Source organism: Marinobacterium iners DSM 11526 (assembly GCF_900107855.1).
GTDB classification, from domain to species: Bacteria; Pseudomonadota; Gammaproteobacteria; order Pseudomonadales; family Balneatricaceae; genus Marinobacterium; species Marinobacterium iners.
In genome coordinates, this window is the sequence record NZ_FNRJ01000001.1 from 1 (window position 1) to 113,994 (window position 113,994).

Genomic DNA, 113,994 nt, shown 5'->3' on the forward strand with positions numbered 1-113,994 from the left:
ATGCGGCCACTCCTTAGAAGATGAAGCTAACAGTGCGCAAGAAGCCGTCCGCATGCAGCAGTTTCACGACCTTTTGCTCCAGTTTGAAACCGTCCGCGCTCGGTTTCAGGCTGTACTCCACGTTGGCCGGGTAGGTCACCAGCTTGCCATGGCGCAGCTCGTTCAGTGTCATGGCGCAGCGTGCAATGACCAGATCATCACCTGCTTCAAGCACACGTACACGGGACATCATGCGCACGGTATCGCCAACCGAGATGGCAGAAACAGACTCACCGTTTTCCAGACGCGCCACGCGCATGCGCCGCATGTCAGCATCGTCCATCGCCAGGTTCAGCGTGTTCAGATAATCCGTTTCATTCAGATCAGCCGGCACGATATAGAGGCCTGATTCGGTCCACAGTGAAAGCCATTCCTGATAGCCCTTGTGGTCCAGCAGATCCGCTTCATAACCAATGAATTCGATCACCTGCGCCAGCAGTTGGGTATTGGATTTCATCACTTATTTCTCCTCTCCAGCAGCCATCATTTTCTTATACTGGCGATAGGCACCGCGCATGCCGGTTTCGGAACAGACCGATCCAGCCACATTACCGTCTTTGGACTGGTGCAGGTTGTTCATGCCGCGGTTGACCAGAATCCAGCCATCATTGCCTGCCATGGAGCCTTTCTGGACCCGTTCCCAGGCTTCACCATCATCCGGCGTGCCGAAGCCCATCGGCCCCTGGAAGTGCTCGTGCAGACGCATGCGCTTGCGGTTAAATGGAGCCGGGGCGCCTTCACCGCCCAACGCTACGTGCTGAATCTCGGTCTCACCTACGCTGACCGGCCGCAACACTCGGAAAAACGCCATGGAGCAGGAGACATTCGGGAACAGGTTGAGGTTGAAACCAGTGCCGTGGGCAGCACGGACCAGTTTCTTCACTTCGTCTTCCGTTTTGCCTTCATTGCGCAACTCCTGCGCCAGCTTTTCGAAGCGGGCCGGAATCGGCTGATCCAGATCCTCTTCCAGATCCACCAACTGCGGAATCATCACCATTACGCTGTGGCCGTTACCCAGGTCTTCGACAAACCCATCGCCATCGAGGAAGTCGAAAATGTCAGCCGTCGCATCATCCAGCGAGGTCAGGAACGACTTGTGAATGATCGGGAAATGGTAGGCATCGGTCGTGTTTTCCAGCTGGATTTTCCAGTTGCCCGGGAAATTGAAACGATGCTCGCCCAGTACCTTGACCGGATACCCACCGCCCTGCTTCATGAACAGGTCGATCCACTTTTTCGCACCACCGAGGAAGTCTTCCAGTGGCTCGATGTCATCTCTAAAAGTAGCAAATACCATGCCCTGATAGGTTTCCACCCGCAGGCTTTCCAGCGGCAGCTCATTCTTGTCGAACACGCCGTCGTACTCTTCCGGCTTGGGCAACGCGCGCAGGCTACCGTCAAGACCATAGCCCCAGCCGTGATAGGGGCAGGTGAACGCCTTGGTTTTGCCCTTGCGTGCTTCGCACACGGTGGCGCCACGGTGGCGGCAGCGGTTCTGCAGTACATGCAAATTCATCTTGCGGTCGCGGCTCAGGATAACCGGCTGACGACCGATGTATGAGGTCTTGAAACTGCCCGCCTCAGGTACTTCGCTCGCGTGGCCAACAAAGACCCAGGTGTTGTTGAACACCTTGTCCAGCTCTTCTTCGAAGATGGCCGGATCAGAGTAAAGATCCTTGTGTACCCGGCCCTCTTCTACCATTTCAGCCGCTTTCAGGCTGATGTTTTGCATATCGATCAGTTCACTCATGGTCTTGCTCTCTTTATTCGTTGCCTTGCTGGCGCTGCCGCCGAGCACTTATTCTTCAGGGACCGGCAGTGGCTGGGGGTTGTCCCAGGGGGTCTGCACGGGCCGATTGAATCGACTGGTGGTACAGAAATGAGCGATCTTCCAGCGCCCGTCTTCCCGGCGAAAACGCACGTTCAACAGTGCACTGCTGAGCTGTGAGCGACCATCGGTAAAGGTAGCGGTCTGCAGCAGCACCCAGGTGCCTTCCGCTTCGGTTTCGCTCTGCACATTCACCTTTTCAGAGGTCAGAAAATGTACGTTCAGAGCAAAGTGCGCCGGCGGCAGGGTGTATTTCACGAACATGTCCCTGATCGCTTCACGTCCTTCACGGCGGCCAAAAGTAGCAGCGTAGCGCTTGCCCCTGCCTTCCCAGATGGCATCCCTAGTGAATAAATCAATAAGAGGTTCAATATCAACTCCCTCATCTAGATAATCACAAAGTGACATGTAGCGATGCATTACTTCAGCAACATCACGCCCTGACTCTAGTTGTATCAACCTTGATACAACTTCGCTCATCTCAAAATCCATTATATCCTCTCAAAAAAAGAAGAAAGTTTGATTTTTTTATTTTGAAAATAAGCCATTTTTATAACCTCGTGAGGTATTGATTAATTTCATTACTGAAGCAAAATAGAAGGCAATAACTCCACGATAGATGGATACATAAAAATAAGCACTATAACTCCCACTTCTATTGCAACGTATGGAATAACAGCCTTATATATATTTTTAATATTCTCAGTTGGAACAACACCTTGCATAACAAAAAGAAGAAGACCAAATGGTGGTGTACAAAGCCCGACTTCTAAAACAATTAAAGTCATAACACCAAACCATACGGGATCTGCTCCTAAAATTGTGACTATTGGAATAAAGATGGGTAAAGTTAACATCATAATACTGACCTGATCCATAAAAAAACCAAGTACCAGCATAACCAAGAGCATCAGAATCAAAATATATGATGCTTCCATTCCTGAACCCGCTACTAAGGCAGACAACTTTTGAGTAGCGCCAGAAAAACCAAGTATTTGTGAAAAGCTTGATGATGCGCATATAACAAAAAGAATCATTGAAGAAAATATCAATGTTTCTTTTACAGACTTATAAAAACCACGCGCTGTAAATTTTTTATAAATAACCGTCATAATAAGACTTGCAACACAACCAAGCGCCGCAGACTCTGTAGGAGTTGCAATCCCCCCAATCATACTTCCAACAACAACAGCAAAAATAGCAATAAGAGGTGCAACATGTACAATAAAAGGTTTTATTCGCTCCCCAAAGCTGACAATTTCAATTTCATATGCTGGTGCTACTTTTTCATTCAATTTACATCTAACAAAAACATATGTAAAAAACAAAAAACAGATTATTAAAGCAGGTATGATTGATGCTATAAGAAGACTGTTTATGGATATTTTACCCATACTTCCCAAAAGCACAGCCAATGCTGATGGCGGTATCAGCATAGCTATTCCACCAACCGCCATAATTGGACCCATTGATATACTTGGCGAGTATCCTCTTGCCTTCATTTCGGGCATTAAAGTCTTACCTAGAATCGCTGTATTTGCCATTGTTGAGCCTGACAGCGATGAGAATATAGTACCTCCTATTATCGCAACCACTGATAATCTACCAGGTGTTTTAGCTAGTAATTTATCAATTGAATCTATAGCTTTTTTGGCAACGCCTGATTGCAATAATATCTCACCCATTAGAACAAACAGCACAATCGGCACCAACGAGAAATTTGCAACCGAAGACTGCATATTTCTTACCATTTGCTGTATCCCAATATCTCCTCCCATTATAAAAAACGAACCTAATATATTCATTGTCAAAAATGAGAATACAACAGGCACACCTGCCAAAAGCAAAAAAATTACACCCAAAAACATACATGATAAAACATAATACCATTCCATAATCAAACCTCAGACGTCGATATTCTATTAACCATTTTAACTACTGATTCGCTGACCAACATCAACATTGAAAAAGGAATAATCCAATTTATATACCACTCAGGAAATGTAAGCATTTTAAATACATACCTATCTCTATTTATTGACTCTATTAGAGAGCTGGTGCTGTAATAAAAAACAATAGACCCCAATAATAAAACCAAAAAATCAATGAAATATGAGTGCTTAACCTTGAAATCATCACTTCTATTCAAAATCAAAATATCAACTTTGAGGTTACAATCCTTTTTATATACCCATGGAGCACAGAGCAATGCAATTGCAAGCAATGAATATTCTGATAGCTCAACTACCCCCACAAATAGTGAAACACCAAATGACCTGAGCATGACATCTAAAGGTATTATAAATGTCAAATAACACACCAATATACATGACAGATAAAACCCAGAATTAACCAAAAAAGTTTGGATTCTTAAAAACTTACACATTTTAAGGCTCCTTTTATTTTTTTTATTAACAAAACCAATCTCCTTTTCTAGAATGATTTTAAAGATTTATATCAATCGAAATAAATTTAATATCCGGTTTTCCTTGACACATATCAAGACATGTAAGAATATTTATACAACTTATATGCATCGTTAACAAATAAATATAATTTATAGTGATTATAAACATGGCGAATGAAAACTTTGATTTCAATCTTATAAAAGTATTTTGCTCCATTTACGAAACACAAAGCCTTACTGAAACCGCTGATGCCCTTTCAATTACACAGCCGGCCGTAAGCTATGCATTAAAAAAACTACGTGATAGTTACAATGACCCACTCTTTATACGAGCAGAAGGAAAAATGATAGCCACCTCTCTCGCTAATAAAATCGCTCCTACTCTAAAAAACTCCAAAGAAATGATACAAAAGTCTTTCTACGGAGTTTATGATTTTGACCCACGCTTATCATCCAGGGTTTTTAAATTTTCCATGTCGGATGTTTCTCAAATTTTTTTTCTACCTCCCATTTGCTTGACATTAGAGAAATACTCCCCTCGAATTTCCATAGAAACCTTACAAATAGAACAAAATAATATTGAATTGAATTTACATAAGGGTGAGCTAGACTTTGCAATAGGTAATCTTGCAAACCAAGAGGAAAAATTCAAAAATATATTAATTGATAAAATATTTGAAGATCGTTTTGTTTGTATGGTCAGAGAAGACCATCCTGCAGGCGTAGATGAATCGAATAATTTCGATCTAGGGAGAATTAAAATATTAAGCGTAAGAAATAATATCACCGACCATTGTAATCAAATAAAAAAAATGAGTAGTGAGCTCCACAAAAATATCACACTAGTTGTTCCAAATTATGCAGCCACCCCCATCATAGTCAGTAAATCTGATTACGGTGTAATAATTCCATTATCCATAGCCAAAATATATAATCACGATAATCAATTCGAGATATATGAAATTGATTATCCAAATAACAGTATAGATGTTAATTTATACTCTCATGTTTCTTATCAAGAAGATCCATCTATAAAGTGGATGAGAAACTTGATTTTGAAAAACTTTCATCATCATAACGTCTAAAATGACGGGCATATAAAATATGCCCGTCATTTTAGTATCTATTACTGAATGTCCATTAACAATTTAAGCTCGGATGCAAACTTTGAATTTCTTGTCAGCTCATCCCAGTATACTTTACGTGCCAGTACGGGAAGCTCGCTACCTAAATCAATACTCTTAATTCCCAAGGAATCTTGATTAGCATATTCTTTTCTTTCAGCCTCCAAAAGCTCAACGTTTATTTTTTCTTCAAACTCTACAGCTGCTTCTCTCAGTAACTTCAACTCGTCATTTGTGAATTTTTCTTTTGCCTTATTTGAAAGAAAAACATTGAAGATTATATTATAGAATTTTGGGTCTACTCGATATTTTGTCATCGTATCCCAGCCCATATCAGACAGCCCAAGACTACTCCATGAATAACCGTCCACCATATTCCGTTCTAATGCAGTAAATACTTCCGGAATTGGTATATTAATAGGCTGTGTTTTAAGCGCTTTGAGGAGAGGTTGTTGTAATACCGCTGTTCTGATTCTCAAACCTTTCAGGTCATTTATGTCTTTAATTTCGTTCGAAAGAAATATATGAAAACCCAGTCCTTCAGCATATGTTGCGAGTAGTTCTGCATCAAACCTATTATCAAAAACTTCTTTTAGTTTAGCATACGCACCGTTTTTTCTTTGATCATCAACGCTAACATTTGAAATTTCCTGGACATTCGCCTCTGGAAATTCACTTCTATATGCACCTGGAAAAGTAGATAGAATATCTATCATCCCAATTCTTAAAGCCTGCATTTGCTCCTGTGCTGGAATAGATTCAGGACCAACAACTCTAATTCTTAATTCACCTTCGCTTTTTTCACTTACTATTTCTGCATATCTTTTAAACGCATTTCCCCATACTGTATCTACAGGAACAGGTACTGCCGCTGTTAATGTTTTTTCCGCATTAGCTGCTGTAGCAGTTAATACCAGCATACAACTTATAAAACCACTAACGATTTTATGTTTGAATTTTTTACTCAGCATAGTTCTTACCTTTTATAAATCCAATTTAATAATTTTATTTTTCGAGCAATTTCTGAGTCTTATGTATATCACTACAGCAGCACTAAACAAAATAACAGATACTTATACTCAATATAACATATATTTATTAATGAAGATGATCACGTCAGACATTGCTTCCTCTCAGGCTCCAGGGAAATGGGACGGAATCCCCCTGTTACGGCATTTGTGTGCCAGATTGGTAGATGGAAAAGCCCATCACAAAGGAAGAGGCATCTACCCGTTTTCCTAGACGTTTTTAAAAGGCAAAAAGCTTTAAACCCTGTTTGGCGACTCTATTAAAGATTAGAAAATTATAGAATTCGCTCGATGTAATTCAAAATATACAGCAAGCCTCGTCTAATGTTCGGTATTGGCGATGATAAATACGCTCACGTTTGAACACCTGAAGATGGACTTACCTCTGCCTCAGGTGGAGACTTGATCAAAAGCCTCCGTCCTGACCCCGCAAGTACGAATGTCATCGTACTCGATTATAAAAACCCTATGTAATCGAACACTTCTGTACATACGTGCAAGGTCACGGGTTTTGTGAATCCTCTTCTTGATACGCTCCTCTTTTTCAAGCTACTCAAGATCGATTCAGCAACAGCATCAGCGCCTTGGGTTGACGTTGTCACACCACCATAGGAAGCGCATCATTGACGAGGAACGACGCAATGTCGCCTTCATACCACCCCTTCGGGCGTGAGAACACGGTCAACAACCGCCACCAGATATAATCAACCCTGCGATGAGCGGATATAGGTAAGGCCTTCGCTGAAGAAGATAGTCTCTCTACCTCCGCCAGGAGTTCCGGCGAGAACTCGTGGTCTGCCCCGGTCAAATCCATGTCCAGCGGTGATTCTTTCTTCCACCCAAGTCTTTTGAGCCTATCGGCTGTTTCCCGATCCGCGTCGAAGTGCGCCATTGGCCTTCCCTTCCTGATGATGAACATAAGCTGGGTGTAGTGGTCAACTAATTCCGGACATGGTTTTAAGTTTCTCTTCCGCTGCCTGAGGGCTGATACCGCCATTGGCACGGTGAGGCCGTTGCTGGTTGTAGTAGCCCATCAGATACTGACCAATATCCACTTTGGCCTCGGGCAATGAGCGGTAGCCAGTTTCTGGTACCCATTCCGTTTTCAGGCTTCGGAACAATCGCTCCATCGGGGAGTTATCCCAGCAATTCCCTCGGCGGCTCATGCTTTGCACCATTCGATAGCGCCAGATCCGTTGGCGGAACTTCAGACTGGTGTATTGGCAACCTTGATCGGAGTGGAACAGCACACCCTCGGGCCGTCCTCGCCGTTGCCAGGCATCATCCAGGGCCTTTGTGACCAGTTCTTTGTCAGCCGAGTTTGAGACTGCCCAGCCAATAACTCTGCGGGCGTAAAGATCCAGCACAACAGCCAGATATGACCAGCGAGCCCCTGTCCAGATATAGGTTATATCACCACACCAGACCTAGTTGGGTTGCTGGACATCAAATTCACGATTCAGTCGATTGGGGATGTCCACATGTTCTACCGTCGCTTTCTTGTACTTATGAGGCCCCGGTTGCTTACAGATCAGGCCGGATTCTTTCATCAGGCGGCGTATCAGATAGCGCCCGGCTTCAATACCCTCTGACGCCAGTAGATCACGGATACCACGACTTCCCAGCCCACTACGACTTAACTTGAAAGCGCGGTTCACGTGCGCTTTCAGCTCCAGCCTCCGTCTGGTTAATTCTGCGCGTACCGCGGCGATAGTCATAATAACTGGATCGTTTAATGCCAAATGCCTGACAGACCATCTTGATGGGCTTGAACTCTCTCAAACGGTCTATCAGCGCATACGTTTGAACTCGTCTGACATCAAGAGAGCGGAAGCCTTTTTTAATATGTCCTTTTCTTGCTCCAGTCGTTTAACCTGGGCTTCTAATTCCTGAATACGCTTCTGCTCTGGTGTCATGGCTTTGCTGGCGGGCGTTTCACCACCTCGCTCTGCACGAAGTTGGTCTACCCAGCGCCTCAGCGCTGTTTCGCCTACATCAAGCGCACGACAAGCTTCTGATATGGAATACCCCTGATCAAGGACGAGGCTCGCAGCTTCAAGTTTGAACTCAGGGGTAAAGGAACGACGTTGTCTTTTCATTGAACACCTCTTGGGTGGCAAGGGTACCACCTATCTGCGTGTCCGGAATCATTAGACCACTACAATGGCTGCCTACAGCCTGTTTCAACGCTCCGCCCTCAGCAGCGCCGCTTTCAGTGGTCGTTAACCTGAGTCGACTTGGTGCCGACCGAGGCCAGTACTGCCCTCTCCATGGCATCCTGTCGATATCCAACGGGTAGCAGGCTCAGCCGCCGGTCATGTTCATGAATCGCAAAATTTGTGGCTCGTCATCGAGCCGAAATTCGTGTCGCTCGGGTTTCAGCGCCATCGCCTGGATGATGTACTGCTGCAGATCCTCGGGCGCACGCGCAGGATCACGCAGCACTTGTCGCAAGTCGACACTGTGTTCATGCCCCAGGCAGAGCAGCAAACGCCCTTCGGCGGTGACACGCACCCGATTGCAGTCGCCACAGAAGTTGCGGCTGTGTGGCGAAATGAAGCCGATGCGGCTGTCACTGTCGGCCATGCGGAAGTAACGCGAAGGCCCGCCGGTCCGTTCGGTAGAGGGCAACAGCGGAAAACACGACGCAATGCGCGCGCGCAACTGCTCACTGGAGCAGAACTGCTCGGCACGGTCGTGCTCGCTGATCTGGCCCAGCGGCATCTCCTCGATAAAACTGATATCCAGCCCCCGCTCACGGGCGAACTCGACCAGCGCCAATACCTCGTCGTCATTGCGACCGCGGAGAATGACGCTGTTGAGCTTGATGCGCCGGATGCCGGCTTCGCGGGCCGCATCGATACCGCGCAACACTTGATTCAGGTCACCGGTACGGGTCAGTCGCTGGAAGCGATCGGCCTGCAGACTATCGAGGCTGATGTTGATGCGATCCACACCCGCCTCGGCCAGCGAACCAGCCAGTTTCTCCAGCTGGGAACCGTTAGCCCGGATGTTGCAGCACAAACAAGAGAGGCGACTTATTTTTTTGTTATAATTCAAGTGCTTACGTCGAATATAACAACCAAATCGCCCATGACAGATTGTAACCCGACTCTACCCTTATTGCCACGCTGCAAAAGCCGTCAAATCGAGACCAGTTTTGAAGATGGCAACATCACCTCGGATGCCGGCGTCATGCTGCTGCGGCAACTCGACTGCAACCTCGCCTTGACTCGTTCAATTACCCGCCGCATTAAGGATCCGCGCTGTACGCACCAGCTTGAAACGATGCTGCACCAGCGTCTCTTTGGTCTGGCGCTGGGCTATGAAGATTTGAATGATCATCAGCATTTGCGACAGGACTTGGTGCTTCAGACCGCCGTTGGGACCGATCAGACATTGGCCAGCCAGTCGACGCTGTGCCGCTTTGAACTCAATGCCGATCGCCACTGGGCACTGGCGATCCACGAGGAACTGGTCGAGCAATTCATCCGCTCCTATCGCAAGCCGCCAAAGCGCTTGATACTCGATTTCGATGCCACGGATGACAGTGTCCACGGGCAGCAAGTGAGGCGGCACTTCCATGGTCACTACGATGGGTACTGCTTCCTTCCGCTGCATGTGTTCTGTGGTCAAAAGCTGCTGGTCAGCTACATGCGCCCGGCCTACGAGGATGCCGCCAAGCATGCTTGGGCGATCCTGGCCTTGCTGACCAAACGGCTTCGCGCCGAATGGCCGGATGTTCAGATTATCTTTCGCGGCGACGGCGGCTTCTGTCGGCCCCGGCTACTACGCTGGTGTGAGCGCCGCAAAGTCGGCTACATCGTCGGCATCGCCAAGGAAAAACTGGCGCTGCACCGTCGTTACGAGGCGGCTATCCGGTTCCGTGACACCCGTGTTAACCAGCGCCTGTTCACCAATTTTGAGTATGCGGCGAAGAGTTGGAAGAAGTGCAAACGCCGCATCATCGCCAAGTGCGAGTTCTCCCACCAGGGACCGAACAACCGCTATATCGTGACCAATCTAACTGGCACTCCAAAGTGGCTATATGACCGGCGCTACTGCCTGCGGGGCGAGATGGAAAACCGGATCAAGGAACAGAAGTGGCTGTTCTCCGACCGTACGAGCTGTCACGAGTGGTGGCCCAATCAGTTCCGCCTGCTGCTGTCAGGGCTGGCCTACCCCTATGTGTTGCTGGAACGACTCCGCAGTGGTTAATCTGCGCGGCACGCGCTACGTGCGCGCGCAGGTCACAACCCTGCGGCTACGCCTGCTGAAAATTGGCGCGGTCGTCACACGGAACACCCGGCGTATCCGGATCATGATGAGCAGCCACTATCCCGACCAAGTTCTGTACGCCAAGGTGATGCGCAAACTGTTGTCCGGATAGCAACGGCGGTGCTGTCCCCGGCACGGTATAAACAATGGGGTTTGGGGAAGCTGCGCCTGAAACACTGCCACTGATCGTTTATCGATCACTTTTTCATGCGACGAACAGCGTGACTCTTATTGGTGGCCTGATCTGGGGCAGCCTCAGGCACCTGATGCAATATGCGGGCTAGTGCCCGTGCACCAGAAATCACCATCACTCGACGTGTCCGAAGTAGCGGGGTAGAACCCTCGATATCGAAGCGATCACCCTCCCCAAAATGCCGAAAGCCTTTACTTAACTGCAAGGCGTAAGGGCGGTTTCACTTGGACCGGCAATTTCCTATTGACACTGTCACGTTTACCGAAGGGCGGCAGCATCTACTATTCACAAGGCTGCAGCGACCACGGCGTGACCTACACTCATGTAGCAGGCCGGCTGCTGGCCCAATCCCTGGCCGGTCAGGTCGAACGCTTCGATGCCTTCAACCAGCTTCCACTCTGGAGATCGCCTGTTCCGATCACCACATGGGTGCCTAGTAGTACAATATGCATGACAGGCTGGGGGATCTCGCAGTGCCAACACCGTGAAGAACGAGCAGGCTACCCGATGACATTTTTGCGGTCGAGAGAGAAACTCTGATCCTGTATGCTGGCCTTGGATACAAGTAGGCATCAAAGGACTTTTTCATTGGATACAACACTTGTCGGCAAAACCCTTCCGGGTCTGCACTGCTTCGCATGCGCAGCACAGCATCTGAGTTTTACCAAGGCTGGTGAAGCCATGAACTTGTCTCAAAGTGCCGTCAGCCACCGCATACGAAAACTTGAAGAACAACTCGGATTCTTTCTCTTCAAACGTCTCACGCGCCAACTCGTATTAACCGAGGAAGGAAAACGCCTTTATTCTGTTATCCAGTCATCCCTGGACGATATATCGGCCGAAATCCACTCTCTGCAAAATCAGGAGGTGGGCGGCACGCTACACATTACGTCGACCCCCTCTTTCAGCAGCTGCTGGCTGACGCCGCGTTTGTCTGACTTTGCTGAACAATATCCAAACATTTTTCTTCACTTGCGTACCCGAAACGACCGCGTCAATTTCAGTGCCGAAAGCGTGGATCTTGCTATCTACTATGGCAAAAGTGAACATCCAGGATTAGTGGTAACCCCGTTCATGGATGAGAAAGTGCTGCCGGTCTGCTCCAGAGATTACGCCGATCGTAAAAGCCTCTGGGGAGCCCCCCAGGCACTGGCCTCCTGCACTCTGCTGCATGATGCCCAGCCCTGGCCCAACGCCCAGTATTTTTCGGAGTGGAAAAGCTGGCTTGATTTTGCAGGCCTGAATGATATCGATTATGAAGGCGGGCACAGTTTTGATCGCGCAGAACTTGCATCAGCTTGGGCAATGCAGGGTGGCGGTGTTGCCATGGGCAGACTTAGACTGGTTCAGGATCAGCTTGAATCGGGTGAATTAGTAGCCCCCTTTGAGATGGATTGCACAGCATCCCAGTCCTATTACCTAGTGTCCACACAAGAGCGCAGCCAAACGACCCGCGTAGCCGCACTCTGTGAATGGCTACTCCAGCAAGCTCAGCAGCAGGCCTGAAGCTTCAGGACGCTGCCACCATCGAGCTAAGGGTGTTAACGCCCTAGCGTCCGTTTAATCACGCGCCCCGGACGAATTCCCGTGCCTTCTCCGTTCTGCCATACCAACTGCCCATTCACAATGACCTGCTCGATGCCTTTCGCCTTGGAGACTGGATGCTCAAAGGTAGATGTATCAATGATACTGTCTGGATCGAAGATCGTGATATCGGCAAACATGCCCTCTTTGATCTGCCCGCGCTCTGCCAAACCAAACTGCTGGGCAGACAGGCCCGTCATTCGGTGCACACCCTCCTCTAGCGTCATTAGCTTCTGTTCACGCACATAGCGTCCCAGTACGCGAGGGAAGGTTCCCCACAGGCGGGGATGGGGATGCTTGTCTTCCGGCAACCCGTCAGAACCTATCATGGCATCCGGAGATGACATGATCCTTTTCACATCTTGTTCATCCATCATGAAATAGATCGCACCGGCGGGCTGAAGCTTTTGGATTGCTTCACTCAGGTTACAGCCCATTTTCTTGACAATGTCATTTAGATCAGTCGCCGTGAATTCCGGATGCGGATCAGACCAGGAAATGAGGGTTTTCAACGAATTGTTCACCATCGATTCTTCAAGCACGGTCGAACAGGCATCGTACGGATAGACGTCCAGAGCCAGCGCCTGATGCTCCTTCGCCTGACGAATCAGCTCTAGTGTTTGCGTGCTCTTACCAAAGTTCCGTTTACCCTGGCACTTGTGATGTGAAATCACCACGGGAGCCTGAATCTGACGGCCGATCTCAAGCGACTCTTCGATGCTTTCGATAACCTTATCGGCCTCATCACGCATATGGGTCGTATAGATACCGCCGAAGTCTTTCAGTACCTTGGCGACCTCTATCACCTCCTCAGTCGATGCACTGAACGCCGGCTCGTAAAATAAGCCGGTCGAAAGACCTATGGCGCCTTGCTCCAAACACTCTTTTAGTTTAGATCGCATCTGAGAGATTTCATCATGGGTCGCCGTTCGATGCAGGTCATCATCCCCCATCACCTCCATTCTCAAAGTGGTATGACCGACTAGAAAGGCTGAATTTATTGCTGGTTGTGCGGCATCCACCTTGGCTATAAAGGCCCCCATACTCTCTGCAACGAAACTACCCGATTTGAACACAAGTCTCAGCAACCCCGGGGGATTTCCCTTGGATGAATATGGCGCACCACTAATTCCACAGTTTCCACAAATCACTGTTGTCACACCCTGACTGAGTTTTGCTGTCATGTCAGGACGCAAGATCAAAGAGGCATCATCATGAGTATGAACATCGATGAAGCCCGGTGAAACGATTTTTTCTTGAGCATCGACATGATGTTTTGCCGTTTTTCCGTCAAGATCACCGATCGCAACAATACGCTCCTTTTTAATCCCTACATCTGCAGAAAATGCAGGTCTTCCTGTACCATCCACAACCCGGCCATTACTAATCAAAATATCAAAAACATTATCTTTTATTAACATATCAACAACCCTTGATAGCGAACAATTATTTTATTTCTATTGCCCTACCACCTTTCCCCCAAGCATTAATGTCGGTAGCCAAGTAGCTAGCGATGGTATATAGGTCGTCAACATAAGAACCGGAATACCCACATAGAAAAGGTATTTCATCATAATCGGAGCTACTGCCTGGTATGCAGTGCCTGATAGCCGTGTTCCGACAAATAGTGACATCGCAAAAGGAGGAGTAATTACGCCCAAACCAATATTAATTATAAATATAGCACCCAAGTGAACGAGATTTACATCCAACTCGATCATTAACGGTAGAACTAGTGGAACAGTAAGTATTAAAATTGGTATAGCTTCAATGAACATGCCCAGCAAAAGTAGGAATGCATTTAGGGATAGCAAAATCATTTCGGGGCTTTCAAAAAGCCCAAGCATATGATCAGCGAGTGACTGCGCAGCACCTGCACGAACAAGATAACGACTAATGATACTACCTGATGCTATCAAAAGTGCTATCAAGCCGACAGATATTGTCGTATCCAAAAGGGCTATTTTGAACCGCTTTCTATTCAGATGTTTATAAACAAATAAGCCGACAATAATGCTGTAGATCACAGCTACAGCACCCGCTTCGTTCGGTGTACAGATACCACCATAGATACCGACCAGAATGACCAGCGGACAACCCAAAGCGGGCAGGGCTTTCCAGGTGACCCTTTTGAGATGTTGAACCCGTTCACTATAGCTGAGTACCTCCTCTACCTCACTACCGGAGACTTCATCAATGTACTTCGGTGCGATGAAGTAGTTCAGTACCGCATAGCCAAATGCAAGCAAAATAGCGGGCACTACTGTCGATAAGAAAACAGCCGCTACCGACTGCTGGGCCACCAGGCAATAGATCAGTGCCGGCACGCTGGGCGGAATCAAATATCCAAGAAAACTGGAGCTGCACAGCACGGCCGTGGTGTACTCTTTCTTATAACCTAGCTTGTGTAACCTAGGAACCAGCAGAGGCACCAATGCAGACACACAAGGTACAGAGGAGCCGGTAAGCGCGCTCATAAATACGGTCGAAACAATGGCAACCAACGTCATGCCCCCCCGTATTTTTCCTACAAGAGCATGGGAAAAATCAACGATTTTATCTGCCAGGCCACCTGCCGATATAAGAGAACCGGCAAAAACAAAAAATCCAATTGACATCAACACATAACTGTTCAAAGACGAATAGAACGTGCCTATTAAAAAATTATCAGGAATACCATCGACGGAAAGGCCGATACCTGTACTTGCAATAAAAAGCCAACCTAAAGGGACGGCCAGCAACATCATGGTCAGGAACATGCCAATAGTAATAATAATTCCTATGGACATTTTAAACCTCCAGAATTAAACCCTTTGATAAAATCTAAAGTTTGCATAAGAATATGATGCAAAGTGTGAAATGCACATAGAGAAAGAGCGATGAGTACGCTTTGTCTAATCCAGCTCGTGTTAAACCATGGTACCAGAGTTCCATACTCAGGGTATTTAATTGCACTCATAAATTGTCTGTGTGCCATGGGAATAAGATATATAATTACAGAAAGCACCAGGATATTAATAAAAATCTTTGAAAGCTTAATAAATTCTGGTTTATTTTTCAGTGACATCTCCATAAAAACATCTACAGATGTATGATGCTGCTCCCGTGTCGTGATAGCGATTGAATAGATCAATGACGGGATGAAAAGATATAAAGATAAATCGCCGATCCACATTATTTCAAAGTGAAATATATATCTATTCAAAACCTGAAGCAAAACAAGAAATGAACAGAGGATAAGCATTGAAAAACAAAATAGATTTTCAAGCGTTGATATACACTTGACTAAAAATAGGTACGCCTTCATAGCTTAGACACCCTAATAGCATACTACTAAGTTAACAGAGGCCCCAAAGGGGCCTCATCAAAGCTTAATCTTTGCTGCTTGCAACCTGATTAAGTGCTTCGAGCTGACTACGAAGTTTCTTGCTCATATTCTGATTCGGATACGCTTTTTCCAGCCAGGAATCAGCTAGTTCCGCCCAGATAGCGTCAATATTTGAGGCTTCACGCAGAGCTGCGCGCTCCTCATCGGTCAAACGAACAATGGTGAAGTCGCTCATTTCTTCAAGCTGCTGGATGTAACCGGACTCCGCTTCTTTGTGTAGCTGGTTGGAGTAGTCCTGAGCTTCTGCTGCAGCACGGGACACCGCTTCTTTCAGGTTGTCCGGCAGCTCATTCCAAGCGTTCAGGTTGATAGATACGTTTTGATTGTCCCATGCAAAGTTGATGTCAGAGAAAAACGTCAATACTTCAGCATGTCGTTCGTCAACCAATGAGGGCCACATGGTCCAGTTTCCATCGATGACGCCACGGGAAAGGCCATTATAAATCTCAGACCAAGGCAGGGTTTGCAGAGTCATACCAGTGCCCTCACCCATGCCCTCCAGTGCACGGACAAAACCGATTGAACCCGACACACGGATCTTGAGATTCTTGAAGTCTTCACTCTGTCGAATCGGGCGTACGGTATTACCAATACCATAAGCACCCTGAGAGATATGCATTAATGTATGCATGCCGACCTCATTATACGCGGTTTCCAGTACATCATTCAGGGGGCCACCAACACTATAAGCCTTTTCAGCCGCATCCCAGTTTGAAATGGCCCAAGGCATCCAGTTCAATACGCCACCCGGTATGATTTTCGCGTATGGTGAAAACACTCCAATAGTTATGCTTCCATCCTGAACGCCATGAAACGTTTCTTCGTGATTACCAAGCAGGCCATTTTTATACAGCTTGATTTCAATCTCACCATTACTGTACTCTTTCACCTTATCGATAAAGTGTTCAAATACCTTATTTGCAATAGGTCGAGTCCAGGGCTGTGAAAACGTCCACTCGTACTCTGCAGCATTCACACTTGAAGACAGTCCCATCAGCACTGCAACAATGGATAAAGAACCTGCTGTTTTTTTAATGATTTTCTTAATCATATTACCCTCTATATATTTTAGTATTATTAACGCGTGGGGGCATTTTATTTATCTAAATAGTTATGACTTTTTAAAGGCTTCGACCATTTTCGTAGTAGCATAACCAATCCTTATCGGGCACCATTCGTCCCCCCGTCGCCCAAACGATATGAGTAGAATTATTCATTTTGTTAGACAAATTATGATCTTCTAGATACTCCGATTTTTGGGTTGCTCTGCAGTAACCATAGAATCCAGCAGCCGCAGACGGTTCGAGTTTTACTTTTTGAGTATCCCAAGCCATAGCCAAATATTGATAAAGCCGCAGATCATCAACAGTAACAACACCATCAATAAGTGGGCGCATGGTACGACAGACTAACCCTGAAGGCCGACTCACGGCCAACCCATCAGCGGCGGTAAGACCATCAAGTCCAAAATCCTGAGCACTGACATGTTCATCAAGACCGGTCGCTATACCCAGCAAAACCGCCGGTGCATGTGTAGGCTCCACAAAAATACAGTGCACAGCATCTCCAAAAAAGAGTTTCAAGCCGAACGTAACGCCACCGGGACCGCCACCCACACCGCAAGGTAGGTATACAAAAAGCGGATGCTCGGAATCAACCTGAACGCCCTGAGCATCAAGTTGTTTTTTAAGACGTCGGGCTGCCACCGCATAGCCCAGAAACAGATCTGCCGAATCTTCATCATCAACAAAGTAGCATTTCGGATCCTGTGCGGCTTGTTCTCGTCCTTCAATCACCGCATGCCCATAATCCGCCACATGTTCTACAACCGCCACCCCTTTGGTTCGCAGCAGATCTTTCTTCCATTGACGGGCATCTGCGGACATATGCACCGTGACCTTGAAACCTAAACTAGCACCCATAATTCCGATACTCATTCCGAGATTACCGGTAGAGCCGACAACAATAGAGTAATCACTAAAAAAAGCCTGCAACTCTTTTGAAGCAAATTTTTCGTAATTATCCTCATGAGTTAGCAGATCATTTTCCATCGCTAAATGTTCGGCATACTTCAAGACTTCATATATACCCCCCCGAGCTTTAATGGAACCAGAGATCGGCAGCTCGCTATCGAGCTTTAACATCAATCGACCCACAGACTGATAGCCTAAAGCACGCTCAATCTCTGACTGTATCAGGGAAGCATCGATCAAGGGGGACTCGATTATTCCTCCATCAATCTCAGTTTCCGGAAAAGCCTTCGCAATATATAAGGAAAATCTTTCCAGCCTTTCGGCTGCATCAATCTCTTGCTCTCGATTGAACTCAATTAAATCCCTAGCTTTTTCAAATGGAATCTTATCTTTATTAATCCAAAAGCTTTCCTTACCAGCAATAATATCAGCTTCACTGATGAAAAATTTAGCACCCTTCAAGCAGTCAATATTTTTAAAATCCACTAACAAGCTCCAAAAATATATATTTTAAAGATCTACGTATAAGAAATGTTTATATTCATTCTATGAATGCATAAAAGCAGATACAAACGTATTGTTTTCGCACGACGCATTAGTGTGATTCATGCATAGTACCCTCGATATACGGGACAAGTTAGGGTTATGACTAAAAAGCCTACGGGGCTCACATCGGAGGTCTGCGGGCAAAAAGCGACAGCAAAAGCCCAAGAGGCGGATTTCTGCTTAGGACATCTGTACTCATCTTGGGAGCGCGAGCTGAATGAGAACCTCAATGAGCTACTGCACCAATACATCCCGAAAGGTATGGATCTGCGGACAATTACTAATGAGGATGTTCACAAAGCTGAGAAACGGTTAAATCTGAGGTCTCGCAAGTGCCTCGGGTTTAGGCAGCCTGGAATCATGATTCCAGAAACATCTTCAGGGTGCATAGGCGAGTACCGCTCTTCGGAGTTGAATTCGAGGACCACTACAATAGCCACCTACAGCGTGTTTCAGCCCAGCTGCCCTCAGCAGCGCCGCTTTCAGCGAGCAGCAGACTCAGCCGCCGGTCATGTTCATGAATCGCAAAATTTGTGGCTCGTCATCGAGCCGAAATTCGTGTCGCTCGGGTTTCAGCGCCATCGCCTGGATGATGTACTGCTGCAGATCCTCGGGCGCACGCGCAGGATCACGCAGCACTTGTCGCAAGTCGACACTGTGTTCATGCCCCAGGCAGAGCAGCAAACGCCCTTCGGCGGTGACACGCACCCGATTGCAGTCGCCACAAAAGTTGCGGCTGTGTGGCGAAATGAAGCCGATGCGGCTGTCGCTGTCGGCCATGCGGAAGTAACGCGAAGGCCCGCCGGTCCGTTCGGTAGAGGGCAACAGCGGAAAACACGACGCAATGCGCGCGCGCAACTGCTCACTGGAGCAGAACTGCTCGGCACGGTCGTGCTCGCTGATCTGGCCCAGCGGCATCTCCTCGATAAAACTGATATCCAGCCCCCGCTCACGGGCGAACTCGACCAGCGCCAGCACCTCGGCCTGAGAGAAGGGATCGCGATGGGCCAGCGCATACAACTGCTCCTTGTCGGGCTCAGGCCAGTAAAGCGCAGCCGCCTGATCACCGATCTTCACCGCCACGCCGGAGCCCGGCACCAGATCATCACGACCACAGAGGTCCTGCCAGTTCACGTTGCTGCTCATCACGCTTCCTCCTCGACCAGTTCACGGGCCGGAATCAACTGCCCACGCTCAACCACTTGCACAATGCGCGCCCGGCCCGGCTCATCGGAATTAACAAAGCTGCGGAAACGCTTGCGCTTGTTCGGATCTTCCACCGCCTCTTTCCATTCGCAGCGATAGCTGTCGACCACATGCTGCATGCGGGCTTCCAGTTCCGCCGCCATGCCCAGGCTGTCATCAATCACCACCTGACGCAGGTAGTTCAGGCCGCCATCCAGGTTTTCCATCCACACCGAAGTGCGCTGCAGGCGATCGGCGGTGTAGATGTAGAACATCAGGATACGGTCGATGTAGCGCACTAGGGTTTCGTCATCGAGGTCGGTGGCGAACAGATCGGCATGGCGGGGCTTCATGCCGCCGTTACCGCAGACGTAGAGGTTCCAGCCGTTCTCGGTGGCGATGACGCCGATATCCTTGCTTTGCGCCTCGGCACATTCACGGGTACACCCGGAGACGGCCATCTTCACCTTGTGCGGTGTGCGCAGGCCCTTGTAGCGGTTCTCGATATCGATCGCCATGCCGACACTGTCCTTCACACCAAAGCGACACCAGGTACTGCCGACACAGGACTTCACCGTGCGCAGCGACTTGCCGTAGGCGTGCCCGGTCTCGAAGCCGGCCGGGTATGCTTTGAGCGTGAAGACGTTCGTTAAGTGCCTTCTGCTGCTGGTCCAGTTCAACCCACCGGCGCAGATCATCAAGATGCTGATCGTCCAAATTGGCTGTTGCGAGTTCCGTTCCTTGATGCTTCATTGAGCAACCTCCCTGTTATCGTTTGTTATGGTGCCGGAGGCTTCAGGCTTCTGAGTCTGGTTCTGAATCCTGCGACCCCTCGCTCGAATCGAATGGCCTCAAGGCCGCTTCCAGCTCTTCCGGCGACAATACGAAGCGGGCCTCGTCTGGATACTGAATGTCCTGAGGTGAGGTTTTCCTCGACCCATTTTTTCTGTACCAGTCGATTGTTTCCCGATCCGCGTCGAAGTGCGCCATTGGCCTTCCCTTCCTGATGATGAACATAAGCTGGGAGTACTTCTGACAGCACGACATGCCACCGGCAACCAGGCCCAGGTTTTGAGAAGTAGATGCGGGATGGTTCAGCAAGCAAGTTGCAAATGGCAACCGAGCGGCAACCAGAACGGCTATAAAGCCCAGAAACGAAAAAATCGCCAGAAGGCGATTCACGTAACTCTTTGATCTAAATGGTCGGGACGGCAGGATTTGAACCTGCTTTTAGGGTATTTAAGGGTATTACTGGGTGGTCTGTCAACGAAAGAATCAGCCTTTCAGGCCACCCGACACCCTGTAACACCCTGAGCAATACCACCCGCAGCCCCCAAAACCGCCCCCTTCTCGCCGGCTGTATTTGCCATCAGCAGACCGCAAGGTACTCGTCACACACAGGCATACCTGCGGAGCAAATGGCGATCAGCCGCTGTCTGTGATCTGATTCTGATTCAATAAGCAGGTTTCCAGTTGAGTCAACAGAAACGTAGAGGGTTCCGGTAGGGGTGTAAATGACTTCTTTTAAGCGCTGCTCCATGCAGATCCTCCAACGCTACATTCCTTTGAAAAGCTGTAATGAACCTTACAAGATTTTTTGCATGGGCGTTTTAGTCAGGCTAAAACTGTCGCAATTTGATCATATACAATAGTCTAATTGCGTACCCAGCCGGCAAAATATGCATCAAGAGATTGCTCAACGACTCAGGGATGCGATGGGAGCTGAAGGAGTTAGCGTGACAGAAATGGCCGTTATCATGGGCGTTTCGACAGGACGTGTCAGCCAAATCCGAAGCGGAGCCCCCATGAGCCAATCCCAAATCATTCAAGCCTGTCTGACCCTAAAAGCCTCACCAACTTGGTTATTACTCGGGATTGGCCCACCAAAACTTGCTTCACTACCGGAACTGGTGGATGAATAGATACGCAGACACCTTTCTATTCACGCGGCGCAAGTGCAGGCAGCCTCATCGAATGCCCCATGTAACTCTCTACCTCTGCGACTGTGTTACCAGCTGCCGCAGCTGAAGTGGAAGCCTTTTCCATAAAATGTTGTGTCATGGCTGCTTGGTTGCACAGCTGCCATAGCAGTGAGAATGGAATATGCGCCAACTCCTCTGATTTCCAGCTGGAGCCTGACTCCATGGCGATCATCTGCTGGAAAAATTCAATGCCGCGCTCAGCCTGCATGTCATCAACAACACCGAGCTCACTGACCCCAAGGTAGCTCTGCGCAAGCCTGTCCACATCTACGGGACGTCCTCTGCGGCGCACCAGGTCGCGGTAAACGCCCATCACACTAGCCAAGCGGATGACAGGGCCAGATGCGGGCGGCAGTTTATCCGCGCCAGCAGCAATCCTCTCACGCAGCTGCAGCTGATCGGCCATCCAGTTGAAGGCGTTGATGTACTGCTCTTTAACTTGTGCTGCCTTTTTGCCGGTAAACCCCATGACCAAGAACATGAAGCCGTCTTTGGTCATTTCCCACATCGGTAGTTTTCGCCCTGTAGCATCCTGATATTCACTCAGCGCAAAATTACGCTCAGTAAATTCTGACGAGCAATCGAGAGAATCCAGCTTTCTCAGAACATCTTTATGCTGTTTACCAAACGCCTCGGCCACCTTCAGTGAAGTGGTGCGTAGCTGATCATCGTGAATGAGGATAATGTTTTTCGGGTTCAGGCCGGTTGCCTGAGAGGTGAGTTGAGCAGCCATGACGGCCTCCTTTGTAATTTCTCTGAAAGTACCCCTATTCCGTAGGGGTGCCGGGAGGTTCAGAACGGCTACAAAGAAACCGCGGAGTTATTTCCCCGAAGGGTATTGTATTCCTCGCCCTCCCGACTTAACGGGGTTGCGCACAGAGTCCAGGCGGATTTTGGGCGCAAAAAAACCAACGCTGACGGGGTTGGGCTGGTCCGCTTTATAAGAGGTTCTGACGCCTCGTACCGCGAAAGATAGCCGTGGTGGAACATGGTGTCAACATTTGGTATAACCAAATCAATACAGATACTGTCGCTGATTAGAAATAGACCCGACATTCAAAGGAGTGAATTTCATGAAGAGGCTTTTCGCCGCTGCGCTGATCTCTTTCGTAGGATCCCTACCTGTTGTCGCTGCAGATAGTCCAAGCCCTACCTCTCCTATCGTAATGGAATTGATAGAGACTATCCCCGAGCTGGAATCTTGGCGTCAATCGAATGAGCGGTTATGGGCTCTTGCTGTTGCTGAAGATGTCCGTCTTCGGAGCACACCTCTTTATCAAGATCTCTCTGTTCGTGACCGACTACTCATTGTTGTCAATCGGGTGAAAAAGCAGGATCGTCTTACAGTCGAAGAGTTTCCCTTGTACAGACTGATAATGGAGCAAGGAGCTACACAGACAGCACCGCTGCCCGGCAAGGCTGCGCATGAATGGATCAAGTCATTAAATCCACAGGAAAAAGCGGCGTACCTTTTAACAGTGCAAGAAGGTAGCGATAAAGAGAGAGCAGCCTTGGCAGAAGAAGCACGAATAGCCATTGCTGTGAAGCTTATTTCCACACCGATATTTGAGTAGACACTTTATTCATGAACCAAAGAGGGCAACGGAATGCCAAAACTCACACTCAGTCGCCGGGCCGGCTAAACAATCATCATTGATCACGATATTCGCGTCACGCCCACTGAACAGAGAGGCTGCAATATCCATGTGACTATCGAAGCTCCGAAAGACGTGGATATTATCCGGGAAGAGTTGGGGAACGTCTGGCCTATCGAGGGAGAGTCAGAAGTGTAGGCACAAAAAACCCGCTCAATGAGCGGGTTCTTCAGGTCATTACCAGTTACACACTGGCAATAACGGCCAAGCGCTCTCGATGGAAATCCATCTGACCCCAAAGCCATTTTTCCTGTGCAGCCAGTTCTTTCTCATTGTGGATCCGCGTGACTTTACCGTTAATGGCATCACCAACAGCCGCCATCAAACCTTCTGTATCAATGGCAATGTCTAGCAATCGCTCCCACATACGCTTACCGTTGCGGGTTTGTTCGCAGTCGCTGACGACAATGTTGTACTCATGTACCAGCTTGCGGAAGAAAACGGCTTCCACAACATCACGAGTCGCCACGCTGTCGGCTTTCCGGTTCTGGCGCCAGATCATCGCCTGCTTGACTGGCTTATCGCTGATTCCGTCCAAATGGTAGTTGGTCTTTTCAATACGATTGAACAGAGCAACACGCTTGGTTTCATGGTTTAGCACAAAAATTTCGAGCTCTTTCTCTTCGTTGCGATGCTCGATCATACGCAGCTCATACCCTTCGGGTAGATCGATGCCCAAAGAGGCGCCCAGCTCAACGCTTTCCTGTTGCATTAGACGTGCGTACTCCTCCTGGTTCTGATCAGGATCAGACAGGTGGGCAAAGAGCTCGTGCTCTTTCTCGTCTCTCAGCAGCAGCGGCATATCAGTAGCCTTAAACGCAAGCATATCAACCTCCCAGACTCACACCCAGGATCACTTAATGTGGCCAAATGGCACAAAGGGCCAACCCTTTTCAACCATTATACGAGCTATTATACACTTTGTGTACTTGGTGGTTGTGCATTCACCCTTTAGCATGAGGGCTATTAGCCAAACACCTATTATCTGCTAGCATTCTTTGAGCGCTTGTACATCGTGGTTACTTCTCGTCGCAGCGCCAGCCAACGCCTCTCCCTCAAACTTTACATGACCACATACAGGCAATACGTGCGAAAGCCGCCAATGTGCGCCGTTAACCGCCGCACACTGGCTTTCCATGCTACTCCACAAACCTCCCGTTCTCAGTCAGGTACCGAAGCTTCCTGTCCACCACGATCCCTTGTATCTGGTCACGGCTATGACTCCTGCGGGAGCGCATAGAGCGCATCAGATGGCCACGGGTGATCCGGATCGGTGGGTTATGCTTATTGAAGCGAACAATCTCCCGGCGAACCTCGGCCAGAAACTCGGGATCATTCTGCCGATACGCCAACGCAAATCGATTCATCAGCAAGCGACGCCGGTCCTTAAGGCGCTGCTCGGCATTCTTGATCGCGTTATTGGCCTCATACCGCTCCTGCAGCTCCGCCGGTGTCATACCCAGCATCTGGGACACAACCTTGTCCCAGTCCATGCTTTCCACCAGTGTGTCTCCGCGCAGGTTATTCACACCCTCATTGTGATAACGAATCGCCTTAAGCCCATCCTTCAGGAACTTCGGCACCGTTGACTCAATGGCGCGCCAGTGGTGGCCCTCGCTCCACAGCTGAGATGCAGTGCCGGCACCCAGCGCAATACCTCCCATTGGCCCCAGCAGCTGCTCAAACCAATACTGCACCTTGTCCCGCCCTTCCAGTTCACGGTTCGATTCGCGCAGCCACAGGTTGTTCAATGACACACGGCCAGAGATACCGTAACCGGTCAGCGCCTGCACAGGGCCGTGCGCGATTGCATGCCCCACCTCTTTGCCAAAGGTGTCTGCCAAGAAGTTGCGGAACTCGGTGTCGAATTCCCATGGGTCATCCTCATCATCAAAAATGGCATTGAGCACACCACCCAGCACGCTCCACAACGGCAAACCCATCGCGCCAGCGAACATGAAGTGCATACCCAGAATGCCGGCCAGCTGACGCCGTGCCAGCTGCTTCACCTCGGGCGATTCACCCTTCAGAGAGTTGTACGCATCACGCGCCAGCCGGTAAGTCATGTTCAATGAGAACTGGCGGAACATCAGGATTACCTTGGCAACATCGCCTTGCATGAACCGGGCCTTGTTGCCGCTGGAATAGTCGAAGTGACTATCCCAAACAAACTCATGAGCAAAGTCGACAGCAGCACGGTGCGTCCGGCCTTTTGCTCGCGCCAGGTCATATGCCGCCATGTAGGTCACTTCACGGTTCAAGCGCTCGGCGTTGTGGAAAGACCAGCTGATCACCGACATGACCTTGTGGCGAACCGGATTGTAGGTTGCTCCCTCCTGGCTTACGGCTGCCAAATCGTGCGCCAGCGTTTTATCAATCACGCCTGTCCGTACAGCCTCTCGATAAGCCTTCAGGCGGTCACCGGTCAGTACCGATTCAACACCGCCTTTACCTGCAACGAATTCCCGACTCGCATTCATCAGGGCATCTGCTGATTCTTTCCAGCCGTAACGGGCGGCCAGCATAGGGAATGCCACCATGGGGGTCTGTGTTACGTTCACCAGCGCAGCGGCCGGGGAAACACCCAGATACCAGGTAAAGCCAATGGAGCTTGCCATGTTGGCCCACGCGGCCCCTTTCGGATTCATGGCCCACTCATGGCGCTTCAGCATCTCGTTATACAGGTCGGTCGCTTTCACCTTATCTCGACCGATTTGCTTGGCTGCCTGGGCTGTACGCTCAAGACGCCCGAATTCAGCTTTTGTCTTGGTTGGCTCCTTCCGGTATTTAAGCGCCAGCTGGGCAACCGCTTTTTGGTGTAGATCGTCCTTATCCGGATCACCCTTCGCGTTGTTGATACGACGCTGCGCATCACCCAGCATTGACCGGATGGACCCTTCCGCCAGCTTGCTGTAACCCTGCGCCTCGTCATGCAAAGCCAGGTCAGCAGCCACCTGCTCAGGGTCTGCCTCCAGCCCTTCGCGCATTTCCCGCAGCTGCTCATCCAGCAAATCAGAATACTCAAGACGCGCCAGCTGATAGGACCCATGGAACATGGAGTCAGCATAGGCACGCAGTGCGTCCTTCGCGTAGCCCGCTGTCTTTTTGCGGTGGATAAAGTGCTTTCGCAAGCTCAAATCAGGCAGCGTCTGCAAATACATCTGGTAGATATCATCACGCAGGGCATCAACCTTCGGCCAGTCACCCAGCCGTTCATCGAGCATGCCGTCAAGCTGGCCAATAAACTTGGCCGACACTCCATCAAGCTGCTTCAGGTCATCCAGCTTGGCGCCGTGGCGCACCCGATAGCCTTGGCGGTTCATCTTATCGATGTACTCCGCCTGCTGCTTGGCCTCTTCGAACATCTCAAAAACACGCTCATCGCCACGGGTAGCGGACACCCAGTAACGACCGAAACGCGCCAGCGGGAAATAGGGCTCTTGCACTTGCACCGATTCAAACTTGGCACGCAGTGCATCCAGCAGTGCCTTGGCCTGTTCCCCATCTTCCAGCGTGCGACCAATACGGCGCTCCAGCGCTTCCATAGTCATGCGTTGGCGATCCTTGTATGCATCGCGCACTTCACGGTAGAGTGCCTGCGCTTCCGGGCTCAGAGAGTTGAAACGTCGTTCTAGCCCAGCGCGTGCTTTGGCCCGGTTGCGCTCCTGCGCCAGCGTTGTTTCAGCGTCCTCGATCTCTTGGCGCAAGTGCGCATCGCTGCGAATGCCAGACTTGCCACCACCAGCACCATCCTTGCTACGCTCCTTGATCAGCCGTGTGTTCTTCTGACGCAGCGCTTCTACATCCTCTGGCGTGGTCAATACGGTGTACTTCCGGGACGGGTCAACTCCAGCAATAGTGGTATCGTGCATCAGCTCGGCCAGCTCCTGCGCTTCCTTTCGGTTGCGCAAGTTGAAAGCCGTCCATTTTTCAGCCAGCTCAGATCCAACGCTCAGCAACTCATTACGGCGTGCATCCATCAGGCCGGCCGTCTTCACATACCGCTTAATCTGCGGCAATGTATTGCCAGCCAAGTCAGCCAAATGGCGGCGAGTCAACGCACCCAGCCATGCTGGGCGAAGGTCTGCGGTCCAGTTCTTTTTGAAGGCACTCTTCACGGTATTAGTCAGCGTACTGCCGTAGTGCTGCACCTCTTCCAACACCTTGCCTTCAGGGTGGGCACTGAACAGAGTCGATGAGCTGTTATCATCGGGGGCATCCTTCTCTTGCGAGAAGAGCACCTTGTTATTCTTGCCACCGTTGGTTATATTTTCATCATAGCTGTCCGATAGGGCAGGCTGCTCCTGGGAGGGTTGGGCAGAGTCTTCACCCTTAAGGTCAGGTGTCATGTAAAGCAGCCTGCCCGCCGATATCGCCTCAAGCACCTGCTTTTCTCGTTTCCGATAGGCTGAAATCATCACTTCCTGGCCATCTTTCTGGACCGTTGCTGCTACCAGCTCAATGAAGCGCCCCCTCGCTGTATCCTCAAAAGATTTGATAAACAGATAACTCTCGTCACGCTCTGCATGCTCGTGCGGTTTATGCTCTGCAACCACCAGCAACGGCCTTTCAAGAGTTGGGGCAACCATTGCAGCTTCTTTATGGCGGCCACGCTGCAGCAATTTTTCAACCTGATTCTGCCCGAGTTTTACGGTACCTATTGGCGTTTCAAAAAACCCATGCTCAAGTTGCTCACGTACACCAGGGTGGCTGATGTCTGCACTGGGCACAGGCTCAGCCTTATCCCTCATAGCAGCCAGAATGGCGGCGCTGTCAGGCTTGGCAAGCTCTTCTGTGCTCTGCGCAAAAGCAATTGGCATCATGCCTGCGCCAGTGCTGGAAGAGTCTACGCTGTAATGACCGGGTTTTCGCCCCGTTTTCAGGTAGCGAACAGCATCAACCAGCATTTCATTCAACTCGGTCATACCGAACTGAAAATCTGCGCCCAGCTTACGCAAAAAGCGGCGGACAGCGGCCAACACCTTGGTTAGAATCGGGTGCTTCACACCGGTTTCAGCCATCTTGGCAACAATCTCGGCCGACTCAATATAGGGGTCTTTCTCTCCCTTTACCTGCTCGGCCAATTTGCGAATCGTGGGATTGGTCTGCTTCAGGTACTGGATGCGGTTCATTGCGTGGTCGAAATCATCACCCAGCATCCGCATCACAGCAAAGTGCCCCACCGCCTCATGTGCCAGAATCTGACGAGCATGGTGTGGCGTGCGCAGATTATCGGCCACCAGCCAGATAGAACCGTCTTCGTAATCGTTCACGCCGCTCACGTTCTGAGCCTTCCTCATCCGGATCTGGCTCTGAATATGCTGCGGCAGATCGGTAATCGACTGCACCACATCAACTATCGGGCCTTTAGGCCAGCTCAGTACCTGCTTGGCAATGGCTTTCTGTACTTGATCAACGGTTTGACGCTTGGTCGGCTGACGCGCTTCTTGGCGGAACAGTACAATGTTCCCGGCGTCATCGGCACGTGTTTCAATCGTATTGAAAAGCTTGTCGAACGCATCTGACACTGGTCCCTGCTCGTCGGGCTTCAGGTACGGGTAGCGTCCCGGATCACGCTTGAAGCGCTCAAAACTGGTGACATTCGCCAGGAAGTCGTTGCGGTAATTCTGTTCGGCAAGCTTTGCAATAATATGGGTTTCGAACGACCGCGCTGATCGCTCAATGATCTGTGACCAATAACCATCAACCTTGCCCTTGTCGATAACTTCGGCGCGGGTTTTCATTGGTGACTCATCGAGTGTCGCCACAAGCTCAGCAAACGCACGCTCTACTTCAGGGCGGATGCCTTGCGGATGGTTCGGATCTTCTATCCACTGTGACTCTTCAAAGCCCATGCCGCGCTCTTTGCGACGGTTATATTCAGCTTTGGTAATCAGGTAGGGCTCACGACCACCCTTTATGCTGGGCTTGTACGCCATCATTGGCTCAGGGTGGTAGGTAACAAAGCTACCTTTTCGGTACTCGGCTTGGTTGCCATTAAACCCCGTACCGCCACGCTTGCTGCTGAAATAGTTATCGAGCGCGTGAAACCATTCATGCGCCAGCGATCCCGCACCTTTGGTTTTAGTCAGGTTAATCACAGCGTTACCCGGCTCGTAGTGCGCTGCTGCGCCGCCGCGTCCACGCGAGCCAAAACCAATACCAAGCCGCCCTTCCAGGCTCAGCGCTTTAGGCGGCAGGTTCAGCACCTTTGCCAAGTCCATGAAGGCGTCATAGGCAACATTCAGCAACCCCTGCCGCTCTTGGCCGGACTTACCCTGCTTCACCCAATTACCAAACTCAACCCCACGGAAACCGAAGGCCTCAATAAATTCATCCGGGGTAATATCCTTGCCGCCACGATAGTCCTGACCACTGCGCTCACGGTTCTTATCGCCCCGCATATCCGCCTTGGTGACGTTATCGCGTCGTTTCACCGCCTCCCATGCTTCCACTAGGTCGGCGTTGTTGTTGCGTAGATAATCGCGTGCTTCCGGCAAAGTATCGAAGGTTTTGAGTGCTCGGTACTCAGAGTCACCCGTCTTGTTGATCGAATACACGCCTGAGCGACTGTCACGGCGAATTTCGAACTTCATTTCCGGCTTGGCAATATCATGCTTGCTCAACTTCTGCTGTACGTCGGCAATGATTTCTGCCACATCACCCCTGCCATAGAAGGCTTCATAACGACCATCAATGGTTACACCTATCCACTTACCAGGCACCATCTTGTCGCCATCGTTGTAGCGGCCGGACGCCTTTTCGACTCGGCCAATACGATCCCACTGGCTGCGATCAATGCTAGCCAGAAGTTCTACACGGTCAGCAAAGGGCTTAAGGGTAACGCTGTCACCGGATCTAATTTTTTCAAGGATTCGACCAGAACCTATCTCATCAACCAAACGCAGAACATCGCGGGCATGTTTCACTTGCTCAACCCAGCGCTTGATTTTGTAGCCGGCGCGAGGCTTGTTTGGTATTTCGCTGCGGGCTACATAGTAGATTGCGGCACTAACCGGATCTTCGATCCTTTTAATCTCATCCTTTGGCCAAAGCTTCGACATGGTAGTGGCGGCGATCTGCTTGTCATCCATGCTTTCCAAACGTTCGCGCGCAGTACGCAGTTCATCCTTGCGAGCCCCGCCCAGCTTTTCACCGGCATCTTCGACAGCGGCTGGCGGCTCGGAACGCTCGGTATTACTGTCTGCTTGGTCATCAGCGGACTGGGCCTGTAGCGACTCTTCAAGCACCTGCTGAGTATCCAGATTACTTACAGGCTGCACCTCTTCATCTTGCGAAACGGGTTTGCTTTTAACGCTTGATTGGAGACCAGCCGCCTCACCATCTACCCGATCATCGCCAGCCCGGCCATCAGTATCAGCGCCAGCGGCATCTGCAGACTCAGCATCAATAGCGGGTTCGACTCCCTCAATCTGAGCTTTATCCTGTCCACGTGCCTGACCACCCTCATTTCCTGCCCGGCGATAGCCATATCCGTCACCTACCGGGACAATTTCATACTCATCAACAGCCCCTTCAACCTTATCGTCACGTACCTTGGAGCGCAGAGACGCCATTGCGGCCTTCTCTGACTTGAATGGCGCACCGCTGGCCGACACCTGTACATCCGCTTTTTGCTGTCGGCTTTCTTGCTTGTCTGCTTGCCTGTTCGTCTGAGTCACAGGCGTTGCAGGCATCTCTTTGCTGTCGGCTATTTCAACAGCCTGACTTACAGAAGGGGGCTCGCCCACCGATGGAACCGCCGTGTTATCAGCCACATTGAACAACCGGCTCAATTGCGCAGCTACATCAGCCTGCCGCTTCTTCGGCACCATCCAGCCCTGCTCCTTGCGGCGCCAGATCGCGTTCAGACCATTCTTGCCCAGCTTTTCCTTGTGCTCTTTCGGAATACCTTTGATGATCACCGCACGCTCGGTCAGCGGCTCAATGGTAGCGGTTACATCTGGGTATTGCGGGCCAGACGTATTACTTTCAGCCTGTTCTGCAGCAGCGTCAGCCTCGGCCTTGCTGTCGGCTTTTTCGGTCTGCAGCGCCAGTGGCTGAGTAGTATCACCCTCTTTCAGCCACCGCTTGAAGTCAGCCTCTGTCATCTCAGAGGTTTGACCCAATCCCTGCCAGCCATCCTCATAGCTGGCCCTGTACCCGGCTTCGGCCTCCTCTAGGGAGTCAAAGCCAACCATCACCTTATGCTCGTCAAACTTGCCGGTCTTCGGATCTATCTGATCGACCACAAACACCCGGTCAGACTGGGGGTTGTCGCCAATGAATACATCAATGTCCTCACCATCAGCCCCTTTATGGCCTTTGATATCACCGTAATGGTGCGCCATGCTGGTTTCCCAGCGGTTACCGTCGGCATCTTCGCCGGATCGTGTCGAGCCCTTCGGGTTTTCAATGGCAATACTCAGGCCAGCGATATTTACACGGCCCTTCTTGTAGTTGTCCGCGTCGATCTGTGCCTGGGTGGGTTCTGTATTGGTTTCAGCGGCTGCAAGCTCCACTTGCTTGGGCGTCGGCTTTACCCCCTCGCGCATGAATTTTGGTGGTTCTGTGCGCAAGGCCGCCGCAGCAGCACGCTCTTCTTCGCGGCGCTTCGCATCAGCATCCGCCTCGGCAATCATCTCCCTCATCCGCCCATCCAGCCGTTCGCTTTCGCGAGACTTGCGCAGCCAGTCGGCATTGCCATGCATGTTGCCGGTTTCTGTATCCATCAGAACCGTCTCGCCATCCACTTCTTCCCAGCGGTAGCGAGTGCCGTTATAGGGCTCTGGCTCAGGTGCCGGCGGCGCATCACTGACGCGACCCTCCGTGTCCACATTACCGGCGGGGTCCACGGTCATGACTGGCTCAGGTGGCACAGGTGGTTTGCCTACTTCACCTTCAAGCCTCAGGGGCCCACCTGCCTTATCAAACCCATCCAGCACTGGTTTAAATGTTTTCTCTACTTCATTCAGGCCCTCTTCTAATACCGCTTGCTGTCTATCACCCTCCGCTTTCAAACCCGATACTGTGCCAGCGGCACCCCCGTAACCACCGCCGGCTACAGCACCTGCCACCCCCTGATCCAGCGCTTCGGAGAACGACATGGCAGCATCAGTACCAAACCGCTCACCGACATACTCGATCATCCCTTCCTGAACAAATTCGGTCAGGGCTTCTTTCGACGCAGCCTTTCCGCCAGCCTGCGACACTCTTTTGGCTACGTGCTGAAAGCCTGCTTTCAGCATCTCAGCGCCCAATTGCTCTTTGCCAGCATCAGTAATGCCTTTTGCACCAATTCTTTCCAAAAGCGCAGAACCAACCGCAAACGGCGCAGCTTCAAGTACATCCTCAAACTCAGCAGTTTGCTTACCCTTGTTCTCAGCACGTGCCTGGCCAATCTCGCCTGACCTTGCAACGATATAAGCCGGCAAACTGAATACAGCTGCTGCCATGTCTGGGATCGACTTAATGCCTTGCTCCGTGGCGTACATCGCAACTTCAGCCCATGCACTTCCGGCAAAGGGGCCGTTATTGCCAAACTCGCTTTTCACTTTTTCCCAAGTGTGATTTGGCACATACCCTGCATCAGTTTTTTCCCATGCATCGGCAGCAATATCCAACGCCCCCCTTATACCAGCCTTTTCCATTTTTACGCGGTACTCTTCCGGCCCATCGTATTTGAGGACGAAGTCATCACTCAAGCTCAGCCCCCCTAGAGGCAACAGCTCATCACCCTTATTTGCAACAGTATCCGCTGCCCTAAAAAGCCCACCCAAAAGCTGGCCTCCTCGTTCAAGCGCCCCGCGAGCCATGTTGTATTCCGGTGCAGCGGAGGCACTGCCTAACGCGTCCTTAGCGCCAAGGCTACGCTGCAGGTCCTCTCCGCTCCTGTCCAGAAGGTCTCTGGTGCTATGTTTATGCAAGCCTTGCGAAGGTGCTATATCGGGCTGAGTCATTTGATAAAAACGGTTACGCACCTGCTCTTCTGGAATCCCGCTTTCAAGCGCCCCTGGTAGAACGTGGTCTTTGAAATACGTATCTCGAACAATTCCTTTTTGCTCATCGGTGAAGCCTTGAAATCTTTCACTTGCAGCCAGATCAGGCCACTGAAGAACTGTCATAACATCACCTTCCAAAACCGAATTTATTTAGATAGAGGTCTACAGCGGGTGCTGTTTGCTGTGGGTTTGGCTGCCCTTGCTGTGAGTTGTTTTGCTGAACGTTCGACACCCACTCCACGGCACCAAATTCATTGTTTGGATCAACCGGCTTGAACGAACCAACCACATCACCGGAGGCAATATCAACAAGCACCCTAGACCCCGAATCCGGATCAGAAATCAGCTTATGCGTACCATAGGCCACACCTCGCGCCACACTATCCGGCACACCAAGCTCCAGCATCTCTTGATACTCACGCTGTTTGGTTGTGGCCTTGCCGCCACCAGGCGTGCCGCCAAGATCACGAACTTGGCCATCGGACTTGTTGTATATGGCGTCATCATTCAGGCGCGCCCATTCGCTTGTCCCAGCCGGCAACCAACCATGTAGCTTGCCGTACTGCTTCACTCGGCCGCGAAACTCTTCTGTATTGGTGATTTGAGCCATCTGCTGGTACCCAGCCAGTTGTTCGGCAATATCCCCCAGTGACACCTGCATTACATCCAGGCCTTTGCTGTCACGGCCAACCGTCATCGGCGCACGGTAAGGCTTGCCGTTCTCTGGCTCCACCTGCAGATCGAACACTAGCGTCCCCGGCTCGAAGCCGGGCAATACCGCCGCTATTCTCTTCTTGCCGCCTTCGCCCTTGTTGATTTGAGTGGCATACAGGGTATTGAAAGCCTCCAAGGCTTCGGGGTTGTTTGCGAACTTCAGTACCGAGTCATCGTTGTTCAGGTCGCCTTTGTTTGCGGCATCCGTCAGGTACTGAATAGACTGGCCCACAGCAGGGTTCGCCAGGTGCAGGGGCGACAAGTGCTGATAGCTTTGGTTCTCGAAAACTCCCATCTCATCGTCACCAACATCACCACCAATAGCCAGACGCTGGTAGATACTCCCTATCCGCTCAAGATCCCGCTTACGCTGCTGCTCTTCCTTTTGCATTCGTAACGCTTCTGCTGAACGCTGCCCTTGTGCTTCCTGCAGCCCCAGCATGCGTCCGCGATAATCGGCATTCTCAGCATCCAGTTTTGTCTGCCGTTCCTCCTGCCGGTCCAGGCGGGTCGTTCTGTCTTCGAACTGGTCCATCCGCAGCCCAAATTCTTGTTTGCGGTACTGGCGGTTCTCATCGTCCAGTGTCTGCTGTCGTTGCTTCTGTTCTTCCTTGTCGTAATACCGGTCCACAAACGAAAAGCCCCGCATGAACCCATCGGCCAGGCCGCGTGTATCCAATCCCGCCATTAGAACAACTCCCCTGCAATAAAGCCGATAGCCGCACCAATAGCAGCACCCCACGGACCACCCACTGAGCCAGCTTGAGCACCCGCTGCCCACCCGACAGCCGCGCCGGTACCGGCCATGCCCATCTGCTGAGATTTCTGCGCTTGCTCCATCTGCTCTTCAGCGATTTTGTTTCGCTCCTGATCCTGAGATAGATCGCGGAAGGCATTAATTGCCTGCCCTTCCATATGGTCCTTCAGACCGAGTAATCCATAGCTCATATCAACCACCTCACATCTGGTTCAGCACTTTATCTGGGATCTGATTCAAGCCGGCGTTGCCTGCCAAAACTGACTGCTGAAGATCGATTGCTCCTGCGCGGGCATCATTTGCTGACTGCACGGCAGTCGCTGCACCAGACAGCGCAAATTTACGGTCCTGTGCTGCCTGTTCATCAGGCGCCAGCTGTAGGCCATAGCTGGCTTGATTCATTTTCAGGCTGTTCTGAGCGTTGCTGTTGATCTGGTTCGCAGATGCATAAGCTTGGTCGCTGGCCCGTGTGGCCAACTGATCATCGGTCGCGATTTCCGTCAGCCGGTCGACATATGGTGAAAATCGAGCCTTCCAGTCCTCCCACTGCGCCCGTGAGAGCTGACCAAGAAGCTTGGATGCACCTTGATCACCCCGGAACGCTTGCCCGGGATCAACGCGAGCCAGACCCGAGAACTCGGGGCCTACATCGCTTTGCCCAGTCACAGATGGATAATTGATCCCATTTAGTCCAAGCATGATCGATCACCTCACGAATAGCGCTGGTTCATATCCAGGCCGAAGTTATTGCCACCGCCGAAGCCAGAACCCAGCGGCTGATCGGCAATGCCGCCCAGCTGGTCTGCAGACTTCATCGCGGGCTGATTCATGTAGTAACGCGTACCTGCGCCAGCCAGCGTGCCAACCGTATTCAGGTTCGATGCCCGGCGATTGAACGCGCCATATGCGTCTGCACGAGCCTGCTGTGCTGAAAGTGAAGACATATCAGTGAGACCCGCCAGCGCTCGCGTATCCTGACCACTCCCGATTGCCAGCACATTCTGCAGGCCTGCCACTTTCTGATTGTCCTGCTCAGCCATCGCTCTGGCCGCTACTTCGCCTCCAGCGCTCGCAGCTTCAGCTGTTGAATCCATCATCATTCCTTTGAATTTGCCGGATGACGGATCAATCCCTGCCGCTTGAGCCTGATTGCCCAACTGCTCCGCCCCTCGACCTATTGCCGCCTGAGTCCCTTGGTTGGCTCGCCCCATGATGTAGGCCTTACGGCCTGGGCTATCCATCTGCTCGACCTGCTGCATATATTCATTCTGCAGTGGTGCCAGCTTATCCTGTGCAAAATTCCACTTTTCGGCTGCTACCTGGGCCAGATACTTCTGCTCAGGAGTATCCTCGATATTGTTATCACCGCCGCCGCCACTCATAGGCTTACCCTCTCAAGTCGTTTATGTAGTCGCTCAAGGAATCTTCATGGAAGTGCCGCCGGATCTGCGCTGATACACTTTGCATCCAGTCATAACCACCGATCAGGTACGCGCACTGGATTACTACAGCCGTCAGCTGGTCGCGCAGCACAAAAGCCAAATGCATTCCATGCTCGTCACCCGCTCGCTCCATGCCCGTGGCATCCGTCCAGTCCTGTAAAGCAGACGCCATCAGTGGCCGCAGGTAAGGCTCATGCTGCCGGTAAAAGGGGTTCGCCGGCAGTTCGATCAACGCCATCCAGAAGGCACCGGTAATGGCGGCATCCGATACCGGCTTATCTCTGTCGATCAGATCATCCAGTACCTGCGATATACGGAATAGCTGCTCGCAAAAACATACTGCCGGCGAACAGTCCTGAAGGACGCTATTCAGAAACTCACGCTCATCAGACCTGGGCATGGCTAACTCCAAACACAAAAAACCCGGACGCGTGCCGGGTCATTGGATATTTAGACTACAGCGTTGGCTGTAGAAATTAAGGGGGGGTCGCTGCCTAAGCTGTATCTTTTCCAGCCCACGCGGCTGCCATTATTCCTTCATCATGGGAATCAACAGCGTCAGCAAACTGCAGAAACTCGCTGGCTGAGAATGTAACGAATCCGTTGTCAGCTGTGCGCCAGATGAAGGGCTCTATTGATTCGCCCAGTAACTGACGCTTTATCAGCTTCAATGCACGCCGTGCAATTCTGAGCTGGCTGCGTTCATCAACCTGAAACCGGTACCCATTCCAGTCAATGCCATCCTTAAGCTGAGCATCGCGTGCGTCGTTGAATCGTTCTTTCTTGTCCGGTGATTTATGGCTGATAATCATACTCAAAAACCTTTTCAAGATACTGCGGGCCAGCGTCAACAAAAATTTGGTAAGTACCAGGCGCGTCAAAAACAAACTCAGGTTGTTCATGACAGCGATACTCATGCCCTTCAATGTAAACAGTGCACGGGAGCGGAAGGCTGTTAAGCTGATAATCTTTCCGTCCTGCCAGGCGACCACCATCCCAATACTCTGAATCCGTATCAGGAACACGGTCGATATCGACAATTTCTACCACTGGGGGCTGCAAATAATTGCGCAACAGTTTCTCATCCACATTTTGCAAATACCCAAGGATACGCCCACCGGTACCAATCAAACCCTTCATCGCTTCAGCCCTATAACGGTAAGGGTCCGCTCTTGGACATATGCCCCATTGGTTGGGGCATATATCCATACTGAGTATTCCTGTGTGATGTTGCCAGGGCTCTCGTCTATCCAAGACATGAACAGAGTTCCCCAGCCTATAGAAGACTGCCCGTATTGCGACGTTGAGTAAGTCTTACTCTGAACAACAGTGTTACCCCGTCTAACCTCAAGGGTGAAATGCGCGGGGTTATAACGTGCAGGCTCACCATTGTCCATGAAGTCAGCAGGCCTAAACCAACCGAGAAAGTTAATAAATGCTCGCCCGTTTTCACTATTTACGTAGAGCGACGCAAGCCTATAAGCCGTTCCAACACGAACGAAATTACTAAACCCAAGCTGGCCAGGGCTGGCAGGGTTTCCTACGTACACTTTATTAAGATAATATGCCCCGCTTGGTATTGTTACAGCTTGGCCTTTTATTTTTAACGTGCTCACAGACAAGTCTTTTATGTGGCCCTCACCCACAATATCAAGAGAATTTGCTTTTAGGCTCGAAGCCTCTATATCACCCCTTGCATAAATATCCCTGAAATACGCGATTCCGTTTCGATAGATCGCCCATCCCTTGGTGGCAGAATAGTTGTCCGATTGTATGATATTGGCAAGTTTTGCAGATCCAATTTGTGCGTCACCTATCTTTGCAGACTGAATTGACCCGTCCGCGATCTTGGCGCTATTAATAGCAGCGTCGCCAATCTGGGCTGTGCCGATGGTGCCGTTTCTAATGTACGCGCCATCCATGACGGTTTTTCCATTAAACACACCGAAGACAAGCTGTTGTGATGCAGATGGGTGAAAAATGCCAAACTGATCTGCGTTGATAATAAATCGACTGGTGTTACTGCCTGCCTTATTCGGTTCAGACGACAGGCCATACCCAGCCACTCGGCCATTGGCGTCAATCTTGACCGTGTAACTGGCCGACAGCCCGTCGATTTTCTTCTTTTGTTCGATTATGGTTTCGTCTGTTTCGGTCAGCCGCGTAGTAAGGTCTTCGTGAAGCTGGCTTTCCGTCAGGCGCCCTTCCAGCAATTTTAAGACATACTCCGGGTCCATCGCAGGTGCAGCAGAAACCCCATTGGTGTCGTGAGGCGGCCCCTCAACGCCCTGTTCTGAGACAAATACCACCCAGTAAAAGTATGTGCGAGCCTCCCCGGTTTCATCATCTATTTCGCTGCCGTGAAGGTTGTCGACATACATCGTCCCAGCGGCTGTGCCGATAACCGCCGCGTTTGCGAAGTTATCCTCACCCGCTCGATATATTCTCGCGTAGCCATGATTGCTGTAACGAGGCGAATCCCATGTAATGAATATCGTCCCGAGCCCCGGCGTAGCCACCACTCCGCTTGGTTTTGGTGGCGTCGACATGTCAGGCTTACCATCGATGCCCGGCAGAATATTACCAGCGTCACCGGGGCGCATCCCCGGCTTGATCCGCGCAATGCCTGATCCGAGCAAGTCCCTGAGCGTTACCTTACGGTCCAGCGGGTCGCCACGGACACCCTCCCCAATTTCAACTAGCTCCTTGATCGCCTGCTGGAACTGGAGCTGTTGCCTGTCTTGGCTATTCGGGACGTTGGGAAGCCCTCTTTTCATCAAACCAGTTCCTCCGGTGACTGAGCGATCTGCACGCTGAATACTTCGGCGGTACCTTCCAGTTCAATCTGCCATTCTCGGACACGGTTATAACCGGCCGGCAACCTGAACATGCTGCCGTTTGGTACGGTGTATTCAAACGCAGTTTGACCGTCGCCAATCAGTCGCAGCATGGTCGGTCCATCGGCAATGACTTTGCCGCAAGTGAAGCCAGTGCGACCGGTCTGTACCTCAAAGATGCCGGATCGCCACAGGTAAGCAGCCTGAGCACCTTTGTCCCACTCCTTTAGCGTTGACCCAAGCGACACGCACAGGGTGTCTGTGTGGCGATCATAGTAGCCACCATGAGCGTATTCGCTGCAGAAGGTAACGCCCCGTTCCGGTGAGAATACAAAGCTGCCAGGCGTGCCGTTATCGTAGAACGCCACATAACTGGCACCGACACGATAGGCATGGATGGTTGCCGGATTCAGTGCCTGCCATTCCTTCTCTGAAAATACCTTGCTGGTGATCAGCTGGGCGCCAGAGCTGGACACAGCTACCAACCCGTCCGGGCTGGCATAAATGGCAAACTCACCCATGTCCACCATTGAGCGCTTACTGACGCAGGCCCGGTTATCGTCAATGCGTACCGCCGACATGGCGGACGGGCTAGAGCCGGTCACAATCACCGGCGCCCCTTTGGTAGTGACCAGCAGGCCTGCCGTTGTCTCAGCAACGGCAACGATGTCATCCTGTAATGACAGGCGGTACCCAATCGGCCACGCATGTGGCCTACCGGCTTCACTGAAGGTCAGAACATTATCGTAGAAGCCGTACAGTGCCCCGCCAGGTGAATACCCTATGCCGGACATGTTTTCAGCAGGCGGGTCCCAGTCGATAGACGGGCATGCGATACCGAGCTCGGCGCTCAATATGTTATCGATATAACTTGTTGAGCCGTAAGGCACATCAGCAACATACTGAAACGATCCAGACTCGGCGCGATATATCCGGATTGTTCGTATGTCCGTTGCTGCGGTTAACCCACCGGGAATAGTGACCAGCACACCGCCAACACTTCCTTCATCATCCGCATCCCATCGCACAACAGGATTGCTTGGTGGGCTGGGCGGTCCTTCTTCGTCGTACGCCGTAACAAAAGTGAACACATAAACAGCCGTTACAGCCGTAATCGGCTCTTCCCCTCTGTCAGAATCCGGTGTGGCGGCCGGGGGGGATTCAGGCGCAGGCACACCCAACCTTAGTCCAGATCTTGGATATGGCATGCTGCCTGCTGTGGCCGTGCTGATCGACGCCATCATGGGATGCGCATACCCGCCACCGCACCAATAAATCCGTTCCCATGCATCATCGATAATCGGTGACCGCACAACATCCACCTCGTCAGCAAAGGCGAGCCACTGGCCGTTTGCATACTTGTAGACAGTCTTCGGGTTTGTTCGGCCTGTTGTAATACCTGAATCACGCAAGCCTTTCATCGCCTGCAAAGATTGGAGTGACGTATCGGCATTGCGTGCATACTGAGCAAAGCCAGGCTGGATTCGTCTCGGTGTAATACCCGGTAGTGCAGAGTTAAATGCACTAATTTGAATGGCGGCCATCTCGCAATGCCTTAAAGTGAGAATTCGGGGTTATCGAGAATTTTCCGCGCTCGCTCAATAGTTATGATCCCTTGAGCAACAACATAAGCAACACCCTTATTCAGGTCAGGATCATCTTGTGCAACAACCGGCGTAGCAGCAAGATCGTCAATAAAAACCTTAATCATAATATTGGTTTCAGCTGCTTGATAAAGCGCGATTTTTTCATTAGGAGTAAACCGCATCCGAAAGTCTTTTAGTGGCCATCGAACACTTTCAGATTCATATGCTAAATTAGGATCAGGGTATTCAGACACTGTAAACCATTTCCTTCCATCCCATACGTGGAACCCGTCACCTTGTGGAGGCGGCACGTTAACAAAATTTCGCGGGACTGGGTCACGGAACATAAATTCACGGGCCTCACCGGTGAATACTTTATTACCGTCTAGCCCATACCAAATACCCATAACTACACCTCTTCTACTCGAATCAATGGCCGCGCCAGCTGTGAATTACCAAGAGATAGCGCGGGCAAATCTGGCAGCTGGAGCACACCAGCGATAACTATGTTGTTACTAAAAACACGGTATCCCGGGGACCCGCTGAAACCAACTACCGCGTAATCCCCGTCTGGGTGTATATCGCATGAATACGATGAAACACCTCCGCTGGAATGCAAAAGGGTTAACGAGGAGGCGTCATAAATGCGGTACGTATCCCCGTACTGGGTGGTGGCGATTAAAAAACTGCCGTCTGCCGTATACGCAATTGATCTTATGGAGTTAGTGCCAATAGTGTTAACAGAAGGTAGAAGCGTCCACGCAGAAGCGTCTAGCTGGTACAAGTAAGGGTATGAGGTGGTAGCAACTGACACAACCGACCCATCCGGGGTAAACGCAACATCCGTCGGTGTACCACCAATGGTAAAGCTGCTACCAAAACTGACGGCAGAGAAATCAGCCGAGTTATATACAAAAATACGTGGGGCAGACGATGATACCGTAGCAATCTTACTACCATCCGGCGACTCGGAAAAAGATATAACGGAGTGTCCGGTAATATTAGATCCCGCAACCTCAGCCCAAGTAGCGGTGTCGAATGCCCTGAAATATGGCGATGACGAATAGGCGATATATACACGCGAACCGTCATTGCTAAATCGTATCTTATTGCCCTTAACCTGATGGCCAAACTCATTTGTTAGGCGAACAACCTGACTCCAATCTGCGGTGCTTATGATATCGGTATAGGCCGACGTGCAATACGCCATGAGGCTGGAATCCGGACTAAACGCGATACCATAAACAGCAGAAGTAGGGACTATGCCATGATCAACAGTAGACCAATCGTTAACACGACGGATAGCCAAGCGCCCATAGTTATTATGGCCACACGCTAAATACATACCATCAGGACTGAAAACAGTCGCCCGGTGGTAATCACTAGCTCCCCAAACACCATTAACGGCCTCAGTGAACGGGAGCTGTGCAAGCCCTTCCTGCCCAGCATCCGAGAAAACACGAGCCAGCGCGGGGTACGCATCGGCATTAATAAGCGAACCATCCGCCGGAAGCGTGCCAGGTAAAACACCCGAGATACCTGCAATGATATCCCCTACCTTCGCCGTCATACTAAACCCTCGCTACTATTAATGGCTTGTAGCCCGTAGAACCGCTAACACTGGGGTAAGTAGCTTCAAGATTCGGCAGTACCAAATAACCATCCGGCGCCCACAAAGGGCCATACGCCAAACTACCACTATTAGAAGCCAACGCGACGAAAGCGCCATCATCTGAAATAGCTCCTCCATACTGGCTCATCGTAACCTCACCAAAAACTGTATGACTCATATCAGCCAAGGAAATAATGTGATTTCCTGCCAGCAAGAAATCCCCAAATCCTTTTATTGCGTCAGAACCTACGTAGTAAGGTAGAGGGCCTATAACAGCGACCTCAGAGCGGTCACTGACCAGATATTTACGGAGATAATTACTCGAATCCACAGTGAAGAAATGCAGGCCATCTGGGCTAAAACACGCACCTTTCACTAAATTAATAGTGCCTGCACCATCGCTAACCAGCGTACCATCAGTCGCGTCATAAAGCCCATATCCCTCAGCACCAGAGCTAGAGGTAATAAGAAAATAACTGCCTGTAGGGTCAACGGCTAGACGGTTTGATCCGAGGGCGACATTAAACGCAAAGTCAAACGAAGGGTAAGTCCGGGCGCGCAGGGTGTTACCCTCTTTATAGAAAAAATGCGTGTCGCTAAAATTAAAACCAGAAACAACATTAACAGCCGTAAGGACAGTCTGATCTGACCAGTCAACTGTAGAGAACTGTTTTAAACGCCCCGTGCCTGAGTGAGCGACGATAAGTAAAGCACCGTCGGGTGAGAAAATTACATCGGCCACATAATTCTGAGACGAGGGTCCGTCAGCCACCGGCTCCCAAGTAGTTGTATCATAAATAACTAAATATGGCGCTACGCTGTACCCAACGGCCAGGTAGTTGCCATCTGGCGAAAACGATACGGCTCTTGAATCACGGAGAATGGTACTGTTTATAGTGTCAAAATTTTTTGTTTTAAGAACTGCGGCCAGTTCAGGCCATTCAGCTGCGCTAATAAGACTACCGTCACACACTAAATATTTATCAGACGCATACTCAGGCAGGCCATTAAACGCATACATTTCCAAAGTGTTATATACCAACTGGCCAACAACTTCACCACCCCGGGGAAGGTCAGCTATAACAGCTGGGTACTGCGTAAACGGAATTCCAGAAAGGTCCACCCCTCTATCAGTCAAAGCGGTCTTTATTCCCGTTTTCACGTCCGCGAGCGTCTGCAGCCTATTAGCGATAGTCATACACCAAGCACCCCATCAAGCACAGCAGCTACATCGCCCAGCTGGCTACCCACCAACTCAACCAGCAGGCCCGCGTTAACCCGCGCCTCACCCCGCGTATTCACCGACCACTCACGCGCAGTAGTATTGTCCTGCTCACGCTCAATTGTCAGTTCATCGCCGAGCACCGCCGTGACTTTAACAACCTCCCAATCAGTCTCCTGCCCATTCGTGACCTCAATGAGCGTCAGGTAGAAATAGTCACTCGCCCCAAGGGCCGGAAACTGGGCACCTTCACCCGCTTGCAGAAATAGCGTGGTACCACCAACAGCCAGCGGCATTGCCAACCGAATAGATTTATTGTTGAGCAACTTGATAGCCATCAGTAATCTCTCACCCGTGCGCGAAGCTCAACCTGCTTTGTACGACCCTCACGCGTTGTGGTCGTAACCTCAACCTTATATGACTGCCCGCCTAGACCTTTTTCGAGCCAGATTTTGGCAATCGGCGTACTGTTAATCACATACTTGGTAGCCAGATCATCCGTGCTGATGGCAACCCCATCCAATCGAGTAATATCAACATTGATCGTCTGCAGCGTATCTCCGGCCCTAAGCCACTCGCTAAAATCGATGTCGTAATCCAGCACTTCAGCTGGTTGCTTCGTAATAGAGCCTATATTCACGCGACAAACCTCCTGTCATCATCGGGCACAGCAAATTCGGTAATGTAGCCAGGGACAATGAATGTACGGAATTCTGGCGCGGGCCTACTCAGGTTGGAGCCAGGCTCCGCCCTTGCAGTCAGTAGCTCAAGCCCGCTGAACGCAGCCATATGGCGAACAGTGAAAGGCTGTGACAAAGAGCTGAACGCATAACCGGCGTGCTGCATGCCCGTATCCACTCTTCGGTAGACGTTTATCCACCCAGTTTCGGGAGATAATGAAATCTCAGACACAGCCCTAAAGCCGCGAGAGGTTTGCCCAGCGCCAACACCAGAAAGCACGCAAGCGCCATCTGCTCGATAACCGCGAATGATCGTTGAATATTCAAAGCTATCTACGCTGAACGAAGCGATCCCCTTCGATAGCCGCGTGCGGGTAGGGCCTGCAACAGAAGCACTGAAATCAAAGGCTGTAACCGCGTCAGCAAGCGACGCAATGTTCCACAACAAAGGATCAGCACTGAAACCGACTGTCGTTTTTGCTGCAACGTATAGCCGTGTCCACGCCCTCGCCGTACTCCCAAAGCCAAAGTCTGCCAGGCCATGTACATTCGTGCGCACGCGTGCGTCATCGGACGCAACCACCTTTCCAAATGACCCAGTCGCTGTGGCTTCATGTATGCCATTGATCGCCGGCTGTGCTACAGAATCAATGGAAAGCACTGCCGCGCCTTTGGCATCGGACAACACCATCTGCCGGGCAGTACCTGTAACTGCAACTTCAGCCCTGCCCCGGTAGCCAATGATCGGGTTACCGCTACCGCTTGCCGTCAGGCTGATATACGCATCTTCAGGACGAATCCCGCCTGCTGAAAGCGACACAAATCCAAATTGAGCATGTTCGATAGAACCAGACTGCGTAACCGTTTGGCGCGCAGTACACGCCATCCCCAAAGCAGCCCCAACATGGGTGTAATGAACCTTACTGCCTACTGCAGAATCCGTTGAAATCGAAGTCCGCACCTGTGACCCGAGCGCAGGTACTCGCCGCGTACCCTCTGCAGTCGGAGTGAGATGCAGCTGAACCGCATCACCATAGCCCCATGTGGCAACACGACCACGACCGCTGGCATTTATCCCGGCTTGCGCAACGCCTGCCATGTATCGAGTCACAGCCGCTGTGCAGCTTGTATCAATGCATACGGCGCCAGCTCCAATCGGTTTTACCCAACGAGTGCCACCACCACTCACCTCAAGATCAGTGAGCGTTTGTCCGTAGCCATTTGTTTCAACACGCATCGACACGTCATGCGACGCGGTGGCAATGGTCGCCTGACCTGCCGCGGGCTGAATAACGGAAATATATGCGGATGCAGCAAGGCCAAGCACCGCGGCCGCTGCTCCATCCTTGAAATAGGACGAACCGCCACCGTTCAGTGACGATCCGTTAATGGCGGTACTATTGAGCGCCACTGGTCAGTCCTCAGGTAGCCGCAATCTGCAAAGCGCCGATAGCAAACGATAGTACGTCGTCGATCAGCAGCGTCTTGGCCGTAGTCATCGGGCCATGGATCAGCAAGTTACCACCCGAAGAAGCATCGTAGATGCCATAATGGGTAATGGTTGTCTGCGCATCGGTAACAGGCGCAAAGGTGACAACCTTGGCGTTAGACGTCACGCCGTTTGATGGCGCTGTAAAAGCCGAGTTGATGGGGCCACCACCCGCCAAGTCTTGGCGCACATACCACTGTCCCGTCTCCTCATTTGCGACGACATTCGCATCAGTAGGGTCCGCAGTAAAAAGAGCCAAATACAATGAGCTGGGAGTTGGGAATGCCGCGCCTCGAAGAGTCGCATTGATCAATGCATTTTCAAGGTAATCGGAAGCTGAGCCTGGCATAATTAATACTCTCCTGATTTAAAATCTTTCGTTTAGCTAGTGATAAGAAACTACGCGGTGCGGGCTACTCCGCCCGCATTGGGTGACCCGCTCATATCCATTCGCCCTTTTCCACCTAGTTGCGTATTGAACGCGTTGTAATGCATAGCCGAACGGTTGGCATTACCGGCGAAGTCAGCATCCTTTGCGAAGGCTCGATACAAAATGTAATCAACAATGGCGGGGGCATAGCTGTCATCCAGCCTGATCACGTCACCCTTGTTGGTTTCGTAGTCACCGTGAGGAGGAGGGACAGCTGAGTAAATAATCTCTACACGCGTTCCTTCGGCGGCAGGCGGGTAAACGTAAAAGTGGCGGGGGTCCATTTCATCAAAAACGAAATGCTCAATTTCATCCGACTCTTTCTCGCCATGCCAGTTACGCACTGTCATATCCAGCTGCCGACGATCACAGACCAAAATCGCCATACCGCTTTCTGACAAATTACGTACCACATCCAGCAAACGCATGCCTTTGTCCGGAATGGCCTGCTTAGTACCCGCGTTAAGCTCAATGCTTTGATTCACAGCAGCAGAATCTGGGCGCAGGCCAACGATCACCTGATATGATTCATTCAACCAACACAGCAGCTCTGCATTGGTCCAACGTATTCCATCCGGCGCCAGCTCTTGCAACACAACTTTTACCCGCTGATCAATGATGTTTTTCACGGTCGTAGTTGCTGCCATCACCATTCCTCTTACTAGAAATATTGGCCGCCTCGCCTTAGGCGGGTATGGGTCTGCTCGGTTTTATATCCTTCTTGCACATCCCTGCGAGCCCGACTAATCCCCTCCCTGAAAAGAGACACATGCCACCCAACCTTGCTTGGGTCATGCCATGCCGATCCAGGCATTGCGAACAGCCGAGCTGCCGCGCCATGGCAAACGGCCTCGGAGTAGTGCGCATAGATTGATTCGGGTACCAGTGACACGCCAGGAGTAGGTTTTACAGCCGCCTCAACCGTCACAGCCCCAACAACAGAAGCATCAAAGCGCATTGAGCTGGGGCTTGTGATTTCGTACAGATCTGCATCCAGTTTTTCACCAAGAAGCCTGCAGCAAATGTAGCCCGCAAAGACTGTATCCTGAGGCATCTCAAGATCATGCACGCGGTCAGTACCATCAGGGCGCAGATCACCCAGCTGCTCTCGCCAGTAACTGCTATCACCACAAAATTCGGTCAAGGCTGCTACCAACTGCAATCGAGCAACAGGCGACGTAACCCCGGGAATCAAACCATTGAGCACTGGCAAAAAGTTGCTGATCTTGATTCGCCGATCATCTGTCAGCCCCGTCATGACTTACACCCGGAACTCATCTTTGATTTCAGAGAACGCGGCGTTAAGATCCTTGGCGCTCAGCTCAAAACCCTCCGGCAGCTGTTCGCGTACGGCATCGATCTTCGGCGCACCGCTGGAACCAAAGTGTTCAGTGTTGGCCCGATCCAGCTTGCGGATCGCTTCCTGAATCAGCTTGATCGGGGTAGCGTCATGCTGATCGGCAGCTTCAGGCTGAGGGGCAACCTGTTGGGCAGGAGGTGCATCAACCACAGGCAGGGATGCCAGGCCGGTAGCGGCGTCGGCACCGTCTTCCTCATACAGCTCTCTGAAATCCTTCTCGCTCATCCAAACGGTCGGAAAGTCACACAGGCGCTGCGCTGCCGCTTCCAGCACCAGGCGGTAACTGCCAAAACCGCGCCACACATGATTTGTGCCGGCAACGGTGTCTTTCTTCACCGGTTTATCACCGATATAAAAAACCTTCACTTCGCTCATTGCGCATTCTCCAGCAATAAAAAACCCGGCGCGGGGCCGGGCTGATCAGTTTCAGTGGGTCGGGTTACTTCACGCCACGCACAATGCCGGTCGGCATGATGATCAGCTCACCGGTACCGGCGCCACCTTTCAGCGTCGCCACCAAGATCACGTCATCCTCGAACATCACCGGCTTGGCAACGGACGCTTTTACCCCCGCGGCTGCGGTGCTGTGGTTGCCCCAGTATGCAACTTCATCGGTACCGTTATCCGGATCAATGTAGCGATAGCCGATATCCACGTTGGTACCGGCACCCAAGTTGTCATGGTTAGCGACCAGCCCAGTCACTTCGATTCCTGCTGGAATCACCCCCATCTCAATCTCGGTACCGGCCGTATCGCCCGTCAGGACCACCTTGAACACTTCGCTGGCCATATTGCCGTGAGTACCGCTGTACATTGTCTTGCGGCGAGTCGCTGCTTGCTTAGACATAACTCATTACCTATTCAGAATCAGAATAAAGCGCCCGGACGCTCGGGCGCTGTCGGGTTACAATCCGCTAACCGCCGTATCGACCACCATGGAGCCGTGGTCAGTAATGTAACCATCCTTGTTTTTGAAGCGGATCTTGCCCATACCGTCCATCCAGGCAATCACCGTCTCAGTGCTGTTGCCGTGGTCTGCTGGCTCTTCAGTCATGCTGAAGTGGTGGCCACCTGCATCCTTCTTGCCAGCACGGCCCCACGCATGGCCCAGCGCCTGAGCACCCAGCAACAAGGAGCGCTCGACGGTAACACCCGGTGCGATCTGGGTAACGGCTGCATTCTTGGTGTTGGTGCACACATTCACCGGACGCCCAGCGGTGAAGCGAGTGGTTCGGTTCATCTTCTTAATCAAGATGCCGTTCCACATAGCGCACTCACCTTTGAACAGAGGGTGATTGAAGCCCTGTGAGCGCTTCATCGCGTCGGCAGTCATTTTCTGCCAGTCCTTCATGGACGTGCTTTCCTGCAGGTCAAACCACTGACGCGGGGTAATGTAATAACCCCACATCGGATCATGCAGTCGCTGTTCATCCGCCTCAAACTGCAGTGGCTGCAACGGCGAACCGGACTCATCCAGGAACAGACGGAGGTTATCCACCACCGACAGCGACATCAGATCTGCAGCATCGAGGTTATCCAGCGCAGTTGCATCACCGCCATACATGTGGCGATTGTAGGTCGGTGGTGTGACCGGGTTCACCATGATCTCACCAAATTCGGTGTGATCTTCCATAGGCAGAATGGTGTTCTCGTTTGAGAAGTCACCACGTGCGCCCATCAAGTGAACCTGGGTGACCTCATCCTTGAGTCGGCCATACCAGCCGGACAGCAACTTACGGCTGGTTGCACGCAGATTGTGCTGGGTGCGTTTTTGGCTCATCTTGCCGCCAGCGTCCACCAGATGTCGGCCCTGATCGATCTTCAGATCGAAATGCGCTTGGCTCATGGACTCGCCACGGCCTTCCAGCTTGCGGTCACCCATGGTCGGGGTGCCTGTCAGGTTGTGGAAAATATCCATGGTGACTTCATCACCGGCGGTCTTTTCCAAGTTCGTGACACGCACAATTGGCGCACCCGGCTCAGTCTGTTTCTGACCGGGTTTACCTTTCACTTCAGTCGGTGCGCCACCGGTCATCATGTTGAGCCAGGTCGGGGCCTGGGTTGCAGCAGTGAACAGCGCGACATTCTGAAGCTTATTCGCGCCGGCGCTGCCGGATTTAACTTGAGTACCCATCAGGCATTACTCCATCAAGAAATCTGAGACAACAGGGCTTCGCGCTGCGCTTCAGTCATGTTCGCCATGCGAGCCTCGACCTCTTCTTCGGAAAGATCGGCCAGCTGCTCGACAAGGGGACGGTCCGGAGACGTAGCGCCCACACCCATATTGGAAAGGGACGGCGGCGGTGCGGCAGCTTCTTCTGCTGCGCGCATCTTGTCGTCCAGTTGTTGTTGATTGGATGATTTGCCCGCGTCCGAAGACGTATCAACGTCCCCGAATACCGCTTTAGTGCGGCGTACCGCTTCAGCAAATCGTTCGTCGTAAGAGGTATTGGCAAATTTCTGATCGGCCTGCAGGATCTGATCGATCCGCACGGCTTCCTGCCAGCGCGCACTATCCCCCGTCCGCCAAGCTTCCAGATCGGCATTACGGGAGATGGCCTGCATCAGCGCCTGCTGCTCATTGTCAGCAGAAGGCTGCTCTGCAGGTTGTTGCGTGGGGGATTCAGGCTGCGGCGGTTGGCTCTGAGCCAAACGGGTATACATCGCCACCATGGCCTTACCCATCTCGCCGTAGTCCTCGATCAGCTCCCGCTGCTTCTCTTCCGTAAGTTGGTAATCCTCCGGCAGGCTTTCAGCTTCCAAGCCATGCTGCTCCAGCTGCTTCGTCAGCAGTTCCAGCTGACGCTCCATGCGGCTGTTTTCCTGCGCCTGCTGTTGCAGCTGCTGTGCACGCTGTTCGGCCTCTTGAGCCCGACGATCCGCCTCCCGCGCCTGTTGCCGAGCGGCTTCCAGTTCTGAATAAGGGATGGTGTTGTTTCCATGCTTCCCTTCAATTACCGGGCGGCTCTCGCCCCGTCCGCCTTCCTGCGGCTTGGCCGGCACGTCCAATGCACCTTGCTCATCTGCGGAGTCTGCACCGGCTGCAGTATCGTCTTCGGCGCCGGGCTCAGCGCCTGTTTCTTCAGTCGCTTCCGCATGATCGTCACCATCGGTTGCGCCTGTATCGCCCTGTTTGAAAACAATGCCTTCGTCGGTTTCCTCCATCTGATCCAGAAGCGCCTCAATGGCGTCCGTATCATCTCCGGCCAGAATTGCGTCGATATCCAAGTCGTTAACACTCATTTGCCTTTACCTCTCCCAGTTTTCGGATGGGTCCGAGTTGTGTTTCGTGGTTGCCTTCTTTCGCTCCGGCAGCGGAAACGAAAAAGCCCGCACAGGGCGGGCTTCTTCAAAATCGATTATTCGTTACTGTGGCAGCAGCTGCGGCTGCGGTGCTGGCATGTTGTGGCCTGCCTGCAGGAATGCACTGCCCTGCAAACGGTCGGTCAGCTGCTTCAGCTCACCCAGTACCTTCAGCGTCTGGGCTTCGGTCAGCTCATCTTTGACCGCCTGGGACTGGGCAGCGGCCTCGTCCTTGCTGGCAGCGGCCAGCTTGCGCTTAGCGTCTGCCTCCAGCCCTGCAATCTTGGTCTGCAGCTCCTGCATCGCCAGCTGGTTCTGCATGGCCTGTGTCTGCTGTTGCTGCTGCCACTGGGTGCGTTCTTCCTCGCTCATATCCTCCGGATTCACACCGATACCGGTGGCGCGACGGATGCGCTTGATAAACTCATCTTTCTTCGGCACATCGGTGCTCATAATCACCAGATCGATGACCGCAGCCTGCAGGTTCGGCGGCAATGTCTGTACCAGCTCCATCATGCGCTGAGTCAGGTGCGCACGATATCCCGGGGTGTTGACGATATCGTCCAGCACCACACTCGCCTTGGTGCGCATCACGTCATTGCTGATCACCTGCTGACCCTGTTCGTTCAGCGTTATTTGGTTCAGATCGATGGCAGCGGTCGGCTCCGGCTTGTTTACGTTTACCATCACCCTGCGTGGCTGTCGGCCAATCTCCTGCACCTTGAACGCCAACATCAACTCGCCCACTTTCTGCCGGGCAAATCGATAGTTATCAAACAGCTCAGCCATCGTGGTAGAGCCCTGTTCGATCAATCCGTGAATAGCCACGCCACTGGTAGCGTTGCTCTCTTGCCCCAGCATTGCGCTGAACACACCGCCACAATCCTGAATGTTCTGCTTGGCATCCTGCATGATTTGGAACTGCTGAACAGCAATGCCGCTTTCTGTTTCAACCCAAAACCCGCGGTGCTCCACGTTTTTACGATCCTTGTTTAGCGTTACTACCCCGTCAGGCCTGTTGACCTCATCAATCAAATCCTGATCGCTCATCGCTGTAGCATCATCGTCCTTGATGATGCGCTTGCTGTTCAGCAGGTATGTCAGCTTGGAGCGCCGGAAATTCACTTCATCCTGTGGGCTTAGCATGCGGCGAATCAGTCCATACGGCACATTTGTTGTGTCCTCGCGGAACCCCCAGAACGGCACATACGGGAAGTTGTTGTGCGGGTGCTGGCTTGGCCCCTGGTAAATCAAGTGTGGGCCGATATACCACGCCTGGTACATTCGCTTGTAAGGCGCGTTCACCAACTCGGCGTGCCCCGCATTCACAACAGCTACATGCATCGGATTGTTGCGCTCAAACCTAACCCTGCGCCCATCCGGCATACGCATCACAAGACCACGCTCAAACACCCGGTAATACACCTCATGCACACGTACTCTGTGCCGATCTGTATCAAACAGCTCATCCTCTCGCCACTGATTATCGGCATAGTCCTGGTAGGCGCTCATCAGCTGAGGACGGGTCTGCATCTCCAGTGTTGCCAGTGCATTGGCCCAGCCGCCGGCAGCGTATTTGATCAGGTCCCGGTGCTTCGGAAAGAACGCAGCGGCCTCATCCTCATCCAGCCAACGGCGACGCAGCAACCAACGCGCATCATGTAAATCAGGTGCTTTCGAATGCCAGTCCCACCAAATCTCATCACGGTGCACATAGTTCGACTGGTAGGGGTACTCGAACTCGTCTGAAGAGCGGTTGACCTCTACCCACCCCAAACCGGTTTTGATCTGTCCGGCAAAGGCATCAGCAATTGCCCGGTCGACATTCGTCATCCGAGCCATCTCCGACACCTCTTCGTTCAGCGCCTCGGCTACCTGCAGATTTTCATCATTCTCTGCACGCACCATAAAGCTTTGCCGAGTCTTGGCCTCCATGCCCAGCACGCCATCAATGGTCGGGCCGATCAGGTTGTGGATCAGCACCGGCTGGCCACGCTCTTTCATTGCGGCAACCACATCCGGCTCCAGCTGCTTGCCGTCATAGTAATCAGCACAGCGAGAGGCTTCCTCCCGCCACGTCGGCTGACGGTCGATATCAGACAGCAGGCGTTCCAAATCCTTCGCTGAAAAACTCTTGCTCACGCTGCTCTCCAATCCCGCTGTACGCGTTTAACCGGTTCGATTTCTTTAACGGTTCGCGGCATTACCCGCACCATCTCATGGGCAATCGCCAAACTCATCACGCGGTCGTCATGGCAATTGACCTGCGCACCGTAGCGACCCTTTCCGTCAACCACATAGGTATGCGCCTCCGCGATAGTTTCCTTCGAGCGGATGCCCGACTCACCATCACGCAGCAGGTTACTCAGGTTGCCAATGATGAAAGGCTTGGTTGCCTGGTTGGTGTGGAAGCCCACCTTTCGGGTTTTCTTGTCGCGCTTCTCGTCGATCTTTTCTTCAACGTGAAGGTTCGGGTAGTTCAAATCCTTCAGCTTATTCAGTACGGCATGGCCATGGTTGTTACGCTCAACGCCCAAGTAAGCCATGTTGTACAGCTTGCCCAGCTGGAACAGCACCTGGCCGAACAGATCCGTGCTGATATGCCCGTGCCACTGCGCCACCTGCTGTCCGAAGCCGTCCAGAACATCGGCACTGCTGTAGTCGAGGTCTTTATCTTCCTCACCCACTTCCTTGCCTTCCGCCACGTCTGCACCAATGGCGTAGAGCTCGTTCGGGTCCGGCATCTCCCAGATTTTCAACTCGCCCTGGGCAATCTCGTTCAGCTCACCGTTGACGATGGATATCTCACCCACGAACAGTGGCTCGTAACACATTTCCTCGGCAGCGTTCAGGTGGTTGGCATCAAATGCCTTACGGCCTGAAAACAGGAATGCCTCTTCCGGAGTGGACGGATACTCCTGCTTCATCTCCTTGCCGTAGGTGCCCTCCGTGACTACGTACCAGTAACGCTTGGCCGGGCTCAGCTCCTGCTGAATCTTCCGTTCAAGGCCGTCAAAATACTTTGTGTGTTCGCGGCTGAACTCGTAATCACGGGGGCATGGCAGCTCATACTTCGAGTCCTTCCACCACGCGAAGAAATGAAACTTGTAATCCAGACGGGTCAGCTCGGTTTCGGCATCCGCAAGCCTTTTCGCCTGCATGCTCAGCTCATGAAAGTGACCACCAACCCCCTCTGCCGTGCTCTCAATGAACACCATGCCATTCTGGTGAACGGTAGGCAGAGAACCCGTCTTAACCTCTTTTGCCTTTTCCGGATACCGTGCCCACAGCTTGCCGTACTCCGAAATATGCAGCACCTGCAGTGTTCCGGATCGCATCGACACCGCTACACGAATACTGGAACCGTTTGAGAACTTCAGGTGGTTTGCCGCTTCCTTCTCAGCTGTCACCATGGCTCGGATGTCCATCGGCAGTCGCTGATAGGCGTACTGGACCTTCTTGGCGAATATCTCGATCACGTCATCCTTGGTATGAGCGATAATCCCGCACGCCTGGTTGGCGTTGAAGATGGCACGATCCAGAATGAAAATATCAATCGCGGTCGTGAACCCCAGCTGTCGCGCCTTCAGAATCACGTTCCGGTACCACGCCAGCATCAAGAACAGCTTTTGTATCGGGCGCAGCTTAAACAGCACCTCGTTACCGTCCTCGTCCTGAATGAAGTACAGGTTATCCAGACGCCACCACACATCCCTCATGCAGTTGTACAGCGCTTGCTCTGACTGGTTCAGCTTCACCATGGCACCCATCAGTGAGCGGACTCCCCGGGCAGGCCCTCCGGCTCTCCCATGATCATCTGCATCACAGTGCGCACCTCAGCAGAGGCATTACCCTTGTCTTCCTTCTCATCCAGCCCAAACGCCTGGCGTTCCAGCTGCACCACACGCTGGTAACTGCCGGTCACGTTGTTCAGCGTCTTGGCAGCGGCTTCCAGATCAATAGGGACCTTGATCGGGGCTTCGCCTTCGCCACCCGGTATTTCTATATACCCGCTGGCCACCTGATCGCTCAGGTGCTGGGCAATCCTCATCGACGTACCGCGCAGCAACGCCAGATCACCTCGATGCCGCTGAACCAACTCCACCTGAGTTGCAGCCGCAAACTCAATGATCTGGCGTTCTCGTTGCTCCGGTGTCGCGCCTTCATCCAAGGCCCGGTGAGCAACCGCCATGCTCTGCTGCAGTTGCTTGTTCGCTTCCTGGTTGATCTGATCCGTCAGATCACGCACCCAACCTTCTTTATCTGCCCGGCGCTTGATGCGGCCACGTGAAATGCCGTAATCAGCTTCCAGCTGACGATCAGACTTGATACCGGCACGGTAATCCCGCTCCAGCGCAGACCAATCAACAGCAGAATCCGGCTTACGCTTTGCAGACATGCTTAACTCTGGGCACCCGAACCGCGCACAGCATCCAGATCCAGCCCGTGCGCCTCGCCAAGGTTGCCACTCCAGCACACAAGCTCATCACGCTGAACAACTGCAGCAAACGACACAGCCTTCAAGTCACCAGTGCGGGCCATCATCGCGAGCTCATCCATCAGCTTCACCAGCCTATCCTGATCGTTTACCTCAGGATCTTTCTGCGCAAACAGCGGCACAACTTTGCAGGCACGCTCAGGCATTCAATACCCCTTCTTTGCACTCAAGTAGCTCTCGGTGGGCAAGGCGATACTTGTCTCGCAGGTTGGTCGGAACAAATACCTCCTTGAATCCGCGATCCCAACGACTACCACCCGCCGCAACAACCGCTGCATACATTGCTTTGCGCTTCCAGCTGGACACGCCCAGTGCCTCGCACGCATCCAGCAAAACCAAGTCCGCCATTTCGCGAGTAACATCAATGCCCAGCTGGCGGGAGCAATACAGCAGGTCATGAGGCAGTGCTGCATATCGATGCTTACCGTTCACCTCAATCAGCCAGCGTGCATACCAAGGAATACTGGCCAGATCGGTCACGAACCATTGTGGAATCACTATTGCTCTCTGCATGCGGTGTGACCAAACCAGCGCATCAGTCAGCGTCAGCCACTCCTGCTCACCTTCGTCGAACGCGTCTAGCGCCGTGCGCTTAATCACGCTGGTTTGTGAGCGGTCAAAGCGAGCGTTCACTCGGATAACCGCTTCGTTGTATGTCAGCAGATAAGCGCTACTCATTGCTCTGCGCCTGCGTTTTGCCCGCGGCATACACCAGCACCCCCAGCGGGTCATCACAAACACCTCCTGGTGGATATTCAGGGTTCACGAACACACGATACAAATCCAGCAATGCCGCACGGGCACTGCTGACACCGCCGTTACAGCCCAACTCGTGCAGGCGCACAGCCTCGTATGCAACAGCACGCGTTGCGTCACCCAGCTGATAGCCATCGGCCAGCTGAGACTTGACGCTTTCACAGCCCACCATTGCAACGGCTGCCCCAATGATCACTACATTCCGTACTTTCCGCGCATGCATAATCAGTGCACTCCTTTCAGCAGCTGCTCATCCAGCAGCGTGTAAGTGAATGTCTCCCCCCAGTGCTTGCTTGCGATATCAACCAAAGACATCAACAAATCGAAGTCACTGGAGTCAGCCACCACCTGGCAGCCTGCAGACCATCGATCAACCAAATTCGAACGGCCATCAACACGTGCCCGGTGCAGGTTGATACCGAAGTAACCGGTCTGAATGCTGCTCTCGTTTGGCTCTAACTTGGCATCCCGGTCAGCATCTCGGTACAAAGGCAGCTCACGCGCCTGAACCAGTGCGTGATACCCCTTGTGCTTCCCAACCCGGAACGCACCCGAATACTGACCCGGCACCAGAAAGCCGGTACCGGCTGCATTCGCCAGATTCTCGCGCCAATAAACACCCGGATCGGTTGTCGCCGGCAGCGACACCACAATAGGCTCACCCGCTACACGCCAAGCGATATAGATCAGGTCGTTGAATGTGTTCGCCTGCAGATCAGCAGAGCGAACACCAATGATGTTCAGGTTGTAGTTACCATCATCGAAGAACCGATAACCGCGTGCGCTGCACGCCTGCTGCAGCTGCTCATAAGAAAGAGGTTTCATTCTGCCTCCTTCTGTCCGTAACGAATTTCGTTCAGCAGCCGTTGACGGCTTTCAATGAACACTTCATCGATCAGATCAAAGACCTTCGGGGCGAGGAATGCAGCAACCCACATGCTCAAGCAGGTCAGCGGGTACTTGAATACAAAAAATTCGTTACTGCTTGGGTCAGGTTTATCAAGCTGAAAGTGATAGCACAGCAGCGATACCAGAAACGTGGCTGACAGCGATAACACCATCTCACCAATAGAACGACGAATCAGAGCCCAGCGCGACAACTGACGACCAGCGCGGACTCGGCGGTACGTACCCACAAGGCCACCCCACAACGCCAAACCCAACCCGGTCACAACAAACCCAAGCTGGTAGTTGTTCGGATCACGGTATTCCACAACCTCTCCCTCGGATCGGATAACGGCGCCGTGCTTGGCGCACCAATAAAAAAGGGTCCTCAAATGAGGACCCTTTAGGAAACAACAAACCCAGCATGAAAGTATGTTGAAGCGAGGTAACGCTCGCCGGTAAAACCAGGGGACCGGCGAGCTGACTGATCGACTACGGTGTACTGCTTTGTCACCACGACCAGCTTGGTTACAACAATAGACCAGCAGGAAACTAAAATCAACAAACAGGTAAAGCCAATTTTACACCCCTAATCACCCCTCGCGCTCCACCGCACGAACCACGGACGCACCAGTGGTTCATTTCGCCCCCTCACTCCCAACTCTAAAAACCGCCCAACCCCTCGCCACACCTACCTCCCAGCCCAAACCACCCCGGTTCAAAACTGGTGCGCTCTGGTGGTGTGTTTTGGGCATGAAGTGGCTGGAAGGCATCATTTAAGGCGCTATACTGATCCCTTGATTGCTCTCAACTACATGCAGGAGAAATACCATATGGAAAGAAAGAAAAGAGGGCGCGGCAAACAAGGCCCACAAATGAAAGGGGAAGCCGGTAACTTTGTATCACGGAAAAACACTGGCGAGGTGGAGTATTCTCCAGTATTTCTCGGAAATTCTACACGCAATTCCGACAGCGGAAAGGCCACACCCATTGCTAACTACAGCTTTCATAGAAATGTTTTATCCTCTCAACCAGAGCTCGCCCAAATGAAGCAGCGGATAAGAAAGATTGAAACCGCCCTGGATAGCGTGCTCAAAGAAAACAAGCGCCTGAATATGGAGCTTGAATACAGAGAATACTTGCACCGGATCGGAGTCTCCTCTGACCAAGTGAGAGGTGGAACTACTATTCCTGTGCGCATCTATCTTAGTGACACAAAAGGCAAAGAGAAAGCTGAAGCAGCCCTCACAAGACTGTTTGAAAGCAGCGGTATTGAACTGGTCGCAGAGGGTGATGAAGTCTATGGATCTTGGTACAAAATCGCGATGGCAAGGCTTCGCGGCTTTGATGTCGACCAGTACGAATACCTTCTCCACAAGGCGGCTGAAATGAAGCTTGTTGGCAAACAACAAGCCGAAATGGACAACATTAACGCTACCACCATAAAAATATTGAAAGACTCCCTTGCCGAAACCTCATCCGGAGCGGCTCAGGCCGGGGCTGTGCTGGTGGTAAAATTCCTCGATTCCTCTGGGCATACCCAGCTGGTCGCAAAGGTTCTTTCTCCTCGAGAGATGCGCCACCTTGAAATGAACCAGCAGCTGCTAAAACAGCCAACTATCATCCTTGAGAAACTGTCCGAGGTTATTGCCGTCGAGGACAAGCAGATACCGCCACCTCAAAAAGGCCTGCCGCGATCCCCTGCTGAGAAGCATTAAATTTGTAGATATGAGTGGTCATCGACCACTCATATCCTCGCCCACCCCCTATCACCAAAAGCATCCTCCAGCCGTAGCAGTACCGCGCTCAACTCATTTTCCAGCCAGCTGATCAACTCGCCGTTCCGGCTGGCCAGCGCTCGCGTGCTCAGCTCCAGCACCTTCGCCCACTCCTGCTGCGTGCGTGTCGGCTCCATGCCAGCCCAGCGAGCAATCTGATCAACCGTGTACCGCTCAAACTCCGGTACCGGCTGCGGTGACCAGTCAGCCACCACGCCACAGCTGTCCACTCGGCGCGAGGCTGTCTGGCAATAACGAACCTCCACCAGGCAAAACCGAACGTGACTCAAAGTCGAGCGCGCACACTGCACGATCAGCCCAGCTTGGGCCACATGGTCCTGACGGGTCATACCACTGGGTAAGGATCGGCCGCTGCTGGCCATCCAGCGGCCCAGCATGGATTCACCGTAATGCGACCATGCCTCAACCCCGAACGCGTACTGTAATGCCTGATCAGCTGTATCGAACTTCACACCAACCTCCTGTAACCCAGAGCGGACCGGGCTAAATCTCGACTTCCGCAAACTGCATGCGGCCGTAGTTTTTGCACTCAATACAAAGAATCTTGAAGGGGTACAGGCTCTCAACCATCCGTTTCTTATCCCGAAACTGAGCTGTCACCTTCCCTTTCACGTCCACGTAGGTAACCGTCCCATCCACTTCTCCTTCCAGGAAGTCCACCACATACCGAACACCACCCGGCAACCGGATCGGCACCTGCAGGAGTTGATACGCCAGTTGGCCCTGCTCGATGCGCAGCTTATTCAGCTGGTACCGAATGCTCTCGGCCTTGCTATCGAACGTGATTTGATCAATCACCACCTTCTCAGCGCCATACTTGTTACGGCTCTTGGTTGCCGGCGCCAGCTGTTTCTCCACCTGCCTGCGGATATGCGCCGGCAGATGTTTGGGATCAATCGCCATAAAACTGCCTGCCTCTGAACTGTGGTGTTATAAATCTGTCTTGTCCGTCCCGATCGCCTTAACAACGCTGGCTGCTTCCATAATTTCCAGCGTGGCCTGACGCAATAAATCGGTGAATCTCTGTTCAACCCGCATCGTTGTGTTGTGCATATAGACGCCTTCAGGCAATTCCTTCTGCCCTAAAAGCTGATCGAACTCGCGCATCTTTATTCGCAAATCAATCCATGCTTCATCAAGTGTTCTACTCATTGAAATCTCCAGTATCGATTTATAACAACTCGCACCACGCGGACCCTGTAACAGGGCCGGTGTGCTTCGGGGTTATGAAGCGCGCTCCAGCGCCCTGCGCAGCTTCTCGATCTTCAGCTGCTGAATCTGCTTTTCCTCAGCTGTTTTATGTTTCTGGAAAAACGAATCGTAGCCCTGTTGAAATATCCAATGATCACAGGTAATGAATACCGCCATAAATATCCAGAATCCAAGCCATGCTAATCCTGAATTAATATCCATCTTCGTGTCCTCGTGGTTAACGCTCTTCATAACAACGGCTCTCAAATTAGCGCGGCGTTACTCGTCTTTCAGGTCCACGCCTTCCTCGCCGTCTTCAAGCATCTGGGAAACAGCGTTATCGAACATTTCATGTACCGGAGTAGTGCCGTCCTCTTCCTCTCGGCACAATTGCAAAACCATACCTTTCAAGAAGAGCTCTTTATCCGTAATTTTTATTCCGTCCAGTCCGTACATGCGACCTGTCTCGCAGGCATGGCACAGAATATCTACGCCAATTGAGATTGATAAAACCTCATTTTCTACCGCTACTTTCAGTTGCTGGCCTTTCATGGTGTATCGCCTCCGACGAATAACAATCATTTAAACTGGGAGCGCCAAACCTACTGTCGTAGCGAGTGGCGGAATTCCATCATCTGAATTTCGCTTCCCAAGCTGTCTCTCTTGGTTTCAGCCTCATACTGCTTATCCAACAGCTTCGACAGATCTTTATTCAATATCTTCTGCGCTTTATCTCTGCGAACTCGCAGGGATTCCAGCTTTTTAACTATGTGCTCGCCATACTCTTTTGAATTCAATATTTCCGAGAACTCTTTATGAATCGCAAGCAGCTCTGAACCAACATTCATATTCTCGTCAACATCAGCCTTTGCTTTATCCGCAAGTCGAGAAAGCCGCTTATGCTCTTTCTTCATTGCAGATAATGCTATTTCTTTGCCGCTTATCATCAATATCTCCCGTCAGCCCCTCAACCCGAGTATTAACCGGCGCCAGCTGCCAGACAGTGTGTGGCTTCATGACGATGGTTTTAACTTCAACCTGTCCACAGTAAAGGCAGGTACGACGGTCGCCCTCTTCATCCCATTCATGAGCAAAATCCCCATGGATGGCACACACGCCCTTCTTCAGGTAATCAGCCCAGAACGCCTCAGTAACATCTGTCCAGTTTCGGGTATCGTGACCGGGTCCATAGGCCCAACGCTCCAGCCCCGAATTATGGCAGCACAGGTTTCTCAGTTGGCGTGCATGTATCCAGAATCCATCACGCTCAGAGCCGATATAGAGCTGCGGGCTTTCAGGATCGATGCCTGTTGCGCTGTTCCAAGTCCCTGCCCAAATGCGCTGCTGTGACGCATACGGGTACTTTCTGAGGTAGCGATAAAGCTGCCAACTGAAAAAGTCTGACTGCCCTCGTACTTTCGGTTTCACCATTTCGGGTGTTGGTATGAGACTCATGCTGACACCTCCTCGCCCACCTGACGGCGGTTACCGGTGTCTTGACTCATGATCCAGTTGCGCAAGGCCTTCATTTCCTCGTTTCGGAACAGCGAGGTGACGTAAATGAAAGGCTTTCGGAGGTTGTGGCCATTGATGGCCAGGAAGTCTTTGCAGCCCTGCTCGGTAAAGCAGGCGGTGACAAATTCGTCGATTTTCTTGACTGCGAGCCGGCGCCATTCAACGCCATCCAGCTTGATCTCGCTTTCGTGCCAGTGGTCGCTGTCCACGTCCTCTCGCAGCTCGTCGAGGTGTTGCGCTGTCTCATCATCCGCTTCGCCTTCATCAGAACACCACACAATGCGGTCATAGCCGTAGTCCGCATCTGTGACGATCTCGCGCTTTTGGAACACGCAGAACAACGGGTCGGCGGTGATTCGATTGTCCTGAGTGGTGATCAGTGTTGCCATATCGCGAATAAACCTGGGGATTACCGGCTTCTTCACAAAGATCGGCCCCGGCCCCTCCTTCCGAATCTGCGCCATCAAGTCGCAAAGACTGGCCTGTTCTGCAGCGCCAGCAGCGTTCAGTGCAATATCCAGCTCACGGGTGAGCCGCTTCACATCTTCAAGGCACTGCTCAAGCGCTTGATTCTTCTCCACCAGCCGCTTGCATTCCTCCCTGCTGTCGACCAGCGCTGTAGCCTCATCCGCCCAGCCCTCTACCGCGCCGCGATGGAAACGCACTTCTTGCTCAAGTAAATCTGCTCTCACATACCGAGTAGCTTCAGCCGGGTCCATATCGGTACCGGGTGCCGGATCTTCACACCACACATCACAAACCGCCCCGTCGCACTCGACGGTTATCAGGTATATAGTTTCCGGGCGGTTGTTCGTATCGCCTTCACGCTTAGCTGCTGTCTGTTCCATCACTTCACCTCGCTCTGTTGTTGCTCAAAGTGCGCTTCACAAAGCGCCATTGCTCCCTTGGCCGTACTCCGAATCCCCAGCATCCGGTAACAGTCAGGCCAATCCATGCGCCGGCGCTTTGGGGGCCAAGCCTCAAAGTGGCGACGCTTACCCGGCTCGCGCCAGGTATACCGGGTCACGAAATACCCGGCGTCTGATTCAATCCGGTCAACGGTCTTCCGTTCCCAGTTCACTCCCCCACCCACTCCTTCAAATCCACACCACAGGACTCAGCCCACGCCAACGCAGCGCCTTGCTGCTTCAGGTAGCCGCGCCGAATCTTATTCATCATCTCGACGGCCTCTGGCTGGTGATCAATCTGCGCACGACTCGACACCTGGCAGGCCTCAAGGAAGAACACCCGCGCCGCATCCGGCGTAGTCGTACCCACCGGGTAACGGCGACGCATATCAATCCATGCCCTGAACAGCGGGTTCTCACCCAACATGGCTGCCAGTCTCGCCAGCTGACCGCCCTTCACCGGTTTCTGAGTTGCATTCACCACAACGCGGGCTCCTGTGCTAAGAACGGGGCTTTCTCGGCCACCAGCCTGACCAGTTCGCCAGCAGTCGTTTCTTGCTTGCGCCCCTGATCGAAACGCAGCGTCACCGAGTCTGAATCCGGCAGCGCCAGCGGCGGCTCACCAGGTGGTAAATCATCAAGGCCCATCTGGGTCAGCAGCGTATTGATCGCCTGATCGGCGTCATAAGCGACCACCAGCGCCTCACCGGGCAGGCGCCACAGGCGCAGACTGCTCAATGGGCGTAGCTCGCCGGGTTTCTGGTAGCGCTGGTAATTGGCATTCGACTCGCGGACATACTCATCCACGAAAGATCGGAAGTAAGTGGGATTATCCGGACGGCGCCCATTGGCCAGCTTGGCTTGCCCCATTGGGATACAGCGGCGAATAAGCCCTGCAGACAGGCCCCGTGTATGCCAGTTCTCGAACATGGCCAGGCATGCAGGCTTGTGCAGATCAGCAGAGGTGTACCCCAGCTCCGCCATGAAAAACTGAATCCAGCCATCAGCCGAAGGCACTTCATCATCGCGCACGCGCGTAATAGGTACAGTACAGTCCAGTACAGTACAGTAATGGTGTGTGTCGGCTTCTTTGTCGGGATTGCTGTCGGCTTGGCTGTCGAGTATTCGCCCCAAATCCGAATAAAGACGTTTTATTTCAGATGGTTGCAAAAGGTTATAGCTGTCGGGATCAATTGCAGAAATGGCGTTTTTGCTGTCGGCTAACCTGTCGGCTTTATTTGAGACGGAAAAATCCACCACCGCCAAAGGCAGTTCAAAAATAAGCTGACGCCCCTGGCTGCGCGATAACAACAACCCGTGCTTCTCCAGCTGCTTACTGGCGCGGCGACACTGCTGCTCACTGGGCGCCTCTGCTTTGATGCCAGGCACCCCATGCGTCTCCAGCCACTCAGAGAATGCCTTCCAGCTCACCTTCGGGCGTACACCGACTGTCATGGTTACCTTGTCCATCCGAGGCCGAATCGCCAACACGTACAGCAACTGCGCCAGCGGCGGCAGCCCGTACAGGGCGTCCTGCTCAGCCTCACTGAGGAAATACCCAGCCATCGACTACTTGCCTTGAGAAAACAGAACATAGCGACGCCGGCCTGCAAGCGCGTTGCCGGCCAACTCAGACAGTCGGGTTTCAACCAGCCCCAGCTCATCAACAAGCTGCTGCCGTTTCCGCTCCAGAACCTCCGGCGACTCCTGCGAGCGCTGAATCCTCTCAGGGGGTTTGCACCCAACCTGAGCCGAAATCCACTCCAGCGGTTGCAGCCGGTCAAGGGCTCGCATCAGATGCGCCAGCTCAGCCACCTTGAAAAAATCCGGGCGGTTGATATTCAGCGCACCTCGCACATGCGACGCCACAGTGGTCAGTGGCTTATCCGAGTGAAAGCCGCCCTGCTGTAAAATCTCAGCAATCTGATCACTGGTATACCCAGCGGTCAGGTCGTTGAGCGCGCTATACCATTGCCGCGCATCTCTATCGTCAATTTGCATACGCTTCGCCCCCTGCTGCGAAACCCGAATATCCACATGCCCAAAAATTGAGAATTGCTGTGTAAAAGCGCCCTGCCTATGCTGATTTACGTGAACTGGTCAGCTGACCAATCTGCTGGTAGGCATCACGGATCGATAGCTGACGAGCGGCCTCGGCACTGATACTCGGTGCAAGGAAGCGTCCCTCAGACAGGCCTTGAATCGTCCATGCATGCGTGGCCGGAATGCCGTTGCGCGACCACTGATAAAAATGCTGCCGGGCGTTTTGGCGTTTCAGACACAGCAGGTCCATCAAGGGCTCACGGCCATGAAAGAAATCTGCAATCTCGGTCAGCAGCTCTCTATTTTGCTGAACCTGGGCGTCATCATTGTCGCTCATAGGAAATCCAAATTAACCATTTAGCGCAGTTTCGTAAATTACACTTTACATAATAAGCATAAACGACACCCTGTGACAACCAGGGTAAGCACGCAACAAGAAAAAGAAGCACCGGGTTACCGATACAGAAAAACAGGCAGGCGGTATAATTTCATCAACCAGGGCCAGATAAAAATGACCAGCATGAAACTGACCACATTTGGCGAGCGCTTTGAATACGCTCGCTCAGTGCTCAACGACTACACTCACGCAGATGTTGCCCGCGCTATCGACGTCACTCGGGCAACCATCGGTCAATGGGCAAAAAAAGAACAGGCAAATGTCGATGCTCTATCACTCAACAAGGCCTGCGACTTCCTTAAAATAAGCCTCTCTTGGCTGATCACCGGCACGGGGCCTATTCGCCCCGACAGCGCCAGCAACAGCAAATCGTTACCCGTGATCAACTGGGATGATACCGAGCTGTACATCCATGGCATCACCCCCAGCAGCTATGCAGAAGTCAGCGCCAGCCCGTACATGCCCCGTGGCCCCCGCAGCTATGCGGTACGCATCCCGACAGACAACCTGATCGAATTTGCAAAAGACGACACCATTATCTGTGATCCCGATGCAGCGCCGAGCAATGGGCAATACCTCCTGTACAAAACCAGCGAAGGAATCACAGTCGTCAGCTACATCGAGCTGACCGGCAGCCGCAAGCACATCAGCCCTCTGGATAAGAATGCCACACCCGAGCAATACAACCCTGACAACTTCATCGCAGTAATCAACGGCAAGTGGTACCCATAAGCACGCGTACCACCCCTGCCAACCTCGTACCCTAATACCCCTCTGTACCCACTCCTCAAAAAAGCATTACAGCCGAAGTCACCGTGACACAGGCCATGACGCCATTATTTTTTACACCCGTTGTAAATTTTGTTTGACACACGCACTATGTAAATTCTAGTATCCAAATCACAGCATGAAGATACTTAATTTTACGAGGTAACCACTATGTCACAGTCAAACACCATTCCTGTCAGCCACCGCACCACCGTTGGCGAACTCAAGCAGCTACTGGGCGAAAACCGCTCAATCACCGCCATCCGGAAGCGCGGGGCCATGACCCGGCTCATCGTGCGCGACAAAGCACCCGTCATCCGCCGTCACTGATCAGCCCGCCAGGGAAGGAGACAACCGTGGCCAACATAGCGACAAATCGCCGCAACGAACGCTTCAGAGAGAGCCGCCCCGGCAGCGCCTGGAAAAGCCAAGGCGTCAGCCGCCAGGAAGCGCAGCAATGCCGCTTCCTGCGCGAACGGGCTGTCCGTATCGGTGCGGATCTCAATCAGCGCCAGCAAGCACTCCAGCTGGAGTGCCGTATTGATCGCGCCATGCGCATTCATAACCCGCTGTGGCGCATTGATAACTACAGCGCTCTGCTGGACAGCTTCGGAGCGGTGCGTTGCTCGCTGAACAGCGTGATCGACTGGCACAACATGAAAGTGGCCACCTACATCGGCCAATGGGGCCAGGTAACCATCCGGCTCATATGTCGACTCAATCACGGTGAATGCGCTCCGGGGGTTTTAAGTATCGATCAGGCGGGTGGCCGAACACACATAGAGCTCACCTGTAACAGGGTTTCGCTGGTGTTCAGTCATACCGCCGGTGTGACGCGCCAGCCGGCACCAGCCGAGGAATCATTAGAGATAGGGAAAACAGCATGAACAATCAGAAAACACTCTGCATCTACCACAAAAACTGCGCTGACGGCTTTGGGGCCGCGTGGGTAGTACGCAAAGCGCTGGGCGAAAACGCCGTTGAATTCTACGCGGCCAGCTACCAAGAAGAACCGCCAGCTGTTGAAGGTCGCGACGTGGTAATCGTGGACTTCTCCTACAAGCGCTCAGTAATGGAACAGATTGCCCAGTCCGCCAGCAGCGTGCTGGTACTGGATCACCATGAAAGCGCAGAGGCCGAGCTGGCCCCGCTGCTGGCATCCGGCGTCATTCAAGGCAAATTCGATATGAACCATTCCGGCGCCATGCTGACGTGGTTTCACTACTTCGACGTCACGCCACCCAACCTGATCTTCTTCATTGAAGACCGCGACCTGTGGAAATTCGATTTCAATGACACAGGGGCATACATGGCGGCTGTATTCAGCTACCCGCAGCAGTTCGACGTATGGGACGAGCTGGCACGGCGCCCCGCCAAGGCCATGATCGATGAAGGCAACGCCATTCTGCGCATTCAGGCACAGCATGTATATCAACTCCAGAGCCAAGCCTTCCGGACAAATATCGCCGGGTATGACGTACCCGTTGCCAATGCACCCTATTTCTACGCCTCAAACCTTGGTCACGTACTGGCAATAGACGAGCCCTTCTCTGCCACCTACAGCGACAGCGAAGGCAAGCGCAAGTACAGCCTGCGCTCAGCCCGCTCAGCCAACGGTACTGGCCTCAATGTCGCCGATATTGCCCAGCGTTTCGGCGGAGGTGGCCACAAACACGCTGCAGGCTTTGTTATCAGTAACGAAGACCTGCACCACCTCAGCAACCCGAACGGCCTGCAGGCCCAGTAATTCACCGCAAGGAGGCAAACCCTATGTTGATTCTTACCCGCCGCGTTGGCGAAACCCTCATGATTGGCGACGACGTGACTGTGACCGTGACCGTACTCGGTGTAAAAGGCAACCAAGTCCGCATCGGCGTCAACGCGCCCAAGGATGTAGCCGTTCACCGCGAAGAAATCTATCAGCGCGTCCAGCTGGAAAAGAGCCAGGTAAGTGATGCAGAACTGGCCGACAGGCTCGAATCGATGGGCAGCGCAAACGAAGGAGTAACACACGCATGACCGACCTACTCGCACGCCCCGTTGCTGCCAACTTAGAGCTGGTGGGTAAGAACATGAAGCTGCAGGAGCAGGTAGAAGCCCTACAGCAACAGCTGGTGGAACAAAAACGCGCCCACGTCGATGAACTGTCAATGCTGCATCATCAGCGACAAGATCCGATTCAGCACGCCATCGGCATCCTGCAGGAGCATCAGCAGCACCAGCAGGCACTGATCGAGGCACGCCAGCAGGTAGAACAGCTCAACGACGAGCTACAGGTTGCCAACAAGGCCGCCAGCGACACTCTTGATCTGGTCGAAGAGGCTCGCAACCAGCGCAACCACTACCAACAGCAATGCGAGCAGCTACAGGCACAGCACAGCAAAGAGACTCGGAAAGCCCAAGCCGAAATCACTCGGCAAGCGGCACAGCTGACGCTTGCCACAGCAGAGCTCAAGGAACTACGTGAGCTCAACCCTAAAAAGCTCGCCAAACAGGTCAAGCGGCTGCAGGAGGAAAACCGCAGCAAGCAAACCACAATAGACACCCAGAACAAACGCCTGGCCGAGGCCACCCGCAAGGCCAAGCAGGCCGACGCCTTTGAGAAAGAAAATAAGGATCTGCGTACAGTCAATCGCAAACTGAACGACGCCATCATGCTCACCGCACAGGATGCCGAAGCCGGCAAGCTGACCGACGTGCTGGAAGAGGACAAGCAAGGTGGCTGGCAGATCGCCAGCGACAAGGGAAGCATCGAACAGGTGTACATCATCGATAGCAAATCAGACACCTGTCGCCCCTACCACCGTGTAAACGGGCTGACCAAGATTCGTCCGGTACCGCCCAAAGTCACCGCCCTGGCCGAAAAAGCACTAGCCGGCATGGCGGAGCTCACTGACATGGTGGCACGCGCCACCGGGGAGGATCAGTAATGATCAATATCCGCCACCTAAACCCGCTGGCAGATGCAATCTGGTCGAGCGTCTTTGAGCTGTTGTGGGATTCACCCACCGAGACTGAACTATTAATCGCTGGGCGTCGGCTTTACCTGGATCAGCAAGGAACAGGAATGACCCTGAGCTTATCGGACCCGGATGTCGCGCAAGCTGCAAAAGGGGCTGTTATGAGGGTCGCTCTACAGCAGAAAACCCCTCGCCATGGAGTTATAAACACACAAACAGAACGGGCTGCAAATCTTGCCCGCGCCGTCGCGGTCGTATCGCTTACCCGACAGGACCAGTCCCCAGCGTTCCGGCTAAAAGTCGAATTGGGCCGGGCGGCACTGTCCTATTGGGCATCAACGAACGCTGGTGAAACACTCGAATCCCAGCGAAACGCCCCCGCCACCTTCTCTTGGGAGCTGGGCGGTACCTGCCCCATACCGGACGAGAAAAGCATCATCGCTGACTGGCACACCAGTCGCCTGCGCGCCATGGCTACCGACGAAAAACGCTTGCTGTCCGATTACTGGCAGCTGCTGCGTGAACAAGGCGCCAGCGAAGACAAAATTAAGGAAGTAGAGAAAGCGCTTGCAACGGAGAGGGTATAACCATGTTCGCACCCAAAAACATCGTGACATACCAAGCAGCCAACCTGCCCACAGTAGACACTCTGGAGCAGGCACTGCAAGAACACCCATTCACTCCGTGCGGCAGCCAGGAACTCAGTCGCAGCGGCTGGGCGGCGCCAGCAGACTGTATTGAAGGCATGGTCCTCGACAGTCACGGCTTCCTGTTGATCGCCCTGAAGCATGAAGAGCGCGTTTTGCCGCCACAGTCAGTGCGTGAACAGCTGAATGAAAAGGTCGCACTGATTGAAGCCGAGCAAGGCCGCAAGGTGTACCGCAAGGAAAAACTGCAGCTCAAAGATGAAGTCATTATGGATATGCTGCCGCGCTCATTCACACGCAGCCGCATCACATACGCACTGATCTGCCCCAAGCAAGGGCTGATTCATGTTGATACGCCCAGCCACAAACGGGCAGAAGACCTCCTCAACAACCTTCGAGCTGCCCTGGGATCGCTGAACGTGAAGCTGCCTCAGACAAAACTGTCCGCCGACAAGGTAATGACGGGCTGGCTCCACAGCGAAAGCATGCCCAATGGCTGGGCATTAGAGGATGAGTGCGAGCTCCGCGACCCCATGACCGAAGGCGGCAAGATCAGCGTCGAAGGCCAGGACCTTCTGAGCGAAGAGATAACAGCTCACCTCGCCGGTGGGTACGTTGTTAAACGGCTGGCGTTGGAGTGGCAGCAGCAGGTCCGTTTTGTATTACATGCTGACCTGAGCCTGCACAGGTTACGCCTGAGCGACGAGTACCGGGAACGACTGAATGCCGAAGCGCCTGAAGACGCGCAGGCCGCACTGGAAACCAGCGTCGTGCGCTGGGGTCTCGAAATGGCTCGCCTGACCCAAGAGCTGATCGAAACGCTGGGCGGCCACCCTGACGAAGAGCCTTTCAAGCTGCAGCAGGAACAAGACGGGGTGGCAGCATGAACCCTATGACTCAATACCCACCCCGCCCAACACTCACAGATGATCTGCTCAAATCGGTGGTGAACGAATTCCTGTTTGAACACCCAGATTTCACAGCAAAGCTGGGCAGTGACGGCGCAGACGATATTGTCAGCGAGAGCGCAGACGATATTGTCAGCGAGTATAGCCTTGGTACTGATGGCTTCGAGCTGTGCAAACGACTTGAAAAATACTGCAGCTGGGACACTGATCGTGAAGATATGGAAGTGTTTGATGAGCTGGATTGTTACGCACGTCAGATGCTCAAAGAAGCAGAGCAAAAATGGATCAGACAAAACAATATCCAGCCGCCCTACGCTAACGGCACCCGTGTGAAAGTAACGTCCGGTCCCAGAGGCATCGGTACGATCGATAAGGTCTGCGATCACTCACCCGGTTGCTTTCTGATTGCACCCGCAAACCCGAGCGAATTCGAGCGGAGCCATAGCACTCGCTGGCTTGTTCGATTTGAGCACGTCCAGCCGGTTGACGAGGCCGAGGCATGAACAAATCACTGCGCCAGCAACTGGAAAAAACCATCCAGATTGCACAAGCCATGCTCGACGGCAAAGCGTTCCATGTCAGCAACTCAGAGATCGACTGTGTTCCTGTACCGGTGATGACGCAGACCGCCGCAAAAAAGCAAGGCCTTGTCCTGAAACGCGGAGCCAGGCGTGTTGGCACGTGGGGCGTTCGAGTTGCCTACGGGATCGCCAGCGTCAAAGGCGATCTGTACCTGGCCAGCAGCTTCAAACCTCAGGAGGAAAGGCCGTGAAACACCACTCAATCCTCCTGCGCTTCCGTGCAGACCCAAGCCCAACAAGCCCGGCCACAGGGGCGCGACGGGTTAACGTCATGGCCCCCTGCGCCAGCAGTGCATGCCGAAAAGCAGTGGCCAGCTACACCGGTCCTTGGTTCGCTCGCGCAACCGTTGTGAAGGAAGAATCAAAATGAGCAAAGACAGGATCATGAAAAAGATCCAGAAGTGCCTGGCACTCAGCAAGTCCAGCAACGAGCACGAAGCGGCCGCTGCACTTCGCCAGGCAAAGGTACTGATGGATAAACACCAGCTGACCATGAGCGATGTTGAACTGAACCAGCTGGATGTTGTGGAAGTGGAAGGCAAAGGCCTTGCCCGCCCGCCTCGTTGGAAGATCATGCTCTACCTGACGGTAGCACGCGCCTTTGGTTGCTCCTCCTTCACGCGTGGTGGCCACCCGGTATTTGTCGGCACAGCCCCCAATCCTGAAGTGGCCAAGTATGCCCTGGACGTACTGCTGCGCCAGCTGGAATTGAACAAGAAGGAGTTTCTACACAGCAAAGCGCACTTCGTTGACATTCTGGACCGCGGCGAGAAAACCAAGCTCGGCAGAGGCTTTGCTGAAGGCTGGGTACAAGGTTGCTACCAAACGGTGGAGAAGTTCAGCGCCAGCCTGTCAGACGACAAGCACGCCGAGCACAAGCGAAAAATGGAGCAGCAGCACAACGGCAAAATCAACAAGGCCGCGCCGGGCAAACGCGCCAGCGAAAGCGGCATTGGCCGGCAAGCAGCAGCCTACGGCTACCAGTCAGGAATGAAAGCCCAGATCCATGCCGGTATGAGCCAAGACTCAGGCCCAGATCTGCTCACGGCAGAAGGTAGCCAGGTATGACCACACCCTCCCCTATCACTATCGCCAAAAAGGCATGGTCATACTGGTCCGATGGGCATTTTGACGGCGTGCCATGCAACCCGGCTGAATGCGTCACTCACGGCGAGACCCTGAGTAAGGCGAAGTATGCGTTTTATCAGGATCTGATCGACCTTGGCTGGGGTATCGACTTCATGGAAGTATGCCGGGAGTTCAGCTTTCGCCGATACCCTGATAAGGATCTCGTGCGCCTGCCTTCAGCCCCTGTTCTTGATCAGCTGACCGACAAGCAGCGCCATATCATCGGTCACGCAAATGGTAATAGCGGGCGCGAACCTGGCTACCGCGACTACTACTGCACCAGCGATGGTGATGCCGATTGTGAGCGACTGGTAGATCTGAGCCTTATGCAGCGCGGCAGCTTCGTTGTCAGCAGCAAAACCAGCCGGTATTACCTGCTCACTGAAGACGGCGCACTCGCCGCCTTGTCTGAAGCGGAAATCCCACGCGACAGAGCCGAAAGCATCCTCGAACCGTGGGTAAGTCCGCTTGTGAATCAAGAAGGCTTTCTGTCGTTAGACGCGATAAAGGCCTGTCCGGAAATAAAACACCACTTCCAAGGCATGAGCTGCCGGATCTACTCATCCCAGTGGGGCTATTACTGGCGTGCAAACGCTTCCGGGTACGGACGCAAGGAAGAGGCTGGCATATACAGCTTCGAAGACGCGCTCAGCCATAGCCACCACTGCGGCCCAGAGAAAGGAATTTGGTACGAGTTCATTACGGGAGCAAAAGCATGACCACCCCAACAACCCGAACCCTCGCGGCCACAGCTGTTGAAATCATCGTCAGCATCAACAGCACGGCAGACGCATACACAGAGGTCGACGCCCAGATTGCAGATACCGATCTGCTACTGGCCCATATGAACAGCGGCAACATGGACGACACAACCCGGCTGCGCGCCACACGCACCCTGCGCCAGCTCAAGAGCGGACAACGGAGGTACCGGGCATGATCCAGCCAGAAGAAGTAAAACGCAACGAACATGGCTTTTGGTTCCACAGCCAGTACCCGGAATGGGACGAAAGCACAACGATGGAGCAAGTAGAAGCCTGGGAAAATGAAAACAACATTCGCATTGCCGTGCTCGACATGGAATCAGACGCCCCTGAAGAGGTGGCTCAGGACTATTTCGAGAATGACAGCAACAGCTGTACTGACTGGAACCCCGTGCATCCTGCGCCAGGCGCATTCCTGCTATCGATTCACGACGCAGAAGATGGCCCCGTGGCGATATTTGCTGTGCCCCTCGAAGACCAGGAAAAAAGGAGCCGCTGTGCATAAGCGAAAGCTGAGAAACCGGGCGCTCCGCATTGAAATGCCGACAGGCAAAACCTGCCCCGAGTGCAAAGGTTCAGGCGCCAGACAAGGCCTTGTATCGGAATACAGCTGCCCTCGCTGCCACGGCCTGGGAGTCATTGAGCTACGGCAGGATTACTTTGCCGACAAGGCCGATGCGCTCTCCAGCATGTGTATAGCACAGCGCCGGCGCATCAAAGAATTGGAACAGCAGCTGGCAGCATCCGCCGAAAAGCACATTGGCAGCCGGTTTGACTAATAGGAGTCAGAGAAGTGAGTAAGCCCATTTTCGAAGTCGGAAAGCCAATTCCAAAGATTTGGCTCCATATGGAGTTCGATTTCGATGACACCTTCAAGTACGTGGATGGCGAAGTGGTGGCAGACCAGACAGAGCTGGACCGCCTTGTTGATAAATACCTCAATGGAGAAAACTGGGCATGAAGCGAGAACAGATCAAGGAGCTGGCCATTGCCAATGGCTTCAGCCTCAAACCCCAGCCGGACGGCACCAACGACCTTAACCCGTATGTGTATGAGTTCGCTCAGGCGTTGGTAGAGCCTCTGCGCCGCGAACTCGACCACCAAAAGCTGATCCATGTTGGATTCACCAACAACACGCAGATCGAAGGCGCAAAGCAGATCGTTGGCAGCTTCTACCCGTCAACTGAGAACGACAACTGGATACCGGTCTACATGCTGGCCGTTCACGCGCACCGGTGTGGGCATGATAGCGAAACATTCTGTCACCTGTTGAAGCTTGAAAAGCGCAGCCGGGAACTGAAGCAAGAGCGCGATCAGTTGACGGTCCACATTCAGCGAATAGATACCCTGGCATGGAAGTTTCTCACATACCCAAATGAAGCCCAGACCCTTGAGGACTTGAACAGAGCTTTGAGTAATTCCCCGGTGCAAAACATCGCCCAGCACGATGCCGAGGTGATTGAAGGCCTGCGGTTTCCAACCATGCTGCGCAAAATGTGGTCTGGCACTGAAGTCCAGCAGTGGCTGAAAGAGCAAGCTGACCAGCTGCACCACAGAGCAAAGAAGGTGTAGTCATGACTCTCTCAGTCATCCAGCCCAAGCAACCAATCAACCCGGCATGGGAGAAACGGACCATAAACCTGAATACCGCCTATCCGGCATTCGCATGGTACCACCCGGCTCTCAAGCTGCTTGTAATCAGCGCAGTAGAAGTGCCTGAAACAGCAATAGGCCCTGAATACCACATCAGCATCAGCAAAGGGCGCGGCACTGGCCATCCAAAGCGCTGTTCAGCTGAAGAGGGCAAGCTGGTACTCAAACAGTTTGATGCCGAAGGCGCACTTGAAGACAACCACAGCCCAGTCGTCCGCAACTACTGGATGCCAGTGGCAGAAAAACTGATCGGCATGGAATGCGATTGCAAGGAACAAGAAGCGGCAATCCGTGAAGGTGACTTCGAGTGGCGACCGCTCACACAGAAGAATGCAGATCGAGCAAAGGTGACGAAGTGACCCAATCAGCAACCAAACCGCATGCTGTCGAGCCTCAAGCGCTCTTTGTGGAAGGTGTTTCTGAGGAAGAAATGGCCCGGCTCATTGGCTCTACACCAAAAGCCCTTGAAAGGAAGCGCCAGCGAAAAGTCTATCCGGAAGGAAAAGTCTGGGCCAAGATCGACGGCCGCATTATTTACCATATACCAGGGTACAACGCATGGATAAGAAGCCACTTCAACCAGACCTCCCGCCAGGCGTCGAGCTCCACAGAAACAGAATACGAGTCTGCTTCTACTGGAATGGAGAAAGATACAGGGAATCGCTCCCGCTCCCGCCCACGCCAAAAAACATACAGCGGGCCGGTCGTCTGCGTGGTGAAATAAAGCACTTGCTGGATCTGGGAGTCTTCACGACCACCCACTTCAACCAGTATTTCCCAGACAGTACGCGCTTTGACAAAGACCTGAACTGCATCCAGTTCGGTCAGCTGGCTCAAGAGTGGATGGACAATCTTGAAGTCTCAACGAACACAAAAAACGAGTACCGGAAGGTACTCAACCGCTACTGGATGCCGCCCTTGGCCGGGCGAGATATCACCAGCATTCGCTACAGCGAACTGCGCAGCTTGGTCAACGGTATCGACTGGACTTCCCCGAAGACGCGAAACAACGCCCTGATCCCACTGCGAGGCGTGTTTGCTTTGGCGTATCTCGATGAGCTGATCGACAGCGATCCGTCAGACCGGTTACAGAATCTGAAGCATCAGAAAGAACCGCCAGATCCTTTTTCGCGTGACGAGCTGGAACAGATCACAAGCTGGATGTGGTCCAACTTCACCGGGCTCGACAGAATCTACGCGTGTTACTTCGAGCTCGCATTCTGGACCGGCATGCGCCCATCTGAAATGCTCGCACTCAACTGGAGCGATATCGATTGGCGCTCCGGATACGCTCGAGTAGAAAAAGCGCAGAGTAAGGGGCAACTCAACAACCGCACGAAGGTTGCCAAGGTGCGTGACGTGAAACTTAACGACCGTGCCTTGCACGCGCTCCGCGAGCTCAAGCCGCTGACATTCGCGAATCCATCCGGACGGGTATTCATTGCGCCTCAGACCGGTGAGCCAATCGTTTCTGACCAGGCACCGGGTCGCAAATGGCGCAAGGCGCTGCGTAAGGTCGGCATTCGTCACCGCAAGGCGTATAACACTCGGCACACGTTCGCCACCATGTACTTGATGGCAGGCGCCACCCCGGCATGGATTGCAAACCAGCTCGGCAACTCAGTGATCATGGTCACAACGGTCTATGCTAAATGGATGAAATCGGATCAGGACACAGCAGAAATTGAGAAGGTAGACAGTACGATAGGGAAGCGAGAAAAAGAAAGATTTAGCCCCCAGATAGCCCCCAAAACGAAAAGCGTCTTATAAGTTGCTGAATCTAAAGGTTTAAATGGTCGGGACGGCAGGATTTGAACCTGCGACCCCTTGCACCCCATGCAAGTGCGCTACCAGACTGCGCTACGCCCCGACTAGGCGGGAACTGACTGATCAGTTCCGAAGAGGACGCGAATATTACCTTAAGGTTTTGAAAAAATAAAGCTTTCACAATGGTTTTTTGTCTACGCTGATTGAGGGCAAGACAACCAACCTCGGAATATATACCGTTGAGAAAACAATCAGAACAATGGAGACATGTATGAACAATAATGACGTTGTCGTGCTGAGCGCTGCGCGCTCGGCAATCGGCTCTTTCGGCGGTGGTTTGAGCCAACTGGAGCCTTCTGAACTGGCCGGACAGGTAATGAAGTCGTCCATTGAGCGTTCAGGAGTAGACCCTGAACTGATCCGCTACGTGACCTCAGGCCATTGCATACCGACTGACTCACGCTTTGCCTACGTTGCACGTGTGGCTTCCATTCAGGCGGGGCTGCCCATGGACTCGGTAGCGATGTCGGTAAACCGCCTTTGCAGTTCCGGTTTACAGGCCGTGGTGACCACGGCTCAAGGCATCATGCTGGATGATTACGAATACGGTATTGGCGGTGGCGTAGAAGTCATGTCGCGCTCAGGCTACCTGTCGACCGCCCTGCGCAGCGGTTCACGCATGGGTGACAGCACCATGATCGACATGATGGTCGCAACCCTGAGTGACCCGTTTGGTGTCGGCCACATGGGAATTACTGCAGAAAATCTGGCCGAGAAATGGGGGATTACTCGGGAAGAGCAAGATGCATTCGCCGCTGAATCCCATCGCCGCGCCGTTGCAGCGATTGAGGCGGGTCATTTCAAGGATCAGATCGTCCCGATCAGCATCAAAACGCGCAAGGGTGAACTGATTGTCGATACCGATGAACATGTGAAAGCCGGCACAACCGTCGACATGCTGGCCGCCATGCGACCCGCGTTCAAAAAGGATGGCACGGTGACTGCCGGTAACGCTTCAGGCATCAACGACGGCGCATCCTATCTGGTGCTGGCGTCTGCCCAGGCAGCTGCACGGGATGGCCACAAACCGATGGCCAGGCTGGTCTCGTACGCGGTTGCGGGCGTTTCCAATGAAGTCATGGGCGAAGGCCCCATCCCGGCTACACGCCTGGCACTCAAGAAAGCCGGCTTGAGTCTGGCCCAAATGGACGTCATTGAATCCAACGAAGCCTTTGCTGCACAAGCGCTGGCGGTAGCCAAAGGGCTTGAACTGGATCTTGCCAAGACCAACCCCAACGGTGGCGCCATTGCACTGGGTCATCCGGTAGGCTGTTCAGGTGCCTATATTGCCACCAAGGCGCTGCACGAACTGCAGCGAACTCAAGGACAATATGCGCTGGTCACCATGTGTATTGGTGGCGGTCAGGGCATCGCGGTTATCTTTGAACGTCTCTGAAGGCAGTCGTTGACAAGACACCCCCTGGCCGGGGTGTCTGTTTCCAGGTTCGAAACTCAGCCGGCTTTGCCTCACCTCAACCTCTTTAAAACGTAATTTTCACTCCCTTAAGACTTCTTTAAGTATTCAAGACCAAAATGCGTGGCTATGAACAGGAGTCATGCCATGAGTCTTAATCCTCCACGCATCAACCAGCCGACCAGTCTTAGTCTGCATGATCAGGCCTGCGCAGCGCGTCCGGGTATTGAAGCGTTTATTCGGGAACGTTTCCGAGTCGTACATGCTGCTGATATCCACGATTTTCTGCCGACGCTTGTCAGTTGCCGTAACGCACGCGGCGAGTTGGTAGCCGCTGCCGGTTTCCAGCTGGCCGCTGAGGCATCCCTGTTTCTGGAGACCTATCTCGACACGCCTATCGAGCACTGTCTGGCTGACCGGCTTACGGTAATGCCAACACGCGACAGGATCGTTGAGGTCGGTAACCTCGCCACCCTTAAGCCCGGCCAGGTTCGCCAGTTGATCGTGACGTTGGCAGCCTGGTTCGATCGCCGTCAGCTGGAGTGGGCGGTACTCACTCTGACGCCAACGCTGATCAACAGTTTTCGACGCCTGGGACTGGAATTGCATCCGCTGGCACCCGCTCGGCAGGAACGGCTGAGCCATGGCAGCAGTCGTTGGGGACATTATTACGACCAGAAGCCCATGGTGGTTGCCGTTTCCATTCCGGTCGGTGCTGCCTGCCTGCGTTGCCAGACAGTGACCCACCCAACTCACGCCACATACGAGCGCCCAACAATTGCCATCACCGAGAATGCCCATGCCCTCCCATCTGTTCGCTGAACTGACCCGGCTGGCTCAGAGCCAGCCTGATGCTGTCGCACTGCGTGACACCCATGGCACCGTGCACTGGGGTGAATTACCGGCGGCGGTTGATGCATTGGCTCTGCGCCTGCGCGAGCACGGAGGCGAGCGTCTGGCACTGCTTGCTGACAATAGCCGTCACTGGGTGCTGGCCGACTTGGCGGCACTGAAATTGGGACGGGTCCTGGTGCCGGTACCTCTGTTCTTCTCTGACACACAACGCCGTCATCTGCTTGAACGGGCGGGCATCGATACACTGATCACTTGCGCACAGGATCAACTGCAACTGCAACGCCTGAGCAATCCTGTGACCGACCTGCATGCGGGTACCGCGAAAATCACTTTCACCTCAGGTACCACCGGGACCCCCAAAGGGGTCTGTTTGAGTGCCGATCAGCAGCTTAACGTCGCCCGCTCACTCACCACACAACTGGCTCCGCTGGCCATCCGTCGTCACCTGTGTCTGCTGCCTCTGGCCACTTTGTTGGAGAACATCGCGGGCGTCTACACCGCCCTTCTGATGGGAGCCTGTATCGAGCTACCTGCACTACCGAGTTTGGGCTGGCAAGGTTCCAGCGGGCTCGATAGCCAGTGTTTACTGGGCGCTTTGCACCAGCATCAGCCGGACTCTCTGATCACGCTGCCGCAAGTACTGTCGGCCCTCACCCGGGCTGCTGAGCAGGGCGCCGCGCTGCCTATGGTGAAATTCATCGCCGTTGGCGGTGCCCGCGTGGGGGCTGAATTGATCCGTCGCGCACGTGCCTCCGGCCTGCCCGCTTACGAAGGTTACGGTCTGTCGGAGTGTGCCTCGGTTGTCAGTCTGAATACGCCTGCACAAGACTGTATCGGCAGTGCCGGAACGCCACTGGCACACAACAGCCTGAGCGTCAGCGCCGCGGGCGAACTGCTGATTGACGGTAATCGAATGCTCGGCTACCTCGGAGAACCGGCACCGACTGGCCCCTATGCGACCGGCGATCTTGTACGCCTTGATGACGACGGTTTTGTGCATGTCGAAGGTCGCATGCGCAACGTCATTATCAACAGCTTCGGTCGCAATATCAGCCCTGAATGGGTGGAATCGGAACTGTTGTCACAGCCGGGAATCGAGCAAGCCGTTCTGTTTGGTGAAGCACGCCCCTTCAATACCGCACTGATCCACGCCCCGACACTGGACGATGCGGCGCTGCAACGAAGTATTACTCAGGTCAACACACGTCTGCCCGATTACGCTCGCGCCCTGCGTTGGGTCCGGGTCCCGAATGCGATGAGCAGTGACGAGGGACTGTTCACCTTGAATGGACGACCACGCCGCGATGCGATCGCCACACGCTTTGCCGAACATTTTGAATCCGTTTATCAACTTGACCACTGAAAGGGATAGCGCCATGTCCTTCTACGATCAGCTACAGCACGACACCCGCGATGCACGTCAGTACCTGCTGGACGCACCGATAATTGTCGCCTGCCAACGCGGCGAGATCAGTCACAACCAGTACACTGCGTTTCTGACCCAGGCCTACCACCATGTCAAACATACCCTGCCGCTGCTGATGGCGTGCGGTGGCCGACTGCCCGAAAGCCATGAGTGGTTGCGCGAAGCGGTCGCCGAATATATCGAGGAAGAAACCGGGCACCAGGAGTGGATACTCAACGATCTGGCCGCCTGTGGCCTGGATAAGGAAGCCGTACGTCGAGGGCAGCCGTCGATCGAAACGGAGCTGATGGTTGCCTACGCCTACGACATGATCCAGCGGGCCAACCCGGTCGGTTTCTTCGGCATGGTTCAGGTACTCGAAGGCACCAGCGTTGCACTGGCTACGCCGTTGTCACACATCATTCAGGATCGGCTGGCCTTGCCTGACAGTGCGTTCAGTTATCTGCGTTCACACGGCTCACTGGATCAGGACCACATCAAGTTCTTTCAGAGCTTGATGGAACGTATCGACAATCCTGACGAGCAGGCCCTGATTATCCACAGCGCACAGGTGTTCTACCGCCTCTACTCCAATATTTTCCGTAGTTTGCCCATCGTATGAGAGGTAGCCATGCAATTTGACCGTCGACATATCCTCATTACCGGGGCCAGTGGTGGTATCGGCTCCGCACTCGCCCGTGCGCTCGCCACCGAAAAGGCGTCATTACTTTTGCATGGGCGTAACCGGAACACATTGACAGCACTGGCCGATGAATGTCGCCAGCTCGGCGCCCGAGAGGTCCAGGTCTGCAGCGCTGATCTGGCAACGACCGAGGGGCGTGCCGTACTGATCGACCATGTGCAGAGCAGCTTTTCAAAGCTGGATACGTTGATCAACAACGCGGGGATAAGTCGTTTTCAGGTGTTCGAGCAGCAAACACCCGAGCAGATTGAGCAACTGCTGACGACCAACATCAACGCTCCCATCCTGTTGACCCGTGCCCTGATTTCCCCCCTGCTGGAAACAGCGGGCGAATCACCGGTCATCCTCAATATCGGCTCCGCCTTCGGTGCGCTCGGCTTTCCCGGTTACAGCACCTACTGTGCCAGCAAAGCAGCGATTCGTCTGTTCTCCGAAGCACTGGCTCGCGAGTTCAGTGACACGCCGCTGCGGGTACAGTACCTGGCCCCACGAGCCACCCGCACCGACATCAACTCTGACAGTACCAACGCCATGCTGGCAGCCACAGGTAGTGCTTCCGACAGCCCGGAACTGGTTGCTCAGATCGCACTGAAACTGCTGCGCTCTGGCCAAGCCCAGATGACCATCGGCTGGCCGGAAAAGCTGTTGGTCAGACTTAATGGCCTGCGCCCTGAGATGATTAGCGCAGTCCTCAACAGGCAACTCGGCAAAATTAAACCCTTCGCCAAGCACCACTAAACGGGAGTCTTGTCATGAAACCGGTTACACACATCCGTACTGCCCTGCTGACCCTCATGCTCGGTTGTGCCACTATTACCCAAGCAGCGACAACTGAACAACTGCTGCCGTTCCAGCAACGCTGGGCCGAAATACAGTACAACCTGGATCAAGACGCTCAGGCCGATGCCTTCGATAACCTCGCAACACAGTTGGCCGAGCAGTTGACCGCTCAGCCCCACGACCCCGAGCTGATGATCTGGCAAGGTATCGTTCTCAGTTCGCAGGCGGGCGCCACGGGCGGCCTGGGAGCCTTAAAGCTGGTAAAGCGGGCACGCACGCTGTTTGAGGCCGCCATTGAACAGGACGCCTCTGCTCTGAACGGGTCGGCACTGACCAGCCTCGCTACTCTTTATCATCAAGTCCCGGGCTGGCCACTTGGATTCGGCAGCGATGAAAAGGCACAGGAGCTGTTCGAACGGGCACTGGTGATCAACCCGGACGGCATCGACAGCAACTATTTCTATGCGGCCTTCCTGCTCGAAAAAGGCGACAACACTCGCGCTAAAGCATTACTGGACAAGGCGCTGGCGGCACCGGCACGCCCGGGACGACAACGGGCCGATGCCGGTCGACGCGAAGAGATTCATACGCTGTTGCAACAGCTGAAATAAGGACCTGCGTATGCGCATACTGATCGTCGAGGATGATCCACTTTTGGGGGATGGCATCACCCGCGCATTGACCAAGACGGGTGACAGTGCAGATTGGCTCACCTCGGGCGAAGAGGCTTGGCATATTTTGCAGCTTGAGCACTTTGACTGCATGATTCTCGATCTCGGGCTGCCCGGTATGGACGGCCTTAGCCTGTTGCGTCAGCTACGCAAGGGGGGACACACCCTGCCGGTGTTGATTCTGACTGCTCGTGATGCCATCGAAGATCGTATCGCAGGGCTGGATGCCGGTGCCGATGATTACCTGCTAAAGCCTTTCGACCTGGCTGAGCTGCGTGCGCGCCTGCGTGCAGTGACCCGCCGCTACAAGGGCTATAGCGACACGTTGCTGCAGCTGGGTGACCTCAGCATCGACACACAGGCTCAAAGCGTAAGCTATTGCGGACACGCGGTTGCTCTCTCCAGACGCGAATATGGCCTGTTGCTGACCCTGGCCGAAAATGCCGGCAAGGTGCTTAGCCGGAGTCGGCTGGAGGAATCCCTGTATGGCTGGGGAAATGAGGTTGAAAGCAATACGCTTGAGGTCCATATCCACCATCTGCGCAAGAAGCTTAACACCTCGGTCATACGCACCGTACGCGGGGTGGGCTATATGATGGACAGGGTGGACGCATGACATCCATTCGCCGCACACTCAGCCTCAGTTTGCTCAGCATCGGCCTGGTTACAGGCCTGGTCACCGCTGCACTTTCATTCTGGGCCGCGACCGATGAAGCAGAAGAGCTGTTCGATGCCCAGATGGCCCAGATGGCTCGCCTGACCGATCAGCTCGCGCCAGCTGGCCCGCTGACCCACTTCAAAACGCCAGCCGAATTCGAATGGACACCGGCCCACCCTTATGAGAAGCAGCTCTCCTACCGAATTGTCGATGCGTCTGGCACCGTATTAATTGCCTCGCCCAGTTTCCCGAAACAGATCGACGCCCCGCCAGGTACCACCAGCGGCTATCGCAATCTGGATGTCAACGGCACACAGTGGAGACTGTTCACCCTTGCCGAACCCACTGGTCAACGCTATATACAGGTTTCTCAGGACTATCGCATGCGTCGTGAGCTGGGCGTTAAAATTGCCATGTCCAATACCTTGCCTATTCTGATCTTTCTGGGACTTTTCGGACTCACGATCTGGTGGTTGATTGGGCGCAGTCTGCGACCACTGGTAACGGTGAGTCATGAGGTTGCCACGCGTGGCTCTGATCATCTTGAACCACTGGCTTTACAGCAAATACCTGATGAAATTGATGGCTTGGTCAGAGCACTCAACGCACTGCTGGCACGATTGCAGCAGAGCTTCGAACGCCAACGCCGCTTTACCGCCGATGCTTCACATGAGCTGCGCACCCCCTTGGCCGCCCTGCAGATCCATTGTGAGAATTTGTATCAGGATCTGGATGACAGCGAGAGTCGCATCAGCTGTGCTCAGATGTTAAAAGGAATATCCTGGATGAATCGGATGGTTGAACAGCTGCTGCAGCTGAGCCGACTTGATCCACAAGCACGCCTGCCTGACACCACGCAGGTCAACCTCAACAAACTGTGTCGCGATGTTATTGACGACCAGATCGGATTCGCTATCGCACGGGACATAGATCTGGGACTGAGCGCCCCTGACCGCCCCCTGTCACTGCAAGGCAGTGCCTTTTATCTGAGCCTGATGCTACGCAATCTGATCGACAACGCCCTGCGCTACACTCCTTCAGGGGGCGAGGTTACCCTGACTTTGGAGTCGGTCGATAATCATATTGTAATGAGCGTAATCGACTCAGGCCCAGGCCTCAATGATGAACAGAAGATGCACGTCTTCGAGCGATTCTATCGCCTGGGACCGAACGGCACGGGGAGTGGTTTGGGGCTATCAATCGTGCGCCTGATTACGCAGCTGCATCAAGCAAGGATAACCCTGCTTGAGCGCCGGGATGGCCAAACGGGACTGGTTGCACGTGTTGATTTTGCCCCGGAGCTACCCAATGACAGTGGAACCGAGGTACAGAGCTGAACCGTCAAACCGACTTCAGCAGTGCGCGGATCTCTTCCAGCTCGGTAATGGTCTGACGCAGCAACTGGCGATAACGCGCAGCATCATCCCCTGCACTTTCCCCGGCCAACCATTGGCGTGCACCGGCGATGGTATAGCCCTGCTCATGCAGAAGACTTCGGATCTGGCGCAGCAGCAACAGATCCTTGTGCTGGTAATAGCGGCGATTGTTGCGCTTGACCGGCTGTACCTGTTTGAACTCCTGCTCCCAGTAGCGCAGTACATGGGGCTTGAGTTGACACAGCTCGGCGGCTTCGCCGATGGTGAAATAGCGTTTGGAAGGGATGGGCCCCAGTTCAGACGCTGTCTGGCTGGTTTCCGGCATGGATCTCCACGCGCTCCTTGAGTTTCTGCCCCGGGCGGAATGTGACCACCCGGCGGGCAGAGATGGGGACTTCCTCCCCGGTTTTCGGATTTCGACCTGGGCGCTCACGCTTGTCACGCAGATCAAAATTGCCGAAGCCGGAGAGTTTTACCTGCTCGTTGTGCGCCAGACTGGTACGGATCTCATCGAAAAACGAGTCCACCATATCCTTGGCTTCGCGTTTGTTCAGGCCCAGCTCCTCATAGAGGCGTTCGGCCATGTCAGCTTTGGTCAACGAGCTCATGTCGGTCACCCTGTGTTTACTCTCGTAACGTTGCAGCACAACGATCGCGGAGTGCGGATACAACGGCACTTACCGCACTGTTGATCTCTTCGTCATTAAGAGTGCGCGATGGGTGCTGCCAGGTCAAGCCCAGTGCCAGACTTTTTCGTCCCGGTTCAATACCTTGGCCCTGGTAGACGTCAAACAGTGTCACCTGCTTGATGAACTCGCCAGCTGCTTCGGTCGCTGTATTGCGGATGTCGGCAAATGCGGTTGCCTGGTCCACGAGCAGTGCCAGATCACGGCGTGACTCGGGGAACTTTGACAGTGAGCTGAAACGGGGCAGCTTGCCACCGGTCACCGCATCCAGCGTGACTTCAAACAGATAGACGGGGCCGTTCAGGTCCAATTTCTTCACCAGTGACGGATGCAGGGCTCCCAGGAAGCCCACCGCCTCGCCATTTCGCTCAATGCGGGCAGCCTGACCCGGATGCAGTGCCACGTGGCGATCCGCCACAAAGCTGAACTGCTCGCCACAACCACCCAGCGCCAGCAACGATTCCAGATCCCCCTTGGCATCGAAGAAGTCCAGCTTGTCCTTCCCGGCTGTCCAGCCTTCCGCATCACGGTTGCCCGCGATCAGACCAGCAATGACATTCTCCTGCACCAGACCTTCCGCCTTGGGCACAAAGCGCTGACCGGTTTCAAACAGGCGCACGCGGCTTTGCTGGCGATGTTGGTTGTACTGCAGCGCCTTGGCCAGTCCCGGCCACAGCGTTGTGCGCATCACCGCCATCTCAGCCGAAATGGGGTTGGCCAGCGCCAGTGCCGTATGCTGGTCATCAAAGGCCTTTTGCAGCTCGGCTTCGATGAAGCTGTAGGTGATCGCCTCCTGATAGCCACGTGCAACCAGATGACGACGCAGTTGCTGCAACGTCAGACGTGCTTCGGCGATCGGCGGGATCGGCAGCTGTGCCGTCGGCGTGTGGACCGGCAGATTGTTATAGCCGTATACCCGCGCAATCTCTTCAATCAGATCGACTTCGATGGTGAGATCAAAGCGATAGCTCGGCACCGTTACCTGCCAGCCATCGTTCACTTCAACCAGCAGCATGCCCAGGCGGTTCAGAATCTCTTCAACTTCGGCATCCGGGATTTCCAGTGCCAGCAACGCCGCCAGCTTGCTGCGACGCAGGAGGACCTGCTGCACTTCGGGCAGGTCAGCCTCGGATACGGCCTCAACCACCGGACCCGGCTCACCGCCAACGATGTCCAGCAGCAGCGCGGTGGCGCGTTCGATCGCCTTGCGCTGTAGCTGCCAGTCGACGCCACGTTCGAAGCGATGCGAGGAATCCGTATGCAGGCCGTAACTGCGGGCACGGCCGGCAATGGCCAGCGGCGCAAAAAAGGCGCTTTCCAGGAAGATGTCGCGGGTCGAGTCGGTAACCGATGTCGGCTCACCGCCCATGATACCGGCCATGGCCACTGGACCCCTGGCATCGGCGATCACCAGAGTGTCGGCGTTCAGCTCGACCTCCTGCCCATCCAGCAGCTGCAGCTTTTCGCCCTGCTCAGCCAGGCGCACGCGAATGCCGCCTTCGAGCTTGCTCAGGTCAAAGGCGTGCATCGGCTGGCCAAGCTCCAGCAGCACGTAGTTGGTGACATCCACAACCGGATCGATGCTGCGCACACCGGAACGACGCAGTTTTTCCTGCATCCACTGCGGTGTAGCAACCCCCGGGTTGATATTGCGAATGACGCGGCCCAGATAGCGCGGACAGCCCTCAGCATGGACCAGTTCAACACCGAAGCGATCGTCATTCTGCGGCGCAACCGGTGCTGCTTCAATCGGGGCCACTGCCGCCTTGTTCAGTACGCCAACCTCACGTGCCATACCGGCAATGCTGAGACAGTCGCCCCGGTTCGGCGTCAGATCAACATCGACGATCTTGTCGTTGAGGTTCAGGAATTCACGAATATCCTGACCGACCGGTGCATCGTCCGCCAGTTCCATGATGCCGCCATGGTCTTCGGACAGCCCCAGCTCGTCTTCCGCACAGAGCATGCCAAAGGACTCGACCTGACGCAGTTTAGCCTTCTTGATTTTGAAGTCACCCGGCAGAACAGCTCCGACACGGGCAAACGCGGTTTTCAGGCCGGCACGAGCGTTCGGCGCTCCGCATACCACCTGTACGATCTGCTCGCCGTCATTGACCTGACATACCTGAAGCTTGTCGGCGTTGGGGTGCTGTTCGGCACTGACGATTTCGCCAACCACGACGCCGCTGAAATCACCGGCAACGCTTTCAATATCATCCACTTCAAGGCCGGACAGACTCAGCTGATCCGCCAGTTCCTGTGTTCCGATCTGCGGCTGAACCAGCTCGCGCAACCACTGTTCACTGAATTTCATGCTGCTTTCCTGAAAAATCTGTTGGTGTGCGTTGACGTCTTACTTGAACTGGCCGAGGAAGCGCAGATCATTTTCAAAGAACAGACGCAGATCGTCCACGCCGTAGCGGAGCATCGCCAGACGCTCAACGCCCATGCCGAACGCAAACCCGGTAAACTCTTCCGGGTCGATGCCGGAGTATTCAAATACCTTCGGATGCACCATGCCGCAGCCGAGTACTTCCAGCCACTTGCCGTCACCACGGTCGATATCGACTTCGATTGAAGGCTCTGTGAACGGAAAATAGGACGGACGGAAGCGGACCTTCACGTCTTCTTCAAAGAACTCACGCAGGAACTGCTCCAACGTGCCCTTGAGATCGGCGAAGGTGATGTTGCGGTCAACCAGCAGACCTTCCACCTGATGGAACATGGGCGAGTGGGTCTGATCGTAGTCACAGCGATACACGCGACCGGGGCAGATGATGCGGATCGGTGGCTGTTGCGCTTCCATGGTCCGCACCTGCACCGGCGAGGTATGGGTCCGCAGCAGTGTGTGGGCATCGAAGTAGAAGGTATCATGCATCGCCCGCGCCGGATGGTGAGCCGGAATATTCAGCGCCTCGAAGTTATGATAGTCGTCTTCAATCTCGGGACCTTCTGCAACACTGTAACCGATACTGCCGAAAAAGGCCTCGATACGCTCCAGGGTGCGGGTCACGGGGTGCAGACCACCGACGGACTGGCTGCGGCCGGGCAGGGTCACATCAACGGTTTCCGCCGCCAGTTTTGCCTCCATCGCAGCACTTTCCAGTGCATCACGACGCGCCGTAATCTCAGCCTGCAAAGCTTCTTTGGCTTCATTGATGCGAGCACCCGCAGCAGGACGTTCGTCTGCCGACAATTTGCCCAGTCCTTTGAGCAGCTGTGTCAGCTCACCTTTTTTGCCAAGATACTGCACCCGGATTTCGTCCAGCGCAGCCAGCGTATCAGTTTCAGCAACAGCCTGTTTGCCTTGCGCCAACAGGGTCTCAAGATTTTCCATTTCCGGCTCCAGACAAAAATAGGGGAAGAGCTTGCACCCTTCCCCTATTCGATTCGATCATTTACCTACCAATAGGCGGGCGTATGTTACGCCAGTGCAGCTTTGGCTTTCTCGACAACCGCAGTAAAGGCACCCTGCTCGTATACAGCCAGGTCAGCCAGAACCTTACGGTCGATTTCGATGTTGGCCTTTTTCAGACCAGCAATAAAGCGGCTGTAGGACAGACCGTTGATACGGGCAGCAGCGTTGATACGTGCAATCCACAGAGCGCGGAACTGACGCTTACGCTGACGACGGTCACGGTACGCATACTGACCAGCTTTGATGACAGCCTGTTTGGCTACACGGAACACACGGCTGCGGGCACCGTAGTAACCTTTGGCCTGTTTCAGAATCTTTTTGTGACGGGCGCGAGCCTGTACACCACGTTTTACGCGAGGCATGGCAATTCCTTCCTATAAAAACTAATAATGACCGAAAAAACTCAGAGGTAAGGCAGCATGCGCTTAACCAGAGCCTGGTCAGCAGCATGAACCTGCAGCATTGGGCGAAGCTGACGCTTACGCTTGGTGCTTTTCTTGGTCAGAATGTGGCTTTTGAAGGCCTGCTTGTGCTTCACGCCGTTGGCGGTTTTCTTGAAACGCTTTGCCGCACCGCGGACAGTTTTGATCTTAGGCATTAACTTTCTCCACGCATTCGTTTGTTAGTCAGCCAACCCGAACAAACAGCAGGACCCGTTACCTGATTTCCGAAGATCTCAGGCAGGCGGGTCCTGCAGTCGGGTGACTATTTCTTTTTCGGAGCCAACACCATGACCATTTGACGACCTTCCATTTTCGGACGCTGTTCAACAGTACTGATTTCGGTCAGATCCTTTTCGATCCGCTCCATCAGCTGCATGCCCAGCTCCTGGTGAGCCATCTCACGACCACGGAAGCGCAAGGTAACCTTGCCCTTGTCTCCGCTTTCAAGGAAACGTATCAGGTTGCGCAGTTTTACCTGATAATCCCCTTCTTCCGTACCCGGACGGAATTTCACTTCCTTGACCTGCATTTGAGACTGTTTCTTCTTAGCCTCATTTGCTTTCTTCTTGGCCTCGTACTGATGCTTACCATAGTCCATGATCTTGCAGACAATGGGATCAGACTCCGAGATCTGAACCAGGTCAAGTTCGGCTTCCTGAGCTTTCTCAAGAGCCTCTGGAATCGAAACAACACCAATCTGGTTTCCATCCGCGCCGATCAGACGGCATTCGGTGGCACGGATATTTTCATTGATTGGCGGCAGAGGCGCACGGCCCCCGCGTCTGTTATCACGCCTGATAGCTATATCTCCTGACGATTTTATTTTGCCTGACGGCCTTTGCGCTCGGTTTCCTGAACCAGCTGTTCAATCAGCGCATCGACGGTCATCGTACCCAAATCCTCACCGGAGCGCGTACGCACTGCAACGGTTCCGGACTCGACCTCTTTGTCACCTACTACCAACAGGTAGGGCACTTTTTGTAGAGTACGCTCGCGGATTTTAAAGCCGATCTTCTCGTTTCTCAAGTCCGCAGTGGCTCGCAGGCCTGATTTTTCGAGTTTTTCTGCAAGATCGCGGCAATAATCCGCTTGATTGTCGGTAATATTCATCACGACGGCCTGCAGCGGCGACAGCCACAACGGCAAGGCGCCAGCATAATGCTCAATCAAAATACCGATAAAGCGCTCAAACGATCCAAGAATGGCACGATGCAACATTACCGGTGTTTCACGCTCGCCATGCTCGTTAACAAACTGGGCGCCAAGACGTCCCGGCATGGAGAAGTCGACCTGAATGGTGCCGCACTGCCAGACGCGACCGAGGCAGTCACGCAGTGAGAATTCGATTTTCGGGCCATAGAAAGCCCCCTCACCCGGCAGCTCTTCCCAGTCGAGGCCTGCTGTGTTCAATGCATCTGCCAGCGCTTTCTCCGCCTTGTCCCAGCTTTCGTCTGAACCCACGCGCTCTTCCGGGCGGGTGGACAGCTTGTACAGAATGTCACTGAAGCCAAAGTCAGCGTAGACTTCATGCAGGAATTCAATAAAGTCTGCCACTTCGGTCTGGATCGAGTTCTCGGCACAGAAAATGTGCGCATCGTCCTGCACGAAACCGCGCACACGCATAATGCCATGCAGGGAACCGGACGGCTCATTGCGGTGGCAGGAACCGAATTCGGCCAGACGCAACGGCAGATCGCGATAAGAACGAAGCCCCTGGTTGAACACCTGTACGTGGCATGGGCAGTTCATCGGCTTGATGGCGAAATCACGGCTTTCGGAGTGCGTGGTGAACATCTGCTCCTGAAACTTGCCCCAGTGGCCGGACTTTTCCCACAGAGTACGCTCCACCACCTGCGGTGTTTTGATCTCCTGGTAACCGTGACGGCGCTGCTTGGCACGCATGTACTGCTCGATCTGCTGATACAGCGTCCAGCCATGCGGATGCCAGAACACCATGCCCGGTGCTTCTTCCTGCATGTGAAACAGGTTCAGCTGTTTGCCCAGCTTGCGGTGGTCACGCTTTTCAGCCTCTTCAAGACGGTGCAGATAGGCCTTGAGCTCTTTCTTGTCGCTCCAGGCGGTACCGTAAATACGCTGCAGCATCTCGTTCTTGGCATCACCGCGCCAATAGGCACCGGCCACCTTCATCACCTTGAATGCCTTGATATGGCCAGTTGAAGGCACATGCGGGCCTCGACACAGGTCGATAAAGTCGCCCTGTTTGTAGAAAGAGAGCGGCTGATCGCCCGGAATGGAATCGATAATCTCGACCTTATACTTCTCGCCCATCTGCTCAAACAGCTTGATAGCCTCATCGCGCGACATCACGGAGCGGCTGACTGGCAGATTTTCCTTGGCCAGCTGATTCATGCGCGACTCGATCTTTTCCAGATCTTCCGGCGTGAACGGGCGCTCATAGGCAAAATCGTAATAGAAACCATCGTCGATCACCGGACCGATGGTCACCTGAGCACCCGGGAACAGATCCTGTACAGCCATCGCCATCAGATGCGCACAGGAGTGACGAATCACGTCCAGCCCTTCTTCATCACGTGCGGTGACGATCGCCAAATTGACATCGTTTTCGATCAGATAGCTGGTATCCACCAGCTCACCGTTGATCTTGCCGGCGAGGGCAGCCTTGGCTAGGCCAGTACCGATATCGGCGGCCACATCGTGAACGGTAACGGGCTCATTGAAGGTGCGAGTACTCGCATCCGGAAGCGTAATGACAGGCATGTTCTGTTCCCTGATTGACGGATGTACCCATACGAAAGGCCACATCCTGATTGATACACGGTAAATGAAAGCGGACTTGTGGTTGCGACAGGTACGAGGTGCCGGCCAGTCCGAGCGGCGATTATAACGGCCCAGTCTGGAAAGCGCGATCCGAAAGCACAAAAATCAGCGGCATCGTTGCAGCAGGTCACGGGTATACAGGATATGTTGGCTTGCCGCTTCACGAGCCGCAGGGGCATCACGAGCCTGCAGTGCACGGTGGATGCTCTCGTGCTGCCTGCCGATGCCATCGGGATAACGGCCAAAACGCCCCAATGTGCGTGACAGCACACTGTAGATCGCATTGAAGTAACGGTGATAAAACAGCTGACTGAAGGAACACACCAGCAGATGATGACTGGACTGGGCTATCAGCATGTGAAACTGCAAATCCGCCTTGGCTTTTTCCAGCGTACTGTCACCACGGCCAACTGGGCGGCGGTTACGCTCGCACATCCGCTGATACTCCTGCGCCAGAGCGAACAGCTCCTCATCACTGGCACGCTGCGCCGCATACCAGGCCGCTTCAGCCTCCAGCACGGCGCGCGCTTCCAGCACCTGCATCTGGAAATCAATATCGTCCCCCCGCCCTTCCAGCGGCAGCTCAAGGTGTTGTGCCAACAGATTAATGCAGTGGCTGCGCCCGCCCTGACGGGTTTCGATAACCCCGTTGGCTTTCATGCCAGCCAGTGCTTCACGAACAGTCCCCCGCGAAACTCCATATATTTGCATTAATCTGCGCTCTGAAGGCACCGGGTGCCCCGGCACCCATTCGCCTTCCAGCAACAGGCTTTCCAGCTCATATTGTAGTGTCACCATCGCCCCCGATGATCATTCTGGTAAGACCAGTTGGAAGTATAGCATTCACGCTTAGGCCCTGATCACCTATCTTGATAGCCATACCGCCATGAAACCGCACCGATAATAATCCGAGGTTGCCGACACCATGTCCGACACCCAAACCATGCCGATCAAGGTCGGTCTGTTCGTTACCTGCCTTGCCGACATGTTCCGCCCCGAGGTAGCCTTTGCAACCGTCAAGCTGCTGGAACAGGCTGGCTGTGAAGTGGAAGTACCCCGTAATCAGACCTGCTGTGGACAACCGGCATTCAACTCCGGGGACAAACACAACAGTCGTACCATCGCGCGTCAGACCATCGAAGCTCTGGAGGGCTACCGCTATGTGGTGGGTCCATCCGGCTCCTGCATCGGCATGCTGCACCACTACCCTGAACTCTTTACCGAGGACGATCCCTGGAAAGCACGTGCGGAAGCACTCAAGGCTCGCGCCTTTGAGGTCACATCTTTTCTGGTAGACGTATTGAATTTCAGCGGCATCCAGAGCGAATTCAACGGCAAGATCACCTATCACGACTCCTGCTCCGGGCTGCGAGAGCTTGGCATCAAGCAGCAGCCACGACAGTTGCTCAGCGAAATCGACGGAGTTGAACTGGCCGAGATGCAGGAAGCGGAGACCTGCTGCGGTTTTGGCGGCACCTTTTGTGTCAAGTACCCCGACATATCCAACCGCATGGTCAGCAACAAGACCGGCTTTGCTGCCGACAGCGGCGCCAGCACGCTGGTGGGTGGAGACCTGGGCTGCCTGCTCAACATGGCCGGCAAGCTCAAACGTGAAGGCCGTGAAGTACAGGTACGTCATGTGGTCGAGCTGCTCGCCGACATGACTGGAACTCCGGCAATCGGCGAAGCCGATTACGACCTTGGTCAGCCACTTTAAGCGGAGCCCCCCCCATGCAGATCAAAAGCCCCGAATTCAAGCAAAGTGCTCGCATCGCGCTACAGGATGTCAACCTGCAAAAGGCGCTGGGCAACCTGAAGGCCGGTTTTCCCGGCAAGCGCGCCGCAGCTGTCGCCCGCATGCCGGAGTTCGATCGGCTGCGCGATGAAGCTCGCGACCTGAAGAACCATATCCTTGAACACCTGGACCTGTACCTGGAAGAGTTTGAAGCTCGCGTGGTCGAGAACGGCGGCCAGGTACACTGGTGTCGCACCGCTGATGATGCACGCCAGACCATCCTGCAGATTTGCCGTGAGCAGAATGCCAAAACCGTCACCAAGGGCAAGTCGATGGTGACCGAGGAGATCAACCTCAACGAATATCTGGAGGAGAACGGCATCCGCCCGGTGGAAACCGACCTGGGGGAATATATCCTGCAACTGCGCGGTGACCACCCAAGCCATATCATCGCCCCGGCGATTCACCTCAATCTGGAAGATGTATCCGAAGCCTTCCATGAACACCACAAGCGCCCGAAATTGACCGATCCGGCCGCGCTGATGGCCGAGGCCCGTGAAATGCTGCGCAAGCAGTTTGTTGCCGCCGATGTGGGCATCACCGGTGCCAATTTTCTGGTTGCCGAAACCGGGTCGACCATTATTGTCACCAACGAGGGCAATGGCGACCTGACCCAGACCCTGCCCAAAACTCATATCGTGGTGTCATCAATTGAAAAGGTTGTACCCACGCTGGAGGACATGACGCTGTTCCTGCGCCTGTTGGCGCGCTCGGCCACGGGGCAGGAATTTTCCGTGTATAACACGCTGTCATCCGGCAACCGCCGCCCGGACGACCAGGACGGACCGGAAAATTTCCATGTCGTGCTGGTCGACAACGGTCGCAGCGACATGGTTGGCACCGAGTTTCAGGAGATGCTGCGCTGCATTCGCTGCTCCGCCTGCATGAACCACTGCCCGGTATACGGCGCTGTCGGTGGTCACAGCTACGGCTGGATCTACCCCGGCCCCATGGGATCGGTACTGACTCCGCAAATGATCGGCATTGAACAGGCCGCCCTACTGCCCAATGCGTCTACCGCCTGCGGCAAGTGCGAGGAGGTCTGCCCGGTCCGCATTCCGCTGCCGAAACTGATGCGCCACTGGCGCGAGAAGGAGTTTGAACAGCACCTGACGCCTCGCGCTGTCCGCTGGGGGCTGGGAAGCTGGGCCTTTCTCGCCACCCGCCCGATGCTGTACCGACTGTTCTCGTCCAGTGCATCCCGGCTCATGCGTTTGCTGGGCGGCCAAAAAGGCAGGATCAGCAAACTGCCGCTGGCCTCCGGCTGGACCGACCACCGCGACATGCCGGTCCCAACCGGCAAGACTTTCATGCAGCAGTGGCAAGCGCGCCAGAAACAGGAGAACAAGTCATGAGCAGCCGTGCCGAGATTTTTGCCAACATTCGCCATGGCCTGCGCCGCAGCGAAGCAACGGATGCCCAGCGCGAAGCGGTGCAGCACCGCTTGCAGCAACACCCTCGTAATCTGATCCCCGCCCGCGGCCAGCAGGCGCCTGAGGCACAGGTTGAGCTGTTTATCCGCATGGCACAGGAAGCAGCCGCCGAAGTGGTTACACTTGAAAATATCGAGCAACTACCAGAGGCGGTGGCGGACACCCTGGAATCAAAGGGCCAGCATGAACTGATACTGGCCAGCGACGAGACCCTCACTGCTCTGGGCTGGGCCGCAGTACATGAGCGTATCCGCTGTCATCAGCGAGTGGGACAGGTGGGAGACGAGGCGAGCCTGACGCTGGCCCTGGTCGGTATTGCCGAGACCGGCACCCTGATGCTCTACTCCCGCCCGGACAGCCCCACCACGCTCAACTTCTTGCCGGATACGCACTTGGTTGTATTGCAGCGCAAAGATATCGTAGGGGTTTATGAGGATGGATGGGATCGGTTGCGCAGCCTCTGCAGCGGCCGCCTGCCCAGGACAGTCAACCTGATCACGGGCCCTTCCCGCAGTGCCGACATTGAGCAAAAACTGCAGATGGGAGCCCATGGCCCACGTCAGCTGGTGATCTATTTGATTGGATGACGTCTGATATCAGAGGCTTCTTACAAGCCAAAGTTGCTGGGCTGCTTTCCGGTAGCCCGGTACTTTTTGAACATCGTACACCTGTACACCACTCACCCAAGTACTTCCTGTCTTGGCTCTGAACATCTGTCCATCAAAATGGTGATCGCCCACATTTGTAGCGTGGCTTGATAGGGTGTCATACCTGTGAATGACCGTCTTCTGGATCAGGGATTCCGGCGCTTACTACAACCTGAGACTCTTCCTGACAAAACCTGAAATAGAAGCAGTTTGCACGCCCTGTGTGGCACGCTGGCCCCTGCTGGTCCGCCAAGCACAGCAGGGTATCGCCATCACAATCCGCTCGCAGCTCTATCAGCCGCTGCGTGTTACCACTGACTTTCCCTTTTTCCCACAACTGTTGGCGTGAACGTGACCAATAGGTAACCCTCTTTTCCTTGAGGGTCATCGCCAGCGACTCACGGTTCATCCACGCCATCATCAACACCTCACCGGAATCATATTGCTGAGTAATGACGGGTATCAGGCCCTGATCATTCCAGCTCAGACTTTCCATAAACGGCTCTAAATCAACAGCATAACCTTCGGGACTGAGCTCCAGCTCTTCAAAAAAACTCTTTCTCATAGGACCACATATCAACCAATGAGGGACCATGCGCAAAACCAGTTTCATACCGGCATGACACAGAGTGACACTCTCTAAAATCAAGTGTTATATTATAACACGAAAACTTGATCCAACTCTGAAAAACTTACCGGACAACCCTGACATGAACCTTGCCGATATGCCTACCAAGTCCATGTTGCACCACAGACCGAAACCCGCAGCACATGTCAGCGACCACCCCGTTATCATGGGGGACATTTATGCTCCTGAGTGCAACCTGACTGTTTGGCAGCGAAGTCTCGATGATTCCATTGAGCGCTATGTAAGCAGGCTTTGCGCGCAGCAATCGAGTTTGAATATAAGAACAGTGATTCAGTGTGATGAAGATTTGGAGAAAAACGCATCTGAACTGCTGCAGGCGCAATTGCCTGCAGGTGATGGCCAAGCGTCTATTGTTGCCGATATCGTAGAGCTGCTACAAATGTATGAATGCCTGCTTGGCCCCTCACACATCGGTTTGCGAATGACATTGCTGAAAGCCGCCATGTGTCCGAAGTTTCATGTTGACCGGCTTCCTGTAAGACTCGTTACCTGCTATTCAGGCACCGGTACCCAATACCTGCCTGAACCTGAAGGCGACACTGCCCGCATTCCTGCGAATGAACCGGAAAGCGTGTTGCAACTTACCGCTGGTGATGTAGCACTGCTCAAGGGTGATGGCTGGCACGGGAATGAAGGTTATGGCATCGTGCACCGGTCACCACCCGTTAGCGACCACCAGGCCAGACTGTTTCTATCTTTGGATTATATGGAATAGCCTTTTAGCTCAGCCTTATCGCGATCATTGAGGCAGGCTTAGAGTCAGCTCATTTCCCCGCTGCACCATGTCCAGATGCTGCATAAAGCTCATGCCCAGCAACACCGTATCATCGGGCATATAGGGGTTGATGCTGGCGGTCACATCCTTCAGCTCAATTCCGCCCAGCCGCACCGAGTCCAGCTGCGTGGTGTGTACACTGATCACACCATTGGCGGTCATGGTCTGTTGTCGACGCCCCTTTTCCAGTCCTATTTTGTCCGCCAGTGCCTCGGGCACGCTGACTTGGGTCGCGCCGGTATCCAGCAAGAAGGTGACCGGCTCACCGTTGATACGTCCCGGAGCAACATAGTGGCCACCACGGTTACGCTGCAGCACCACCTCGCCCGCATCATGGCTGACCAGGTTCAAGTTACGATTGGGGTTGCGCTTATCCTCAACAAAGTCCGTGAAGAACAGCGTCAGCAGGAACAGCAGTGCTACCCAAGTCAAATGGTGCATCCAGCGCGCCAGCCCGCGACGGGTGCGGTCAGGGTCTGACTGATGGTGATGTTCGGTCATGGCACTCTCCGTTTCCTCTTATCGTTCTGACCTCAAAAACGACAGGACTATCCCTGCCTTCTCAAAACAGCTCCTGCTGAGGAGCGATCAGCCGTTCAAAAGATTCGCCCACGAACGGCAACAAAGTGTCAGCGACCGGCAGCAGCTGCCGGTCGATATAGTGCTGGTAGTCCAGCGGTGAGCGCAGCAATTCCTGCGGTTCCGGGCCGTTGACCGTCATCAGATAGGCGATGCTGTCACCAACCCGTACGACCGGTGGCAAATCACGGTGCCGACGATCATCATCCAACATTTGAGCCGCACGCGCATGAGGCGGCCGATTGCGCTGGTACGCAGCAAGCGGTTGGCGAATACGACGGCGGTACACCAGATCACCATCCCGTTCACCGGCCCGAACGGCACGCACGGTTTCCTGCAACAAGACCTGCCAAGGCTGGTCGCGGAAGATGCGCTCATACAACGCCTGCTGGAACTGGCGTGCCAGAGGCGTCCAGTCGGTCCGGACCGATTCGAGCCCGCGAAACACCAGCTGATCGCTGCCGTCCGGCTGCACCTTGAGACCGGCATACCGTTTCTTGCTGCCCTTTTCTGAGTGACGCATGCGCGGCATCAAAAAACGCCGATAGTGCGCTTCATATTGCAGCTCAAGCGAGCAGTCGATATCAAAACGCTCCCGTAGCTGCTTCTGCCACCAAGCGTTCAGCTCACTGGCAAGCTGATGCCCATATCGGTCCGTATCCCGATCCGGCCAGTCATCCCCGAGCCAGACGAACACCGAGTCGGTATCACCGTAGATCACCTGATGACCAAAGGCCTGCTCGATCCGCTCGGCGGTCTGCTGCAGAATTTGATGGCCACGCAGGGTGATGGAACCGGACAGGCGCTGATCGAAAAAACGGCACACCCGCGAGCCCAATACGCCATAGCAGGCGTTCATCTGAATCTTGATCGCCTGCGACAGGGCCGAGTTACCCTGCCGCTTGGCTTCATCTCGCGCTTGCCAAAGACGTTCGATTATATCGGGCAGCAGCGCATGGCGGCGGTCAAAAATGGCGTGATGGAAACCCGGCACCAATGCATCGGGCGGCGCATCACCGTGAGTACCCAGCGCCAACCCCAGCGGATCAATCCTAAAGCTGCGGATGATGCTGGGGTACAGGCTCTTGAAGTCCAGCACCAGCACATGACGATACAACCCGGGACACGATTCCATCACGAATCCGCCCGGAACATCCAGCCCATCCACACCGGAGGCATACTGGGGTGCCACATATCCGGCGCGGTGCAAACGTGGCAGGTAGAGGTTATCAAACGCCTGCGATGAGCCACCGACCTTGTCCAGCGGCAGCCCGGTCAGGCGTGCCCGTGCCAGGAGGTAAGGGATCAATTCCGTATGTTCAAAAATCTCGCTGACCAGGCGGCAGTCTTCAAGGTTATAGCGCACCAGCGCCTGCGGATCTTCACGATACAGACGCTGGATTTCTTCTCCGCGGTCATCCGGGGTTTCGATCAGTTTGCCACGACCCAGCAGCTCACGCGCCACAAATTCCAGACTGTAGCGCTCGAACTGCCAAGTCGCGCCTTTAAGAGTATCGATCCCGTCCAGTACCACACGACCATTGAGACGGGCATACCAACGCCCCGTTCGTGTCTGCTCAACCCGTACCGGTTCCTGATCACGACCCAAACAGAGCGGCAAGCGCTGTGCCTCGGCACGCTGTTGCAGCACCCTCAGATCAAAGCCGATCACATTCCAGCCGATAATCAGGTCTGGATCGAAGCGACGCACTTCGGCCATCAGCTGCTGCAGCAGATCACGCTCGTTATGACAGCGCACAACGGCAGGCGAGTTGGTGATGTTGCCGTTGAACAGCACTCGTTCATAGCCTTGTGACTGCAGTGCAACGGACAGGATTCGGTCGGCCCGGAGAGTGGTTTCGATATCCAGTGACAGGATGCGCAGTGGAGGTTCAAACTCGGCGCGTTGCAGGCGAGGCCCTGAAGCATCATCAATGACCCTGGCGGATGCAAAGATACCGCGCTCAATCAGATACCGGTCAGCCGGGCGAATATCTTCTTCCATGAGCGCGACACCCGCCTGCTGCAAACGACCAAGCGCTTCATGCCATTCACGCAGGCTGTCTGCATACAGGGCACTGACCGGCTCATGATTCAGGCTTGATAATGACAGCGGTCGCAACTGACAGCCGGGCAGGTCTGATAGGAGCTCAGCGACATGAGCCCCATCCGACTGCAGTATAAAGGCGACAGCAGCCTCTCCCTCAATGACCACCTCATGGGCACCGGTAGCGGTTCTGAGCCAATAACTCAGTTGCAGTCGACCATTGTGATCCCGCTGTCGACGGGTCAGCGGGAAACCGATCAAGGCGGGCATCAGCGGCTGCCGAAAGGCTCCACGGTTTCCAGATCAGGGAAGTGACGCAACACTTCATCACGGCACTGCTGTTCAAACAGCAGCTTTAAGTTGGGGCCTGCATCCATGGTGAAATATACAGGCACCCCGTGTCGACGAAGCGTCCACACCGTCTGCATCGCCGCCACCGATTCCGGTTGCCAGTACAGCAGTGGTGGCCAGCTGGCAATCATGGTGGCATGCATCGACAGCGCGTTCTGTTCGGCAGTTTGCCCCAACAACTCAAAATCCTGTCGTGCGATAGCCTGATGCAGCTTTTCCAGATCAGCCGCCGCCTGCAGAGGCCAGCTCTGGTAGAGATGGGCGGTTTCCACCGTGCGCTGCATGCCAGAGCGGGAATCTACCGCCTTTTCTCCGGCATCCACCTTGGCAAGGCCAATACACAGGTCCGGCCATTCTGCATCCAGTGCAATACCGTGGCTGTCGAGCCCATCTTCACGCTGCCCCATACGCCATTCGACGAAGCCATCAAACACCGAACGGCAGGCGCTGCCACTGCCATGGCGGGCCAACACCGACAGCAGCTGGGGCTCCAAATCCAGCCCAAGCGCATCATTCAGTGCCAGCGTCAGTGCAGCAAAGCCCGAGGCCGAAGACGCCAGTCCGGCGGCGGTGGGGATGTTGTTGCGGGTTTCCACCCGGAAGTACAGATCCTGCTGCCGACGAAACAGGTCGATGAAGGCTGATACCTTCTGGCTGAATTTTGCGCTGGGCAAAAGCTGCTGCCCATTGAGCCAGACTTCATCCACTTCAGCATCAATCGGGGTGAGCCGGGTATGGGTCCCGAGATAATCCAGCGAAACGGACAGGGATGCGTTGACCGGCAAATTAAAGCTTCGGTCACGCTTGCCCCAGTATTTGCACAACGCAATATTACTGGGAGCAAAGAGCTCCGATGACGCCTTTGCCTGCAGGTGCGAGGGTAATAAACGATCAATCACTTCAGCAGGTGTCATGGCTAATCTCCACTCCAGTAGCGGCTACCGAGACCGGGATCGACTCCCAGGGCAGCGTTTCGGTCATGTGTCCCAGTGCCAGTACACAGTCACCCAGGCCCGAGCCCGATATTTTGGAGCCCAGAATGCCCGGTTGCGCTCTCAAGCGCCAAATCATCTCAGACAAGGTGGCATCATTCACCCCCAGCGCATCCATCAGGCCCTGATACAGATTCATCAACTGCCCCAGTTGCGACCAGTCGGCGCTGTCCACCGCCCTTCGACCCGCCTCACAGGTCTGACCCATGAGACGATACAGCCCGGCATAGAGTGAGGGTTGAGAGGCCGCACGGGATTCCACAAGCGCCAGCACCTCGGGGGTTTTCATCTTGTAGCCGCAATACAGCAGCGCCAGTGGCGGCAGGCCATTCAGACGTTCCACCGTACGCGGACTCACACGGTATTGAACAACACCACCATAGATACTGGCCGCCAGATCAGTTCCGGAGCCGCGTCCGTTCTGGGCTTGATGCACGGCATGCAAGGCCACCTCAAACAAGGCTTCAGGCGTTGTATCCGTGCCACAAAATTCGGCCAGTGCTGCTGTGACCGCTGCCGTGACTGCCGCCGAAGAGCCAAGCCCTACGGTATGTGAAAAACCGGAGCGTATCTGCAGGCGAAAGCCCTGTTTCAAGTAAGGTCGGTACGCCTCAATCACGGCCAGCACAAAGCTCAGCGCAGGTTCCGGTTGCAGCTGACTCAGATCACTTCGATAGCGTGCTAGTGCGCTGTCAATTTCTACCCGTTGTGATGCCAATGGTGTCAGCTCGACTTCAAGCCAGTGCTCCAGCGCACAGGCCAGTGCCGGTTCGCCAAACAGTACCGCATGCTCACCCATCAGCATGATGCTGCCGGGGGCACGGGTGTTAATCTTCGAGTATGCGGACACCTTGTCGATCCTCTTTCAGAACACCCCAGTGCCAGTGCGACTGCAGCGGCAACTGGGCCGGGGTCCCCTGCGGCAGCCAGAGCAGCATCAGCCCACCTTGATCCCCGGAAACCGCACCCGCACCACAGATTTTGGCGGCACCACCTCGCTGTTCGACACGCTCGGCAAAGCGTTGCAACGAGGCAGGTACAACACCGATACGGCTGAGCAATCGATGGTTGGCACGCACCTGTTCCAGCGGCGTATCACCCTTGAGCAGCGCCGTCGCCACCTGCTCGGTGATGTCGGCAAATTCACTCCAGATATCAGACTGACCGAAGTGACGCCGCACCTCATCCACACAGGCGCCTGTGCTGCTGGCCGGGGTACCGGTAAACAGCCAGAACCACCCGACCCCCAGCCCCTCATCAACCAGCGGAAGCCGTGACACCTGCTCACCCTGCAATTTGACCAGCCCTCCACTGCACACAGCCGCTGCATCGATCATACTGCCTCGCCCATGCTGCAAACGCTCACAGTAACGCACCTGCTGAATCAGTTGTTCAAGGCTGTCAAAATGCCCAAACAGTTTCAACAGTGCCGCAATCAACGCCGCAGAAGAGCCCATGCCAGCACCAATGGGTATATCCGAGTCTATACTGAGGCTGCCTCGCGGCTGAATATCAAGTCCGGACAGCACTCGCGCCATATCAATGGCATAGAAGGCCAACTCAGCGGGTTTTTTTAGGATACGGGTAATTGGCAGTTCGCCGCGCAGATAGCGCTCGAAGTGATTGTCGAGGCGACGCCGCAGGCCGGCCAGCTTGTCCAGCCCCAGCTCATGGGTGCGCTCGCGGGTATGCCAGCTCAAACGCGGCAATTGGTCAGGACGGTAGTGGATCCGCATGTGCCGATCCACCGCCAATGCCAGCGCCGGCGCGCCGTACACCACAGCATGTTCACCACTGAGAATGATCTTGCCCGGAGCGCAGGCGGTCGGCATCAGCAGGGAATATATTCGCGTTTGTGATGGATAATGCCCGCTAGACGGAAACGGCCGGTGGTACCTTCAGGGAAGGTGTATTCGCCGCCATCAGTCGGCACCTGATGCTGATACAGTTTCAGGTATTCATCATGGCTGATTTCGCGCCGGGCGTTTAGCATCTCTCGATGCAGCTCGGTATGCAGTGCCTGTTTATAGCCATCCACCACGGTACCGGAAAAAAACTCGGCCACACAACCGGAGCCATAACTGAAAAAACCGATCCGCTTGCCGGCCAAATCTTCCAGCGTATTTTCCAGCAGCGAGGTCAGACCGATATACATGGAAGCGGTATAGCTGTTACCGATGATGCGGTTGTACAGCAGGGTATTGCTGATCTGCGCCTCCTGCTCGGCTGAAGACAAGCCAGCCCTGTTCAGCTTGACCAACTGCTGATGCGCTTTTTGAGCCATGCGACTGAACGGCAGGTGGTAACAGAAATGACTGAAGTCGGCAAACGCCAACGAACTGGCCTCACGGAAATGCTCCCAGGCTTTTTTGAGAGCCTTGAGGTAAATTTTGGTGGAGTACTTGCCATCCACCAGTGCGGTCGAGCGATAGTTCGGTCGCCAGAAGTCCATCACGTCTTCAGTATAATTGCCGACCTCCGGATCGATGGTGACCAGACGCGGATTGGCACTGATCAGCAGAGCCACGGCACCGCAGCCCTGAGTCGCTTCGCCGGGCGTATCCAGATCGTAGCGAGCAATGTCAGAAGCGATCACCAGCACCTTGCTGTCCGGCTTGCGCGCCACCAGTGCACAGGCCATCTGAATGGCGGCGGTCGCGCTGTAGCAGGCCTGTTTCAATTCCACAACCCGGCAATTGGCGCTCAGGCCAAGCAGACGATGCACGTACACACCTGCAGCCTTGGACTGATCAATGCCGGTTTCGGTGGCAAACAGCAACGTCCCGATTGTTTCAGGCCCAATGCGCTCTACCAGTGGCAAGGCCGCATTGGCTGCCATGGTGACGATGTCTTCGTCCGGCGCGGCCATACCCATTTTCTCCTGACCAATGCCGGTATAGTACTTCTCCGGATCGGTGCCCTGCACCTGTGCCAGCGTGCGCAGGTCCAGGTAATAGTTGGAGGTGTAAAAGCTGATTTCGTCTATACCAACGGACATACTCGACCAGGGTCCTCAACGCTCTTGGACAATAAGCGTCCTGTTCCGGAACAGCGCCGCCACATCAGGCGTACCGAGCAGAAACATCGCAGTAACAAATTCGCGGCGCAAACGCTCAATGGCGTCCACAACCGCTTCGGCAGATTCCATCGCCGGCTGCAGCAGGGGCGCAGCCATACCGCACAGCGAGGCGCCGAGTATAACAGATTTGGCCATATCAATCCCATCTCTGAGCCCGCCACTGGCGATCAGGGTAGCCCGATCCAGATAGGGCTCTGCCTGCTGCAGTGCCAGAGGGGTTGGCAGCCCCCAGTCCTGAAACCTGAGGCCAATATCGCTGCCATCATGGCGTCGATGATGCTCTATCCGGCTCCACGAAGTGCCGCCAGTGCCGGCAATATCAAAGTGACGAATGCCCTGTCTGAGCCCCAGCTCTATGTCCGCCGGGGACAGGCCGGATCCCACTTCCTTGAGCATCACAGGAACCGACAGACCTGCCGCCACTGCACCCATCTGCTGCGCCAGATTACTGAAGTTGGTATCACCCTCGGGCTGCACCGCTTCCTGCAGCGGGTTGAGGTGGAAGTAGAGCGCATCGGCCCCAACACAGTCCACTGCCTCCTGACAACGCTGGAGGTCGAAGCCATAGTTGAGCTGTACACCACCTACATTACCTATGAGTACAGTAGTTGGGGCGAATTGACGCAACTCAAAACTTGCACGCGCTTCCGGGTGGGTAAACATTACCCGTTGCGATCCGACCGCCATGGCCACCTGACACTGCTCAGCCGCCAGCGCCAGGTTCATATTGATACGTCGCACCAACTCATGATCACCACCGGTCATGGAAGAGATCAGCAGCGGAAACGAGAGTCGTTTGCCAAGAAACTCAACCGATGGATCAACCTCATCGAATGCCAGTTCGGGCAAAGCCCGGTGCATCAGTCGGATCCGATCAAACCAATGCCCCTGCCGATCGGTCAGCGGGTCCTGCTCAATCGCCCGGATATGCTCTATTTTGCGCTCGTTGGTGGGGTCGGTCATTACCGCTCCAGCTTGATATGGGCTTCCATCAGCTCACCGGGGTTGGTCTGGGCCGCCATCAGCGACAGCTCGCCACACAGCACGGTAGCGGCACAGATCGCCGCCAGCCTGCGGGCGTTTGCGCCGGGCTCGCGCGCCTCCTTGCAGCCCAGCTGGCGCAGATTGTCCTCGACAAAATCGATTCCCTTGCCGTTACCTACCGAGCCTACAATCAGGTTCGGAAGCGTACAGGAAAAGTAGAGGTCGCCATCACGCACTTCGGCGTGCACAACCCCCTGTGAGCCTTCGATGATGTTGGCGGCATCCTGGCCAGTAGCCAGATAGAACGCCAGCAGCATGTTGGCATAGTGGGCGTTGGCACTTCGCAGCCCACCCGCCATCAAGGTCCCTATAAGGTTCTTTTTGATATTCAGATCAACCACTTTTTCCGGCGTGGTTTTCAGGCGGCGTTCGCAGATATCACGTGGAATCAGAATCTCACTGACTACGTACTTGCCACGCCCCAGTATTCCGTTGACGGCCGTGGCCTTCTTGTCAGAGCAATAGTTGGCCGAGATGGAGCAGTAACGCAGTTGAGGATACTGCTGCAGAATCCATGGAATCAGCTTGTCAGCGGCGTTGGTGACCATATTGTGACCGGATGCATCACCGGTCGTGAACTCCAGTCTCAGATAGATCAGGTTGCCCACGATCTGGCTGTGCATGTCAATCAGGTTGGCAAAGCGACTGCTGGTGGCCACCACGGCATTGAGATCGTCCTTGCGTGCCTTGATTGACTGCAGCGCCTGATGTGCCGCCAGCGCATCATCCGCTTCCAAAAGAATTGAGCGCGTCATGCGCTCGTCCACCACTGTGGTGACAATGCCCTTTTCGGTCAAGGTGGACACGCGTGCTCCGCGGCCAACGGATGGCCACAGTGGCGTCTCATAGGTCGCCAGGGGCACACTGAGCTTTTCATTCAGCACATCGCCGCCGATCTTGATTGGCCCGACCCAGCGCATCGGGATGGGAGCTTCCAGTATTTTATGTGACTTCATGCTCAACGCATCCTCTGAAAACAAAAAAGGGCTGCAACTGTGGCAACCCTCTTGAAAGACCTCAGGCTGCGCGGGATTTTAAGCCACCCGCGCAGATGGATGCAATTACTGCCCGCTGTCAGCAACCTCCTGCTGCGCTGCACCCTGTTCACCCACATCAGGCAAGGGTATGTTGAGCGCTTCCAGCAAGTCACCGGTACCGGTCAGGATACGCAGTTGTGCAATCTGGTCATCGACTCGCGCTTCTGCCAGCTGATTCTTCGCCGAGAACACTTCGTTCTCGGTATCCAGCAAGTCGAGCAGTGAGCGCTGGCCAATATCGAACTGTTTTTTGTAGGAGTCGCGAGTATCCTGACTGGAGACCACGTGACGCTCCAGATACTCCATCTGCCGAGTCAGAATTTCATGGGCGTTCCACGCCAGCTCAACACTTTCGCGAATCTGGCGCTCGGCATCACGCTGAATTGCCTGAGCTTCGCCGATCTGATGTTCAGTCTGACGAATACGCGCTTTGTCGGCACCGCCATTAAACAGATTGTAACGCAACCTCAGCATGGCGGTCAGGTCTTCATCATCACCCTCTACACCATCTATGTTGTTATCCCAGCGACGCTCTACTTCAAAATCCAGGCGTGGATACATGGCACTTTTAGCTGCATCACGTTGCGCGACGGCCGCTTCCACATCGAACTGTGCAACACCGGCTACAGGCTGGTTTTCCAGCCCCCGTGCAATGGCCTCTTCCAGGCTGGCCGGCAGGCTCAAGTCAGCCGCCTTGAAAGGCTCTGGATTTTCAGGTGCCGGCTGACCAACCACTCGCAGATAGCTGGCTCGCGCATCGCGCAGGTTGTTTTCGGCCGCCAGCATATTAACCTCTGACAACGCCAGACGGCCTTCCGCCTGCTGAATGGAAGCCAGACTGTCCATGCCGGATTCGCTTCGCCGCTTGATCTGGTCATAGATGGTGACATGGTTATATAGGCTTTCCTTGGCCAGCGTCAGAAGCTGATCACGACGCAGCACCTCCATATAGGCCCGACTGGCCTCCAGGGCATAACGCTGAGCTGTATCTTTCAGGCTGCTGGCACGAGACGCCGCACGCGCTTCATGACGCTTCACCTCACTGCTGGTAGCAAAGCCATCAAAGATCATCTGGTTCAGGTTAAGGCGAGCTTCACGTCTATCCAGCTCAGTATCCTGAGTACCATTCTCTTTATCAGTCCATTCGTAGCCGTAGCCAATAGTGGCATCGAGGGTAGGATAATAGCCTGCCCGAGCCTGACGAATTTCCTGAATTACGGCAGCATAGTTCTGAAGTGCGCGCTGCACTTCCGGGTTCTGCTCTATATTGTCAGCAACCACGTCCTGAAGGGTGGCAGCGGAACTCCAGCCCGCAACTCCTGCACTCAGGGCAAGTGCCAGCATTGAGTATCGAAATTTCATATCCTTGCTCCGGCTATTTTCAATGTGGGTACACCTGACCGTTCGCCTTGAGGATCAGGTCAATCCTGTCCCTCGCTCCGGCCTTTTCCAGAATGGCACTTACATGTGCCTTGACTGTACGTTCGGTTATGTTCAATTCGCGTGCAATTTCCTTGTTGCTCTCCCCCCGCTTAAGAGCCGCCATCACCTGCGACTCACGTTCACTCAGTGACCACAGGTCCGGAACATCCGCCGAGGGTTGCGACTGCTGCAGCAGACGTCTCAGCAGACGCTGCAGCAACTCGGGCCCCGCCCAGATATCGCCACGCCCAACAGCCATTACAAGCTCAGTCAGCAAGGCGCCCTGAATAAACGTATTAGCATATCCCCTGAAACCTTCCTGCAGCAGCTCTATACCTTCCTGATCACTGGGCGTATCAACCAAGGCAACAAGACGCAGATCATGACTGCGTGCGATCAGCTCCTGACGCTGCTTCGAATCCAGCGCACTCCAATGCAGAAGCAACACAGCCCCATTTGGCAGTTTCAACAGCGAGCCTGAATTCAGGTCCAGCACAGCCGACGTTGCCAGCTGGGTTTGCCAACGTTCCCTGATGTCTTTTCGTTCGCTCCAGACAAACAACTCCATATTCTATCGCTCCGTCAACGCCCGCTCTTTTGCCCGATTGATCGGCTTCAACAGGTAATGCATTACTGATTTCTTACCTGTCATGATATCCACGCTGACCGTCATGCCGGCCATCAACGGCAGCACCTCCTGCTCAGCACCCACCTCTGGGGCATCCATCTCCAAGCGCACCAGGTAATACGGTTGTTTGCTTTCTTCATCCATAATAGTACCGGGCGAAATAAACGCCACTTTCGCTTCCATTCCACCGTAGATGGCGAAGTCATAGGCACTCACCTTGACCACGGCAGGCTGATTCAGGCGGATATTGGCAATATCAGACGGCTTGATACGCGCTTCCACCAGCAACTGGTCCTCCCAGGGTACGATGCTCAACAGCGGGTCACCCGGCCTGACTACACCATCAATGGTATTGATCATCAGCTGTTTAACGGTCCCCTTGATGGGCGCACGCACCTCGGTACGGCTGATGCGGTCCTCCATTCCACCCAGCGCTTCTTCCAGCCTGACCTGCTCGGCAAACACTTCATTCAGCTCGGCCCGAGCGCGATTACGAAAGTTAAGCTCCATCTCTTGCTTCTTCTGCTGAATTTCCTCAATGGTGGATTCAATTCTCGGAATACTCAGCTCGATGCTCGACATCTCTCCGCGCAGATCATTTACCTGACGCCGCAGGCGCAGATGCTCAACCTCTGAAATGACGCCTTCCTTTACCAAAGGATCACTGATGCGCAGTTCTCTCAACAACAGGTTGTAACTGCGACGCAGCTGTTCAATTCTGGCCCGCGCCTCAACAAGCTCCTGTCCACGTTGCTCCTGTTGCTGCTCAAGTACCGAGAGGTTGGTACTAAGCTCTTCCCGTCGGGACGCAAACAGCAGGCGCTCCTGTTGCAACAGGTTCTGGTATTCAGACGGGAAGTCCTCAGGCAAAATAAACTCTGCGTTATTTGACTCGGCTTCCAGGCGGGCGCCGCGTGCATTCAGCTCCAGCAACCGCACCTGGTTCTCACGAAAGGAGCTGGCAAAGCGCTTGTCTTCGATCCGCAACAGCACTTCACCCTTATCAACAAGCTGCCCTTCGCGCACCAAAATTTCGGACACGATGCCACCTTCCAGGTTCTGGACAACCTGCAACTGATGAGACGGGATTATTTCACCCTCTCCACGTGCCAGCTCGTCAAGCTCCGCCCAGTTTGCCCAGATAATGGCAAAAACGATAAACATCGCCCCTGCCCAAAGCAGAAGGCTGGCGCCACGTGGCACTTGCTCCAGCATCGCTTCACTGATACTGGAGGTGTAGCGGATATCATCACCCTGTGGCTGTGGGGAGTGTTGGCTCATGCTCTACTTCCTCACCTGCAAACGACCCTGTTTCAAGGCTTCGAGTACACTGTCCTTTGGACCATCCGCCAAAATTCGACCGCCGTCGACGACAATAAGACGGTCAGCAAGATCCAGCAGCGACATTTTGTGAGTCACCATAACCAGAGTCTTGTTTTTCAGGTAGCCCTTGAGCTGGCGCCTCATGGTCTCTTCGGAGGCGTTATCCATGGAATTACTTGGCTCATCCAATACCAGAATGGCAGGATCATGCAGTAGCGCCCTTGCCAGTGCCACCGCCTGACGTTGACCACCCGACAGGCGGCTGCCACGCTCACCCACCGGCATGTCGAAGCCCAAAGGGTGCTGATTCACGAAACTTTCCACTCCAGCCAGACGTGCAGCCATCAGGATCTGTGTGTCGGTCGCATGAGGCAGGCCAATAGTGATGTTATCGCGTACAGTACCGGCAAAGAGCATCACATCCTGAGGCACGTAGCCCACCGAACGACGCAGATCGGTGGGGTCTATCTGGTTAAGGTCGATGCCGTCAATCGAGATTGCGCCTTCGGCAGGTCGATAGAGCCCCAGCAGCAACTTCTGAATGGTACTCTTGCCCGAACCGATGCGCCCGATCAATCCCACCTTTTCACCCGGCTGCAAGCGGAACGAAACCCCATGCAAAGCACCATATTCGGTTGAGGGGTAAGTGAAGGCAACATCCTTGAATTCGACTCCCCCCTTCAGCTCCGGTCTGTGGATATAGCGTCGCCCTGCCTCATGCTCATCGGGCAGTGCCATAATCTCGTCGAGGGTTTTCAGTGCCTTGAGCGACTGTTCATAGTGCGCGATCAGGCTGGCAATCTGTGCCAGCGGGGCTATGGCTCGGCCACTCAGGATGACACAGGCGATCAAACCACCCATGGACAGGGTCTGTTCCATGATCATGTGAACACCAGCGATCACCAACAGTACCGATGCCAACTGCTGCACAAACCCGGCCACATTCACCACTGATGAGGACAGCATGCGCGACTTGAGTCCCCAGTTAGCGATGTAGCCCACAGCACTTTCCCAACGCCCCTGCATCGGGCTGGCCGCTCGCTGAGTCTTGAGGGTTTCCATGGCCGTCAGGGACTCCACCAGCGTGCCGTTTTTCTGCGCTGATGCGGTAAAGGTGTGCTCAATGGAGCGACGCAGCCGAGGCTTAACCAGCAGCGCATAGACCAGAATGATCGGGATCGCCATTGCCGGCACTACCACCAGCGGGCCACCAATCCAACTGATCACCAGCAGGAACAGCAGCATAAAAGGAATGTCGATCAATACCGTGTTAGTGGTTGAACTTAGAAAGTTGCGAATGCTCTCAAACTCGCGCAGATTACTGGCAAAAGCACCCACCGAGGCCGGCATGGCGTCGTAACGTACCCCCATCACCTTTTCAAACAGCCGTGCCGACAACAGCACATCTGATTTCTTTCCGGCCACTTCAATAAAATAGGCCCTCAGCATTTTCAGGCCGAAATCGAACAGGTACACCACCAGCACACCAATCGCGAGCACCCAAAGGGTTTCAACCGCATGATTGGGTACCACTCTGTCGTAGACATTCATTACGAACAGAGGGTTGGCGAGCACAAAGAGATTGATCAGCAGAGACGCGAGCAGCACATCCCGGTAGATACGCGCCGAACGCCAAATCGTACTCCAGAACCAGTGACCCCCACGATCATCCAGCTCACGCGTTGTGGTTTCACCAAAGCTGTATTCGGCGCGCAGGAAAATGACAAAACCGGTATAGAGGGATTCAAGCTCATCCAGGCCGACACTGACGATGCCACCACTTTCAGGTTGCTGAATCTCGGCCTCACCTTTTTCGAAATCAATTTTTTGCAGTATGCATGACTGCTCATCCTTCAACAGCAGCACAGCAGGCAGCAGCAATCTGGAAAGCTTCTGCAAAGGTCGCTGGGCCACTTTGGCGGCAAACCCTGCACGTGCAGCTGCACGCAGAAAAAGCTTGGGGGTAAGTCGCCCATCAACCAGAGGCAACCCCTCAACCAGTACCTGAGCGGAAAATGGACGCTGGCTTTGCTGTGTCAACAGCACCAGGCACTCCAGCAACGGGTCCTGCCTTACATCCATGCATTACTCCAGACAGTGTAAAAACAAAATTCTAACACTTGTTTTAATCGATATAAACCCTAAATACAGGTTACAGCCGAGAGTTCTAGAGCTACACTCGAACCTTTACTTAGCTTAGATCAGGTTTATTGTAATGCTCTACGCACTCAGAGACGAAGCGGGCAATATCACCGCCCTGACCGATCGTCAGATCCCTGACTCCCAAGCAGTGGATGCCGCCAATCCAGAGGTATTACGCTTCCTGTCTCTGGATTCTTCTGCTTTTACCGCCAACGAGTTTCTGGAAGATTCGGATCTATCCACCATCCGCATCCTGGAAGACTTGATCGACACCCTTATCGACCGTCAGGTGATACGCTTCACTGACCTGCCAGACGCCGCCCAGCGCAAGCTGCTCAGTCGTAAGGTCGCACGCTCCATCGTCCACCCTGATGAATATGTAGCAGCCGACAGCGACGATATGGATTCAGAGATGTTTCTCAAGGATGAGGATCAGTTATTCTGATCCTGCTGTGACAATAGCTGCACCTGGGCAGCCAGCCGCTCAGCCAGCGCCGCATGACGCTGCTGTTGGCGGGCGCTGAGCGCCGCATACTGGATTCCATAGAGCACATCATCACAGCATCGGATTGATGCCAGCAAATCCGGCGATAGACCTCGCTTGATCAATTCCAGCTCAGTTTGTACCAGATTCAAGCCAATGCTGGGGTTATCAGGCTGCACCTGCAAAGCAAAGGCAAACGCGTCACAGGCCTGCGCGAGCTCGGCCTTGCGAAAGTGCATCATGCCCTTGAGATTAGCTCTGGCCCAGTCAATATTGACCATTTTACGGGTCAACTCCTGACGCAACACTGCCACACTGCGTGAGGCTTCCGACAGCTCCAACCCGTCGCTAAGCTGATCAATCCACTGCGCCTGATCATCCAGCGGCAGTGCCAGGAAAAGATCCAGTGCCGACCTTGCTGCCTGCTCCGCCCTCGGCACATCTCCGCTACGGCGCAAAACATCTGATAACAGAAGGCGAGATTTGAAAAGTGCCACCCGATCCTGATCGAAGTCGGAAATGACCTGTTCCAGCACTTGAATCGCTTCAGCCTCGGACTCAGCGGCCAGCCCCCCCTGCTGCCCTTCGACACGGTCACTGAGCGAACGCGCCAGAGCAAAATAATAGTCCGGCAATTGAAAGGCCGAATAGCGACCAAAGCGAATGGCTGCACGAAAGGAATCAGTTGCCAAGCGCCAGTCCTGCAACCGGGCTGCCACATTGCCAAGCTCCCCTTGCAGTGCCGCGACTGAGGGTTGAAGCAAGACAGACTTGCGCAGCAATGTCATCGATTGACTAAGATCTCCGCGCAAACGATGCAATCGCGCCAACCAATTGAACGCATCCACACTAACCTGCTGCTGATTAATCACCGTACTAAGACAGTCATAGGCCAGATTGAAACGCCCTTCACGGTACGCTGCAACGCCTGCCCCCACTCGCATCCAGTGCTGATCACGTGCTTCAAGCATGCGCTCAAACAGCGTCCGCGCTTCCGGGTAACGTTCCAGCCTCAGTAGAATAATCCCCTTGAAGCGCAGTAGAAATATCTTAAGCGCCGGAAATTCTCGAATCTTTTGATCACAAAGCATCAGCGCCTCAAGCCATTTCTGCTGATCCATCAGCTCAGACAAGGGCTTGAGAGACTGTTTCAAACGCAATAGCTTCTCAAGGACCTGGCGTAACTGGACACCGTTATAAGGCTTGTTGATACAAAGATCAGGGGAGTACTCGAGAGAGCCAAATAAAAGCTCGGATGTTTCAGGGGCGGCCACCAGCACGAAACCGGTTCCGTAATGACGAATGCCTTCAGCCTGAGCCTCATGCATCACCTGCAGGCCACTTTTTTCACCTTTGCCCAGATCATAGGACATAAAGCAGATATCGACATTCTGCTCACGCAGAATCGACAGCGCCATATTGACGGACGACGCGACCTCGATGTGCCCGAACCCCAGGCCGGTGAGCAGATCACGCAACGTCCGGAGGTCTTCCAGCTGCTTATCGAGGATCAGCACCTTTTTGCCTGAAAAAAGAGTATCCATAGGCCTACAGCAACCAAGACTACCGAAAAAATAGCATGAGGGTCTGACTGCAGGCAAAACCCTTTTCCACACAGGGCTTTAGCACAGCACAAAAACAAAGGGGCGATGCCGACATGTGCCGGCATCGCCCCCTATAGATTTCCTTCAACAGGAAATCAGTCTTCAAGCAGGTTGCGCCCCTTACTGGCTGCAATGCGCATGCGCAACGCGTTCAGCTTGATGAAGCCTTCGGCGTCTTTCTGGTTGTAGGAACCGGCATCGTCTTCAAAGGTCGCGATGCTTTCATCAAACAGGCTATCTTCAGAGCGACGGCCGGCAGCGCTTACACTACCCTTGTACAGCTTGATACGCACCTCGCCATTCACGTTGCGCTGACTGTAGTCGATCATTTGCTGCATCATCTTGCGCTCTTCCGACCACCAGAAGCCGTTGTAGATGATCTCGGCGTAACGCGGCATCAGTTCGTCTTTCAGGTGGGCCGCTTCGCGGTCCAGGGTGATCGACTCGATAGCACGGTGAGCCTTCATCATGATGGTGCCCCCCGGCGTCTCGTAGCAGCCACGGGACTTCATACCGACAAAGCGGTTTTCGACGATGTCGAGACGGCCAACACCGTTGGCACCACCCACCTTGTTCAGATATTCCAGCACAGTTGCCGGGCTCATCTCTTTGCCATCGATAGCCACGATGTCGCCATTGCGGTAGGTCAGTACCAGGTAGGTCGGCTCATCCGGTGCCTGCTCGGGGCTGACGCTCCAGCGCCACATGTCTTCCTCGGCTTCAGCCCAGGGGTCTTCCAGAATGCCGCCTTCGTAGGAAATATGCAGCAGGTTGGCATCCATGGAGTAAGGCGACTTCTTCTTGTTCTTGCTGAAGTCCACCGGGATGTTGCGCTCTTCGCAATACGCCATCAGCGTTTCACGGGACGTCAGATCCCACTCACGCCA

At 53.8% G+C, this 113,994-nt stretch carries 122 protein-coding genes, 1 tRNA gene and 4 pseudogenes (1 of these 127 only partly in view); 39 read left to right on the forward strand and 88 right to left on the reverse strand.

Annotated elements, in window-relative coordinates:
* Nucleotides 1–13: 13 nt before the first annotated feature.
* The 5 genes from BLV48_RS00005 to BLV48_RS00025 form a co-directional block, all read right to left on the reverse strand.
* On the reverse strand, nt 14–496 hold the full coding sequence (locus BLV48_RS00005; RefSeq protein WP_091821118.1) for an aromatic-ring-hydroxylating dioxygenase subunit beta: 483 nt from the start codon (nt 494–496) through the stop codon (nt 14–16).
* Nucleotides 497–499: 3 nt separating this feature from the next.
* Complete coding sequence (locus BLV48_RS00010) at nt 500–1,789, reverse strand: aromatic ring-hydroxylating oxygenase subunit alpha (protein ID WP_091822802.1); 1,290 nt, start codon at nt 1,787–1,789, stop codon at nt 500–502.
* A 48-nt stretch (nt 1,790–1,837) separates the two neighbouring features.
* A complete protein-coding gene (locus BLV48_RS00015; RefSeq protein ID WP_091821121.1) occupies nt 1,838–2,347 on the reverse strand; it encodes a nuclear transport factor 2 family protein in 510 nt (169 codons plus the stop codon).
* A 101-nt stretch (nt 2,348–2,448) separates the two neighbouring features.
* On the reverse strand, nt 2,449–3,762 hold the full coding sequence (locus BLV48_RS00020) for a TRAP transporter large permease (protein ID WP_091821124.1): 1,314 nt from the start codon (nt 3,760–3,762) through the stop codon (nt 2,449–2,451).
* A gap of 2 nt (nt 3,763–3,764) precedes the next feature.
* Complete coding sequence (locus tag BLV48_RS00025) at nt 3,765–4,253, reverse strand: TRAP transporter small permease (protein WP_091821127.1); 489 nt, start codon at nt 4,251–4,253, stop codon at nt 3,765–3,767.
* Nucleotides 4,254–4,441: 188 nt separating this feature from the next.
* Here BLV48_RS00025 and BLV48_RS00030 point away from each other — a divergent pair, with 188 nt between their 5' ends.
* Nucleotides 4,442–5,359 (forward strand): LysR family transcriptional regulator, encoded by a 918-nt coding sequence (locus tag BLV48_RS00030; RefSeq protein WP_091821131.1) that lies wholly within the window; start codon nt 4,442–4,444, stop codon nt 5,357–5,359.
* A 41-nt stretch (nt 5,360–5,400) separates the two neighbouring features.
* On the opposite strand, the gene dctP is transcribed toward BLV48_RS00030, so the two are convergent.
* The 4 genes and pseudogenes from dctP to BLV48_RS00050 form a co-directional block, all read right to left on the reverse strand.
* Nucleotides 5,401–6,369 carry a TRAP transporter substrate-binding protein DctP gene (dctP, locus tag BLV48_RS00035; RefSeq protein WP_091821134.1) on the reverse strand — a complete coding sequence of 323 codons (969 nt, stop codon included), beginning with the start codon at nt 6,367–6,369 and terminating at the stop codon, nt 5,401–5,403.
* A gap of 655 nt (nt 6,370–7,024) precedes the next feature.
* Nucleotides 7,025–7,318 (reverse strand): hypothetical protein, encoded by a 294-nt coding sequence (locus tag BLV48_RS00040; protein ID WP_091821137.1) that lies wholly within the window; start codon nt 7,316–7,318, stop codon nt 7,025–7,027.
* A 43-nt stretch (nt 7,319–7,361) separates the two neighbouring features.
* Nucleotides 7,362–8,525: pseudogene (locus BLV48_RS00045) on the reverse strand (IS3 family transposase).
* A gap of 205 nt (nt 8,526–8,730) precedes the next feature.
* A pseudogene (locus BLV48_RS00050) lies at nt 8,731–9,432 on the reverse strand (GTP 3',8-cyclase MoaA); the annotation flags it as partial.
* An 87-nt stretch (nt 9,433–9,519) separates the two neighbouring features.
* Here BLV48_RS00050 and BLV48_RS00055 point away from each other — a divergent pair.
* Both BLV48_RS00055 and dsdC read left to right on the forward strand, forming a co-directional pair.
* Nucleotides 9,520–10,816 (forward strand): annotated as a pseudogene (locus BLV48_RS00055) (IS1380 family transposase).
* Nucleotides 10,817–11,485: 669 nt separating this feature from the next.
* Nucleotides 11,486–12,403 (forward strand): DNA-binding transcriptional regulator DsdC, encoded by a 918-nt coding sequence (gene dsdC, locus BLV48_RS00065; RefSeq protein ID WP_175527520.1) that lies wholly within the window; start codon nt 11,486–11,488, stop codon nt 12,401–12,403.
* Nucleotides 12,404–12,438: 35 nt separating this feature from the next.
* Here the strand turns inward: dsdC and BLV48_RS00070 are convergent, their stop codons facing one another.
* The 8 genes and pseudogenes from BLV48_RS00070 to BLV48_RS00110 all read right to left on the reverse strand — a co-directional run bounded on the left by BLV48_RS00070 (nt 12,439) and on the right by BLV48_RS00110 (nt 20,755).
* Nucleotides 12,439–13,902, reverse strand: coding sequence for an N-acyl-D-amino-acid deacylase family protein (locus tag BLV48_RS00070; RefSeq protein WP_091821149.1), 1,464 nt, complete (start codon nt 13,900–13,902; stop codon nt 12,439–12,441).
* A gap of 36 nt (nt 13,903–13,938) precedes the next feature.
* A complete protein-coding gene (locus BLV48_RS00075) occupies nt 13,939–15,270 on the reverse strand; it encodes a TRAP transporter large permease (RefSeq protein WP_091821152.1) in 1,332 nt (443 codons plus the stop codon).
* Nucleotides 15,261–15,788 carry a TRAP transporter small permease gene (locus BLV48_RS19560; protein WP_091821156.1) on the reverse strand — a complete coding sequence of 176 codons (528 nt, stop codon included), beginning with the start codon at nt 15,786–15,788 and terminating at the stop codon, nt 15,261–15,263. The genes BLV48_RS00075 and BLV48_RS19560 overlap by 10 nt, the downstream gene beginning before the upstream one ends.
* 64 nt (nt 15,789–15,852) lie before the next feature.
* A complete protein-coding gene (locus tag BLV48_RS00085; RefSeq protein WP_217632914.1) occupies nt 15,853–16,920 on the reverse strand; it encodes a TRAP transporter substrate-binding protein in 1,068 nt (355 codons plus the stop codon).
* A gap of 70 nt (nt 16,921–16,990) precedes the next feature.
* Complete coding sequence (locus BLV48_RS00090) at nt 16,991–18,328, reverse strand: D-serine ammonia-lyase (RefSeq protein ID WP_175527521.1); 1,338 nt, start codon at nt 18,326–18,328, stop codon at nt 16,991–16,993.
* 558 nt (nt 18,329–18,886) lie between these two features.
* A complete protein-coding gene (locus BLV48_RS00100) occupies nt 18,887–19,534 on the reverse strand; it encodes a nitrite reductase (NAD(P)H) small subunit (RefSeq protein ID WP_091821159.1) in 648 nt (215 codons plus the stop codon).
* A pseudogene (locus BLV48_RS00105) lies at nt 19,534–20,193 on the reverse strand (nitrite reductase (NAD(P)H)); the annotation flags it as partial. The pseudogene BLV48_RS00105 and the gene BLV48_RS00100, both read right to left, overlap by 1 nt.
* Before the next feature lie 175 nt (nt 20,194–20,368).
* Complete coding sequence (locus tag BLV48_RS00110) at nt 20,369–20,755, reverse strand: hypothetical protein (RefSeq protein ID WP_091821163.1); 387 nt, start codon at nt 20,753–20,755, stop codon at nt 20,369–20,371.
* A gap of 554 nt (nt 20,756–21,309) precedes the next feature.
* Between BLV48_RS00110 and BLV48_RS18700 the strand changes: the two genes are divergently transcribed.
* Nucleotides 21,310–21,495 carry a hypothetical protein gene (locus tag BLV48_RS18700; protein WP_139253854.1) on the forward strand — a complete coding sequence of 62 codons (186 nt, stop codon included), beginning with the start codon at nt 21,310–21,312 and terminating at the stop codon, nt 21,493–21,495.
* Between the two features lie 16 nt (nt 21,496–21,511).
* On the opposite strand, the gene BLV48_RS00115 is transcribed toward BLV48_RS18700, so the two are convergent.
* Nucleotides 21,512–22,288, reverse strand: coding sequence for a Rha family transcriptional regulator (locus BLV48_RS00115; RefSeq protein WP_091821166.1), 777 nt, complete (start codon nt 22,286–22,288; stop codon nt 21,512–21,514).
* A 340-nt stretch (nt 22,289–22,628) separates the two neighbouring features.
* Here BLV48_RS00115 and BLV48_RS00120 point away from each other — a divergent pair, with 340 nt between their 5' ends.
* Both BLV48_RS00120 and BLV48_RS19565 read left to right on the forward strand, forming a co-directional pair.
* Complete coding sequence (locus tag BLV48_RS00120; RefSeq protein WP_091821169.1) at nt 22,629–23,129, forward strand: hypothetical protein; 501 nt, start codon at nt 22,629–22,631, stop codon at nt 23,127–23,129.
* A 78-nt stretch (nt 23,130–23,207) separates the two neighbouring features.
* A complete protein-coding gene (locus BLV48_RS19565) occupies nt 23,208–23,348 on the forward strand; it encodes a carbon storage regulator (protein WP_422730684.1) in 141 nt (46 codons plus the stop codon).
* A gap of 46 nt (nt 23,349–23,394) precedes the next feature.
* Here BLV48_RS19565 and BLV48_RS00130 read toward each other — a convergent pair whose 3' ends face one another.
* The 32 genes from BLV48_RS00130 to BLV48_RS18915 form a co-directional block, all read right to left on the reverse strand.
* Entirely contained in the window at nt 23,395–24,036 is a 642-nt protein-coding gene (locus BLV48_RS00130) for a hypothetical protein (RefSeq protein ID WP_091821175.1), read from the reverse strand.
* Nucleotides 24,037–24,349: 313 nt separating this feature from the next.
* The gene (locus tag BLV48_RS00135) at nt 24,350–33,334 is read right to left on the reverse strand and encodes a PLxRFG domain-containing protein (RefSeq protein WP_091821178.1); all 8,985 of its coding nucleotides are present in this window, start codon (nt 33,332–33,334) and stop codon (nt 24,350–24,352) included.
* Between the two features lie 4 nt (nt 33,335–33,338).
* Nucleotides 33,339–34,613 (reverse strand): hypothetical protein, encoded by a 1,275-nt coding sequence (locus tag BLV48_RS00140; RefSeq protein ID WP_091821181.1) that lies wholly within the window; start codon nt 34,611–34,613, stop codon nt 33,339–33,341.
* A complete protein-coding gene (locus tag BLV48_RS00145) occupies nt 34,613–34,873 on the reverse strand; it encodes a bacteriocin (RefSeq protein ID WP_139253855.1) in 261 nt (86 codons plus the stop codon). Before BLV48_RS00145 ends, BLV48_RS00140 begins: the two co-directional genes overlap by 1 nt.
* Nucleotides 34,874–34,883: 10 nt before the next feature.
* Nucleotides 34,884–35,381: a hypothetical protein gene (locus tag BLV48_RS00150; RefSeq protein ID WP_175527522.1), complete on the reverse strand. Its 498-nt coding sequence runs from the start codon at nt 35,379–35,381 to the stop codon at nt 34,884–34,886.
* Between the two features lie 11 nt (nt 35,382–35,392).
* The gene (locus BLV48_RS00155) at nt 35,393–36,064 is read right to left on the reverse strand and encodes a hypothetical protein (RefSeq protein WP_091821187.1); all 672 of its coding nucleotides are present in this window, start codon (nt 36,062–36,064) and stop codon (nt 35,393–35,395) included.
* 4 nt (nt 36,065–36,068) lie between these two features.
* On the reverse strand, nt 36,069–36,524 hold the full coding sequence (locus BLV48_RS00160; RefSeq protein WP_091821191.1) for a hypothetical protein: 456 nt from the start codon (nt 36,522–36,524) through the stop codon (nt 36,069–36,071).
* A gap of 94 nt (nt 36,525–36,618) precedes the next feature.
* Nucleotides 36,619–36,936 carry a DUF4376 domain-containing protein gene (locus BLV48_RS18905; protein ID WP_175527523.1) on the reverse strand — a complete coding sequence of 106 codons (318 nt, stop codon included), beginning with the start codon at nt 36,934–36,936 and terminating at the stop codon, nt 36,619–36,621.
* The gene (locus tag BLV48_RS18910; RefSeq protein ID WP_175527524.1) at nt 36,920–37,264 is read right to left on the reverse strand and encodes a hypothetical protein; all 345 of its coding nucleotides are present in this window, start codon (nt 37,262–37,264) and stop codon (nt 36,920–36,922) included. The genes BLV48_RS18905 and BLV48_RS18910 overlap by 17 nt, the downstream gene beginning before the upstream one ends.
* Nucleotides 37,261–38,901, reverse strand: coding sequence for a phage tail tip fiber protein (locus BLV48_RS00170; RefSeq protein ID WP_091821197.1), 1,641 nt, complete (start codon nt 38,899–38,901; stop codon nt 37,261–37,263). Before BLV48_RS00170 ends, BLV48_RS18910 begins: the two co-directional genes overlap by 4 nt.
* The gene (locus BLV48_RS00175) at nt 38,901–40,505 is read right to left on the reverse strand and encodes a hypothetical protein (RefSeq protein ID WP_091821201.1); all 1,605 of its coding nucleotides are present in this window, start codon (nt 40,503–40,505) and stop codon (nt 38,901–38,903) included. Before BLV48_RS00175 ends, BLV48_RS00170 begins: the two co-directional genes overlap by 1 nt.
* An 11-nt stretch (nt 40,506–40,516) precedes the next feature.
* On the reverse strand, nt 40,517–40,954 hold the full coding sequence (locus tag BLV48_RS00180; protein WP_091821204.1) for a hypothetical protein: 438 nt from the start codon (nt 40,952–40,954) through the stop codon (nt 40,517–40,519).
* Nucleotides 40,955–40,956: 2 nt separating this feature from the next.
* On the reverse strand, nt 40,957–42,117 hold the full coding sequence (locus BLV48_RS00185; RefSeq protein ID WP_091821207.1) for a WD40 repeat domain-containing protein: 1,161 nt from the start codon (nt 42,115–42,117) through the stop codon (nt 40,957–40,959).
* Between the two features lies 1 nt (nt 42,118).
* The gene (locus BLV48_RS00190; RefSeq protein ID WP_091821211.1) at nt 42,119–43,357 is read right to left on the reverse strand and encodes a WD40 repeat domain-containing protein; all 1,239 of its coding nucleotides are present in this window, start codon (nt 43,355–43,357) and stop codon (nt 42,119–42,121) included.
* On the reverse strand, nt 43,354–43,719 hold the full coding sequence (locus BLV48_RS00195; protein WP_091821214.1) for a hypothetical protein: 366 nt from the start codon (nt 43,717–43,719) through the stop codon (nt 43,354–43,356). Before BLV48_RS00195 ends, BLV48_RS00190 begins: the two co-directional genes overlap by 4 nt.
* A complete protein-coding gene (locus BLV48_RS00200) occupies nt 43,719–44,021 on the reverse strand; it encodes a phage fiber-tail adaptor protein (RefSeq protein WP_091821217.1) in 303 nt (100 codons plus the stop codon). The genes BLV48_RS00195 and BLV48_RS00200 overlap by 1 nt, the downstream gene beginning before the upstream one ends.
* On the reverse strand, nt 44,018–45,472 hold the full coding sequence (locus BLV48_RS00205; RefSeq protein ID WP_091821220.1) for a hypothetical protein: 1,455 nt from the start codon (nt 45,470–45,472) through the stop codon (nt 44,018–44,020). Before BLV48_RS00205 ends, BLV48_RS00200 begins: the two co-directional genes overlap by 4 nt.
* Before the next feature lie 10 nt (nt 45,473–45,482).
* Nucleotides 45,483–45,899: a phage tail fiber protein gene (locus tag BLV48_RS00210; protein WP_091821223.1), complete on the reverse strand. Its 417-nt coding sequence runs from the start codon at nt 45,897–45,899 to the stop codon at nt 45,483–45,485.
* A 50-nt stretch (nt 45,900–45,949) separates the two neighbouring features.
* Nucleotides 45,950–46,627, reverse strand: coding sequence for a phage adaptor protein (locus BLV48_RS00215; RefSeq protein WP_091821227.1), 678 nt, complete (start codon nt 46,625–46,627; stop codon nt 45,950–45,952).
* Nucleotides 46,628–46,641: 14 nt separating this feature from the next.
* Entirely contained in the window at nt 46,642–47,238 is a 597-nt protein-coding gene (locus BLV48_RS00220; protein WP_091821230.1) for a hypothetical protein, read from the reverse strand.
* 3 nt (nt 47,239–47,241) lie between these two features.
* Entirely contained in the window at nt 47,242–47,715 is a 474-nt protein-coding gene (locus tag BLV48_RS00225; protein WP_091821233.1) for a hypothetical protein, read from the reverse strand.
* Between the two features lie 64 nt (nt 47,716–47,779).
* Nucleotides 47,780–48,187 carry a hypothetical protein gene (locus tag BLV48_RS00230; protein ID WP_139253856.1) on the reverse strand — a complete coding sequence of 136 codons (408 nt, stop codon included), beginning with the start codon at nt 48,185–48,187 and terminating at the stop codon, nt 47,780–47,782.
* A 57-nt stretch (nt 48,188–48,244) separates the two neighbouring features.
* Nucleotides 48,245–49,474 carry a N4-gp56 family major capsid protein gene (locus tag BLV48_RS00235; RefSeq protein WP_091821239.1) on the reverse strand — a complete coding sequence of 410 codons (1,230 nt, stop codon included), beginning with the start codon at nt 49,472–49,474 and terminating at the stop codon, nt 48,245–48,247.
* A 14-nt stretch (nt 49,475–49,488) separates the two neighbouring features.
* Entirely contained in the window at nt 49,489–50,583 is a 1,095-nt protein-coding gene (locus tag BLV48_RS00240; RefSeq protein ID WP_091821242.1) for a hypothetical protein, read from the reverse strand.
* 123 nt (nt 50,584–50,706) lie between these two features.
* Nucleotides 50,707–52,785 carry a portal protein gene (locus BLV48_RS00245; protein WP_091821245.1) on the reverse strand — a complete coding sequence of 693 codons (2,079 nt, stop codon included), beginning with the start codon at nt 52,783–52,785 and terminating at the stop codon, nt 50,707–50,709.
* A complete protein-coding gene (locus BLV48_RS00250; protein WP_091821249.1) occupies nt 52,782–54,413 on the reverse strand; it encodes a terminase large subunit in 1,632 nt (543 codons plus the stop codon). Before BLV48_RS00250 ends, BLV48_RS00245 begins: the two co-directional genes overlap by 4 nt.
* Nucleotides 54,413–55,042 carry a hypothetical protein gene (locus tag BLV48_RS00255; RefSeq protein WP_091821252.1) on the reverse strand — a complete coding sequence of 210 codons (630 nt, stop codon included), beginning with the start codon at nt 55,040–55,042 and terminating at the stop codon, nt 54,413–54,415. Before BLV48_RS00255 ends, BLV48_RS00250 begins: the two co-directional genes overlap by 1 nt.
* 2 nt (nt 55,043–55,044) lie before the next feature.
* The gene (locus BLV48_RS00260) at nt 55,045–55,287 is read right to left on the reverse strand and encodes a hypothetical protein (RefSeq protein WP_091821254.1); all 243 of its coding nucleotides are present in this window, start codon (nt 55,285–55,287) and stop codon (nt 55,045–55,047) included.
* The gene (locus BLV48_RS00265) at nt 55,280–55,819 is read right to left on the reverse strand and encodes a DUF1353 domain-containing protein (protein WP_175527525.1); all 540 of its coding nucleotides are present in this window, start codon (nt 55,817–55,819) and stop codon (nt 55,280–55,282) included. The genes BLV48_RS00260 and BLV48_RS00265 overlap by 8 nt, the downstream gene beginning before the upstream one ends.
* Nucleotides 55,812–56,120, reverse strand: a complete 309-nt coding sequence (locus tag BLV48_RS00270) for a hypothetical protein (protein ID WP_091821260.1) — start codon at nt 56,118–56,120, stop codon at nt 55,812–55,814. The genes BLV48_RS00265 and BLV48_RS00270 overlap by 8 nt, the downstream gene beginning before the upstream one ends.
* 2 nt (nt 56,121–56,122) lie before the next feature.
* Nucleotides 56,123–56,722, reverse strand: coding sequence for a hypothetical protein (locus BLV48_RS00275; protein WP_091821263.1), 600 nt, complete (start codon nt 56,720–56,722; stop codon nt 56,123–56,125).
* Nucleotides 56,719–57,111, reverse strand: coding sequence for a hypothetical protein (locus tag BLV48_RS18915; RefSeq protein ID WP_091821266.1), 393 nt, complete (start codon nt 57,109–57,111; stop codon nt 56,719–56,721). Before BLV48_RS18915 ends, BLV48_RS00275 begins: the two co-directional genes overlap by 4 nt.
* A gap of 504 nt (nt 57,112–57,615) precedes the next feature.
* Here BLV48_RS18915 and BLV48_RS00285 point away from each other — a divergent pair.
* Nucleotides 57,616–58,500 (forward strand): hypothetical protein, encoded by an 885-nt coding sequence (locus BLV48_RS00285; protein ID WP_091821269.1) that lies wholly within the window; start codon nt 57,616–57,618, stop codon nt 58,498–58,500.
* Nucleotides 58,501–58,529: 29 nt separating this feature from the next.
* Here the strand turns inward: BLV48_RS00285 and BLV48_RS00290 are convergent, their stop codons facing one another.
* The 13 genes from BLV48_RS00290 to BLV48_RS00345 form a co-directional block, all read right to left on the reverse strand.
* Nucleotides 58,530–59,033, reverse strand: a complete 504-nt coding sequence (locus tag BLV48_RS00290) for a hypothetical protein (RefSeq protein WP_091821273.1) — start codon at nt 59,031–59,033, stop codon at nt 58,530–58,532.
* 31 nt (nt 59,034–59,064) lie between these two features.
* Complete coding sequence (locus BLV48_RS00295) at nt 59,065–59,484, reverse strand: DUF1064 domain-containing protein (protein ID WP_091821276.1); 420 nt, start codon at nt 59,482–59,484, stop codon at nt 59,065–59,067.
* Between the two features lie 27 nt (nt 59,485–59,511).
* Nucleotides 59,512–59,733, reverse strand: a complete 222-nt coding sequence (locus BLV48_RS00300) for a hypothetical protein (protein WP_091821279.1) — start codon at nt 59,731–59,733, stop codon at nt 59,512–59,514.
* Nucleotides 59,734–59,805: 72 nt separating this feature from the next.
* Complete coding sequence (locus BLV48_RS18710; RefSeq protein ID WP_139253859.1) at nt 59,806–59,994, reverse strand: hypothetical protein; 189 nt, start codon at nt 59,992–59,994, stop codon at nt 59,806–59,808.
* 57 nt (nt 59,995–60,051) lie between these two features.
* On the reverse strand, nt 60,052–60,324 hold the full coding sequence (locus BLV48_RS00305) for a hypothetical protein (protein ID WP_091821282.1): 273 nt from the start codon (nt 60,322–60,324) through the stop codon (nt 60,052–60,054).
* A gap of 50 nt (nt 60,325–60,374) precedes the next feature.
* Nucleotides 60,375–60,719 carry a hypothetical protein gene (locus BLV48_RS00310; RefSeq protein WP_139253860.1) on the reverse strand — a complete coding sequence of 115 codons (345 nt, stop codon included), beginning with the start codon at nt 60,717–60,719 and terminating at the stop codon, nt 60,375–60,377.
* A complete protein-coding gene (locus BLV48_RS00315) occupies nt 60,670–61,227 on the reverse strand; it encodes a hypothetical protein (protein WP_091821288.1) in 558 nt (185 codons plus the stop codon). Before BLV48_RS00315 ends, BLV48_RS00310 begins: the two co-directional genes overlap by 50 nt.
* Nucleotides 61,224–62,135 carry a hypothetical protein gene (locus tag BLV48_RS00320; protein ID WP_091821291.1) on the reverse strand — a complete coding sequence of 304 codons (912 nt, stop codon included), beginning with the start codon at nt 62,133–62,135 and terminating at the stop codon, nt 61,224–61,226. Before BLV48_RS00320 ends, BLV48_RS00315 begins: the two co-directional genes overlap by 4 nt.
* Entirely contained in the window at nt 62,135–62,368 is a 234-nt protein-coding gene (locus BLV48_RS00325) for a hypothetical protein (protein ID WP_091821294.1), read from the reverse strand. Before BLV48_RS00325 ends, BLV48_RS00320 begins: the two co-directional genes overlap by 1 nt.
* On the reverse strand, nt 62,365–62,679 hold the full coding sequence (locus BLV48_RS00330) for a hypothetical protein (RefSeq protein WP_091821297.1): 315 nt from the start codon (nt 62,677–62,679) through the stop codon (nt 62,365–62,367). Before BLV48_RS00330 ends, BLV48_RS00325 begins: the two co-directional genes overlap by 4 nt.
* Nucleotides 62,673–63,761: a hypothetical protein gene (locus tag BLV48_RS00335; RefSeq protein ID WP_091821300.1), complete on the reverse strand. Its 1,089-nt coding sequence runs from the start codon at nt 63,759–63,761 to the stop codon at nt 62,673–62,675. Before BLV48_RS00335 ends, BLV48_RS00330 begins: the two co-directional genes overlap by 7 nt.
* A 3-nt stretch (nt 63,762–63,764) precedes the next feature.
* On the reverse strand, nt 63,765–64,196 hold the full coding sequence (locus BLV48_RS00340; protein ID WP_091821304.1) for a hypothetical protein: 432 nt from the start codon (nt 64,194–64,196) through the stop codon (nt 63,765–63,767).
* 76 nt (nt 64,197–64,272) lie between these two features.
* Complete coding sequence (locus tag BLV48_RS00345; protein WP_091821307.1) at nt 64,273–64,575, reverse strand: hypothetical protein; 303 nt, start codon at nt 64,573–64,575, stop codon at nt 64,273–64,275.
* A gap of 183 nt (nt 64,576–64,758) precedes the next feature.
* Here BLV48_RS00345 and BLV48_RS00350 point away from each other — a divergent pair, with 183 nt between their 5' ends.
* The 19 genes from BLV48_RS00350 (at nt 64,759) to BLV48_RS00430 (ending at nt 75,811) form a co-directional block, all read left to right on the forward strand.
* Nucleotides 64,759–65,367, forward strand: a complete 609-nt coding sequence (locus BLV48_RS00350; protein WP_139253861.1) for a LexA family transcriptional regulator — start codon at nt 64,759–64,761, stop codon at nt 65,365–65,367.
* A 207-nt stretch (nt 65,368–65,574) separates the two neighbouring features.
* Entirely contained in the window at nt 65,575–65,733 is a 159-nt protein-coding gene (locus BLV48_RS18920; protein ID WP_175527526.1) for a hypothetical protein, read from the forward strand.
* 26 nt (nt 65,734–65,759) lie between these two features.
* A complete protein-coding gene (locus tag BLV48_RS00355) occupies nt 65,760–66,290 on the forward strand; it encodes a hypothetical protein (protein WP_091821313.1) in 531 nt (176 codons plus the stop codon).
* Nucleotides 66,287–67,150 carry a DHHA1 domain-containing protein gene (locus tag BLV48_RS00360; protein ID WP_091821316.1) on the forward strand — a complete coding sequence of 288 codons (864 nt, stop codon included), beginning with the start codon at nt 66,287–66,289 and terminating at the stop codon, nt 67,148–67,150. The genes BLV48_RS00355 and BLV48_RS00360 overlap by 4 nt, the downstream gene beginning before the upstream one ends.
* A gap of 23 nt (nt 67,151–67,173) precedes the next feature.
* Nucleotides 67,174–67,422 (forward strand): carbon storage regulator CsrA, encoded by a 249-nt coding sequence (csrA, locus tag BLV48_RS00365; RefSeq protein WP_091821319.1) that lies wholly within the window; start codon nt 67,174–67,176, stop codon nt 67,420–67,422.
* On the forward strand, nt 67,419–68,333 hold the full coding sequence (locus tag BLV48_RS00370; RefSeq protein WP_091821322.1) for a coiled-coil domain-containing protein: 915 nt from the start codon (nt 67,419–67,421) through the stop codon (nt 68,331–68,333). The genes csrA and BLV48_RS00370 overlap by 4 nt, the downstream gene beginning before the upstream one ends.
* Nucleotides 68,333–68,950, forward strand: coding sequence for a hypothetical protein (locus tag BLV48_RS00375; protein ID WP_091821325.1), 618 nt, complete (start codon nt 68,333–68,335; stop codon nt 68,948–68,950). Before BLV48_RS00370 ends, BLV48_RS00375 begins: the two co-directional genes overlap by 1 nt.
* Before the next feature lie 2 nt (nt 68,951–68,952).
* Nucleotides 68,953–69,897, forward strand: a complete 945-nt coding sequence (locus tag BLV48_RS00380; RefSeq protein WP_091821328.1) for a recombination-associated protein RdgC — start codon at nt 68,953–68,955, stop codon at nt 69,895–69,897.
* Nucleotides 69,894–70,421 carry a hypothetical protein gene (locus BLV48_RS00385; RefSeq protein WP_139253862.1) on the forward strand — a complete coding sequence of 176 codons (528 nt, stop codon included), beginning with the start codon at nt 69,894–69,896 and terminating at the stop codon, nt 70,419–70,421. The genes BLV48_RS00380 and BLV48_RS00385 overlap by 4 nt, the downstream gene beginning before the upstream one ends.
* Entirely contained in the window at nt 70,418–70,690 is a 273-nt protein-coding gene (locus tag BLV48_RS00390) for a hypothetical protein (RefSeq protein ID WP_091821334.1), read from the forward strand. The genes BLV48_RS00385 and BLV48_RS00390 overlap by 4 nt, the downstream gene beginning before the upstream one ends.
* A gap of 175 nt (nt 70,691–70,865) precedes the next feature.
* Entirely contained in the window at nt 70,866–71,567 is a 702-nt protein-coding gene (locus BLV48_RS00395) for a DUF2786 domain-containing protein (RefSeq protein ID WP_175527527.1), read from the forward strand.
* The gene (locus tag BLV48_RS00400; RefSeq protein ID WP_091821340.1) at nt 71,564–72,346 is read left to right on the forward strand and encodes a hypothetical protein; all 783 of its coding nucleotides are present in this window, start codon (nt 71,564–71,566) and stop codon (nt 72,344–72,346) included. Before BLV48_RS00395 ends, BLV48_RS00400 begins: the two co-directional genes overlap by 4 nt.
* Nucleotides 72,343–72,564, forward strand: coding sequence for a hypothetical protein (locus BLV48_RS00405; RefSeq protein ID WP_091821343.1), 222 nt, complete (start codon nt 72,343–72,345; stop codon nt 72,562–72,564). Before BLV48_RS00400 ends, BLV48_RS00405 begins: the two co-directional genes overlap by 4 nt.
* Nucleotides 72,561–72,893, forward strand: coding sequence for a hypothetical protein (locus BLV48_RS00410; RefSeq protein ID WP_091821346.1), 333 nt, complete (start codon nt 72,561–72,563; stop codon nt 72,891–72,893). Before BLV48_RS00405 ends, BLV48_RS00410 begins: the two co-directional genes overlap by 4 nt.
* Nucleotides 72,886–73,167 carry a hypothetical protein gene (locus BLV48_RS00415; protein ID WP_091821349.1) on the forward strand — a complete coding sequence of 94 codons (282 nt, stop codon included), beginning with the start codon at nt 72,886–72,888 and terminating at the stop codon, nt 73,165–73,167. The genes BLV48_RS00410 and BLV48_RS00415 overlap by 8 nt, the downstream gene beginning before the upstream one ends.
* 178 nt (nt 73,168–73,345) lie before the next feature.
* Nucleotides 73,346–73,960 carry a hypothetical protein gene (locus BLV48_RS00420; RefSeq protein ID WP_091821352.1) on the forward strand — a complete coding sequence of 205 codons (615 nt, stop codon included), beginning with the start codon at nt 73,346–73,348 and terminating at the stop codon, nt 73,958–73,960.
* Nucleotides 73,961–73,962: 2 nt separating this feature from the next.
* Nucleotides 73,963–74,400 carry a hypothetical protein gene (locus tag BLV48_RS00425; RefSeq protein WP_091821355.1) on the forward strand — a complete coding sequence of 146 codons (438 nt, stop codon included), beginning with the start codon at nt 73,963–73,965 and terminating at the stop codon, nt 74,398–74,400.
* On the forward strand, nt 74,397–74,765 hold the full coding sequence (locus BLV48_RS19300) for a hypothetical protein (RefSeq protein ID WP_254774934.1): 369 nt from the start codon (nt 74,397–74,399) through the stop codon (nt 74,763–74,765). Before BLV48_RS00425 ends, BLV48_RS19300 begins: the two co-directional genes overlap by 4 nt.
* Complete coding sequence (locus BLV48_RS00430; protein ID WP_422730685.1) at nt 74,660–75,811, forward strand: tyrosine-type recombinase/integrase; 1,152 nt, start codon at nt 74,660–74,662, stop codon at nt 75,809–75,811. Before BLV48_RS19300 ends, BLV48_RS00430 begins: the two co-directional genes overlap by 106 nt.
* A gap of 23 nt (nt 75,812–75,834) precedes the next feature.
* Here the strand turns inward: BLV48_RS00430 and BLV48_RS00435 are convergent.
* Nucleotides 75,835–75,911: transfer RNA gene (locus BLV48_RS00435), tRNA-Pro, on the reverse strand.
* Nucleotides 75,912–76,079: 168 nt separating this feature from the next.
* Here BLV48_RS00435 and BLV48_RS00440 point away from each other — a divergent pair.
* From BLV48_RS00440 to BLV48_RS00475, 8 genes are all read left to right on the forward strand, one after another.
* Nucleotides 76,080–77,264, forward strand: a complete 1,185-nt coding sequence (locus BLV48_RS00440; RefSeq protein WP_091821361.1) for an acetyl-CoA C-acyltransferase family protein — start codon at nt 76,080–76,082, stop codon at nt 77,262–77,264.
* A gap of 165 nt (nt 77,265–77,429) precedes the next feature.
* Nucleotides 77,430–78,104: a thermostable hemolysin gene (locus BLV48_RS00445; RefSeq protein ID WP_175527528.1), complete on the forward strand. Its 675-nt coding sequence runs from the start codon at nt 77,430–77,432 to the stop codon at nt 78,102–78,104.
* Nucleotides 78,082–79,500: an AMP-binding protein gene (locus tag BLV48_RS00450; protein ID WP_091821366.1), complete on the forward strand. Its 1,419-nt coding sequence runs from the start codon at nt 78,082–78,084 to the stop codon at nt 79,498–79,500. Before BLV48_RS00445 ends, BLV48_RS00450 begins: the two co-directional genes overlap by 23 nt.
* A 13-nt stretch (nt 79,501–79,513) precedes the next feature.
* Nucleotides 79,514–80,164 carry an iron-containing redox enzyme family protein gene (locus BLV48_RS00455; RefSeq protein ID WP_091821369.1) on the forward strand — a complete coding sequence of 217 codons (651 nt, stop codon included), beginning with the start codon at nt 79,514–79,516 and terminating at the stop codon, nt 80,162–80,164.
* Between the two features lie 9 nt (nt 80,165–80,173).
* The gene (locus BLV48_RS00460) at nt 80,174–80,983 is read left to right on the forward strand and encodes an SDR family oxidoreductase (protein WP_091821374.1); all 810 of its coding nucleotides are present in this window, start codon (nt 80,174–80,176) and stop codon (nt 80,981–80,983) included.
* A gap of 14 nt (nt 80,984–80,997) precedes the next feature.
* Complete coding sequence (locus BLV48_RS00465; protein ID WP_091821377.1) at nt 80,998–81,636, forward strand: tetratricopeptide repeat protein; 639 nt, start codon at nt 80,998–81,000, stop codon at nt 81,634–81,636.
* A gap of 10 nt (nt 81,637–81,646) precedes the next feature.
* Nucleotides 81,647–82,312 (forward strand): response regulator, encoded by a 666-nt coding sequence (locus tag BLV48_RS00470; RefSeq protein ID WP_091821380.1) that lies wholly within the window; start codon nt 81,647–81,649, stop codon nt 82,310–82,312.
* Nucleotides 82,309–83,691 (forward strand): ATP-binding protein, encoded by a 1,383-nt coding sequence (locus BLV48_RS00475; protein ID WP_091821383.1) that lies wholly within the window; start codon nt 82,309–82,311, stop codon nt 83,689–83,691. Before BLV48_RS00470 ends, BLV48_RS00475 begins: the two co-directional genes overlap by 4 nt.
* A gap of 4 nt (nt 83,692–83,695) precedes the next feature.
* Here BLV48_RS00475 and BLV48_RS00480 read toward each other — a convergent pair whose 3' ends face one another.
* From BLV48_RS00480 to BLV48_RS00520, 9 genes are all read right to left on the reverse strand, one after another.
* Nucleotides 83,696–84,055, reverse strand: a complete 360-nt coding sequence (locus BLV48_RS00480) for a MerR family transcriptional regulator (RefSeq protein WP_091821386.1) — start codon at nt 84,053–84,055, stop codon at nt 83,696–83,698.
* Nucleotides 84,027–84,338: an integration host factor subunit alpha gene (gene ihfA, locus BLV48_RS00485; protein WP_091821389.1), complete on the reverse strand. Its 312-nt coding sequence runs from the start codon at nt 84,336–84,338 to the stop codon at nt 84,027–84,029. Before ihfA ends, BLV48_RS00480 begins: the two co-directional genes overlap by 29 nt.
* A gap of 16 nt (nt 84,339–84,354) precedes the next feature.
* Nucleotides 84,355–86,730: a phenylalanine--tRNA ligase subunit beta gene (pheT, locus tag BLV48_RS00490; RefSeq protein ID WP_091821392.1), complete on the reverse strand. Its 2,376-nt coding sequence runs from the start codon at nt 86,728–86,730 to the stop codon at nt 84,355–84,357.
* Between the two features lie 39 nt (nt 86,731–86,769).
* Nucleotides 86,770–87,753 carry a phenylalanine--tRNA ligase subunit alpha gene (gene pheS, locus BLV48_RS00495; RefSeq protein WP_091821395.1) on the reverse strand — a complete coding sequence of 328 codons (984 nt, stop codon included), beginning with the start codon at nt 87,751–87,753 and terminating at the stop codon, nt 86,770–86,772.
* Nucleotides 87,754–87,839: 86 nt separating this feature from the next.
* Nucleotides 87,840–88,196, reverse strand: coding sequence for a 50S ribosomal protein L20 (gene rplT / locus BLV48_RS00500; RefSeq protein ID WP_091821399.1), 357 nt, complete (start codon nt 88,194–88,196; stop codon nt 87,840–87,842).
* 41 nt (nt 88,197–88,237) lie between these two features.
* On the reverse strand, nt 88,238–88,432 hold the full coding sequence (gene rpmI / locus BLV48_RS00505) for a 50S ribosomal protein L35 (protein WP_091821403.1): 195 nt from the start codon (nt 88,430–88,432) through the stop codon (nt 88,238–88,240).
* Nucleotides 88,433–88,539: 107 nt separating this feature from the next.
* Complete coding sequence (gene infC, locus BLV48_RS00510; protein ID WP_479691117.1) at nt 88,540–89,100, reverse strand: translation initiation factor IF-3; 561 nt, start codon at nt 89,098–89,100, stop codon at nt 88,540–88,542.
* On the reverse strand, nt 89,097–91,016 hold the full coding sequence (thrS, locus tag BLV48_RS00515) for a threonine--tRNA ligase (protein WP_091821410.1): 1,920 nt from the start codon (nt 91,014–91,016) through the stop codon (nt 89,097–89,099). Before thrS ends, infC begins: the two co-directional genes overlap by 4 nt.
* A 165-nt stretch (nt 91,017–91,181) precedes the next feature.
* Nucleotides 91,182–91,874 (reverse strand): FadR/GntR family transcriptional regulator, encoded by a 693-nt coding sequence (locus BLV48_RS00520; RefSeq protein ID WP_254774936.1) that lies wholly within the window; start codon nt 91,872–91,874, stop codon nt 91,182–91,184.
* A gap of 127 nt (nt 91,875–92,001) precedes the next feature.
* On the opposite strand from BLV48_RS00520, the gene BLV48_RS00525 reads away from it, so the two are divergent.
* Genes BLV48_RS00525 through BLV48_RS00535 form a run of 3 tightly spaced genes read left to right on the forward strand, consistent with a single transcriptional unit; the run spans nt 92,002 to nt 94,891 of the window.
* Nucleotides 92,002–92,793 carry a (Fe-S)-binding protein gene (locus tag BLV48_RS00525; protein WP_091821413.1) on the forward strand — a complete coding sequence of 264 codons (792 nt, stop codon included), beginning with the start codon at nt 92,002–92,004 and terminating at the stop codon, nt 92,791–92,793.
* A gap of 14 nt (nt 92,794–92,807) precedes the next feature.
* Nucleotides 92,808–94,226 (forward strand): LutB/LldF family L-lactate oxidation iron-sulfur protein, encoded by a 1,419-nt coding sequence (locus BLV48_RS00530; RefSeq protein WP_091821416.1) that lies wholly within the window; start codon nt 92,808–92,810, stop codon nt 94,224–94,226.
* Entirely contained in the window at nt 94,223–94,891 is a 669-nt protein-coding gene (locus BLV48_RS00535; protein ID WP_091821419.1) for a LutC/YkgG family protein, read from the forward strand. Before BLV48_RS00530 ends, BLV48_RS00535 begins: the two co-directional genes overlap by 4 nt.
* Nucleotides 94,892–95,069: 178 nt before the next feature.
* Here BLV48_RS00535 and hisI read toward each other — a convergent pair whose 3' ends face one another.
* Nucleotides 95,070–95,516 (reverse strand): phosphoribosyl-AMP cyclohydrolase, encoded by a 447-nt coding sequence (gene hisI / locus BLV48_RS00540; RefSeq protein WP_091821422.1) that lies wholly within the window; start codon nt 95,514–95,516, stop codon nt 95,070–95,072.
* Between the two features lie 145 nt (nt 95,517–95,661).
* Between hisI and BLV48_RS00545 the strand changes: the two genes are divergently transcribed.
* Nucleotides 95,662–96,315, forward strand: a complete 654-nt coding sequence (locus BLV48_RS00545) for a DUF1826 domain-containing protein (RefSeq protein ID WP_091821425.1) — start codon at nt 95,662–95,664, stop codon at nt 96,313–96,315.
* A 24-nt stretch (nt 96,316–96,339) separates the two neighbouring features.
* Here the strand turns inward: BLV48_RS00545 and BLV48_RS00550 are convergent, their stop codons facing one another.
* The 12 genes from BLV48_RS00550 to BLV48_RS00605 all read right to left on the reverse strand — a co-directional run bounded on the left by BLV48_RS00550 (nt 96,340) and on the right by BLV48_RS00605 (nt 110,959).
* Nucleotides 96,340–96,876 carry a retropepsin-like aspartic protease family protein gene (locus tag BLV48_RS00550; RefSeq protein ID WP_091821428.1) on the reverse strand — a complete coding sequence of 179 codons (537 nt, stop codon included), beginning with the start codon at nt 96,874–96,876 and terminating at the stop codon, nt 96,340–96,342.
* 61 nt (nt 96,877–96,937) lie between these two features.
* On the reverse strand, nt 96,938–99,271 hold the full coding sequence (locus BLV48_RS00555) for a DNA polymerase II (RefSeq protein WP_091821430.1): 2,334 nt from the start codon (nt 99,269–99,271) through the stop codon (nt 96,938–96,940).
* Complete coding sequence (mvaD, locus tag BLV48_RS00560) at nt 99,271–100,266, reverse strand: diphosphomevalonate decarboxylase (RefSeq protein WP_091821433.1); 996 nt, start codon at nt 100,264–100,266, stop codon at nt 99,271–99,273. The genes BLV48_RS00555 and mvaD overlap by 1 nt, the downstream gene beginning before the upstream one ends.
* Nucleotides 100,253–101,194 carry a mevalonate kinase gene (mvk, locus tag BLV48_RS00565; protein WP_091821436.1) on the reverse strand — a complete coding sequence of 314 codons (942 nt, stop codon included), beginning with the start codon at nt 101,192–101,194 and terminating at the stop codon, nt 100,253–100,255. Before mvk ends, mvaD begins: the two co-directional genes overlap by 14 nt.
* Nucleotides 101,172–102,176 carry a mevalonate kinase family protein gene (locus BLV48_RS00570; protein ID WP_091821439.1) on the reverse strand — a complete coding sequence of 335 codons (1,005 nt, stop codon included), beginning with the start codon at nt 102,174–102,176 and terminating at the stop codon, nt 101,172–101,174. The genes mvk and BLV48_RS00570 overlap by 23 nt, the downstream gene beginning before the upstream one ends.
* Nucleotides 102,176–103,342 (reverse strand): hydroxymethylglutaryl-CoA synthase, encoded by a 1,167-nt coding sequence (locus tag BLV48_RS00575; RefSeq protein WP_091821442.1) that lies wholly within the window; start codon nt 103,340–103,342, stop codon nt 102,176–102,178. Before BLV48_RS00575 ends, BLV48_RS00570 begins: the two co-directional genes overlap by 1 nt.
* A gap of 15 nt (nt 103,343–103,357) precedes the next feature.
* Nucleotides 103,358–104,386, reverse strand: a complete 1,029-nt coding sequence (gene fni / locus BLV48_RS00580) for a type 2 isopentenyl-diphosphate Delta-isomerase (protein WP_091821445.1) — start codon at nt 104,384–104,386, stop codon at nt 103,358–103,360.
* On the reverse strand, nt 104,386–105,423 hold the full coding sequence (locus BLV48_RS00585; RefSeq protein WP_091821447.1) for a hydroxymethylglutaryl-CoA reductase: 1,038 nt from the start codon (nt 105,421–105,423) through the stop codon (nt 104,386–104,388). Before BLV48_RS00585 ends, fni begins: the two co-directional genes overlap by 1 nt.
* A 105-nt stretch (nt 105,424–105,528) precedes the next feature.
* Nucleotides 105,529–106,866, reverse strand: coding sequence for a TolC family outer membrane protein (locus BLV48_RS00590; protein WP_091821450.1), 1,338 nt, complete (start codon nt 106,864–106,866; stop codon nt 105,529–105,531).
* 19 nt (nt 106,867–106,885) lie between these two features.
* Nucleotides 106,886–107,494 (reverse strand): helix-turn-helix transcriptional regulator, encoded by a 609-nt coding sequence (locus tag BLV48_RS00595; protein WP_091821453.1) that lies wholly within the window; start codon nt 107,492–107,494, stop codon nt 106,886–106,888.
* A gap of 3 nt (nt 107,495–107,497) precedes the next feature.
* Nucleotides 107,498–108,835 (reverse strand): HlyD family type I secretion periplasmic adaptor subunit, encoded by a 1,338-nt coding sequence (locus tag BLV48_RS00600; RefSeq protein WP_091821455.1) that lies wholly within the window; start codon nt 108,833–108,835, stop codon nt 107,498–107,500.
* Nucleotides 108,836–108,838: 3 nt separating this feature from the next.
* On the reverse strand, nt 108,839–110,959 hold the full coding sequence (locus tag BLV48_RS00605; RefSeq protein WP_091821458.1) for a type I secretion system permease/ATPase: 2,121 nt from the start codon (nt 110,957–110,959) through the stop codon (nt 108,839–108,841).
* Nucleotides 110,960–111,092: 133 nt separating this feature from the next.
* On the opposite strand from BLV48_RS00605, the gene BLV48_RS00610 reads away from it, so the two are divergent.
* Complete coding sequence (locus BLV48_RS00610) at nt 111,093–111,464, forward strand: hypothetical protein (protein ID WP_091821461.1); 372 nt, start codon at nt 111,093–111,095, stop codon at nt 111,462–111,464.
* On the opposite strand, the gene BLV48_RS00615 is transcribed toward BLV48_RS00610, so the two are convergent.
* Complete coding sequence (locus BLV48_RS00615) at nt 111,452–113,047, reverse strand: response regulator (protein WP_091821464.1); 1,596 nt, start codon at nt 113,045–113,047, stop codon at nt 111,452–111,454. The genes BLV48_RS00610 and BLV48_RS00615 overlap by 13 nt on opposite strands.
* A 155-nt stretch (nt 113,048–113,202) precedes the next feature.
* Nucleotides 113,203–113,994 carry the 3' portion of an argininosuccinate synthase gene (locus BLV48_RS00620; protein ID WP_091821467.1) on the reverse strand. 435 nt of this gene lie beyond the right edge of the window, so the window shows 792 of its 1,227 coding nt (coding positions 436–1,227); the start codon falls outside the window, past its right edge; the stop codon is at nt 113,203–113,205.

Bases quoted from the DNA above. Each gene is read 5' to 3' on its own strand.
- BLV48_RS00160 (WP_091821191.1), bottom strand. From the start codon at position 36,524: ATGCCCAGGTCTGATGAGCGTGAGTTTCTGAATAGCGTCCTTCAGGAC.
- BLV48_RS00395 (WP_175527527.1), top strand. From the start codon at position 70,866: ATGAGCAAAGACAGGATCATGAAAAAGATCCAGAAGTGCCTGGCACTC.
- BLV48_RS00465 (WP_091821377.1), top strand. From the start codon at position 80,998: ATGAAACCGGTTACACACATCCGTACTGCCCTGCTGACCCTCATGCTC.
- BLV48_RS00555 (WP_091821430.1), bottom strand. From the start codon at position 99,271: ATGCCCGCCTTGATCGGTTTCCCGCTGACCCGTCGACAGCGGGATCAC.
- BLV48_RS00285 (WP_091821269.1), top strand. From the start codon at position 57,616: ATGGAAAGAAAGAAAAGAGGGCGCGGCAAACAAGGCCCACAAATGAAA.
- BLV48_RS00115 (WP_091821166.1), bottom strand. From the start codon at position 22,288: ATGGCTGCTCAACTCACCTCTCAGGCAACCGGCCTGAACCCGAAAAAC.
- BLV48_RS00570 (WP_091821439.1), bottom strand. From the start codon at position 102,176: ATGCCGACCGCCTGCGCTCCGGGCAAGATCATTCTCAGTGGTGAACAT.
- BLV48_RS00220 (WP_091821230.1), bottom strand. From the start codon at position 47,238: ATGACGGGGCTGACAGATGATCGGCGAATCAAGATCAGCAACTTTTTG.
- BLV48_RS00155 (WP_091821187.1), bottom strand. From the start codon at position 36,064: ATGAGTGGCGGCGGCGGTGATAACAATATCGAGGATACTCCTGAGCAG.
- csrA (WP_091821319.1), top strand. From the start codon at position 67,174: ATGTTGATTCTTACCCGCCGCGTTGGCGAAACCCTCATGATTGGCGAC.
- BLV48_RS00585 (WP_091821447.1), bottom strand. From the start codon at position 105,423: ATGAAGTCACATAAAATACTGGAAGCTCCCATCCCGATGCGCTGGGTC.
- BLV48_RS00145 (WP_139253855.1), bottom strand. From the start codon at position 34,873: ATGAGCTATGGATTACTCGGTCTGAAGGACCATATGGAAGGGCAGGCA.
- BLV48_RS00335 (WP_091821300.1), bottom strand. From the start codon at position 63,761: ATGGCTGGGTATTTCCTCAGTGAGGCTGAGCAGGACGCCCTGTACGGG.
- BLV48_RS00460 (WP_091821374.1), top strand. From the start codon at position 80,174: ATGCAATTTGACCGTCGACATATCCTCATTACCGGGGCCAGTGGTGGT.
- BLV48_RS00190 (WP_091821211.1), bottom strand. From the start codon at position 43,357: ATGACTATCGCTAATAGGCTGCAGACGCTCGCGGACGTGAAAACGGGA.
- BLV48_RS00530 (WP_091821416.1), top strand. From the start codon at position 92,808: ATGCAGATCAAAAGCCCCGAATTCAAGCAAAGTGCTCGCATCGCGCTA.
- BLV48_RS00610 (WP_091821461.1), top strand. From the start codon at position 111,093: ATGCTCTACGCACTCAGAGACGAAGCGGGCAATATCACCGCCCTGACC.
- BLV48_RS00005 (WP_091821118.1), bottom strand. From the start codon at position 496: ATGAAATCCAATACCCAACTGCTGGCGCAGGTGATCGAATTCATTGGT.
- BLV48_RS00400 (WP_091821340.1), top strand. From the start codon at position 71,564: ATGACCACACCCTCCCCTATCACTATCGCCAAAAAGGCATGGTCATAC.
- BLV48_RS00070 (WP_091821149.1), bottom strand. From the start codon at position 13,902: ATGTTAATAAAAGATAATGTTTTTGATATTTTGATTAGTAATGGCCGG.
- BLV48_RS00600 (WP_091821455.1), bottom strand. From the start codon at position 108,835: ATGAGCCAACACTCCCCACAGCCACAGGGTGATGATATCCGCTACACC.
- BLV48_RS00240 (WP_091821242.1), bottom strand. From the start codon at position 50,583: ATGAGTGTTAACGACTTGGATATCGACGCAATTCTGGCCGGAGATGAT.
- BLV48_RS00210 (WP_091821223.1), bottom strand. From the start codon at position 45,899: ATGCCAGGCTCAGCTTCCGATTACCTTGAAAATGCATTGATCAATGCG.
- BLV48_RS00550 (WP_091821428.1), bottom strand. From the start codon at position 96,876: ATGACCGAACATCACCATCAGTCAGACCCTGACCGCACCCGTCGCGGG.
- BLV48_RS00195 (WP_091821214.1), bottom strand. From the start codon at position 43,719: ATGGCTATCAAGTTGCTCAACAATAAATCTATTCGGTTGGCAATGCCG.
- BLV48_RS00270 (WP_091821260.1), bottom strand. From the start codon at position 56,120: ATGCATGCGCGGAAAGTACGGAATGTAGTGATCATTGGGGCAGCCGTT.
- BLV48_RS00170 (WP_091821197.1), bottom strand. From the start codon at position 38,901: ATGAAAAGAGGGCTTCCCAACGTCCCGAATAGCCAAGACAGGCAACAG.
- BLV48_RS00450 (WP_091821366.1), top strand. From the start codon at position 78,082: ATGCCCTCCCATCTGTTCGCTGAACTGACCCGGCTGGCTCAGAGCCAG.
- BLV48_RS00130 (WP_091821175.1), bottom strand. From the start codon at position 24,036: ATGCTTGCGTTTAAGGCTACTGATATGCCGCTGCTGCTGAGAGACGAG.
- BLV48_RS00375 (WP_091821325.1), top strand. From the start codon at position 68,333: ATGATCAATATCCGCCACCTAAACCCGCTGGCAGATGCAATCTGGTCG.
- BLV48_RS00420 (WP_091821352.1), top strand. From the start codon at position 73,346: ATGAAGCGAGAACAGATCAAGGAGCTGGCCATTGCCAATGGCTTCAGC.
- rpmI (WP_091821403.1), bottom strand. From the start codon at position 88,432: ATGCCTAAGATCAAAACTGTCCGCGGTGCGGCAAAGCGTTTCAAGAAA.
- BLV48_RS00410 (WP_091821346.1), top strand. From the start codon at position 72,561: ATGATCCAGCCAGAAGAAGTAAAACGCAACGAACATGGCTTTTGGTTC.
- BLV48_RS00340 (WP_091821304.1), bottom strand. From the start codon at position 64,196: ATGCAAATTGACGATAGAGATGCGCGGCAATGGTATAGCGCGCTCAAC.
- BLV48_RS00260 (WP_091821254.1), bottom strand. From the start codon at position 55,287: ATGCCTGAGCGTGCCTGCAAAGTTGTGCCGCTGTTTGCGCAGAAAGAT.
- BLV48_RS00305 (WP_091821282.1), bottom strand. From the start codon at position 60,324: ATGAAAGGCCAGCAACTGAAAGTAGCGGTAGAAAATGAGGTTTTATCA.
- BLV48_RS00295 (WP_091821276.1), bottom strand. From the start codon at position 59,484: ATGGCGATTGATCCCAAACATCTGCCGGCGCATATCCGCAGGCAGGTG.
- BLV48_RS18920 (WP_175527526.1), top strand. From the start codon at position 65,575: ATGTCACAGTCAAACACCATTCCTGTCAGCCACCGCACCACCGTTGGC.
- BLV48_RS00040 (WP_091821137.1), bottom strand. From the start codon at position 7,318: ATGGCGCACTTCGACGCGGATCGGGAAACAGCCGATAGGCTCAAAAGA.
- pheS (WP_091821395.1), bottom strand. From the start codon at position 87,753: ATGGAAAATCTTGAGACCCTGTTGGCGCAAGGCAAACAGGCTGTTGCT.
- BLV48_RS18710 (WP_139253859.1), bottom strand. From the start codon at position 59,994: ATGGATATTAATTCAGGATTAGCATGGCTTGGATTCTGGATATTTATG.
- BLV48_RS00255 (WP_091821252.1), bottom strand. From the start codon at position 55,042: ATGTCTGCAAAGCGTAAGCCGGATTCTGCTGTTGATTGGTCTGCGCTG.
- BLV48_RS00140 (WP_091821181.1), bottom strand. From the start codon at position 34,613: ATGGCGGGATTGGATACACGCGGCCTGGCCGATGGGTTCATGCGGGGC.
- BLV48_RS00525 (WP_091821413.1), top strand. From the start codon at position 92,002: ATGTCCGACACCCAAACCATGCCGATCAAGGTCGGTCTGTTCGTTACC.
- BLV48_RS00455 (WP_091821369.1), top strand. From the start codon at position 79,514: ATGTCCTTCTACGATCAGCTACAGCACGACACCCGCGATGCACGTCAG.
- BLV48_RS00480 (WP_091821386.1), bottom strand. From the start codon at position 84,055: ATGCCGGAAACCAGCCAGACAGCGTCTGAACTGGGGCCCATCCCTTCC.
- BLV48_RS00615 (WP_091821464.1), bottom strand. From the start codon at position 113,047: ATGGATACTCTTTTTTCAGGCAAAAAGGTGCTGATCCTCGATAAGCAG.
- BLV48_RS00020 (WP_091821124.1), bottom strand. From the start codon at position 3,762: ATGGAATGGTATTATGTTTTATCATGTATGTTTTTGGGTGTAATTTTT.
- ihfA (WP_091821389.1), bottom strand. From the start codon at position 84,338: ATGAGCTCGTTGACCAAAGCTGACATGGCCGAACGCCTCTATGAGGAG.
- fni (WP_091821445.1), bottom strand. From the start codon at position 104,386: ATGACCGACCCCACCAACGAGCGCAAAATAGAGCATATCCGGGCGATT.
- BLV48_RS00380 (WP_091821328.1), top strand. From the start codon at position 68,953: ATGTTCGCACCCAAAAACATCGTGACATACCAAGCAGCCAACCTGCCC.
- dctP (WP_091821134.1), bottom strand. From the start codon at position 6,369: ATGCTGAGTAAAAAATTCAAACATAAAATCGTTAGTGGTTTTATAAGT.
- BLV48_RS00225 (WP_091821233.1), bottom strand. From the start codon at position 47,715: ATGAGCGAAGTGAAGGTTTTTTATATCGGTGATAAACCGGTGAAGAAA.
- BLV48_RS00215 (WP_091821227.1), bottom strand. From the start codon at position 46,627: ATGGCAGCAACTACGACCGTGAAAAACATCATTGATCAGCGGGTAAAA.
- BLV48_RS18910 (WP_175527524.1), bottom strand. From the start codon at position 37,264: ATGAAGGGTTTGATTGGTACCGGTGGGCGTATCCTTGGGTATTTGCAA.
- BLV48_RS00180 (WP_091821204.1), bottom strand. From the start codon at position 40,954: ATGGGTATTTGGTATGGGCTAGACGGTAATAAAGTATTCACCGGTGAG.
- rplT (WP_091821399.1), bottom strand. From the start codon at position 88,196: ATGCCTCGCGTAAAACGTGGTGTACAGGCTCGCGCCCGTCACAAAAAG.
- BLV48_RS00345 (WP_091821307.1), bottom strand. From the start codon at position 64,575: ATGAGCGACAATGATGACGCCCAGGTTCAGCAAAATAGAGAGCTGCTG.
- BLV48_RS00085 (WP_217632914.1), bottom strand. From the start codon at position 16,920: ATGATTAAGAAAATCATTAAAAAAACAGCAGGTTCTTTATCCATTGTT.
- BLV48_RS00150 (WP_175527522.1), bottom strand. From the start codon at position 35,381: ATGCTTGGACTAAATGGGATCAATTATCCATCTGTGACTGGGCAAAGC.
- BLV48_RS18905 (WP_175527523.1), bottom strand. From the start codon at position 36,936: ATGATTATCAGCCATAAATCACCGGACAAGAAAGAACGATTCAACGAC.
- BLV48_RS00265 (WP_175527525.1), bottom strand. From the start codon at position 55,819: ATGAGTAGCGCTTATCTGCTGACATACAACGAAGCGGTTATCCGAGTG.
- BLV48_RS00185 (WP_091821207.1), bottom strand. From the start codon at position 42,117: ATGACGGCGAAGGTAGGGGATATCATTGCAGGTATCTCGGGTGTTTTA.
- BLV48_RS00010 (WP_091822802.1), bottom strand. From the start codon at position 1,789: ATGAGTGAACTGATCGATATGCAAAACATCAGCCTGAAAGCGGCTGAA.
- BLV48_RS00015 (WP_091821121.1), bottom strand. From the start codon at position 2,347: ATGAGCGAAGTTGTATCAAGGTTGATACAACTAGAGTCAGGGCGTGAT.
- pheT (WP_091821392.1), bottom strand. From the start codon at position 86,730: ATGAAATTCAGTGAACAGTGGTTGCGCGAGCTGGTTCAGCCGCAGATC.
- BLV48_RS00120 (WP_091821169.1), top strand. From the start codon at position 22,629: ATGAAGAGGCTTTTCGCCGCTGCGCTGATCTCTTTCGTAGGATCCCTA.
- BLV48_RS00275 (WP_091821263.1), bottom strand. From the start codon at position 56,722: ATGAAACCTCTTTCTTATGAGCAGCTGCAGCAGGCGTGCAGCGCACGC.
- BLV48_RS00545 (WP_091821425.1), top strand. From the start codon at position 95,662: ATGAACCTTGCCGATATGCCTACCAAGTCCATGTTGCACCACAGACCG.
- BLV48_RS00235 (WP_091821239.1), bottom strand. From the start codon at position 49,474: ATGGGTACTCAAGTTAAATCCGGCAGCGCCGGCGCGAATAAGCTTCAG.
- BLV48_RS19560 (WP_091821156.1), bottom strand. From the start codon at position 15,788: ATGAAGGCGTACCTATTTTTAGTCAAGTGTATATCAACGCTTGAAAAT.
- BLV48_RS00425 (WP_091821355.1), top strand. From the start codon at position 73,963: ATGACTCTCTCAGTCATCCAGCCCAAGCAACCAATCAACCCGGCATGG.
- BLV48_RS00475 (WP_091821383.1), top strand. From the start codon at position 82,309: ATGACATCCATTCGCCGCACACTCAGCCTCAGTTTGCTCAGCATCGGC.
- BLV48_RS00385 (WP_139253862.1), top strand. From the start codon at position 69,894: ATGAACCCTATGACTCAATACCCACCCCGCCCAACACTCACAGATGAT.
- BLV48_RS00360 (WP_091821316.1), top strand. From the start codon at position 66,287: ATGAACAATCAGAAAACACTCTGCATCTACCACAAAAACTGCGCTGAC.
- BLV48_RS00075 (WP_091821152.1), bottom strand. From the start codon at position 15,270: ATGTCCATAGGAATTATTATTACTATTGGCATGTTCCTGACCATGATG.
- hisI (WP_091821422.1), bottom strand. From the start codon at position 95,516: ATGAGAAAGAGTTTTTTTGAAGAGCTGGAGCTCAGTCCCGAAGGTTAT.
- BLV48_RS00370 (WP_091821322.1), top strand. From the start codon at position 67,419: ATGACCGACCTACTCGCACGCCCCGTTGCTGCCAACTTAGAGCTGGTG.
- BLV48_RS00575 (WP_091821442.1), bottom strand. From the start codon at position 103,342: ATGTCCGTTGGTATAGACGAAATCAGCTTTTACACCTCCAACTATTAC.
- BLV48_RS00025 (WP_091821127.1), bottom strand. From the start codon at position 4,253: ATGTGTAAGTTTTTAAGAATCCAAACTTTTTTGGTTAATTCTGGGTTT.
- BLV48_RS00595 (WP_091821453.1), bottom strand. From the start codon at position 107,494: ATGGAGTTGTTTGTCTGGAGCGAACGAAAAGACATCAGGGAACGTTGG.
- BLV48_RS00520 (WP_254774936.1), bottom strand. From the start codon at position 91,874: ATGGTGACACTACAATATGAGCTGGAAAGCCTGTTGCTGGAAGGCGAA.
- thrS (WP_091821410.1), bottom strand. From the start codon at position 91,016: ATGCCTGTCATTACGCTTCCGGATGCGAGTACTCGCACCTTCAATGAG.
- BLV48_RS00315 (WP_091821288.1), bottom strand. From the start codon at position 61,227: ATGAGTCTCATACCAACACCCGAAATGGTGAAACCGAAAGTACGAGGG.
- BLV48_RS00030 (WP_091821131.1), top strand. From the start codon at position 4,442: ATGGCGAATGAAAACTTTGATTTCAATCTTATAAAAGTATTTTGCTCC.
- BLV48_RS00310 (WP_139253860.1), bottom strand. From the start codon at position 60,719: ATGATAAGCGGCAAAGAAATAGCATTATCTGCAATGAAGAAAGAGCAT.
- BLV48_RS00390 (WP_091821334.1), top strand. From the start codon at position 70,418: ATGAACAAATCACTGCGCCAGCAACTGGAAAAAACCATCCAGATTGCA.
- mvaD (WP_091821433.1), bottom strand. From the start codon at position 100,266: ATGACACCTGCTGAAGTGATTGATCGTTTATTACCCTCGCACCTGCAG.
- BLV48_RS00350 (WP_139253861.1), top strand. From the start codon at position 64,759: ATGAAACTGACCACATTTGGCGAGCGCTTTGAATACGCTCGCTCAGTG.
- BLV48_RS00300 (WP_091821279.1), bottom strand. From the start codon at position 59,733: ATGAGTAGAACACTTGATGAAGCATGGATTGATTTGCGAATAAAGATG.
- BLV48_RS00100 (WP_091821159.1), bottom strand. From the start codon at position 19,534: ATGAGCAGCAACGTGAACTGGCAGGACCTCTGTGGTCGTGATGATCTG.
- BLV48_RS00605 (WP_091821458.1), bottom strand. From the start codon at position 110,959: ATGGATGTAAGGCAGGACCCGTTGCTGGAGTGCCTGGTGCTGTTGACA.
- BLV48_RS00175 (WP_091821201.1), bottom strand. From the start codon at position 40,505: ATGGCCGCCATTCAAATTAGTGCATTTAACTCTGCACTACCGGGTATT.
- BLV48_RS00135 (WP_091821178.1), bottom strand. From the start codon at position 33,334: ATGACAGTTCTTCAGTGGCCTGATCTGGCTGCAAGTGAAAGATTTCAA.
- BLV48_RS00250 (WP_091821249.1), bottom strand. From the start codon at position 54,413: ATGGGTGCCATGGTGAAGCTGAACCAGTCAGAGCAAGCGCTGTACAAC.
- BLV48_RS00405 (WP_091821343.1), top strand. From the start codon at position 72,343: ATGACCACCCCAACAACCCGAACCCTCGCGGCCACAGCTGTTGAAATC.
- BLV48_RS00320 (WP_091821291.1), bottom strand. From the start codon at position 62,135: ATGGAACAGACAGCAGCTAAGCGTGAAGGCGATACGAACAACCGCCCG.
- BLV48_RS00440 (WP_091821361.1), top strand. From the start codon at position 76,080: ATGAACAATAATGACGTTGTCGTGCTGAGCGCTGCGCGCTCGGCAATC.
- BLV48_RS00535 (WP_091821419.1), top strand. From the start codon at position 94,223: ATGAGCAGCCGTGCCGAGATTTTTGCCAACATTCGCCATGGCCTGCGC.
- BLV48_RS00590 (WP_091821450.1), bottom strand. From the start codon at position 106,866: ATGAAATTTCGATACTCAATGCTGGCACTTGCCCTGAGTGCAGGAGTT.
- BLV48_RS00230 (WP_139253856.1), bottom strand. From the start codon at position 48,187: ATGTCTAAGCAAGCAGCGACTCGCCGCAAGACAATGTACAGCGGTACT.
- BLV48_RS00445 (WP_175527528.1), top strand. From the start codon at position 77,430: ATGAGTCTTAATCCTCCACGCATCAACCAGCCGACCAGTCTTAGTCTG.
- BLV48_RS00470 (WP_091821380.1), top strand. From the start codon at position 81,647: ATGCGCATACTGATCGTCGAGGATGATCCACTTTTGGGGGATGGCATC.